This window comes from Bacillus sp. EB106-04-02-XG92, from assembly GCF_058791995.1.
Window position 1 is genome coordinate 57,672 of record NZ_JBYTEA010000010.1, and the last position, 115,343, is coordinate 173,014.

Here is a 115,343-nt window from a genome sequence, read left to right on the forward strand (position 1 = left end):
AAAGTCACAAAAAATGGATTGTTTAAAGTTGAAACAGAGAATCCAACTTTAATAGTTTTATTTCGACCTTTATCGCCAGAATCCTTTGCCCATTCTGGTGGTTCCATTGAACAACCAGCAGTAATGACCATAATAGATGCAACGAGTATAAGTAACCATTTCTTCATGAACTGTCCCTCCATTACGCTTCTTTTCGACGATCAATTAATACAGCTAGTAAGATTACAAGTCCTTTTACAACTTGTTGGAAGAAAGAAGATACACCTAATAAATTTAAACCGTTATTTAGTACACCGATAATAAGTACGCCGATGAATGTACCAACAATCCATCCTCTTCCCCCAGAAAGACTTGTTCCACCTAATACAACTGCTGCGATTGCATCTAATTCGTAAGAAGTACCTGCAGTTGGTTGTGCAGAATCTAGTCGTGATGTTAAGACAATACCTGCAAGCGCTGCCAAAATTCCGGAAAGACCGTAAATCATTACTTTAATTCTCGTAACATTAATACCTGATAGTGCTGCTGCTTCTTCATTTCCACCAATTGCAAATGTACGGCGACCAAATGTCGTTTTCTTCAAAATGAAGTACAGTACTGCGAAAGCGATCATCATTGTAACAGCTGGTACCGGAATACCGAGAAAATAACCGCGGCCAAACATTTGGAACATTAAATGATCACCAAGACCAGTGATCGGACGTCCGTCCATATAAACAAGCGTCAACCCACGAAAAATAGTCATTGTTGCTAACGTCGCAATAAATGGAGCTACTTTTCCCTTCGCAATAATGATACCGTTTACAATCCCCATTACAAGACCAGCCAATAATCCAACTGCCATTGCAAGAAACGGGTCCATGCCACTTGCCATCATTCCAGCAACAAGTGCACTTGCTAATGCTAAAATAGAACCTACCGATAAGTCAATACCCCCTGTTAAAATTACAAAGGTCATTCCGAATGCAATAAGCGCATTAATCGATACTTGACGCAGTATATTAAATAAATTTGGAATTTCAATAAATGCTGGATTTAAAGCTGTAATTACGACGATAATTAATACTAAACCGATTAAAGAACCGAGTTGTTGTAATACATTCCCCTTCTTAGCCATCCTTACTCTCCCCCTGTAGCTAGTGCCATAATAGACTCTTGTGATGCCTCATCTTTCCCTAAAATCCCGCCGACTTTTCCTTCATGAATAACAAGAACTCGATCACTCATTCCTAAAACTTCTGGAAGCTCAGATGATACCATAATAACGGCATCGCCTTGCTCAGTAAGCTTATTCATAATAGAGTAAATTTCTTTTTTCGCTCCAACATCGACACCCCTTGTTGGCTCATCTAAAATGAGTAACTGCGGGTGGATACCTAGCCATTTTGCAATAACAACCTTTTGCTGATTTCCACCAGAAAGAGATTTCACTGCTTGCTCTCCACTAGATGCTTTCACATTAAGTAGCTTCATCATATCCGCTGTAAACTGTTGTTCTAGTTCGTTACTTAAGACACTTCCCTTTGAAAGACTTTCTAAATTCGGTAAAGCTAAATTTTCTCGAATTGAGAAATCTAACACTAATCCTTCAGATTTTCTATCCTCTGTAATGAAAGCTATTCTTTGTCTAATCGCATCTATCGGACTATCAATCTTTACTTCTTGTCCATTTATGAAAATTTGGCCAGAATCTAAAGGTTCGTATCCAAATATCGCTTTCATAATATCTGTACGTCCAGCTCCCATCAAGCCAGCAACACCAAGGATTTCACCTTTCCTCACTTGAAACGATACATTTTCAAACTTCCCTTTTTTCGTTCCATTACGCATTTCAAAAATAACATCGCCAATTTGACTATTTCGTTCTGGGTAACGTTCACCAATGCTGCGCCCCACCATCATACTCACTACTTCATCAAACGATGTTTCCGGAATAGATCTCTTTCCGACGTATTCCCCATCACGTAAAATTGTAATGGCATCACAGATTGAAAAAATTTCTTCCATTCGGTGTGAGATATAAACGAACGAAACGCCTTCTTTACGTAATTGATTAATAACAGTAAACAACGTTTCAATTTCACGATCTGTTAATGCAGCTGTAGGTTCATCCATAATGATGACGCTAGCATTTGTCATTAACGCTTTCGCAATTTCGATAATTTGCTGTTGTCCAACCGATAACTCTCCTGCCAACATAGCGCCTTTTACATGTAACCCTAACTTCGCCAGTTGCTGCTGCGCAATCGCATTCATTTGACGCGTACGCAAAATACCTGTCTTCCCATACATCAACTCTTTACCGAGAAACATATTTTCAGCTACTGTTAAATTCGATAATATGTTCAATTCTTGATGTATAAATGCAATGCCGTACTCTTCTGCTTCTTTCGCATTTTTAAAAGTTCGTTCTTGTCCATCAATCGTGATTGTTCCACCATCTCTTTTATATACACCTGTTAAAATCTTCATGAGCGTTGATTTCCCCGCTCCATTTTCCCCCATCAATGCATGGACTTCCCCTGTTTCAATCATAAATTGTGCACTCTTCAAAACAGGATTGCCATTGAACGCCTTTGAAATATTTTTCATTTCAATACGCATTCTCATCACTTCCCTTTATTAAAAAATCACGCCTGCATGTAAAATTACATTGGCATAAGGAGTAGCCTCTCCTGTACGAATAATCGCCTTCGCTTTCTTTGTATGCTCTTTAAATTGTTCATGCGATACATATTCAAACGCTGGCTCTATTAATTTCATCTCAATCTCTTTATTTACTTCCGCATTAGTGTTAATGATTTCTTCTGCTAACGTTACTTTTTCAATTGCCATATCATCAGCTACCACTTGCAATACGTCTAAAAAACTAGGTTTTCCAAGCTCAACTGCTAAATCAATTCGCTTTACTCCGTCAGGAATTGGTAACCCGCAGTCTGCGATTACAATCGTATCTGTATGCCCCAGTGAAGCAAGGACAGCTGCAATCTCACTGTTTAATACACCGTGCTTTTTCATCCAACAATCACCTGCACTTCACGTACTTTGTCTCTCGTTGGCATACCACCTTGCGCCCCAAGCTTCGTTACAGAAAGACCACCAGCAATATTCGCAAAACGAATTGCTTTTTGAAGAGCTTCTCCTTCAGAAAGTGCAACTGCTAATGCACCATTGAATGTATCACCAGCTCCAGTCGTATCTACTACATCAACAGCAATACTAGGAACATGGACAATCTCCTTGCCATTATGGAAACGAACACCGTTAGAACCTTCTGTCATCAATAGTTTATTTGGATATTTAGCAAGTAACTCTTCAATTGGTGATGTGAAATCATCTAATACGATACGGCACTCATGTTCATTTGGCGTAATATAAGTCGCCTTTTCTAAAATATCTTCTGATAACACTTGTGCTGGCGCTGGATTTAACATAACTGGGATTTTGTGTTCCTCACAAATAGCCAATACATATTTTACTGTTTCAAGTGGAATCTCTAGTTGAAAAACAACCATATCTGCTTTTATAAGAAGATCCTTTGAACGATCTACAATCGACTCATTTACAAGAGCATTCGCCCCTTGCACGACAACAATACTGTTATCCTCTTCTGCTAAAACGATATGAGCAATTCCTGTCGCCGTATCTGTAACCGGTACCACATAGTCGATAAAAACTCGTTCGTTCTCTAAATTTTTCCTCACTACAGTTCCATAATTATCGTTTCCTACCGCTCCAACCATTGCTACATTTGCGCCTAATCTAGCTGCAGCAACCGCTTGGTTCGCTCCTTTCCCTCCTGGAATTGTATGAAAAGCTTCACCAATTACTGTTTCTCCTGCTTTCGGACGTTTTTTTGAAACAGCCACTAAGTCCATTGAAATACTACCTACTACTGCAATATTTGGCATCTGTTTCATCTCCTTACTTCGTTGTATTTCGTTCTATAATTTCAATCGGTAAACGATAGTGTTTCTCTTCTAATACGTTTCCTTCCATCTGCTCTAACAGCAGTTCTGTTGCAACTTTCCCCATTTCATAAATTGGCTGTGCAACGGTTGTAATAGATGGATACATCATCTCTGTTAAAGAAATTCCATCAAATCCGATAATTTGTAAATCATCCGGAATAGAAATTCCCTTTTGAAGTGCAGCCTTTACAATACCTATTGCAATTAAATCATTCCCGGCAACAATTCCATCTATATGTGGGTACTCTTCTAATAATTCCACCGTTACACGCTCACTATTAGCTGGATCAAATGTACTCTCTGCAATCATATAAGAAAGATTATTTTGCGTAATAACGTCTACAAAGCCTTCAAAACGCTCATTAGCTGTGCTTACGTCACGCGGTCCGCGAATATGCGCAATATGTTTACAGCCTTTGTCTATTAATAACTTTGTCGCTTCCTGACTTCCCGCATAGTTATCTGCATACACAGCAGGTATACGCTCATTAAACATACGGTCAATTGCAACGACTGGTACTGACAAATTCATGTAATTAACACTATTTTGTGGATTTGTTGCTACAATAAATCCGTCGACATTATTTTGTCTAAGTACATCAATATATTGCTTTTCTTTTTCTAAATTTTCATCAGAGTTACAAAGTACAACTGTATATCCTTGCTTATGAGCTACATCTTCTACGGCACGTGCAACTTCTGGAAAGAATGGATTCACGATATTTGGAACAACTAAGCCAATTAAACGAGATTTCTTATTATACAGTGAACGTGCTACTGTACTAGGTTTATAATCTAGCATCTCAATCGCTCGTTCTACTTTCTTTAATGTATCTTCATGAACATATCCATTTTTATTTAAAACTCTGGAAACGGTCGCAACAGATACTCCCGCTAATTTCGCAACGTCTTTAATCGTACTCATTCTTTTCCCTCTCCATTTCATGTAACCGTTTACAGAAAATAATATAACTTATTTCTAGAAATACGTCAATCATTTCTCACGAAAAAGCTTTTAAGGTTATACTCAAAAAAGCACCGCCATAAGGCGATGCTTTTTCATTACGAATATGATACAGTCTGTTCTTTTTCCTCTGTAGCTGGCTCTTCAGCATCTTTTTTACGATCTGACAGTTTAATCTTCTGTAAGAAAATCGTAAAGATAGCACCTACTACGATAAATACTAATCCTGTTAAGAATACAGTATGGAGTGAGTCTACTAAAGAGTTTTTCAAAATTGGTACAATGCTGTTAGCAAACGCTTCTGGCATTTGTTTTAATGCCTCTGGACTAAATAGCATCGAATATAAACCTTGTGGATCTGTATGAATCATATCTTTAAATTTCGTTACCATTTGTCCCGCTTCTTTCGGGAACGTATCTAATACAGGTACTAAATTCTTTGTTAATGTTGTACCTGAAGTGTTATTCATAATTGATCCTAAAATTGTAATACCAAATGTTCCACCAATTTGACGGAAGAACTGACTTGATGATGTTACGACACCAAGGTCTTTTTTCGGGAAGCTTTCTTGTAACGCTAATGTTAACGTTGGCATTACAAGACCCATACCTAAACCGATAACCATCATATAAGACGTTGCAGTTAATTTAGTTGTGTGCATATCCATCGTTGTTAATAACCAGAATCCTCCAGCCATTATAAGCATTCCTGTAATAATTTGTGGTTTTACACCAACTTTTAATACAAGTTGCCCACCGATAATACTCATCACAATCATTGTAATCATCATCGGCGTCATAATTGTTCCTGATTCAGCAGCACTTACTCCTACAATTCCTTGCATAAAGAATGGTACGAACATAATCGCACCGAACATTCCAATACTCATAAAGAATCCAATCGCATTTAATAATGTAAATGTACGATTTTTAAAGAAATGCATCGGTAAAATCGGTTCTTCTGCCTTTGTTTCAACGATAATAAAGCTAACGATACCAATTAGAGCTAATGCAAATAAACCGATAATTTGCCAAGAATCCCATGGGTAATCTTTTCCGCCAAACGTTAATGCAAGTAATAAACTTACAACACCGAGAATCATCGTGAAAATTCCAGCGATATCAATTTTAATTGGTCCTGTTTGTTTATGTGATTTTAATCCCATTGCAATAAAGATTGTTGCTAAAATACCAACCGGTAAGTTGATATAGAATACCCATCTCCAGTTCACTGCATCTACAATCCAACCACCAACTTGTGGCCCAATTACAGAAGCAAGACCGTATAACGCACCAAAAATACCTTGCCATTTCGCACGTTCTTTCCCCGTGAACATATCTCCGATAATAATCATAGCCATCGGCATCATAATACCGCCACCAAGACCTTGAATACCACGGAAAATAATTAATTCTGTCATACCATTTGCCATACCACATAACGCTGAGCCAACCATAAAGATAACTAGCCCTGTTATATATACGTTACGACGACCAAGTAAATCTGCTAATTTACCTGCAATTGGTACAACTGTCGTTGATGTTAACATATAAGCTGTTGTTAACCACGTCATTAAGCTTAATCCACCTAGTTCACCGACGATACGCGGCATTGCTGTGCCAACGATTGTTCCATCTAATGCAGCAAATAGCATCGCGATTATTAAACCGATTAACAACAACTTTCTATTTATATTTTCTTGTTGCTCCATGTAATCTCCTCAATTCCTCTTAGTTATTCTCTTTTTTCTCTTGTGTCCCGCAAATAATTGTTTCTAGCTTCTCAAAGAGGCGTAACAAATCTTCTCTTTCTTGTAATTCTAAATGTGAGAAATATTTTGCAATGTGCTCATTACGAGCGGTCATTGCCTCTTCTACTCTAGCTTTCCCCTTTTTTGTTAACTCAATGATGACAACACGGCGGTCATCTTTGTCGTGATAACGCTCTACAAGCTCTTGGTCAATTAAGCGATCAATCATCACTGTAATTGCGCTAGGCTTTACATACATCTTTTTTGCTAATTTTGTCGCCCTTGAAGCTCCATAATGATCTAAAATCTTTAAAATATAAAACTGCGGTGGTGTAAGTCCTGTTGCTTGCATTTGTTCTAATAACTCCGTCTGCATTTTCTTTCCAATCGAAAAGGCAAGAGCTTGAATTTTATCGATATGCGTCATATCATTTGGCATGTTATCCACCTCTTATTTAAACAATAAAATATTTAACGTATTTAAATATTAATCCCACGAACAAAATCCGTCAACAGTTTTTATTTATAAAAACGTTTACAATTTTGTCACAAAGTTGTATAATTTTCGACGAAGTTAATATTGACAGTCACGGAGAATCGGAGTACACGGCTATGAATCATAAAAAAGGAAACTTTTTTATATTTCATGGCCTTTTTATATTCTCTCTGCCTTACAACACTTCGAATTAATTAGGGGAGGATTTTCATTTTATGTTTTTCACACAATTCTTTAAACCTGCGCCCCACGCGGAACGCTTACCAGCTGATCGCGTTGATAGTGAATACCGTAAATTACGTTTACAAGTATTCTTAGGTATCTTCATCGGTTATGCAGGTTATTACTTTGTTCGAAAAAACTTTTCACTAGCAATGCCATACTTAATTGAACAAGGCTTTAGTAAAGGGGAACTTGGGGTTATCCTTTCAGCAGTTTCTATCGCTTACGGATTAAGTAAATTTCTTATGGGTATCGTATCCGACCGTTGTAATCCTCGCTACTTTTTAGCAGCTGGACTATTTTTATCAGGTATCATTAATATTATTTTCGGCTCATTTTCTTTCATTACAACGAGCATTATACTTATGTTTGTACTTCAGTTTTTAAACGGATGGGTACAAGGTATGGGATGGCCTCCTTGTGGCCGTACGATGGTTCACTGGTTCTCTATTAGTGAACGTGGTACAAAAATGTCTATTTGGAACGTCGCTCATAATGTCGGCGGCGCACTTATGCCTTCTCTTGTAACATTAGGCTTATATTTCTTTGCAAATGACTGGCATAGTATTTTTTACTTCCCAGGTATTCTTTCAATTTTAGTTGGTATTTATGTGTTAATTACGATGAAAGATACACCTCAATCTTGCGGATTACCTTCTATTGAAGAACATACTGGAGAATATCCACCAGATGAGAAAGTACAAGATCGCGAACGCGAACTTTCAGCAAAAGAAATTTTATTTAAATATGTACTAAACAATAAATTTTTATGGTACATCGCTATTGCGAACGTTTTCGTATATTTCGTACGTTACGGTGTTGTAGACTGGGCTCCTACTTATTTAGTAGAAGAAAAAAGCTTTACTCATAGTAGCTCACGTACAGCTTACGCTCTATATGAATGGGCTGGTATTCCAGGTACACTTCTTTGTGGCTGGATGAGTGATAAACTATTTAAAGGACGCCGCGCACCTGCCGGTATTTTATTTATGGTTGGTGTATTTATCGCCGTTCTTGTTTATTGGCTAAACCCTCCTGGGAATCCAATGGTTGATAGTATCGCACTTGTCGCGATTGGATTTTTAATTTACGGACCTGTTATGTTAATTGGTCTACATGCCCTTGACTTAGCGCCAAAGAAAGCGGCTGGAACTGCAGCGGGATTAACTGGCTTCTTCGGTTATTTAGGTGGAGCTGCTTTCGCTAGTGCCGCTATGGGCTTTATCGTAGATGCATTCGGATGGGATGGCGGATTCATCTTATTACTTGCATCTTGTGTACTTGCAATGTTCTTCCTTGCTCTTACTTTAAAGACAGGGTCTGCAAAACAAAAGCACGCTTAAATACTAATATTATTCTTATCAAAAAAAGAGAGACTGTTCTTTCCAGAACACCTCTCTTTTTTCTACATATAATACTTTTTTCTTACAAAAGATTTATTCCTCTCACTTATATATGTTAGCGTTTTCAAACCACTTCAACTACTAATACAACTGCATTCAATTTTTGTATAAAAAGATTTTTGAATATTTTCTCAACTTTTTCTTGTCAAACATTGTCAATTTATATTAAAATAACAACAACATACAAAATATTTAGTCTTTTCTGAAAAGATGGAGGGATAGCCATGAAGAATCCACTTCTTCGCATTGAAAACTTACAGACTTCCTTTCGCATACAAGATCAATATCATGCAGCAGTTGATGATGTGTCGTTAACAGTCCATGAAAATGAAATTGTCGCGATAGTTGGTGAATCAGGTTGCGGAAAAAGTGCACTCGCCCTTTCAATTATGCGACTGCATAATGAAGCAAATACAAAATTACAAGGGCAGCTTAACTATAGAGATAAAGATTTGCTGACTATGTCAGCCGCAGAAATGAATAAAGTACGCGGATCCAACATCGGTATGATTTTCCAAGAACCTCTTACAGCACTTGATCCTCTTATGACAGTTGGAAAACAAATCGAAGAAAACTTAGACTACCACACAAGCCTTTCAAAAGTTGAAAAGAAAGAACGCACCCTAGAACTACTTCATCAAGTTGGTATTCCAAAACCAGAACTTACATATAAACAATACCCACACGAATTATCTGGCGGAATGAGACAAAGAATTGTTATCGCAATTGCAATTGCTTGTAACCCAGCACTCATTATTGCGGATGAGCCAACAACGGCTCTTGACGTAACCATCCAAGCACAAATTTTAGACTTACTAAAATCTATTCAAGAACAAACGAAAATGGGCATCATTTTAATTACTCATGATTTAAGTGTTGTCGCAGAAACAGCCGATCGTATCGTCGTTATGTACGCTGGACAAGTCGTAGAAACAGGAAAAGTTGAAGAGATTTTTAACAACCCTCTTCACCCGTATACTCGTTCTCTATTAAACTCCATTCCATCTGCGTACGCTGAAAAAGAAAAATTGCATGTAATTCAAGGGGTGGTTCCTACATTGGCGAAGCTTCCTCGCACAGGTTGCCGTTTCCAAGCTCGAATTCCATGGATTAGACCGGATCAACACGAGGAAAATCCAATTTTACATGAAGTAAAACCAGACCATTGGGTACGTTGTACGTGCTACAAGCATTTCAACTTCCAAGATAAGAAAGGAGATGACGTAACTCATGGCACTGCTTAAAGTAGAAGATTTAAAAGTACATTTTCCAATTAAAGGTGGTTTCTTCGGCCGCACATTAGATTACGTGCGTGCTGTCGATGGTGTAAGTTTTGAATTACAACCTGGTGAAACATACGGAATCGTTGGTGAATCAGGAAGTGGCAAATCAACAACTGGTAAAGCAATTATGCATTTAACGAAAGCAACAGAGGGTAGCATTCATTTTAATAATAGAGATTTAACAAAGTTAAGTCGTTCTGAGCTACGTGAACAACGAAAAGATATTCAAATGATTTTCCAAGATCCATATTCATCATTAAATCCGAAGAAACGTGTTCTCGACATTATTGCTGAACCTCTTCGAAATTTTGAGAAGCTCTCACCTGATGAAGAACGTAGAGCAGTTCAAGAATATCTTGATAAAGTTGGTCTAAATCCAGAGTCAATTTATAAATATCCACATGAATTTTCCGGTGGGCAAAGGCAGCGGATTGGTATTGCACGCGCTCTTACATTAAAACCGAAGCTTATTATCGCTGATGAACCTGTATCAGCACTAGATGTTTCTGTACAAGCTCAAGTATTAAACTTCTTGCAGGATTTACAAGCTGAGCTCGGACTAACGTACTTATTCATTAGTCATGATTTAGGTGTAATTCGTCATATGTGTGATCGTATCGGTGTTATGTATCGCGGACGTATCGTCGAAGAAGCAACTAGTGCAGAAATATACAGTAATCCGCAACATATTTATACGAAGCGCCTAATATCAGCCATTCCTGATATTCGTCCTGAAAACAGAGAGAGACAGCGTAAGCTTCGTCAACAAGTAAGCTCTGAATACGAGAAATCATATGAAAATTATTTCAATGAAAACGGTCGGGCTTATGATTTAAAACCAATTTCGCCAACGCACCGGGTGGCATTACCATAAGGGAGTGATAAAACATGTGGAAGTTTATATTACGGAGATTTTTAGTAATGATCCCGCAATTATTCGTGTTAAGTGTACTTGTCTTTCTATTAGCTAAGGCAATGCCAGGCGATGCCTTAACCGGCAGAGCAATAAATCCAAAAGCGGATCCAAAAGTAATTGAAGAACAACGTGAAAAGCTTGGATTAAATGACCCAGTTACAACACAATATGTTCGCTGGATTAAAAATGCAGTGCAAGGTGACTTTGGTATCTCCTATGCACATAAAATGAAAGTAACCGAGTTAATTGGAGAACGACTTGGAAATACAGTATCTTTAGCACTTGTTATTCTTATTCTTACTTATTTAATTGCCATACCACTGGGAGTTATAAGTGGGCGGTGGAATGATACATGGGCTGATCGACTCATTACCATTTACAACTATCTAGGTTTTGCTACACCACTATTTATATTTGCACTCGTTATGCTCTTCCTATTCGGATTTAAGTTTGCAATATTCCCAACCGGCGGTAGCGTAGATCCTCAAGTTGCAACAGGTACATTCGCTTACTATTTAAGCAAATTGAATCACATGCTACTACCAGCTTTATCCGGGGCATTAATTGCAACAGTTGGTACTGTTCAATATTTACGAAGCGAAATTATTGATACGAAACATAAAGATTTTGTGCGTACAGTAAGAGCAAAAGGTGTTCCAGAATCAAAAATCTATTCTAGACATATTTTACGAAATTCATTCTTACCAATTGCAGCCTTCTTAGGCTATGAAATTACGGGATTAGTTGGAGGTGCCATCTTTTTAGAAAGTATTTTTAGCTATCCAGGAATTGGACAACTATTTATACAATCTATCTCTCAACGTGATTTTAGTGTAATAACTGCACTCGTTATGTTTACTGGATTTGCAACGTTACTTGGAACTCTCCTTTCAGATATTATTCTAAGCATCGTCGATCCACGTATTCGTATTGATTAAAGAAAGGAGATGACGTTATGTTAGCAAACCCTGAAAAACAAACGGAAGTTATTCATTACGAAAAAAGCCCTTCTGGTTTCTCTATTATGTGGCGAGAACTTCGTAAAGATAAATTGGCAATGTTTTCACTTGTTTTCCTAGCAATCTTATTACTAGCAGTCTACGCAACATCTTTTATTATGAAACAAGAAGATATTGTACGAGTTGATTTATTCGCTATTTATGCTCCTCCCTCTGCTGAACATTGGTTAGGAACAGATTACGGAGGACGCGATATTTTCGGTCAACTTATTATTGGTACGCGTAACTCATTTACAATTGGATTAGCAATTACTGTCCTTTCTTGTTTAATTGGTCTTTCAATTGGATTAATTGCCGGATATTTTGGAGGAACTATTGATAATATCATTATGCGCATTATCGACTTTGTTATGGTTTTACCATTTTTAATGCTTGTAATTGTATTTATTACACTTGTTCCTACATTCAATATTTTCACTTTCATTTTAATTATGAGCGTGTTCTTATGGACCGGAAAGGCCAGATTAATTCGCTCAAAAGTATTAACTGAAAAAGAACTAGATTATGTCTCTGCATCTAAAACTTTAGGAACACCAAACTGGAAAATCATTCTTTTCCAAGTACTACCTAACTTAAGTTCAATTATCATTGTTAGCGTTACATTAAATCTTGCTGGAAACATCGGTATTGAATCTGGTTTAACTTTCTTAGGTTTTGGCCTACCAGAGAGTACACCAAGCCTTGGTACACTTGTTAGTTATGCTAGAAATCCAGATGTATTACAAGAGAAATGGTGGATTTGGTTACCTGCATCAATCATGATTTTAACATTGATGCTGTGTATAAATTTTATTGGTCAGGCGCTACGTCGTTCGGCCGACGCAAGACAAAGAAAAGGATAAGGGGTGGAAGAAATGACAAATAAGCCAAAGTTTTTCAAAGTATTAAGTACACTTGCGGTTTCAACATTACTACTTTCAGCATGTGGGGGCAGTGGTGGTAGTGAAAAAACGAGCAGCACAAAAAAAGTAGATACAAATAAATTTAGTGCATCTGTTAAAAATGATAAAAAAGAAATTAAAGATGGTTCATTAACATATGGTCTTGTTTCTAACACACCATTTGAAGGACTTTTAAATTTCGCTGTATATGAAGGGGATCCCGATAACCAAGTCATTACAATTTTCGATGAATCTCTATTATCAAATGACGAAAACTGGGAATACACGAATGATGGCGCTGCTACATATGAAATTTCTAAAGATAAAAAGACAATTACACTAAAAATTAAAGATAATGTAAAGTGGCATGATGGAAACCCTGTTACTGCTGAGGATTTAGAATACTCTTATCTAGTGATTGGTAACAAACAATATGCCGGTTCTCGCTATGACACTCAAATGCAAATGATTGAAGGTATGGAAGATTACCATAATGGAAAAGCCGAAAAAATTTCAGGTATAAAGGTAACTGATCCAAAAACAATTTCGATTACGTTTAAAACACCAAACCCTTCAGTGAAAACTGGGCTTTGGACATACCCTCTTCATAAGAAATACTTAGGAGATGTACCAATCGATAAATTAGCAGAATCTGATAAAATCCGTAAAAATCCAATTGGTTTCGGACCTTTTAAAGTGAAGAAAATTACGCCAGGTGAAGCTGTTGAATTTGAACGTTTTGATGATTATTATGGTGGAAAACCAAAACTGAAAAGCATGGTTTTAAAAGTTGTTAACCCGTCCGTTGTTAACGCGTCCTTAAAAAATGGTGATATTGACATTGCTGAAGTAAGTGCAGATCAGTATCCAAATGTAAGTAAATTAAAAAATGCGCAATTAGTCGGTAAAACTGATTTATACTATAGTTATATCGGTTTTAAATTAGGACATATGGATAAAGAAAAAGAAGAAGTAGTAATGGATAAAGAGAAATTTAAAGATGTTCGTGTACGTCAAGCAATGGCGTATGCTATCGATCGAAAAGAAATTGGTGAAAAATTATATCACGGCCTACGTTATCCGGCTAACTCACCAATCCCACCATCCCTACCAAAATATCATAACAATAAAGCTGGTTCCTATGATAAAGATGTAGAGAAAGCTAAAAAGTTATTAGATGAAGCGGGCTATAAAGATACGAACGGAGATGGATTCCGTGAAGATCCGAATGGTAAAGAGTTTAAAGCTAATTTCTTATCAATGAGTGGTAGCGATGTAAGTGAACCACTTGCAAAATTCTTTATCCAATCTTGGAAAGACATCGGCCTAAAAGTAGAGCTTCTTGATGGTCGCTTACATGAATTTAACTCATTCTACGATATGATTAAAAAAGATGATCCCAAAGTTGATCTTTTCGCAGCAGCTTGGGGAACTGGATCTGACCCAGACCCTTCTGGTATTTGGGCTAAAGATGCAGCATTCAATTACCCACGTTGGGCTACTGACAAAAACACAGAATTATTAAAACAAGGTATTTCTCCAGAAGCTGCTGATGAAAAGTACCGTAAAGATGTCTACGATAAATGGCAAAAATTAATTCATGATGAAGTGCCATTAATTCCACTTCATTATAAATTTGACTTAAAAGGTGTAAATAATCGCGTAAAAGATTATAAATATACACCAGAAGATCAATATAAATGGGGTAAAGTTAGCGTAACAAGCGATAAAGCAGAAACAGAGAAATAATAAAATAGCTCCTAGCATCTACATACATGCTAGGAGCTATTTTTCATTTATAACCCTTCTCTTACTATTAATAACAACCAATTCCTTCCCGACTCTACTATTAAAAGATTTGATGAATCATCTTTATTACAACAGCTAACGTAACAGATGCAGCAAATCCCCCTAAACAAATAAGACCGACACCTTGGCTATATGATAAATTTTGAAATGCTTTCATCTTTTTCATCCTCCCTATCTCTCCTTCGATACTTTTATTTTACCAATGGAATATTTTTCATAACATCGATTTCACTAACAACAAACTTACAAATTTGTAAGTTAACATCTTTTTAGCTTATATATCTAGTATTCCCACAATTAAGGGGCATTTATACAAAAAAAAAGACCCCAGCTATCCTAAGGTCTTAGTTACATTCTATTTCACTTTATAATCATCACCGGGCATTTCACTCGTTTTGCTATTTTATGACTTACACTACCAAGCACCATCTCTTGTAGTGTATTTAACCCTCTACTTCCAGCTATAACAAGATCTATATCCCCTGTATTTACATATTGAACGATTGTATCTCCAGGATCACCATGTAATATCGTAATTGTATAAGGAATGTTCTCTTTCTTTAATAAACCTTCAATCTCTTTTAATTTATCTTTTCGGCTAGCCGATATTGTTTCTAAATCTGTTTGGCCTTGTATAATATCTGATTTTGCTGTTCTATTATCTACTACGTACACAACTTCAACATTTGTTTCTTCACTACATTTCGCAATATATGTTGCATGTTCCGCTGCTCGAAGTGCATGTTCAGAGCCGTCACATGCTAATATAATTTGTTTGTACATATGCTGAATCCCCTTTTCGTTATCCTACTCGTATTATATAATAAAGCCCCCTAAAAAGGAGGCTTCTAACTAGCAATTCTTTTATTATAAGTAGCTAAATTTGAAATAATCTTCGAGCTTCGTTCATTTAATCCCGCTATACTTACTTTCCCGCCACTTTGTTCATACTTCATGATAACTTTATCAATTGCTGCTACCGCTGAATCATCCCATACGTGTGCGTGAGTAAAATTCAACTCAATTTCTTTTACATCTTCCTCAAATGAAAAGTGATTTATAAAGTCTGCTGTAGATGCAAAGAAAAGTTGACCATGAATTTCGTATATTTTCTTATTTTCAATATATAAATGTTTCACGTGAATCTTTGCCATATTGAATGCAAATAAAACAGCACTAATTACTGTTCCGATAATTACACCTAATGCTAAATTATGTGTAATTAAGACAATCACAACTGTTACGATCATAACAAATGCGTTTCCTTTTGGTACTTTATGAATCGTTGTTACAGAGTTCCAATCAAATGTTCCGATTGAAACCATAATCATAACTGCAACTAAAGCTGCCATCGGAATATGCACGACATAGTCACCTAAAACGAATAGTAATACGATTAAAAATCCGCCCGCTACAAATGTTGATAAACGACCGCGTCCACCTGATTTAATATTAATAACAGATTGTCCAATCATTGCACATCCTGCCATTCCTCCGAAGAAACCAGCAACAATGTTTGCAATACCTTGTCCACGTGCTTCTTTATGTTTATTACTTTCCGTATGTGTCATATCATCTAAAACTGAAGCTGTTAATAAAGACTCTAGTAAACCGATAATTGCAAGCATAACTGCATACGGTAAAATAATCCCTAATGTCTCAAGTGTAAAAGGCACGTCAGGCATGCTAAAGAACGGTAATTCTTTCGGCAAGCTTCCCATATCCCCGACTGTTTTTAACTGTAATCCGCTCATAAGTGCAATACTTGTCACAATAATAATAGAAATAAGTGTAGACGGTACAGCCGTCGTAATACGTGGAAATACATATATAATTACAAGTCCTAATGCGACAAGTGCATACATTTGCCAAGTTGCATTTTTAAAATGTGGCAATTGCGCTGTAAAAACTAAAATTCCAAGTGAATTTAAAAAACCACTCATAACAGATTTCGGAACAAACTTCATAAATGAGCTCAGTTTGAAGACGCCAAAAATAATTTGGACAATACCCGTTAATATCGTTGTAGCAAATAAGTATTGCAAACCATGATCCTTAACGAGTGTTACCATTAATAATGCCATTGCACCTGTTGCAGCTGAAATCATTCCAGTCCGTCCGCCAACAAATGAAATGGTAACTGCAATACAAAAGGCAGCGTATAACCCAACGGTCGGATCCACGCCTGCAATAACAGAGAAAGCAATCGCTTCAGGAATTAATGCTAAAGCGACGACAATTCCCGATAGTACATCCCCTCTCACATTGGAGAACCAATCATTTTTTATCGTTTGAAACAAAATACCACTCCTCTACTCTTTTCTCATTTGATTTTCTCCATAAGAAAATCTAAGCCGACTGCACGAAGGCTATTATATAACGAGTAGAGAGATTTTTGCTATGTAAAAGTTTCCTAAAAAAAAGACGCTACTTCGGTAGCGCCTTTGCTCCTTTTATTAATGCCCACCGTGCCCTTGACCACTTTCTGGCACAATCTCTAACCTCTCATCCAGTACACCTTGCGTTTCAAATGAAATATCACTCGTACTTCCTAATAAGAAGCCGTGGTTATACGGTCCAAGTGTTGGATCATCTTTAAACTTCGGCTGAATAGTAGCAAGGAAGTCATAAACTGGTTGCGAAGCTTTACCTTCTTCTAACAATACAACAGGTGCGTGTTTACCCATATGTGAAAATGGTGCTCCTGCGACTGCTAAGTCTGGTGTTTTGCTTGAAACAAATGATAAACCATGACCTGGTTTTGTGAACCCCCATCCAAATTTTGTTTTTTCATCTTTAAACTTCGCAAAGGCAACAGAATTTTCTGTTGGGGTCTCACCACTAATACGCGTTACTTTCCCGTATTTACTTAACTCTTTTTCCACTGCTTTTGAAATGATTTTTTCTGGTCCTAATACATATATATTCACTTTCTCTTTTCTCACCTTTAATGCCTCTATCGTTGCTTCTGGCACCTTATCTTTCTCTGTATATAAAAGCGGTTCTGGCATATGAGAGATCCAATTTACAGCTGGTGTTGTATATAAACGTCCTTCTTCTTCAGACGAACCGATAATAACACTATTTGGGTAGCTTCCTGTTATATCGGCATATTCTTTATCCACATCTTTAGCAAATGTAGCTGGATCCGTTTCTTTTATTTGCTTTACTTTATAATCTTTTAATTGCTCAAGGGTAGATGCACCGACATCCCCCATCACCATAATTTGTGTTCCATCTTTCGTTCCGAGCGGATTTAATCGTTTTATTTCTTTTAACGTCATTTCGGGTACCTTTTCTTTTTCTATAAATAAGATAGGCCCGTTGTTTGGGTGATGGATAAGATCGGCACTCGCGATACCTAATTGCCATTCGTTTACTGGTACTAAAATAATAGCGCCTGGCCGATTTTCTTTATGCGTTGCTGGCCATATCGTTTGCGAAGTTAATACTGCCATTTGCAGCGGATCGTTTGTGTTTAATCTCGTTACATTTTTTAAGCTTGTCGTTAATAAATCATTCGATGCACCTTCGTTCATTTCTTTCGGCGCAGTTACCTCCTGATTCATTTTCATTTCCTTTTGCTCTGTTTTGTTCTCTTCTTTCGATTCATGACTTTTATGATCCGTGTTCGTTTGCCCACATGCAGCAAGACCAACTGCTGTAATTATTGTTATCCCAAAGATTCGGGTCATCTTTTTCACTATACCGCCTCCGTATGAATCGTTTTTGAGCCAATATCATTACCTAAAATGGAATTTCAACTTTACAATAACAAGCAATTCTGAAGAAATTATGCAGATGCATGATAATCTGCACCATTTCTTCATGATTTTGACTTACAATTTAAGTAATAACTACAAATGCGGAGGTACTCTATGATCGATATACTACTCGTAGATGATGAGCCGAGAATGCTTGAATTATTAACACTTTATCTTACTCCAATCGGATATAACTGCGTGTGTGCAGTGTCCGGGGAAGAAGCTATTTCACATATAGAAAATCGAAACTTCAAATTTGTTTTACTCGATATTATGATGCCAAAGATGGATGGGTGGGAAACGTGCAAAAGAATTCGATCATTTAGTAACGTTCCTATCATTATGGTAACTGCTCGTGATCAAACAGTAGATGTCATCCAAGGGTTAAAACTCGGAGCGGATGATTACGTAACGAAACCTTTCCATGAAGAGGAGCTTTTCGCAAGAATTGAAGCTGTTTTAAGGCGAACGAATCAACACGCGCAAATCCAATATCACGGCATTTTATGGGATGAGGCAAAGCATTTCGTCTCTGTCGATAATGAAGAACTTCTTCTCACTCCAATCGAATTCTCTTTACTCGGATTATTTTTACGTCATGTGAACTACGTATTAAGCCGCGATCAGCTCATCGAACGAATTTGGGGATTAAATACAAATACAGAAGATCGAACAGTCGATTCACATATTCGTAATTTGCGTGATAAATTACGAAAAGTAAATTTCCCTATTGATCACCACTTAAAAACAGTTTACGGAGTCGGGTATCGATGGGTTGATACTCTAGAGTAAGGAGCAAAACGATGAAGCGAATTTCTATTCAACTCGGATTTTATTTTTTAATTGTTACACTTTTAATTGAAAGTGTTCTATTTGTCTTGCTTTATTATAGCCTTGTCAACAATAGAGTAAATGAAGAAATGACAGCTTTATTAAAGCGCGGAAATAGTCACAGAGATGTCCTTGAAAAGTATTTTGATAAGCAAACAATCTCCCATGTTGCACTAATGGAATCTGAAGCCGAAACCACTGTCGTTATTACAAATGCAAATAAGGATGTACTAGCTAAATCTAATGAAATTAATACTACTATAAAAAAGCATATTGAAAAGATGCAAACACGGACAGATCATGAAGGCGCAATTATAGAGAATCATTGGAAAACATCTAATTATATATGTACAGTTAGTCCCATTGTAGTAGATGGAAAACATGAAGGCTATGTGTACATGTTTCTTGGGACAGAATCCATTGAAAAGATGGTGAATGGGCTAACAAAACAATTCATTATTGCTGGTGCTATCACATTTCTATTAACAGCCATCACCATCTTTCTCTTATCACGCTTATTAACAAAACCATTGTTACACATGAAACATGCCACTGAAAAAATGAGTAAAGGTGATTTATCAGTTTCGTTAACGACTACTCGAAATGACGAAATTGGTGAACTGGCATCGTCTATTCAAACGCTTGCTAATGATTTACATTATATGAAAACAGAGCGGAGTGAATTTCTAGCAAGTGTTGCTCACGAATTACGAACACCATTAACATACGTAAGAGGTTACGCTGACATTGCTTTAAAAGAAAGCACATCTCCTGAGCAACGTTTGCGATATTTATCTATTATAAAAGATGAGTCTGATTACATTACAAACTTAGTTCAAGATTTATTTTCACTTGCACAAATGGAACAACATAACTTTTCTATTCAAGTAAAGGAAGTACATTTACACACCTTCCTGACTCGCATAGCCGAAAAAGTAAATGCCATATATAAAGAAAAACACATTAAAGTTTCTTTCTCTTGTCCTCCTACACTGGTAGTAAGCTTAGATGAGAAACGATTTGAACAAGTTATAGTGAACGTTTTAAATAACGCTTATAGACATTCGAAAGAGCATTCTCATATAAACATTTCTGTTACAGAAGAACATAAACATATTTCCATTACAATTGAAGATGAAGGCGAAGGTATTCCGCTTGAAGACCTCCCTCACATTTTCGACCGCTTTTATCGAGTTGATAAAGCGAGATCACGAGCTACAGGCGGAACTGGTTTAGGGTTATCTATCGTAAAAGAAATTGTAGAACTACACGGCGGGAATATTACTGTAACGAGCGAAGTCGATCACGGGTCTCGCTTTATCATTTCATTACCATCTATACAAAAACACGACTACTGATGGTAGTCGTGTTTCTTTATCATTTTACTTTATAATATAAATTTACAAATTGCCCAAAACGTTTCGTATCCGTTAAAGTTAAATTAATTTCTGGGTTCTTATCTTGGAATAACGGAACTCCAGAACCTAATATATGCGGTGTAATTGTAACAACATATTCATCAATTAAATTATTCTTAAAGAACTCTCTTAGTAGACTTCCTCCACCGACCATCCATATTTTAGATCCTTCTTGTGCTTTTAACCTTTTTGTAAACTCCACTACATCTTCATTTACAAACTCCACGTTTTCGTTTGAACCTTTTTGTGAGTTAGAAAAAACATAACATTTTTTATCTAAATACGGGAATGGTTCTATATGCTCTACTACATAATCGTACGTTCTTTTTCCCATGATTATTGTATCAATTGTTTCATACATTTCTGTATAACCGTTATCTCCCTCTCCTTCCGTTTCCATTAACCACTCTAAATCATCATTTTCTTTCGCAATATATCCATCTAAGCTCGCCGCAATAAATAAAACAATTTCACGTGACATCTCTTTTCCTCCTTGTGTTTCATCTTGATAACATTATGATGTAAACAATATACTAACAATAAAACATGACACTTTATGTCATGTTAAAAAGAAAAAGGTGATACATTTGTCAAAAGCTAAACGTTTATTAGATATTCTTATATTTGCTTCTGCCAAAAAGACATTTACAGCTCAAGAAATAGCTGACGAATTTAATATCTCCGTTCGTACTGTCCATAGATATATTGTAGATTTAAGTGATATGGGATTACCTATTTATGCTGAACAAGGTCGTAACGGAGGCTATAAAGTATTAACAAATAGAGTCATTCCCCCTATTTTATTTACGGAAGAAGAAGCAGTCTCCATCTTTTTTGCTTTTCAATCTTTAAGTTACTATCGAGACTTACCTTTTAACACAGAAATCAATTCCGTTACACATAAACTGTATAGCTCTCTACAGCATGATGCGAAAGCGAAAGTTGATAAAATACGTTCTTATATCGCTTTTTGGAATCCGAAGAGAACAATTAATACACCTCTTTTAAACGAAGTACTAACTGCGGCTATTGAAAATAAAAATTTACACTTTCAATATGAATCTAAATCGGGGATAAAAACAAAACATGTTCATCCTATCGGTGTATATGCTCATGACGGGCTATGGTACTTACCATCCTATGACTTCAGTAGAAAAAAAGTATTACTGTATCGCGTTGATCGTATTCTTTCTATATTATCAGCAGAAGAAAATAAAAGTACGTTCATGAATTTAGAAGAATGGTTCATCTCTAACTCTAACGTCATAAACATTCCTACCCAGTTACATGTTTTATTAACGACAGAAGGCGTACGCCAATGTAAAAGCGTTCCTTACCTTGAAGAATTCGTAGTAGTAAACGAAGACGGAACAGGATATATACATTCAACAATTGATAAAGGAGAAATTAACTTTATTACCCCTTTATTTTATAGACTTGGAAAAGATGCACGAGTTTTAGAACCGAAAGAATTAATAGATGGTTTACGTATGCGCGCGAAAGAAATTATATATATGTATGAAGACTGATAGCTCTTCCATCTTTTTATAGTTAAAATTTAATAATAGAATAAACAAAAGCCCAATTTCTCTATTTTAACTGAGAAATTAGGCTTTTAATATTAGAATTTTCCTGACTGCTACGCCTTTTCAGTAAACAGTATTTTCTCTATCGCTTCTTTTAACAAATCCTGTGTCTCTTCCAAGTTATGGCTCTCTTTCTCTCCCGGTTGTACCATATAAAACTCAGCAAACGAACGATCTTTATACCTTGGTACGACATGCATATGGTAATGCGATAACTCGTTAAAGACTCCACCATTTTGACAAATTTTAATTCCACCTGGTCTATATAATAGCTTAATCGCTTTTGCAATCAGTTTAGAAGCATCCATAATTGCTTTTGCTACAACATCATCTAATTCGTCTACTTCTACAACATGCTGCTTTGGCACAATTAAAGTATGTCCTGGATAGAAAGGTTCATGATCTAAAAAGCATGTTACATACTCATCTTCATATACTTTATATATTTTTTCCTCTTCGCTTGCTAATTTACACCCTAAACATTCCATCATATTTCCCCCTTTATAAAAAACATAAAAACGTGAGATCTATATTCTCACGTTTCTATGTTTCACTTTATTAGTTCAATTGTTTCCGTAACTTTTATACTATCTTTTACCGATTGAACAATCGTGCAATTTTTAACTGCAAGCTGCAGCGCCTTGTCCAACTGCTCTTCTGTAATGTTTTGTGCTTTAATTTTATAATGCAAATGAACACTTTCAACTGGTTTTGATAAAGCTTCACTTCTACCAATTTCCGTTTCAATTGTAAACGTATCATATGTAATACGTTTCTTTTCTAAAATTGTTCGAAAGACAATTGCACTACACCCTGCGATAGAAGAAACGAGTAATTGTAACGGTGAATATCCGTTTTCTTTTCCAATCGCTAATGGACCATACGATAAATCTGCCTCAATATCATCGTGTTTGATTGTTAGTTTCATTAGTTGTCTCCACCTTCATCGGTTTCTGCCGTTTCTTATTTATATAATAATATATGTAGCAGAAAATGATAAATGGAATACCACAATATAACGCCATTCTTTGTTCTGGAATAAACGCTAAACTAATAACAACAATACTATTTGTAATTAAAGCTAAAATAGGAACAATTGGATATAACGGTGTTCTATACTTTAAGTCCTCTAACTTTCCTCCGCCTTTTATATACTGACTTCTAAAGCGAAGTTGCGATAGAGCGATAATGATCCAACTTGAAACAGCCGATAAACCAGCTATAGATAATAAGTACATGTATACTGTATCTTCTGCAAGGAAACTTGTGAATAAAGAAAGGCCAGCTACTGCAATCGTTACAACTAGTGCTGTAATTGGAATACCACGCTTATTTACTTTCTGGAACGATGTTGGTGCCATTCCTTCATTTGCAAGTGACCATAATATACGAGTTGCCGCATATAATCCTGAATTCGCTACAGATAGTAACGCTGTAATAATAACGAAGTTCATAATATCAGCTGCGTATGGAATACCAATTTTATCAAATACGACTACGAATGGACTTTCAATTACGCCAGCTTCTTTCCAAGAAATTAACCCTACTAAAATCGTCATTGTTAAAATGAAGAATAACATAATGCGCCATACTGTATTACGAATCGCACGTGGAATTGTTTTTTCAGGATCTTTACTTTCTCCTGCTGCAATCCCGATTAACTCTGTTCCTTGGAACGAGAAGTTAACTGTAATCATCGTAAGTAATACGGCAGCTAGTCCATTCGGAAATAATCCACCTTCGCTTACAAAGTTAGAGAAAAGAGGTGCCGCTTCTTTTCCGTCATATGATATAAACCCTAGTAATGCACTACCACCAAGAACAACAAATGCAAGAATGGTAACTACTTTAATACTAGAGAACCAAAATTCTAATTCAGCATAACTTTTCGCCGAAATTGCGTTTGACGCATATAAAATAACGCCGAATACGAGACACCACACCCAAACATCAACATTCGGAAACCATCTTTTCATCATTAAACCGATTGACGTTAACTCTAAACCTACTGTCACTGCCCAGCCAAGCCAATATAGCCAGCCAATCATAAAGCCCGTTCCTGGTCCAATAAACTTCGTCGCATACTTTTGGAAAGAGCCTGAAACTGGCATTGCTACCGTTAACTCTCCAAGACAAAGCATTGTTAAATACATAATAAATCCGCCCACTAAATAGGAAAGGATGGCTCCCCCTGGTCCAGCCTGATTAATGGTGTAACCTGAACCTAAGAAAAAACCAGTCCCAATTACACCACCTAGTGCGATCATAAATAAATGTCTACTCTTCATCGTACGATGTAATTTCTCATTCGTTTGTTGCTGCATCTAAATCCTCCCCCTACAAATACCCCTATATCTTGTTAAAATTTTCTGATAATAAAAATATACACGAAAGCGATTACAATTTCTATATAAAATTAAAACTTTTCTGATAAAATAATATAAAAAATCGAATTATCACGAGATTCAGATTATAATTAAAGGAAAATAAGGTTAAACAAGGAAAAAACCTTTACATATATTGTAAAGGTTAACGGAGTTCTAATCTTCTCGATAAAATTGATAAACTATAATTTACAATAAAGTACATACAAGCTACTACTATAAACGTTGGAATCATATAATTTACATTCTGTCCGCTAATAATTTGAGCATTATGCATAAGCTCTGGCAGTGATATAACAACTGCTAATGCTGTATCTTTCAGCAATGAAATAAACTGACTAACAAGCGGTGGAACCATTCTTCTTAACGCCTGTGGTAAAATGATATGCCAAAGCGCTTGAACATACGTTAATCCTGAAGATCTTGCGGCCTCAATCTGTCCTTTTTCAATCGATAATAGACCACTTCGAACAATTTCAGATATCATTGCTGCTTCAAATATTGTTAAAGCAACAATTACAGCTGTTATAATTTCTAATTTCAATCCTGCTTCTGGAAGTGCAAAATACGTGAAAAATATAATTAAAAGTAGTGGTAAGTTTCGAATTATTTCAACGATAATTCCTAATACTTGTGAGACGACAGGTATTTTCATGTAGCGCAATATCCCTATTACACTGCCAATAATAAAGCTAAGTACAATTGCTATGAGCGCTACCTCTAGCGTTATAAGTAATCCTTTTAATAAAAACAGAATATGATCACCTGTTATTGCTCCCTTAAAATCCATTTACACCGCCTCCTTTGCTAAGCGTTTTTCTAAATAACGCACTAGCATACTGAGCGGAATTGTTAATATTAAATAAAACATCCCGACAAATATATACACATCGAACGTAACAAATGTCTTCGTTGAAATTAAGTCTCCTTGATACATTAAATCAGCTCCAGCGATAATTCCGAGTATGGAAGAGTTTTTTACTAAATTTAAAAATTGATTTCCTAGAGGAGGGATTACAATTTTCATCGCTTGAGGTAAAACGACATGGTACATTGCTTGCGTATACGTCAATCCTGAAGAACGTGCTGCTTCCATCTGACCTTTCGCGACTGATAAAATACCCGCGCGAATAACCTCTGCAATAAACGCTGCAGTATATACCGTAAGCGTAACTGTCCCTGCTACAAAACCATTTAAAGTAATTCCTATTACAGGTAAAGCGAAATAAAATATAAATGCAATTAATACGAGTGGAATATTTCTTACAAATTCTACAAAAGTTGCTCCCAACCAATTTAAAATGCGAATCGGTGCAATACGCATTACCGCTAATATTATGCCTAAAATAAAACTGCCTATTAATGCGATTACACTAGACATCACTGTATATTTAAATCCTTCTAAATACATATCAATGTTATTCGTTAATATAGAAAAATCAGGCACATATTCTCCCCTCTTTCTTTAGAAGAAGAGGATGAGTACTCTCATCCTCTCACTTTTACTATTTATCACTTTACTTCTCTGGTTTTTGCCCAATCCATTTCTCATATAATTTGTCATACTCTCCGTTTGCTTTCATGTCTTTAATTAAGCTATTAATCTCTTTCGTTAAATCATCTGCACCTTTTTGCACTGCAATTCCATACGGTTCATCCGTAAAAATTTTCCCAACAACTTCATAATTCGAATCTTGTTTTGCCATGCCGTAAAGAATTGCATTATCTGTCGTTAAAACGTCACCTTTCCCTGCTTTTAACGCCGTAAATGCCTCACTGTAATTTTCAAATTCTAATACAGTCGCTTCCGGTGACTTTTGACGAATATTATTTGTAGACGTTGAACCTTTTACTGCTAACACTTTCACACCTTTTTTCACATCATCAATACTTTTAATATCGCTCCCTTTTTTCACAAGTAACGATTGTCCTGCTTTAAAATATACATCTGAAAAATCCACTTCTTTTTTACGTTCTTCTGTAATTGTCATTGTTGCGATAATTGCATCAATATCACCGTTTTTCAGTAGTGGAATACGCGTTTTAGACGTTACTTCTTTTAATTCTAGTTTCTTTTCATCTCCAAGGATTTTTTTCGCAAGTGCCTTTGCAACATCAACATCAAATCCTTCTACCTGCCCTGTTGAAGGGTTTTTCAATCCAAATAAGTTCGTATCATTCTTCACCCCAACTACTAATTTCCCGCGCTTCTTAATTTGCTCAACAGCCCCGCCTTGCTTCGTGTTCGTTTCTTTCGCCTCATCTTTTTTACTTCCGCACCCGGCAACGACAAGTACGAATAAACATGAAAATACGATTAACGTAAACAACTTTTTCATTTTAAGCATAAAACTCCTCCTTTAATGGTTTAACACTCGGCTTAAAAATAGACGCGCTCTTTCTTGTTCAGGACTTGCAAAAAATTGCGCCGGTGTTGTATCCTCAATGATTTTGCCATCATCCATAAATAAAATCCGATCGGCTACCTCCCGCGCGAAACCCATCTCATGCGTGACAACAACCATCGTCATCCCTTCTTTAGCTAGCGTTTTCATAACATCAAGTACTTCCCCAATCATCTCTGGATCAAGAGCAGACGTCGGCTCATCGAACAACATAATTTCCGGCTGCATTGCGAGCCCTCTAGCAATTGCTACCCTTTGCTGTTGCCCTCCAGATAATTGATGTGGATATACACTAGCCTTCTCCGGGATTCCTACTTTCTCTAAATAAAACATTGCCGTTTTCTCAGCTTCCTCTTTTGAAACTTTATTTACTTTAATAGGTGCTAGTGTAATATTTTGAAGAACCGTTTTATGTGGATATAAATAAAAATGTTGAAAGACCATTCCGATATTTCGGCGTAATTCATTCATATCTGTTTTGGCATTGTGTACCTCCGTATTTTGTACAATTAACTCTCCATCTGTAATTGTCTCTAGCTGATTTATGCAACGAAGCAACGTGCTTTTTCCTGATCCTGAAGGTCCAACAACTACTACCACTTCACCTTTCTTCACTTGCACATTAATATCTTTTAATACTTGAAAATTGCCATAATATTTATTTACATTACGAAACTCTATCAACATACTCCCCCCTTCCACTAACAAAGCATGTACATTCTTTTTATATTCAAAAATAGGCAAAAAAATAACTGCCTGCTTCATTTTGCTCATAAAAAAAGCAAAGGGATTTTCCCTTTGCTTTTTCATTTCTATTCGATTAAGATACTTCTTCTTTCTTATCTTTCCCGTATTCATGCTCCCAAAAGTCAGCATTTTTAATTCCTAATGGACCTGGATCGAATACTGGATCTTTTCCTTCTTTTTTCTGCTTTTCATAATCCTTTAATGCGACTAATGCAGGTTTTTGTAATAGTAAAATCGCAATGATATTTACCCACGCCATAATTCCTACACCGATATCACCTAAAGCCCAAGCTGTTGCTGCTGTTTTTATACAACCGTAGAAGACAGCTCCTAAAAATACAAACTTTAGTACCATAGACATCCAAGGGCGGTCTTTATCACGATTTAAGTACGCGATATTCGTTTCTGCAATGTAGTAATACGCCATAATTGTTGTAAAGGCAAAGAATAGTAACGAGATTGCAACGAAACCGTTTCCAAATCCAGGGAAAACAGATTCTACAGCTGCCTGTGTATATCCCGGTCCTGGCTGTGCACCATTTAATTTATTTACGATAAAGTTTTTTCCGCTTGCATCAAATACGTTATACATGCCTGTAATAATCATCATAAATGCTGTTGCTGAACAAACAAATAATGTATCAATGTAAACGGAAAATGCTTGCACTAAACCTTGTTTAGCTGGATGTGATACTTCAGCAGCTGCCGCTGCATGTGGTCCAGTTCCTTGCCCTGCTTCATTGGAATAAATACCACGTTTTACTCCCCAAGAAATTGCTAAACCGATAATACCACCAAATGCTGCTTCTAATGCAAATGCACTTCTTATAATTAACATAAATGCTTCTGGCAATTTTTCAATATTCATAGCAACAATAACGCAAGCTACTAAAATATAACCAACTGCCATAAACGGTACGACAACTTGTGCAACGTTAACAATTCGCTTTACTCCACCGAAGATGATAAGAGCTAATACAACAACTAATAAAGCCCCTGATAATGTAGTGTTAATTCCAAAAGCTGTCTCTAAACTTACAGCAATACTATTTGCTTGCACACCTGGTAGTAAAAGACCCGTTGCTATAATTGTCGCTGCAACGAATACTAATGCATACCATTTCACACCTAAACCTTTTTCAATGTAATAAGCAGGTCCACCGCGAAACTGCCCTTGATGTTTCGTCTTATATATTTGCGCGAGTGTTGATTCCACATAAGCTGATCCTGCTCCTAAAAAGGCCACTGCCCACATCCAAAATACAGCTCCTGGTCCACCGAAGGCAACCGCTGTTGCTACCCCAGCTATATTCCCAGTCCCAACACGCCCTGATAATGAAAGTGCTAACGCTTGGAACGAAGAAACACCAGCCTCTGATTTTTCTCCTTGAAATGTCAGCTTCACCATTTCTCCTACATGTCTTACTTGTAAAAACTTCGTTCGAATAGAAAAATATAAACCTACTCCTAAACATAAATAAACAAGTGCTGGACTCCAAACAATATTATTTAACCAATTTACGAAAGCTTCCAACATTCCCCCTCCTTCTTTATAAAGAATATTCAGAATATATATAAAATTATAAGTGCATACCTAATCTAGGACAATATTATTTTAATAAAGTAAACATATTTTTGTATAAAAAAACAAAGTATATATTTATTTTATATACTTTGTTTTGAACAAAATGTATTATATATTCACAATTGCTTCTCTTTTTATAATTCTTTCATATAGCTCTTCTGATAAATTCCGGAAGTTATCTGGCATATCTTTCCCTTTAAACTTCTTTTGAAGCGTGCCATATAAACCTATATCACGTAAACGTAAAAATAGCGGTAACGATTCATACCAACTATTCGCCAGCCTGTGCTCATACTCATATCCTTTTCTTAACACTTGTAACTGTTTACGAGCAAACTCTGTCTTCTCTTCCGCTGTCCACGGTGTAAATAGAACAGAGTAATAGAGAACCATCGCTAAATCGTGTATAAAGTAATTATAAGCCGCATCATCAAAATCAAAGATTGTTAGCTCTTTACCATCATAATGAAAATTACCTGGATGAATATCACCATGCATAAGGCCGAACGTTTCTCTTTCAATTGGAAGGGCCTTTATTTCATCCATTAATACCGCAGCAATTTTTTTCACTTGATCATCTTCTAATTCATTAACAATCCCACTCTCGTCTTCTTCCCACGTATCACGATAGTCTGTTTTAGGATAGTTCATTGTTAGACGATGCAATTGGCCAATCGCTTTGCCCCATGCTTCAAAATAAGCATCTCCCCAATAAGGTGATCCTTCTCCTTTTACTTGCTCACCTTTTGCATATGTAAATAAGGAAGCGAAAAAGAAAGTTTCATCCTCTGCTCCAATTTCTTCTACAAGATTTTGAGACGTTGAATAAAGAGGTCCTGCTACCTTTGCTCCGTTCTCCGCAACATATCGTAAAAAATCTAGTTCGGCCTCTACCTCTTTTTTGGAGCGATGAGAAGAGTGGGTTAAACGTAATACGTAATCTTCACCACGATCGCCCTTCGCCTTAAAAATATAATTTTCAAAATCTCCAAGTGGCTTCTCTTCCACTGTTACACGGAATGTCTTTGCTGCTCTTGCTAAAATTTCTTTTGTAAAAACTCGTTCTACTGTTATTTCCATATGTATCCCTCCTATATATCTTCTTAATTCGACACAAATGTGAGAAGTACTGCTATGAAATTAAATAATGCATGGGCAATCATAGCCGATAAAATAGAATTTGTTCTCTCATATAACCACGCAAATACTACTCCACTTAAAAAGTTCACCGGTAATGTGTTGTATGTTGGAATATGGACAACAGTAAATATTATAGAACTTATAAGCACTCCACCCCATATAACATATCTATCACGAAAAAATGTATAAAAAACACCGCGATATAAAATTTCTTCGTAGATTGGTGATATAACTGCTGCTCCAATTACCGCGATACAGAACGAATATATTGATTTATCATTTTGGACCGTCTCCGTTTTACTATTTTCAAAAGAAATCCCCATCTTCTCCATTATCATTAATACAGCAATACTAACTACGATTAAGGCAATCAATGCTATAACTGTCCATAAAAAATCTTTCCATGAAAGCTTCCGAATTCCAATATCTTTCCAAGAGAGTTCATATCTTTTTATACAAAAAAGATAAACTATAGTAGTAAACATCACCGCCATTATAAATCCCATTAATACTCCAGCATATAATGAGTTCCCTATTATTTTTAAAGCATATTCATAAAAAAGAGATTCAACTGTTACTGGGGCAATAAGAAATATGAAAACTAATAAATATAAAATTTCTTTCCATCCCCACATACATTTCGAAATCATATACACCATCCCTCTACTCCGTATTTCCTCAAGTGTAAAAGATGACGTAACGTAACTTTCAAGGTTATTTTTTTCAAATAATCCAAGCATAAATTTCTCACAAAAAGCAAAAATTAACAGGAGTGACTTTATTCTAATAGAGGTGGAAATTATGACTGAACAGGAAAATTCAAAACAAGATAATAGCAAAAAGCATATGTTTCCATCACTTCCGGAAAATATTAATTACATTGAAAATAAGCTCTGCCACTCAGATGATATAAAAAAATTAGATGTCCCTTTTCAAAACGGAAAAGGAACGATCATATATATTGAATCTTTAGCAGATCCAAATCTAATTCATCAATTAGCTCTTGAGCCATTATTAACGCGGTCGGATTTACCTTTAGATAAAGCGTTTTCTACGTTAAATATGAAAAAAGAAACGAATTTAAATTATGGGATACAACTTTTATTACAAGGTAAATCCTTATATTTTCATGAACACGTCGACAGTTTTTGTATTTTCGAAACAGCTTTATCTTTAAAGAGAGATATAGCAGAGCCTGATAATGAAGGAGTTGTGCGCGGTCCACATACTGGTTTTGTAGAAGATCTAGCAACTAATTTAACCTCTATTCGTAAACTCATTAAGAGTCCAAATTTAGTTGTTAAGTATTTTACAATCGGTGAAGAAATGCACACGAAAGTGGCAATTGCTTATATGCAAAATATAGCGAATGACGATTTAGTTACAGAAGTGAAAAGAAGATTAGGAACGATTAAAACAGATGCACTTATGCCCCCAGGATACATACAAGAATTTATAGAGGATACGTCTTTCTCGCCATTTCCGCAGCAATTAAATACAGAGCGTCCAGATAGAACTGTTGCTAATTTAATGGAAGGGCGTGTTGCTATTTTATCTGACGGAGATCCAACAACACTCATCGTACCGGTTACGTTATTCGCTTTTTATCAATCACCAGATGATTATAATAACCGTTGGATTGTCGGTTCTTTCGTCCGAATGATTCGCTTAGTAAGTTTTTTAATTGCCTTTCTCTTGCCAGCTTTATATATTGCAACTGTCGCTTTTCATCCCGATGTGTTGCCGCTCGAACTTGTGTATACGATTAAAGCTTCATTAGAGAAAGTACCTCTTCCTCCTATTTTTGAAGCTCTCTTAATGGAATTAATCTTTGAATTGTTACGAGAGGCTGGTATTCGCTTGCCGAGCCGCGTTGGACAAACAATCGGTATTGTAGGGGGGTTAGTAATTGGGGATGCAATTGTAAAAGCTGGACTCGTTTCTTACACAATGATTATCGTTGTAGCTTTAACTGCAATCTCATCTTTTCTCGTTCCATCAAACGATATGAGTTCAGCTGTTCGGATTCTTCGTTTTCCATTAATGCTCCTTGCTGCTATATTCGGATATTTAGGAATATCATTCGGTCTCATTATAACTTTTGTTCATTTATGTCAGCTACATTCATTTCATACACCATATCTTTCTCCTGTTGCCCCGATGCGGATAAAAGATATGAAAGATTCTTTCGTAAGACTACCAATTTGGTCATTTTGGGAAAGGCCACATGATCCAAAGCCGAAAAAAATGCAACGCCAACATGTAACGAGAGAGGATGAGGACGGTGACAAACACGCAAAGTAAAATCTCGCTAGTTCAATTTACCTTTTTCGTTATTCAATGCCAAATCGGAGTGGGCATACTTTCTCTACCGAACCGTCTTCACCTAATAGCGAAAGGTGGTGGATGGATTTCTGCTCTTATCGCTGGTCTTGCAATTCAACTTATTATTTTACTGATGTGGCTTTTCTTAAAACGATTTCCTGATGCAAATATGTATGAAAGTGTTTGTATGCTATTTGGTAATAAGTTTGGAAAACTATTAGGTTTTGCTTATGTTTTTTATTTTACCCTTATTGGTATGACGGTTATGTTAAATGCTTGTAATGTCATTAAAGTATGGGTTTTACAAGCGACTCCGTGGTCTGCAATTCTCATATTATGTACAGTAGCTTGTTGTTATGTCGCTTATAACACGTTTAAAGTCATCGTACGATTTTATGTCATGGCCTCTATTCTCATTATTCCAATGGCCCTTTTAATTGCTCTAGGGCTTTCCCGAGCTGATTTCTCTTATATTTTTCCCATTACAGAAGCCGGCTGGTGGAATATAATTCAAGCATCTAAGGAAACAATTACAGCTATGTATGGTTTTGAAATCATTCTTATCGCTTTTCCAAAAGTAAATGGCAGCTCTGTCGCAAAGCTAAAGGCCATTTCTATCGCTAATGGATTTGTAACGCTTTTTTATACTTTTACTGTTTGGATTTGCTTTATCGTATTTAGTCCAAAACAAGTTGAACTTATTCCAGAACCAGTCGCTTACTTATTACGCTCCTTACATATCGGGATTATAGACCGAACTGATTTACTATTCATACCAATTTGGATGATAACTGTTGCTGCCTCTATTGCTAGTTATTATTGTGCTGCTTCTATTGGCATTGGACACATATTCAACCTTTCTAATCATAAAAAAGCTGTTCCAATCGTTGGTATTATTGCTTTTAGTGTAGCCTTATTTATAGATACACCTGAAGAATTAAAAGTAATTTCTACTTTCACTGATAAGTTCACCTATATTTTCATCGTTGGCCTCCCTCTTTTATTTCTACTTTATTCAGTAATAAGAAAGAAGAAAGGAGAACAATATGTTCCAAAAAAGAGTTAAATTACTTTTTATATTATGTACTAGTTCCCTCCTTTCTGGCTGTTGGGATCAAGAACCATTAAGGGAGGCAAGGTTAGCTTATAGCATTGGAGCTGATATTACGGAAGATAATAAACTCCAGCAAACAATCGAGCTCGTAAAAAGTTCAAGCGGAGAACAATCTTCATTCGAGAATGAAATACATTCAGCAACGGGGCATAACATAAGGGATACAAGCGATGCCCTAAAAAAAAATGTGACTGGGAATATTCGCTATTTTAAATATGGTGTTCAATTACTAGGAACCAAAATTCTAAAAAAAGGGATACTCCCCTATTTAGATGTCAGTTTTCGGGACCCAACAAATCCAACTGCTTTAGTAAAGCTTATTGCAGTAGATGGTGAAACGTCCGAGGTACTCGAAAAAAAGAAAGTAGGAAATTTACTAATTGGAGATTTTTTAAAGAAAAAAGTGAAAAGCTTAGAAGATATGAGTGTATTTCCAAAAGAAACTTTAGAAACAGCTGCTACAAAAATGTTGGATCCCGGTAAAGACTTTACCCTCCCTTCCATAAAAATAAAAGGAAAAGAAGTAATTACAAACGGGGTAGCTTTATTTAACAATGATAAATTGACTGGGCATTTACCTTTGAAACAATCGGTTTTATTCGTATTATTAACCGGAAAAATGGGAACAAGTGCCCGTATAACCCAAAAACTTACTAGCGAGGAATCAGAGAAGACATCTGATTATGTAACAATGGAAATTAGCAATCGAAAGTTAAAACGAGACTTAAAAATAAAAACCGATAAAAAAGGAAATGTTTATGCTCATATTAAGCTACAACTAAAGGTAATAGCACTTGAATCTCCAAGAGATAATCTGTATACAATGGACGATAGAGAAAAACTAAATAAAGAACTATCTAAACAACTTACGAAAGAAGCAAAAAAAATAACAACCCAACTACAAAAAGCAAATTGTGATGCTTTCGGTATCGGAAGACATCTTATCGCATATCATCCTGACTTATGGAAGAAAAAAAATTGGAATAAAGATTATGCAAAAGTAAAATTCAAACCAGAAGTAGACGTAAATATTTTGTATAGTGGTGTCTTAAAGTAAAAAGGTTGTATGCCGCGCGGGCATACAACCTTTTATTTCTTATATCGATAGACAATTGATTCATATGGTCTTAAGTTAAGTTTTGTAATGTCCTTGCTGGAATCTTTATAATTCGACAGTAGTACTTCTTGTTTCATTCCATCTAATTGGACATGGGCTGGTACTGAATACATTATTTCTTCTCCATAGAAGTTATTGATAACAAGCAGCACTTCACTCTCTGTAGTACGAGTATATGCCCAAATTTTAGGATGATTTTCATCTAAAATAGCATACTCTCCTTCAGTAATTACACGATACGCTTTTCTAAGTTCGATTAGTTTTTTATAATGATAAAATACAGAATCTTTATCTTCTACTGCTTTTTCTACATTAATCTCTTTATAATTGTCAGCAACCGCAATCCAAGGTGTACTTGCTGTAAAACCGCTGTTCATCTCTTCATTCCATTGCATCGGAGTACGAGAGTTGTCACGAGATTTTTGTTTTAAAATCCTGATAATCTCTTCTTTTGATAATCCTTCTCCTCGCTTTATATCATATATATTTAACGATTCTACATCGCGATATTGTTCGATGGATTCGAATTTAGGATTCGTCATACCGATTTCTTCGCCTTGATAAATGTAAGGTGTACCTTGCAACATATGCATAGCTGTCGCTAACATTTTTGCAGATTCATTTCGGTACGTTCTATCATCACCGAAGCGTGACACAATACGAGGCTGGTCATGATTACACCAAAATAACGCATTCCATCCCCCGCCCTTTTGCATTTCAATTTGCCAATTAGACATAATCTCTTTTAATTTAATGAAATCAAAATCTGCTTTCGTCCACTTATCTCCATTCGGATAATCTACTTTTAAATGATGAAAACTAAACGTCATACTTAATTCATTGCGCTCAGGGTTTGAATATTTAATACAATTATCAATTGTTGTAGATGACATCTCTCCAACTGTAATTACATCTTTCCCTTCAAAAACATTCCGGTTCATCTCTTGTAAATATTCATGAACGCGCGGGCCATCTGTATAATATTTACGACCATCGCTCGTCGCCGTGCTTCCGTCATCGTTTAAAAACTGTTGATCTTTTGAAATTAAATTAATAACATCTAATCGGAATCCAGTTACCCCTTTATCAAGCCAAAAGCGCATCATATCATATACTTCTTCACGAAGTTTTTCATTCTCCCAATTTAAATCAGCTTGTGTCTCATCAAATAGATGTAAAAAATATTGCTCTGTCTTCTCATCATATTTCCAAGCAGACCCGCCAAACTTAGATTGCCAATTATTTTTTTCATCACGCCAAATGTAATAATTACGATATGGACTATTTTTATCTTCCTTCGCTTCTTTAAACCACTTATGCTCCGTCGAACTATGATTTACAACAATATCCAGCATGATTTCAATGTTACGTGCCTTTGCTTCTTCTAAAAGCTCTTCAAACTCTTCCATCGTCCCGTAAGATGGATCAATGCTGTAGTAATCACTTACATCGTATCCATTATCATTTTGTGGTGATTGGTATATCGGTGTTAACCAAATATAATCTACTCCGAGTTCTTTTAAATAATCTAGTTTCTCTGTAACCCCTTTTATATCACCGGTTTCTTTATTGTAATAACTATTAAAGCTCTTCGGATAAATTTGATAAACTACACTTTTATGCCAATCCTTCATGTTCAACTTCCTCCTACTTCTGTTTTACTCTTTTTGCAAATAACCACGTTAACGTAAATGGGATTACAACTGCGATAATCATTCCGACAATAAACATTGGAATCGATTTCGGAATGATAGAAATAAATGCTGGTAATCCCCCAATTCCGATGGCAGGTGCCAATACACCATTTAACGTAATAAATATAGCTGCAATAGCCGATCCTATAATCGCTGCATAGAACGGAAATTTATTTCGTAAGTTTACACCAAACATAGCTGGTTCTGTAATACCGAAATATGCTGAGATTGCTGATGTAGATGCCATGCTTTTATCATTTTGATTTTTAGAAATCCAGAACATCGCAAGTGCCGCACTACCTTGCGCAATGTTAGAAAGGGCAATCATTGGCCAAATGAATGTACCACCGTGCTGTGCAATTAATTGTAAGTCGATAGCAATAAACATATGATGCATACCTGTAATTACGAGTGGTGCATATAATGCTCCAAACAATACTGCACCAACTACTGGTACTGTTTCATATACACCTACTAATCCAGCTGTTAATAAATCTCCAATATGACGTGTAACTGGACCAATAATTCCTAGTGCTAATACACCTGTTACGACAATCGTTGTAATTGGTACAACTAATAGTTGAATTGCATTTGGTACATGTTTCTTCAAGAAAATTTCCACTTTACTTAATACAAAAGCAGCTACTAAAACCGGCAAGATTTGACCTTGATACCCTACCTTTTCAATTTGAAATAATCCTAAAATATCGAAGTACTCAATCTTTTGTCCGTCTAAACCAGTCGCTGCTTTTCCGTAATCCCACGCGTTTAATAAGGCTGGATGCACAAGCATTAATCCCATAACAATCCCTAATATCGGACTACCACCAAAACGCTTCGTTGCTGACCAACCGACAAGTGCTGGTAAGAATACGAAAGCTGTATTCGCCATCATATTAACTAAATCCCAAAGCCCACTTAAGTTTGGATACACATCTAATAAATTTTTACCTTCAAAAAATAAGTCCTTCGCCCCTAATAGGTTGTTAATTCCCATTAGTAAACCAGCTGTTACGATTGCTGGTAATATCGGCATAAATACATCTGAAAATACTTTTACAAACTTTTGAGCTGGATTTAACTTTTGATTTCCAGAATCTTTTACGTCCGCTACTGTCGCTTCCTTCATACCTGCAAGCGTTATCAATTCAGCATATACTCGATCAACATCTCCTGGACCGATTACAATTTGAAATACCCCAGCGTTATGGAACGCTCCCTTCACTAATGAAACAGATTGTAATTTATCGTTATCTATTTTACTTTCATCTTTTAAAGCGATACGGAGTCTCGTTACACAGTGTGCAGCTTGTTCAATATTGTCTTTCCCACCAATATACTGCAACACTTCCTCTGCTGTTTTACGATAGTCTTTCCCCATATTCCCGTCCCTCTTTTCTTTTTTTGATACCGTTTACAATTATATATTAACTCGTATATATAAGTTAGTCAACACTCGTATATACGAGTTTGTCATTTTTTTATAAAAAAAGAGATGAAACGTTATTACGTTCCATCTCCTTATTTTCTCCGCGCCACATCTGAAAAATGAAAAATATCTAAGCGGTGGCGGGATTCTGTATATTCGAACTGACTTCCATCATAAAAATGCGTAAAGTTTTTCACGACAACAACATAGTCTGTTCCATTTAAATCTAAATACTTTCTATCGTCCTCTGTACATGGCTGTACTTCAATTACTCTCTGCGAATAACTAATATGAAGACCTAGTTCTTTCTCAATGTATTTATAAATGGACTGCGCTGCAATTTCACTCGTTAATCCAGGAATATATTCCGATACAAAATGATTAATATCCAAAATTACTTTTTCTCCATCAATATTCCGTACGCGTTTAATATGATCTATTTCTGTTTTCTCTTTCACATTTAATAGCTTTGCAACCTCTTTTGTCGCTTTTACTTTCTCCATTTCCACGACTTCTGTAATACAATGGCGTCCTAAACGTTCATTTTCTTCTTGGAAGCTTACAATGCCACCAAAGTTGAATTCAATGTTTTTTCGCTTTAAAACAAAGACACCTTTTCCATGTATTTTTTGAACATATCCACGCTCTTGTAATAAATCTACAGCTTTTCTTACTGTACCTCGGCTCGCTTCATATTGCTTCATTAATTCAGTTTCTGATGGGATTTTGCATCCCTCTTTTAATTGTTTATTATCAATAGACTTACTGATTTCTGTATAAATTTGTTCATACTTGCTCATCATCTACAATAGCCCCTTGTCACCTTCTAATTCTATATGTATTATACCATGCTACACTCTTCTGCCAATCTCTCACTTATTTTCCAGTATAGGAAAAATACAGGTAAATATTTAATCTTTAAAACGTATTTTTATAAAAATTTTTATATTTTTCTTTTCATTCAAAAAAACATGTAGTATACTAACTTCAAAATCAGAGGAGAAAGGGAGCAAAGAACTATGCTTACTTATACAACAATTGTAGTTACATTTGCACAAAAACATCATCATCATACGTAACCCTTGAAACCTAGCGGAAAAATTACGCGTAGGTACAAGGGTTATTCCCGTTGTACCTACGCTTTGGCGAAGAGCCATGTAGGTATTTTTTATCTACATGGCTCTTTTTTTATTGCCAAAAAGCTAGTAAAAAATGATGTTTAAGCAAAACTTACTACAAAGGAGTTAACAAAAATGGAAACGAAAAAATGGGGATTATGGATTTTAACAGCTTTTGTTATCGGAAACATGGTTGGCGGTGGCGTATTTATGCTCCCAGCAAATTTAGCACAAGTATCAGGTCCAATGGGTTCTACACTTGCATGGAGTATTACAGGTCTTGGCGTATTTATGATTGCACTCGTGTTTGGAAATTTAGCAATTCGAAAACCAGAATTAAAAGCAGGACCACAAAGTTACGCTCAAGCAATGTTCCCTTCAAAAAAAGCGGGTAAAGTTGCAGGATATAGTATGGCATGGGGATATTGGGCTGCGAACTGGGCTGCAACAGCATCTGTTATTATTTCCTTCGCTGGATATTTATCAACATTCTTTCCAGTTTTACAAAGTAAGCAAATTCTCTTTTCAACGAACGGATTTTCACTAGAACTCGGAAAAGGATTAACTTTCCTCGTATGTAGCCTTATGTTATGGGGAATTCAATATATTCTTTCTCAAAATATTGACCGAGCTGGAAATATGAACCTTCTTGCTACCATTGCAAAGATTATCGGATTTACAATGTTTATTGTAATCACATTATTTATTTTCAATGCCTCTAATTTCGGAGACGGTCAAACATTTATGAATGAAGCAGGACAATCCATTTCTTTAGGTGGACAAATCAATTCAGCTGCTATTGCAACACTTTGGGCGTTTATCGGTATTGAATCGGCTGTCATGCTTTCTAATCGTGCAAAATCTCAGCGCGATGTAAAAAAAGCTACCATTTTCGGATTAATTATCGCTCTTCTTATTTACATGTCAATTACTCTACTTACAATGGGCGCTCTCCCGCAAGATGCTTTAAAAGAGTCTCAAAAACCATTAGTAGACGCATTAAATTTAGCCATTGGCAATAAAGGTGCCTATATCATGGCTCTACTTGCACTTGTATCTTTATTTGGATCTACAGTTGGCTGGATCGTTGTTAGTTCTGAAGTACCTTACCAGGCAGCAAAGAATGGACTTTTCCCTAAGTGTTTCGCGAAAACGAATAAAAAAGGTAGCCCTTCAAAATCATTATTTATTACAAATGTGATGACGCAGATTTTCTTGTTCTCAACGATTTCTGGTACCGTGTCAGAAGCTTATAATTTTGCTATCGTTGTAGCAACATTAGCTTATTTAATTCCATACCTTGTTTCTACGCTGTACCAATTCAAACTGGTTATTACAGGAGAAACGTATGATATAATGCCTGGCTCTCGATTAAAGGATGGGATTATTACTACATTAGCATTTGTATACTCTATTTGGGTTATCAAAACGGGAACTGCCGATTTAAAAACGTTCTTCTTAGGAATCGGATTGTTCGTAATAGGTCTTATTCTTTATCCAGTATTAATGAAAAACTCGCAAAAAATGAATTAAAAAAAGAGAAGCTACCAGCTTCTCTTTTTTATTCAAAATCTGTCATTAACTTTTCTTTTAACTCTCCTACAGATAAAGGTTTCGCATAATAAAATCCTTGTACATAATCACAGCCCATAGATTGTAATAAACTTTCTTGCTCTACTGTCTCTACCCCTTCAGCAACTACTGCTAAATTTAAACTATGGGCAATTTCAATAACAGATTTTACAATCGTTCGCTCTGGCTGTGCATGATCATAATGAAATTCACGAATAAAATTACGATCAATTTTTACTATATCCAATGGTAGTTGTTTTAAATAATATAAGGAAGAATAGCCCGTTCCGAAGTCATCTAAAGCAATTAATATACCCATATTTCTTAATTCTTGTAATGTAGCAATAATATAATCAAAATGTCGAACAGCAATGCTTTCCGTTATTTCTAAAATTAAACGATTCGGAGGAAAGCCAGTTCTCCTCAAAATGCTACGTACAGATAAAATAAAACGCTTTTGCATTAATTGTTGTATGGATAAATTCACAGATAACTTTAGTCCGTCTTGATACTCTGGCAATGTCTTAAACAAACGACATGACTTTTCTAATACCCAGTCCCCTAATTTTATAATAAGTCCAGATTCTTCAGCTACTGGAATAAATTCGCCTGGCGAAATAGGCCCTTCTTCTGTCGAACAACGTGCTAAAGCCTCAATACCAGTATATTTCTTCGTTTTCAAATCAATAATAGGCTGCAGCGCCACATCTAACTCTTCATCACGAATTGCCTTTTGCAAAGCGAATTCAATTTTCATTCTACGGTTTATTTTCGCACGTAACTCATCTGTAAAGAAACAAGCCGCATTTCTGCCCTGTTCTTTCGCGCTATACATAGCTAAATCCGAATTCTTCAATAAGGTTTCTACATCTTGTCCGTCTTGCGGATATGCGCAAAGTCCTAGACTAGCTGAAATGTATACCTCATGACCTTCAAGCATAAATGGTGCCTGAAAACATGACAACACAGATGTCGCTAGCTGCCTCATCGCATCTTGTGTATAACTTTTTGTTAACAACACAAATTCGTCGCCACCCAGCCTAGCCAGGACGTCTTTCTCTCCTAGCACATAATGCAACCGTGAAGCAACTTCGCTTAAAAGTAAATCCCCTATCATATGACCTAGCGTATCGTTTACTAATTTAAAACGATCTAAATCAAAGTAAATCATACCAAATTCTTTTTTGCCTGCAATCATCTCGTTTACAGTCGTTATTAACTGCAATCGGTTCGGTAAACTCGTTAAAGCATCATGATACGCAAGTTCCCTATAACGACTTTCACTTAACCGTAGCCTCTGTTCTGCTTCTTTCCTACTACTAATATCATTTCGGATTGCTATAAATTGATATGGCTCTCCTTTTTCATTTAAGAATGGAACAATTGTTGTTTTAACCCAATAATATGTCCCATCTTTTGCTTGATTTCGAATCTCACCTCTCCATACTTTTCCGCTCAAAATTCGCTTCCAAAGAATTTGAAAAAATGATTTTGGGTGATATCCTGAATTTAAAATACGATGATCTTTCCCTATTAACTCTTCTCGTGTATATTTAGAGATTTCACAAAATTTATCATTTACATATGTAATAAGACCATTTCGGTCTGTAATCGCAACAATTGAAGACTCATCTAATGCTAACTTTAAATCTCGCAATGAAGAGTCATATAATGCATGACCTCTTTGTTCTAGCATGCGCATCTCTCCTTGCTTCCTATCTGATTAAAACACAATTTGTTTCTTTTCATAGAAATAGAGATATTTCATTTCCTAATAATCGTCCTTTGCATAAATCACGTTTTGAAATATGTCGATTAAAATAACATAATATTATTTGTAATAAAAAGCAATATAATACCGTTTCAATTATAAATAGTCGTTTCTTATCACTATAATTAGCTTACTTTATTATACCTTATTCATTCTCTTATATTGCTTTATAACTAGCTCTATGCAACACTAGTTTCCCACTATTTCTGCTTATATCTAACCACTGTACTTTACTAGCGAAATAGAAATTCGAGCACATTATACAACTATTCACGAATAATAATATAAAAATTTAAATTAGTATATATGTTTTTGAATTACAATAACAAAATATTAACATATTTTCACCTTTATTTTGGAAATATTTTATAAATAAATACTTTATTAAACTAAAAAAGAGGAAAGCCTCTTTTTTAGTTTAATACGGATATGTTATTTGTTGATAACCCGGATATGGCGTTGGATATGGTACTGGGTATGGCGCTGGATAGGTTACTGGGTACGGTGCTGGATAGTAGCCTCCACCTGCTGCACCCGTTAACGCGCCAGCTGTAAGCCCACCTAACACACCTCCAGCAAAACTTCCAGGGAAAAATCCACCGCCCCATGAGCCGCCACCCCAGCCCCATCCGCCTCCATGATGGTGGTGATGATCATGGTGATTGTGTCCTCCATGGTGGTGATGCCCACCGTTATGATTGTGCCCTCCATGATGATGATTACGATAATACAATCCGTTATTTTCTATATAATTCATGTTTCCCCGCTCCTTTTCCATTTTCTCATCTTAATAGATATTGTATGAATAATACGAACCTTGTTGGTAACCTATATAATAGGAAGAAGCCACGTAATATGGTTATCCCCTTTCCTATATAAGGGGCAAGGATTTTGTCCCTCCTACACTGTTTATTAACCAGCAAATAGCGGGCTAATAACGTAACAATATACTGTATGTAGGACAAATGCGGAAAGCATGAGGAAAATGTCTATATTTTGTAAAAAAAACAAAACACTTTATAATAAGAATGTCGGATTGTACCTTTTTATATAAGAAGTCTATATTTAAGAAAGATTAGAGGAATTTTATAGCAATGAAGAAGCCTATCGTTCAATTATTATTGGTATTTATAATTGTATCTATCGTACTCTTACTTTTAGATACGTCTATCCTCTCACTATATACCTTTTTCGGTGTATTATGGTCTCTTACAATCATAGGAATATCTTTCGTTATTTTTATCGAAAATAGATCTCCTCAAAGTACTTTAGCATGGTTTTTAGTATTAGCACTTCTTCCCGTTGTAGGTGTGCTTTTATACTCTATTTTCGGGCGTAGCCGTTGGAGAAGAAAAAAACATCTCCATCGTTCAGAAGAACAAAGAAAATTATTCCGTGAAATATTAGAAGGAAGACGAGTAGAATTATCACTCACAGTCCCCTTACATGAGCGTTCTACACATTTAACAAAAGTCGTGCAAAAATTTGGAGGCGGACCTGCCGCAGATAGAACAACTACAAAACTTTTAACAAACGGAGATCAAACATTCTCAGAAATTTTGCAAGCTATCGAGCAAGCAAAACACCACATACATATTCAATACTATATTTATAAATCTGATGAGATTGGTACAAAAGTTCGGGATGCGCTAATAAAAAAAGCAAAATCTGGTGTTATTGTACGCTTCCTTTATGATGGATTAGGAAGTAATACATTAAGAAGACGCTTTTTAAAACCTATGAAAGAAGCTGGGATTGAAATTGTTGAATTTGACCCTATTTTTTCAGCTTGGTTACTTGAAACAGTTAATTATCGTAACCACCGTAAAATCGTCATTGTAGATGGAGAAATCGGTTTTACTGGTGGACTCAACGTTGGTGATGAATATCTTGGCCGTTCAAAAAAATTCCCCGTTTGGCGTGATAGTCATTTAAAAATAGAAGGAAAAGCGCTATATAAATTACAAGCAATCTTTCTAGAGGACTGGCTTTATGCATCTAGTGGATTGAATACTTATTCTTGGGATCAATTTATGAATAGACAATACTTCCCAGGTAAAGAAATTTCAAGTGCAGAAGGTACCGTTCAAATTGTAGCGAGCGGCCCGAGCTCAGATGACAAAAGCATTCGCAATACATTATTAGCCGTTATGGGATCTGCAAAAAAATCAATTTGGATTGCTACACCATACTTTATCCCAGATCAAGAAACTTTAACATTATTACGTTTAAGTGCAATATCTGGCATAGATGTACGCATTTTATATCCTGGTAAAAGTGATAGTATTATTAGTGACCAAGCATCTCAGTCCTACTTCACTCCACTTTTAAAAGCCGGTGCCTCCATTTACAGTTATAAAGATGGTTTTATGCATGCAAAAATTGTACTTGTTGATGATCAAATTGCTACAATCGGAACAGCAAATATGGACGTACGCAGCTTTGAATTAAATTATGAACTTATTAGCGTACTTTATGAATCAGAAACGGTTCATGATATTAAACGTGATTTTGAAGATGACTTTAAGCATTCCACGGAAATCAAATGGAACGCTTTCCAAAAAAGAAGTATCAAAAAACGAATATTAGAGTCTTTCATGAGGCTCATCTCTCCTTTACTGTAAGCAATCAATGTAATATTGATTGCTTTTTCTTTTGTATTTCTCCCCTTTCCTTTTCTTTGCATACCATATTAAAACAAGTTATCATAAGATGTATTACTTTATGAAAATAATGTTAGGTGGGAAATACATGTTAGAACAATTTCATATACATGCTGATTTAAAACAACAGCTCTCAAGCATTCACGAAAAGAATAAACAAGAAGCTGGTGAAAATGCACATTTAATCGGTACCAAAATATATAAAGCATCTGATAACAGCATTATCGAAGATGCCATTACAGCACTTCTTCTTGGCAAAAACATTCTATTAAAAGGACCGACTGGTAGTGGTAAAACAGTACTAGCGGAAACTCTTTCTTCTTTATTCCAAAAACCAATGCATAGCATTAACTGTTCCGTTGATCTAGATGTAGAAGGTATTTTAGGATACAACACACTACAAACGAAAGATGGCGCATCTGAAGTTTCATTCGTTAACGGTCCTCTTATGAAAGCAATGAAGAGCGGTCATTTCCTATATATTGATGAAATCAATATGGCAAAACCTGAAACGTTACCACTTCTTCACGGTGCATTAGATTACCGTAAAATGATTACTAACCCATTTACACAAGAAGTTGTATACGGTGATGAAGAATATCGCGTAATCGCAGCAATTAATGAAGGTTACGTTGGTACAAGCGAACTAAACGAAGCGTTAAAAAACCGTTTCGTTATTATTGAAGTTCCTTACATTCAAGGTGATACATTAAAAGAACTATTATTAGCTGAATCAAAATTAAATGATGTTGCAACAATTGAAAAGTTCGTTGCATTTGCAAGCGACCTTATGCCTTTAGCTCGTGATGGACGTGTAAGTGAAGAAGCTGCAAGTATTCGTGGCATTATCGACGCATGTGATTTAGGTGTATATATTCCTGTTATGCGTGCAATTGAACGTAGTATTATCGCAAAATTAAACGATGAAACAGAACAAATGACTGTCCGTGAATTAGCAGAAAGTTATTTCTTTGAGGGATAATTCATGAGACAAATTTTTAGTGACAAAAAAATTGATGCGTCGCTGTTTCTACAAATGGAAAACTTAATGTATGCTCTTCTAAAAGAAGACGATGCCTACCTTGAGTATGGCTATAAAGCATACTACGACGAAATTGAAAAAAAGGTTGTCATTAGTCACTTTTGGGATGATCGAAAAGAAGAGGATACAGTAATCGGATTAAAAAGCGAAGTGTTTTTAAAAGCACTTGGTAATAAACATTACTCGGACATGACTTTAATTCGTTCTTATGCGATTGAATTGCAAGAATCACCCTTGAAAAAGTTTTTAACACAATTATTTGTTCTATTAGAAGATTTACGTGTTGAGGAAATCGTAAAAAACTTACGCCCTGGCACAAAGCATGTTTTTAAACGAAGAAAAGAAATGTATCGCAATTACTTCGGCTCACAAAATGAAATTAATCGTGTTCGTAACTATCACGGCGACCGTCTATTTTGTCTCTGCTACCTTTCATTAACGAGCGATAAATATGAAATGTTTAATAATGAATACTTCGAGCAAATTGAAGCAATTTTGCATGAAACATTCCAAGCTCGTAATACGGAAGATATTATGTATATCGTTGAGAAAATTCGCTATCGTTTAGAAGGCCTTCTTGAAAGTGATATGCTTAATAATTATTTCGGACATGCTCCGCTTTATTTATCTGTTATTGCAGACGAAAAGAACTGTCGCGTCGAAGATTTAGCAAATGATGATACACAACTCATAGATGACGATGAAAATAAAAACAAAATGGATGAAAGTTTCTCTACATGGCATCGTGAAAATAAAAATAACGAAAACGAGAACTTTTTACGCTTTGAATTAGAAAGCGGAACAAAAACAAACATGATGGGCGATACTGCTCGTGAATCAGAAGATGGCGACCAAGCACTTGGTTCTGTACAAGGTACTTCTCAAAAGAGTACACAATCCAACTTTGATGGTGCTGATACAGAAGAAGCAAGAGCTTCACACGCTTCTAGCCAAAACGACAGTGCATACGGTAAGTATAACGTTGGTGCCTCTCATACATTTAAAGAAGCTCGCAAAGCAAATAGCGATGAGAAAAAAGATTACCAAGCCATCAAATCAGTCGTTAATAAAGATGTTAAAGAATTAAAGAAAATTATCGAAAAAACGATTGAAAATAAAACGAATGCAAATAGTGATAAATATTACGGAAGACTTCGTAAGAAATTCCTTCGTATTTATACTGAAAAGCAGCCGCGCATGTTTTATAAAAAAGGACAAGAATCACAAGAACTCGATGTTGCATTCCAACTACTAGTGGACTGCTCTGGTTCTATGTATAACAAAATGGAAGAAACGAAAAAGAGTGTAGTCCTATTCCATGAAGCGTTGAAATCTTTAAAAATCCCGCACGCTATTAGCGGATTTTGGGAAGATGCCTCTAGTGCTAAACCTGAAGATAAGCCGAACGTTATCCATGAAGTTGTAACGTATAAAAACTCAACGTTACCAAACGTTGGGCCTGAAATTATGCAGCTTCGCGAAGAAGAAGATAACCGCGACGGATATATTATTCGTATCGTTTCTGAAAAGCTTGCGAAAAGACCAGAAAAGCATAAATTCTTACTTGTCTTTACAGATGGTGAGCCTTCTGCGCTAGACTATCAACAAGACGGTATTTTAGATACGCACGAAGCTGTCAAACTTGCTCGTAAAAGTGGTATGGAAGTAATCGGAATCTTCATCGAAGAAGGCGAAGCGAAAGAAGCAACTTATCAATTAATGAAGAACATTTATAACCATCACTTCTTAGTTGCAAATCATGCTGAAGATTTACGTCTGAAAATTAAACCGCTATTGAAAAAGTTATTACTGAAGACGATCGAATAGAAAAACAGGAGCGTTGTCGCTCCTGTTTTTCTATTTCAATCACTTTGTTTCTGGTTGAAACTTGTATGGAATGGCTACTTCTAATAATGCCTCAAATCCTCCATCGTAGAATGGGAATCGTTCATTTGCGATCCTTCGATCCACCCACTCTATTGTAGAAATTTCTTCTTCATCTTCTGCAATAAGTTCACCTGTTACTACATTTGCTCGGAATGTAAACAATAGTGCATGATTCCCTGATTCTTCAAAGAATTTTTCATTGATTGCAACAAGTCCACCTGCCACGGCAGTTAAACCTGTCTCTTCTTTTACTTCCCTTACTAGAGCTTCCCCTAACGTTTCACCCTTTTCAACAGCCCCGCCTGGCAATGACCAAACGTTTTGTTCTACATTATGTACCATTAATATTTTATCTGTTTCCTCTTCATATATAAGCGCATATACGACGTCAACTCTTTGCATGTTCCTTTTCTCCTTCAATTAAAAGGGTCGATTCCTAAGAATCGACCCTTCCTATTAATTCGTCACTAACTCAGCTGTGAGCTTTTTTTTTAACTTAGCCAACATGTCCGTTGTCATTTTGTCTAAATCATATTCTGCTTTAAAGCCCCACTCGTTCATTGCTGCTGTTGCATCAATAGAGTTTGGCCAGCTATCAGCGATTGTTTGACGAGCAGGATCTACAGCGTAATCCATTGCAAACGTTGGAATGTGTTTACGAATGGATGCTGCGATTTGCTCTGGCTCAAAGCTCATTGCTGTAATATTGAACGCATTTCTATGCACAAGTTTATTTGGATCGGCTTCCATTAATGAAATGATCGCTTGTAAAGCATCTGGCATATACATCATATCCATGTATGTTCCTTCTGCAATGTATGAGGTGTATGTGCCTTTTTTAATCGCCTCATAATAAATTTCAACTGCATAATCAGTTGTTCCGCCTCCTGGAGGAGCTACGTAAGAAATTAAACCAGGGAAACGTACACCGCGCGTATCAACGCCAAATTTTTGATGATAATAATCACATAATAATTCTCCTGCTACTTTGTTTACCCCATACATCGTAGTAGGACGCTGAATTGTATCTTGTGGTGTATTATCTTTCGGCGTTGATGGACCGAATGCACCGATAGAACTTGGCGTGAAAAACTTACAGTTTAATTCACGAGCTGCTTCTAATGCATTTACAAGTCCACCCATATTTAAATTCCATGCAAATAACGGATTTTTTTCTGCTGTTGCTGAAAGTAAAGCTGCTAAATGAATAATTGTATCTACTTCATTACGCTTTGCGATATCATGTAGTTTTTGTCCATCTGTTACATCTAACGTTTCAAATGGACCAGATGTTACTACTGCACTATCTGTTTCACGAATATCTGTTGCAATAACATTTGATGCACCGTATACATCACGAAGTTTCATTACTAATTCAGAACCAATTTGCCCTAAAGAACCGGTTACTAGAATTTTTTTCATTTTCCCCACTCCTCATTTGCAAGCTATTCAAAAGATGCCCTTACTTAAATGATGCCCATTTCTTTTCCTACTTTTTCATACTTACGAATTGCTTCATCTAACATTTCTTTCGTATGAGCTGCTGTAGGCATATTACGAACACGACCTGTTCCTTTAGCTACAGTTGGGAACACGATAGATTTTGCGTAAACGCCTTCTTCATTTAGACGTTTACTAAATTCTTGTGTTAACACTTCGTCACCTATAATACAAGGTGTGATTGGCGTTTCACTTTCTCCAATGTTAAAGCCAAGTTCTTTTAACCCTTGTTTTAAATAACGACCATTTTCCCATAAACGATCATGTAGCTCTGTGCTTTCCATTAAAATTTCAATGGATCGCATACATGCAGCTGCATCAGCTGGTGTTAATGCTGTAGAGAATAAGAATGGACGTGAACGAACTTTTAACCAGTCAATTAAGTTTTGTTTCCCTGCTACATATCCACCAATTACCCCAATTGCTTTTGATAATGTACCAATTTGGAAATCAACTTTATCAGATAGACCGAAGTGCTTTACAGTTCCTGCACCTTTTCCAAGTACACCTGAACCGTGTGCATCGTCTACATATGTCATTAAATCTAATTCTTCTGCAATCTCAACAATTTCTGGTAGTTTTGCAACATCTCCATCCATTGAGAAGACACCGTCTGTAATTACCATTAATTTATTGTAAAGACCTGATTCTTTCGCCGCGATTGCTTTTTGGCGTAAATCTTCCATATCCGAATGTTTATAAACAATAATTTTTGCCTTTGATAGACGACTACCATCAATAATAGAAGCATGGTTTAATTCGTCTGAAAGAATTGCATCATTTTTATCCATAACGGCTGAAATCGCTGCCATATTACAGTTAAATCCTGATTGGTAAGCAATTGCCGCTTCTGTATGTTTAAACTTTGCAATTGTCTCTTCTAATTTAATATGCAAATCTAAAGTACCGTTAATTGTACGAACAGCTCCTGCCCCAACACCGTACTTATGAATTGCACCAATTGCTGCTTCTTGCAAACGGCTATCTGTTGCTAATCCAAGATAGTTGTTTGAAGATAAGTTAATATATTCTTTTCCGCCAATTGTAATGATCGGTCCATTTGAACTCTCAAGCGGATCAATTACGTTATAGAGCCCCTTTGATTTTAAATCCTCTAAATTTTCTTCTAAAAATTTCGCAAGTGTTTTACTAGACATTGTGAAGCCTCCCATCGTTCATGTAAGCGAATTATTGTCTTAATAGTTCTAATAATCCCTCTACTAGCTTAACACGTTTTCAGAATTTATTATAGAAAAATAGTTTAAAGTAACCGCTTACAATTCTAGATTATATATGATTCATTACAAGAAATCTATCATTTACTTTTCATATTTGGTAGAATAAAAAAAATATTTAAGGGGGCTTCAATCATGGCATTTACTGAATCTGATGTATATAATAACGAAGCATTTTTTAAACAATATATGAAACGAAGATACCGAGAAAATAGCCCCAATGAATCACTTGAAAAACCAGCCTTCTTTCAACTCATTGGTGATGTGAAAGGAAAGAAAATCCTCGATTTAGGCTGCGGTGACGCAAAATTTGGCAAGGAATTATTAGAAAAAGACTGCCACTCTTACACCGGTATTGAAGGCTCCGAACTTATGTATGAAAAAGCTAAAAAACAACTAGAAAATAAAAATGGGATCGTCCATTTTTTAAACCTCAAAGACTACACATACCCTCCTGCTACTTTTGATTTAGTAACATCTAGACTCGCCTTACATTATATTGAACATCTTGATAGCATTTTTCAAAATGTGTTTCAAACCTTAAAAACAAATGGCACCTTTACCTTTAGCGTTCAACATCCCATTATTACTTCTTCGTTTGAGAGCTTACAAACAAGTGGTAAAAGAACGAGTTGGCTCGTCGATGATTACTTTAAACTAGGCAAACGGGTTGAACCATGGATTGACCAAGAAGTTATTAAATATCATCGTACAACGGAAGAGTATTTCACATTATTACTGCAAACCGGATTTACCATTACATCATTAAAAGAAGCTATGCCAAATCCAACCTATTTTCAAAATGAAGAAGAGTATAAACGGCGCTTACGAATCCCTCTCTTCCTCTTATTTTCTTGTACCAAATAAAAAAAACGATGAATCACTCATCGTTTTTTTATCTCATTGCCTGAGCTACTTCTTTAACTACACGTCTTCCTCTTCCATGCGGGATACAAAGTGGCGTCCCAAATAATGGATCCGTACTAATTTGACACTCCATTCGGAATACATCACGTACTAGCTTTTCATCTACTACTTCTTCAGGCTTACCTTGTGCATATATTTGTTTATCTTGAATGGCTACAATATTGTCTGCATAACGACATGCTAAATTTAAATCGTGTAATACCATGACAATTGTTCTTTGTTCTGTTTCATTTAATTCGAATAATAAATCTAGCACTTCAATTTGGTGAGTCATATCTAAATAGGTAGTAGGCTCATCCAATAAAATAATATCTGTATCTTGTGCAAGCGTCATTGCAATCCAAGCCCGTTGACGTTGTCCACCTGAAAGAGCATGCACATCACGCTCAGCAAATTCTGTCATCCCTGTTGCTGCAAGTGCTTTCTGTACCATTTCCTCATCTTTTTCTGACCATTGCTTCAGCCATGTTTGATACGGATAACGTCCTTGCTTTACAAGTTGCAATACTGTAAGCCCTTCTGGCGCTTGCGGTCCTTGCGGTAAAATTGCCATTTGACGAGCGATTTGCTTCGTTTGCATACTTTGAATGGCTTGATTATCTAACAAAATGGCACCAGTTGTTGGTTTTAATAATCTAGCTAGTGAACGCAATAAAGTTGATTTCCCGCAACCGTTAGAGCCGATAAAGATTGTAATTTCACCTTTTGGAATTTCTAAATTCAACTCATCAATAATAATTGTTTCACCATAAGACAACGTCAAGCGTTTCGTCTCCAATGCTTTTTGCATATTCATCTCCCTTTATGAATTCCGACTTTTATAAAGTAAATAAATAAAATAAGGTGCACCAATTGCTGATGTAAATACCCCTGCTGGAATTTCAAGTGGGGTGAAAACTGTACGCCCAATTAAATCTGCAGCAAGTACTAAAATTGCACCAACGATCGCCGCAACCGGGAGTAATGCACCGTATAAAGAACCAACTAGTCTTCGTGAAATATGAGGTGCCATTAAACCGACAAATCCAATTCCTCCAGCAAAGGCAACTGCTCCACCAATTAAAGCTGTACTAAGTAATAACATAAATATGCGTGACTTCGTTAAAGGAACACCAAGCCCTACCGCAATATCATCCCCTAGCTCTTGCGCATTTAAATGTCTAGCAGCTATAAACGATATTACCGTTAAAATGAGAACCCACGGCGCAAGTACCATGACGTTTTGCCATGAAGAACCGTAAACAGTACCCGTAATCCATACATTCGCTTGACTCGCTTGGTAAATTGGCGCTAACAACATAAACAAAGTCGTTGCCGCTTTCGTTAATGCCCAAAAGCCAACACCAATTAAAACAAGACTAATCGGTGATAATCCGTCATTTCTCCATGCAAATAAATATACAAAAAGTGCTACAATCGTTGCCCCAATAAAAGCGGCTAACGGCATATAATGAATGCTTACAGTTAGCGCATTATTTTTATCACTAAATATAGCTAAAAATAATACAACTGCAACACTTGCACCACCTGTAATCCCGATAATATCCGGAGAAGCAAGTGGATTTCGAACGAGCCCTTGTAAAATACATCCTGCTACAGCAAGTGCGATGCCTACAAGGATAGCAATTAAAATACGCGGCATACGAAACTTATTTACAACCATATTGGACATCGCATCGCCATTTCCAGTAATCGCTTGCCATACATCATAAGGAGCAATTTTCATGTCTCCCATACCTGCACTCGCAAAAAACAATCCTATTAAAACAACTAGTAAACTGAATAAGACGAGACAAGCTCGTTTATACATTAAAAACGAGAGCCCGCCTTTTCCTATACGAAACGGAATATACTTCTTCATTTGCTAAGCCCTCTCTTACGTGCAATATAAATAAAGAATGGAGCTCCGATAAATGCTGTCATAACTCCTACCGGTACTTCTTGTGGCATAATGACATATCTTGCTGCTATATCAGCTAAGATTAATAGTATTGCACCTAACAAGCCGCTATACGGTACTCTCCACCTATGATCTACTCCAACAAGAAATCTGGCAAAATGCGGGGTAACAATACCAATAAATCCAATTGGACCTGCGACCGCAACTGAACCACCAGATAGCAGGACAATAATAAGTAGTACGAATGATTTTATTAAAATCGTTCGTTGTCCAAGCCCTTTTGCAACATCTTCCCCCATCATTAATGTATTTACTTTCCCTGCCATCATAATTGATGCGATCCAGCCTACTAATAAATACGGGAATACAGATTGTAAAATTTCTAACTTTCTTCCTTGTACAGATCCGGCAAGCCAAAATAATACCTCTTCCATCGCTTTTTCATTTAATACAAGTAACCCTTGTGTTAATGATGAAAATAACGCACTGATTGCGACCCCTGCTAATGTTAACTTAAGAGGCGTTGTCCCTTCTTTCCCTAAAGAACTAGAAGCAAATACAAGTACAGCTGCAATTGCAGCTCCTAAAAAAGCAATCCACGTGAAAGCTGATAATGATGTCACGGAAAAAAGAACAATTGCTACAACTATGAAAAACGCAGCACCTGAATTTAATCCAATAAAATCTGGAGAAGCAAGTGGATTCTTCGTTAAAGTTTGCATAAGACAACCCGCAATGGCTAAACTAGCACCAACACTAGCTGCAATTAACGCCCTTGGTAGACGCACATTTTGAATAATAATATGTTCATTGGAACCATTAAAATGGAAAAAAGCATCTAACGCTAATTTCCAACTCGTATTTGTATATCCGAAAATAATACTTCCCCAAATACAAATAATGACTGCAATGATTCCAACAAATAATCCAATCCATTTTGCTTGATTTGTTTTTAATAACATGCAGCTTTTCCCCTTCAATGTATAATGATACGTTGTAAGTGTATTTCAACTTAATTCCCATTGTCAACGACAATGAGAATTATTTTCAATATATATATTGACATTCAAAAGATAAAGGCTTAATATCATGCTTGCTATTGAAAAAAATTATCAATATGTAGGGGGTACATAATGAATTTCATGCGAAAGAAATCGTTTACAGTATTTGTATTTTTATTAGCCTTTTCACTACTTTTAAGTGCTTGTGGAAAATCAAATACGAAAGAAGAAACAAAAGAAAATACAAAAAAAGAAATGATTACAGTTGAACATGCAATGGGTAAAACAGAAGTTCCTGCTAATCCAAAACGTGTAGTTATTTTAACAAACGAAGGAACTGAAGCTTTACTTGAGCTAGGTGTGAAACCAGTTGGGGCTGTAAAATCTTGGACTGGTGATCCGTGGTATCCACATATTAAAGATAAAATGAAAGATGTAAAAGTTGTTGGTGATGAAGGACAAGTGAACGTAGAAACTATCGCTTCTTTAAAACCAGACTTAATTATCGGTAACAAAATGCGTCACGAAAAAGTGTACGAGCAACTAAAAGCAATTGCACCCACTGTGTTCTCTGAAACATTACGCGGTGAATGGAAAGATAACTTCAAGTTTTATGCAAAAGCATTAAATAAAGAAAAAGAAGGCCAAAAGGTTTTAGCTGATTACGATAAACGTATGAAAGATTTAAAAGCCAAACTAGGTGATAAAGTAAATCAAGAAATCTCTATGGTTCGCTTCATGCCTGGTGATGTTCGTATTTATCATGGTGATACATTCTCTGGTGTTATTTTAAAAGAACTTGGATTTAAACGTCCTGGCGATCAAAATAAAGATGACTTCGCAGAGCGTAACGTATCTAAAGAACGTATTTCTGCAATGGATGGCGATGTATTGTTCTACTTCACATTCGATAAAGGAAACGAGAAAAAAGGCTCTGAATTAGAAAAAGAATATATCAATGATCCACTATTTAAAAACTTAAATGCAGTGAAAAATAATAAAGCATACAAAGTTGACGATGTGATTTGGAATACCGCTGGCGGTGTAATGGCTGCTAACCTACTATTAGATGATATCGAAAAACGCTTTGTTAAATAGTATTTCCTTAACCAGCTCCCCTTCTGTGGAGCTGGTTATTTTTCAATTCACTTAAATGTCACATTATTTCGTTTTGTATTTTTATTCCCAATATGTTATATTATAAAAGTAAATAGAATATATTTTCTCTATATCAGAATAAATATTTTAATCTAAATTTTCTGATTAATCACTATTTTATTTTCTTTTAGAATTCAATTATTACATTTGAAAACGCTTATCATCTCGTTTTCAGGGCAAAATACAGTAACGGTTGAAGAAAAATAGAACATTTTTAGAAATTTTCTTTCTATTTCCATATAATTCTATTGACTTCTAAATATTTTGTAAATTAAAATGATTACATAAATATCCGTTATACAGGATTAGGGGGAAACAAAAATGGATGCAGCTTTAAAATTAGACAAAGCTGGAGAGCAACAATCACCAAAAAAACATCCACCAGGGTTGTACTTGTTGTTCTTAACAGAAATGTGGGAAAGATTTAGTTATTATGGAATGCGTGGCCTTTTAGTTCTTTATTTAACAACTGCTGCTGTTAGTGGCGGGTTAGGATTTGATAAGGCAGTCGCAGTGCAATTATATGGTACTTTTACAGCGGCAGTATATTTCATGCCAATTATAGGCGGATGGCTAACAGATCATTATATCACAAGACGCCATGCCATTACTCTCGGCGGAATTATTATGGCAATCGGAAACTTTGTACTATTCTCCATGAATACAAAAACAGGACTATTCCTTGGATTAATACTATTAGTTATTGGTAATGGATTCTTCAAACCAAATATTTCTACACTGTTAGGTGAATTGTATGGTGAAAATGATTCACGCCGTGACAGTGCATTTACTATCTTCTATATGGGTATTAACGTAGGTGCATTCTTCGCTCCACTTATTTGTGGATTTTTAGCAGAAGATTTCTTTAAAACAAGCGTTAATGGCGTTATGGTTATGGGATATAAATACGGATTCTTAGCAGCTTGTATCGGTATGATTATTGGACAAATTGTTTTCAACTTATTAGCTCCTCGCTACCTTGGTACAGCAGGAACAACAGTTGTTGGTAAAAAAACAAAAAATCAACCTGCAATCGAAAAGAAACCTTTAACAAAACAAGAAAAAAATCGCACTTGGGCAATTGTAATTTTAACTTGTTTCGTAGTATTCTTCTGGGCAGGCTTTGAACAAGCTGGTAGTTCTTTAACACTTTATACAGATAAATTTGTTGATCGTACAATTTTTGGATGGGAAGTTCCAACATCTTGGTTCCAATCCGTTAATCCAGCGTTCATCGTACTACTTGCACCATTCGTATCTATGCTATGGTTAAAACTTTCTAAATCAAAGCGTGGCGATTTAAAAATACCAACAAAAATGGCATTTGGTATGATTTTACTAGGTATAGGTTACCTTGTTTTAACATTAGCGGTTCTAAAAACTGGAAGTAGCGAAGCTGATATAACTGTTAAAGCAAACTTATTATTCATCGTTATCACTTATATGTTCCATACAATTGGCGAACTATTCTTATCACCAATCGGGCTATCAATGGTAAGTGCAATTGCACCTGTTAAATTAGCATCATTACTAATGGGTGTATGGTTAGCTGGTTCAGGTATGGCTAACTGGTTAGCTGGTAAACTTGCTTCCTTTACACAATCATTAGGCTATCTTGAAGTATTTGCAAGTATTGGTATTATCGTTATCGTCCTAGGAGTTGTACTTCTTCTCTGCTCTAAAAAAGTTGCAAGTATGATGGAATAACAAATAAAAAAGACGCTTCTAATTTTAGAAGCGTCTTTTCTATTACTTCTCCTCTAAAGCTGTCACGTTCACGTGAACGCTTTCTCCAGGATTAGATACATCATACACTTGAGCAACTCCACTCTGCTCATCACAGCTCTCAATCCATACTGGTACGCCCTCATATGTAACGTCAATTCTACTTGAAGAAGATAAGATTTGTTTCACACGTTTTACATCCATTCTACTATTCCTCCTTTTACTTACTACACTCCTTTCTATCTTTTCTTTTCCCTTTAGAATCTATTCCATATAGCAACCTGTAAAGTGATAGCCTTTTCTTCCTTACATGCTAACATTTACTCTCATATCACCTTTCTGACAAATAAAAAAAGACGTATATCCCACACGTCTTTTTCCATAATATTCAAATTTTAAGAAAATAATGTTTTTACAACTTCACTTACTTTATCATTATGAATTTGATAATACACTTCTAGTCCTCGTCTTTCAAAGCGCACTACTTTATTTTGTTTTAATTTCGTTAAATGTTGCGACACAGTTGATTGCGGAATTTCTAACACTTCCTGTAATTGTGTTACATTACAAGTTCCTCGTTGCATTAGTTCCATTACTAGGCGTAAACGTAACGGATGCGCTAGCGCTCTTAACATTTGTACATCTTCTTCTGAAATACGACATTCGAATTGATTTTGGCTCATAAAGTTCCCCTCATTTTCGTTTTTATTTTCTTTTTATTTATTTATATATCTGTTCTTATATTTCCTGTTACGACATAACTTTATCAACTTATAAAGCCGAAAATTTTTTCCATTTTAACCAACAAAGAACTCAGGAAAAATTCCTTGCTGATTTTGAATATTATACTATATGATATAACGAAAAAGCAAAACAGCGGGCTGCAAATACTTTGCTTGCAAACGTTGTTTTATCAGGCTTTTTGTTATATTTTCAACTCATTGCAACGTGCAGTAATGATATCGTAAAATACCATCTATAATTGATAACCTTTCGTAAAGTAGTTGGAGTATATTTAACCTCTTTGTTACACTAAAAGGAATTTTCAGTAAAAAAGATACCGTAACATTAAAAATTAACTTATTGCTTTTTCATTCGTATTTATTAGCTTGAACTGTGACGGAATACTTCCTATTAAGTGCATTCACTGTCCCCTTTCTAACTTGATCAAATGGGACAAGCTATACCAACCTAACAAATATTAAATACTTCTGCATCCTTTCCTATTTGATACAAAGACGGCTTCTAATATAGAGCTGTAAGATCAATAAGCAAAGAAAAGAATATGCAAATAATTTATCTAGCCCGCTCAAATCTATTTGAACGGGCTTTTTGTCTACTTTATGAACAAAGTATTTCTTTTAACACTATTATGGAATAATTATACTTTTTTACGTTGACAATAGTGTTGAAGGAGAATATACTAAGCATGTAAGTTGATTGTGAATAGTTTCACAAATAATGTGAATTTCTTCACATAAAATAGATAGGAGTTGTCATTATTATGAGTACTTGGACACAAATTTATGATCCATTAAACAATATTTGGTTATCTGCACTAATCGCAGCACTTCCAATTTTCTGCTTCATCATTTGTTTAATGGGACTGAAAATGAAAAGTTATATCGCTGGTCTTTACAGTGTGATCGTCGCTATTATTCTTGCTATATTCGTTTATAAAATGCCAGCAACAGTAGCTGTAGCATCTGCCGGATTCGGTGTTTTATCTGGATTTTATCCAATTTGTACTATCGTTATCGCAGCAATTTTCCTTTATAAATTAACTGTTAAAACAGAGCAATTCAATGTCATTCGTGATAGTATTTCAAGCATTACAAATGACCAACGTTTACAAGTATTATTAATCGCTTATTCTTTCGGTGCTTTCTTAGAAGGCGCAGCTGGTCTAGGGGTTCCAGTTGCTATTACAGCCGCATTACTTGTAGGTATGGGCTTTAATCCATTAAAAGCAGCAGGTATTTGTTTAGTAGCAAACATCGCTGGTGGTGCTATGGGTGCTATGGGTATCCCAGTTACAGTACCAGCACAATTAACTCAATTAGACGCATTAACTATCGGTCGTCAAACTGTTCTTATTTTACCATTCATTAGTATTGTTTTACCTTTCTTACTCGTTTCAATGGTCGATGGAATTAAAGGTATTAAAGAAACTTGGCAAGGTATTCTTGTAAGTGGTATTTCTTTCGCAATTACTCAGTTCGTCGTAACTTATTTCTTAGGTGCAGAACTTACTAATATTTTCGCAGCCGTTGTAAGTATGGTCTCTCTTGCATTATTCTTACGTGTTTGGCAGCCAAAATCTTCTACTAAAGAAGAAAAACAAGAAGAAAAAGAAGCTCATACATTCAATCAAATTCTATATGCTTGGTCTCCATTCGTATTCTTAACTGCATTCGTTACAATCTTTAATTTAAAACCAATTAAAGCTTTATTTGCTCCGGATGGCGCACTAGCAAACTTAGTATTTAACATTCAGTTCCCTGGTCTTCATAATGCTGTTATGAAAACTACACCAATTACAAAAGCTGATACACCTTTCGCAGCTGTTTTCAAGTTTGATGTATTCTCATCTACAACTACTGCAATCGTATTAGCAATTATCGTTTCACTTATCGTGTACCGCGTAAAAGGAAAAATGGTTAAAGAATTAATGGTCGAAACAATAAAAGAACTAAAAGCTCCAGTATATACAATCTGTAGCGTTATCGCTTTAGCTTACGTAGAAAACTACTCTGGTATGTCATCTACACTTGGACTTGCATTCTCTTCTACTGGTAATGCATTCCCTGTTCTTTCTCCAATCTTAGGATGGATTGGCGTATTCATTACAGGATCAGTAGTATCAAGTGGTTCATTATTTGCACCGCTTCAAGCAGTAACTGCAGATCAATTAAACATCGTTCCTTCTACTCTTGTTGCATTAAACGTAGTAGGTGGTACAATGGCAAAAATGGTTTCACCACAATCTGTAGCAGTTGCTTGTGCAGCAGTTGGACTAGTTGGTAAAGAATCTGTCCTATTTAAAACAGCAATGAAATATAGTTTAATCTTCTTAGCTATCATTAGCTTACTTCAGTTAAACGCTGTATTTAATATCTTTTAAAAATAAAACCCCGATCCAAGTGGATCGGGGTTTTTCACATTACATCTTCTTATTCTTTAATAAAGAAGCACCAGCAATTTCAGGGTGTGTCATTTCGAATGGATCTAAAATAATATCCAATTCTTCTTCTGTCAGTACACCATGTTCTAAACATAACTCCCTAACAGATTTTCCTGTTTCAATTGCTTCACGTGCAATACGAGATGCTGCTTCATAACCAATATGAGGGTTAACTGCTGTAATAATTCCAACACTTTTCTCAACATATTGTTTCAGCAATTCTTCATTTGCTGTAATTCCTTTAATACAATATTCACGGAATACACGGAATCCGTTATTCATAATACTAATAGATTGAATTAAATTAAATACGAGTACAGGCTCCATTACATTTAACTCTAATTGTCCTGCTTCTGATGCTAAACAAATTGTATGATCATTACCAATTACTTGGAAAGCAACTTGATTGATTACTTCTGCCATAACAGGGTTTACTTTCCCTGGCATAATAGATGAACCTGGTTGACGAGCTGGCAATTGAATTTCCGCCAATCCAACACGTGGACCAGATGCCATAATACGAAGGTCATTCGCAATTTTAGACATATTCATCATACATACTTTTAATGCCGCAGATACTTCTGTGTATGCATCTGTGTTTTGCGTTGCATCAACTAAATGCTCTGCACCAACAAGTGGGAATCCGCTAAATGTTCTCAAGTGTTTAACCACTTGTTCAATATACATAGGGTTTGCATTTAATCCTGTACCAACAGCTGTCGCCCCCATGTTCACTTCATATAAATGTTGGCGAGACTGTTTAATTCTCTTTATATCACGCTCAAGCACGCGGCTATACGCTTCGAATTCTTGTCCAAGACGAATCGGAACAGCATCTTGTAAATGTGTACGCCCCATTTTAATAACGTGATCGAACTCTTTTGCTTTTGCACGGAAAGCTGCATGAAGTTCTTCCATTGTAATAAGAAGTTCTTCTAACATCATAAGAGTTGCAATATGAATTCCCGTTGGAAACGCATCATTCGTTGATTGAGCCATATTCACATGTGTATTTGGGCTAATCTTTGCATACTCGCCTTTTTCATATCCCATACGTTCTAACGCTCGATTAGCGATTACTTCATTTGTATTCATATTAATAGAAGTTCCAGCACCGCCTTGGATTGGATCTACGATAAATTGATCATGGAATTTCCCGTCAACAATTTCTTGTGCTGCCTCTGCAATTTCATGTCCAATGTCTTTCGCTAAGTAACCAGTATCCATATTTGCAAGTGCCGCCGCTTTTTTCACAATTGCCATTGCCGTAATGAGTGACGGATGAATGCGATATCCTGTAATCGGGAAGTTTTCTACAGCACGTAATGTTTGTACACCATAATAAGCTACATTTGGTACTTCCTTTTCACCTAAAAAGTCTTTTTCTATACGTATATCCTTCGTTGCTATCATTTTCATCACCTATACTTTTCATTCTAAATCCTTATCTAAAAAATTCGCCCTCTAAAAATACGAGTATCATGCAGAAGAATTTTTCAGTATCCACCTTCACTATATAGCACCTGTTTTGAAAGCGCAAACATTTATTTTTCTATATATACTTTTTATAAAGTGAAACTTTAATCAGCCCTCACCAATCGGACTTTAATGGGCAGCCCGACCCCCACCTAAATTCTTTGCTTTCGCTGAATGTTGAGGTGGGAGTCTTACTGCCCATTAAAGTGGGATAAATATTTATAGAAAATCATTCTTCTACTTTCTTTACTTCCACTCGTTTAATTTGATGCATATCCTTTTCAAGAACTTTAAAAGAAAAGCCTGATTTTTCAATAATATCTCCTTCAGCAACGATTTGCTTTTGTACCATAATCCAGCCACCAATTGTATCTACATCATCAGCGATTAAGTGTATGCCAAATAAATCATTTATTTCACTAATAAGCACTTTTCCATCTACAATCTTACACCCTTCACTTATATGCTCTATAGGCAGGTGTTCATCTTCATCGTATTCATCTCGGATTTCTCCAACAATTTCTTCTAAAATATCTTCTAGTGTAACGATCCCAGCGGTACCGCCATATTCATCATATAATACAGCTAATGGAATTCGTTTTCTTTGCATTTGTAATAGCAAATCATGAATAGGGATATTTTCTAACACTTCAATAACTGGCCTTGTATATGGCGTAATCGAGCACTCCTCGTCTCGATTACCATCCATATAACGAATAAATAAATCCTTTACATTAACCATCCCAATAATTTCATCTTTATCTTCACCAAATACAGGATATCTCGTATATTTTTCTTGTGCGATTATTTTAATATGTGTTTCAAATGGTTCGTCCTCATATAACCCTACAACTTCCGTACGAGGTACCATAATTTCCTTTGCAACTCTATTATCAAATTCAAAAATATTATTTACATATTTAAATTCCCTTTGATTAATCTCTCCGCTCTCATAACTCTCAGATAAAATTAATCGTAATTCTTCCTCCGAATGAGCAACTTCATGTTCAGAAGCCGGATGTAATCCAAATAATCCTGTCACAAGCCTTGCAGAACCATTTAAAGCCCAAATAAACGGATACATGAATCGGTAAAAGTAAATAATTGGCTTCGATAATAGTAAGCTAACTTGCTCTGCCCTTTGTATAGCAAGCGTCTTCGGAGCAAGTTCACCAATGACAACATGTAAAAATGTAATCACTGCAAAGGCAATAATAAATGAAACTGTACTTGCAATTGCAGGAGAAAATTGTAGTTTTAAAAACAACGGCTCGAGTAAATGTTTTATAGTCGGCTCGCCTAACCACCCGAGCCCTAACGCAGTAATTGTAATACCTAACTGACATGCTGATAAATACTCATCTAAATTTGAAGTTACTTTTTTGGCTGCCAATGCTCCTCGTCGCTTTTCAGTAACGAGTTGATCAATACGACTGCTGCGCACCTTAATAATTGCAAACTCAACAGCTACAAAAAAACCTGTTAATGCAATAAGGATAGCGACCATCAATAATTTTATAATATCCACATATATCCTTTAGCTTTCTTAGCTAAAGTTACACCTCCTTTAAAAAAGAAGTTTCACTTTAGTTTCTTCATTTACGCAAAAGCAACCCTATATAAAATTCACCAATTTCAAACCTCATACAATTCTAACGGTAAACCGTCAGGGTCTTGGAAAAAGACGAATTTTTTTCCGGTTATTTCATCGATACGTATCGCCTCAGTCTCAACACCACATTGATTTAAATGTTTCACAGCCTCTTCTATATTTGTAACAGCAAATGCTAAATGTCTAAGTCCAGCTGCTTCTGGGAAGCTTGGGCGATTAAGCGGACTTGGAAATGAAAATAATTCGATTTGATACTCTCCCCCTACACATAAATCTAACTTATAAGAATCTCGTTCTTTTCTATATACTTCATTTATCGCTTGAAAACCTAATATTTGAGTATAAAAATACTTTGACAGTTCATAATTCGAACAAATAATTGCAACGTGATGCACTCTACTTATATTCATGACTTCTTTATTCCTTTCTTTACCAAAGATGCATATTCTCCCTTGAAATGAAAAACATATATAGCAGAATATCTCTTTTAGGGGGCTTACTATGAAATTTATTACTTTTTTCTTAGGACTTATCGTCGTCTTCTTCCTTGCTTATATCGCTAGTAACAATAAGAAGCATATTAAATTTAAACCTATTTTCATCATGCTTCTTATACAGTTAATTTTAACCTATTTATTATTGAATACAGAAATCGGTCTCATACTTATTCGGGTCATCTCCAGTTTGTTTACAAAGCTACTCGATTATGCTGCTGATGGTATAAACTTCGTATTTGGCGGCCTTGCCAATAAAGGTGAAATGCCCTTTTTCCTTACTGTCTTATTACCAATTGTCTTCATTTCCGTCTTAATTGGTATACTACAACATTTCAAAATACTACCATTTTTCATTCGTTGGATCGGTTACTTCCTCAGCAAAATAAATGGTCTTGGAAAATTAGAATCTTATAATGCTATCGCATCTGCCATTGTCGGCCAATCAGAAGTTTTTATTACGGTCAAAAAACAATTAGCTCAAATTCCAAAACACCGTCTTTATACACTTTGTGCATCTGCCATGTCAACTGTATCTATGTCTATCGTAGGTGCCTATATGACAATGATTGAACCTAAATATGTAGTAACCGCACTCGTTCTCAATTTATTTAGCGGTTTTATTATCGTACTTATCATTAACCCTTACGACGTGAAAGATGACGAAGATATTTTAGAGATTAAAGGCGAAAAGCAAAGCTTTTTTGAAATGCTTGGAGAATACATTTTAGATGGCTTTCGCGTAGCTATCGTTGTCGGCGCTATGCTTATCGGATTCGTCGCATTAATTAGCTGCATTAATGATCTATTCCTCATTATATTCGGCATTACTTTCCAGCAATTAATCGGCTACGTCTTTGCGCCTATTGCATTCCTTATCGGTGTACCAAGTTCTGAAATTGTCGCGGCTGGTAGCATTATGGCAACGAAGCTTGTAACGAATGAATTTGTAGCAATGATGGACCTTAGTAAAATCTCTAATAGCCTTTCTCCCCGTACAGTTGGTATTATTTCTGTTTTCCTCGTTTCTTTTGCCAACTTTTCTTCTATCGGCATTATTTCAGGTGCGGTAAAAGGATTAAACGAAGAGCAAGGAAACGTCGTTGCCAGATTTGGCCTTAAATTACTATACGGAGCTACTCTCGTTAGCATTTTATCTGCAATTATCGTAAGCATTATGTTGTAATTAGGTAAAATTTTATCATTTTCTTATCTCTATCTTTTGTATACAATAACGAATAGATGTCTTAATAAATAATCAAGACATCTATTTTTTATACATGTACAATCGCTTTTATTTAGCGTACAATATTTTTTATGTGTTTGAATATGCTTCTAGATGTATACACTTTGATAGTTTTAAAGGAGAAAAAATGATGAAATCCGACATGAACAAAGATACCCGAGCCAAAAAAGAACGATCAAAGAAAAAACGCCTCCTTTGGTTCCTTCTTATTCCATTACTGATTATAGCACTAGGAACAGGAGGCTACTCCTTCCATATATACAGTAAAGCGAAGTCTGTGTTAAGTAATGCCTATTCAGAACTGAGCCGCGGGGATAAATCCAGCAAACGTGAAAAAGCCGTTAAACCTATGACTGATAACATTTCTGTACTCATTATGGGTGTCGATGAAAGTGAAATCAGGGACAAAAATTACGGAAAAGCAACTCGTACAGATGCGCTATTACTTGCCACGATTAATAAAAACGATAAATCTGTTAAGCTTGTCAGTATTCCACGTGACTCACGTGTCTACATTAAATCACGTGAGAAATACGATAAAATTACACATGCGCACGTATTCGGTGGTGTAGATAGCACAATTGATACGGTAGAGAACTTTTTAGATGTTCCAGTTGATTACTATGTAAAATTCAACTTTAAATCATTTATCAAAATTGTTGATTCCCTTGGTGGTATTACTGTCGACGTTCCAGTAGAGTTTACAGAACAAAATAGTAAAGACGAAGCAGATGCTATTCACCTGAAAAAAGGACGTCAACATTTAAATGGAGAAGAGGCATTAGCACTAGCTAGAACTCGTCATATCGATAGTGATTATATGCGCGGACAACGACAACAGCTTGTTTTAGAAGCTATTGCTGAAAAAGCACTATCTCTTAATTCCATTAATAAAATCGGTGGCCTATTAGACGCAGTTGATAAAGACTTAAAAACAAATTTAACTTTTGATGATATGATGACAATTGCGAAAAATTCAATGGGTTCAAACTTAAAAATGGACAAATTGCAAGTAGAAGGTACTGATAAATATATAGGTGGTATTTATTATTACGTTCCAAACGAAAAAAGCGTCAATAATATTTCGACAACACTACAAGAACATCTCGGTGTTACGAATAAAAATGAACATAAAAAATTATAATAAAAAGGCTGCTAGATCTTTCTAGACAGCCTTTTTATTATATTTTTCAACATATTTCTCGTACATATTGTGACAAAAAGAGACAATTATTACAACAGTGTAACATTTTTTATAAAAACATTACACACATAGTGGAAATAATAGTATACTAGTACGTACATAATGTTATTTTCATCATTTTTATACAAAAAATGTAATACATATATTTATACGAAAATTTCTGGGGGGAAATAAATGAAGCTAAGTAAAATACTGATCGGTTCTGCAATTGCTGGAGGCATATTACTTTGTGTAGGCGGTGTTGGTGGATATCAATATGTATCCAAACTAAATAATCAGTTAGATACTACTGCACTACCAAATACTACATTTGAAGGTATTTCTCTCGACGGAAAAAATAAACAAGATATTCAAGCCATTATTAATCAAAAGGTAACTGAATTAGATCAAAAATCACTTACCTATATATCACAAAATGATAAACAAACGTACACATGGAAAGATTTAGGGATAAATTATAAAGAAAAAGACCTTATAGACAAAATCTTTAAAGAACAAGAAGGAAACGCAATGAATCGTTACAAAATGCGGAAGCAAGCGGAAAACGGTGAATTAAAACGTGACTACAAATTAACACCTAAATTAAATACAACTGCTTATGAAAGCTTTATGAAGGATAAATATAATGAAACATTAAAAAATCCTGTTAATGCTGAATTAAGTATTGAAGGCACTACAGTAAATATTAGTCAAAGTCAAAATGGAGAAAAAATCGATAAAGCAAAGTTAACTGATTTAACGAGGCAGGCCATTACTTCTGGCACACCTGACGTTACATTACCAGTTACACTATTAAAACCTGAACGTTCTACAGAGGATATACAGAAAATGGGGATTAAAGAAGTAATTGCTGAATACTCTACTCCAATGGCTGGTCGTAATGGGAATCAATCCTTTAACGTAAATAAGTCAGCTAATACTTTAAGTGGAGTTATTGTCGCACCTGATGAAACATTTAGTTTTAATGGCCGCGTTGGCGTAACGGATGCTGCACATGGTTATAAATCCGCAGCAGTATTTTCACAGGGTAAAGTGATACAAAGTGCAGGCGGAGGTGTTTGCCAAGTTAGTAGTACTTTATATAGCGCTGCTTTAAGAGCGGATTTAGGAATTGTTTCTCGAAGCAATCATTCTATGCCTGTAAATTACTTACCGCTTGGGCAAGATGCAGCAGTGGCAGATTATGGTCCAGATTTAAAATTTAAAAACAATACAGGCAATCATATTTATATTCAAGCATTTTCAAATGGAGGCAGTATTACTACACGCATTTTCGGTACAAATACTGGTAAAAATGTTGAAGTTTCTTCTCAAGTAATTAGTAGAACTAACGATAAAATAACAGCAGTTACATATAAAAAGGTAACACAAAACGGTGAAGTAATATCTAATGGACAAATTTCAAAAAGCGTATATAAAAGCGCTCCAAAACAATAAGACACTAGCGAACGGATAAATTTCAAAAACAAAAAAGGCGTGATTTACTCACGCCTTTTTCTTTTGCAATAATAATAAAAAGGTTGCAAGATGATCTTTCGTTTCTTCTAACGACCACATACGATTCCCCTGCTTCGCAGCTAATACGCACGCCTCTTCCCAAGCATCCTTTTTCTTCATATATAATAATTCATCGCGTAATTTCAAAACAATTTCTTCGTCTTCTTGCTCTATAAACTCTTCCATCACGCCTACTATTTCATCCTCATGGACACTTAACGTACAGTACGATTTAAGAAAGTATTGTAATGTCGTATACATATGTACTCCCCCTTCTTATTTGTCAGATGGATAAGAAGTAATGATCTTATATCCTAAATCTCCTGACTTATCTCTCGCTAAAACCGTAACAGTTTTTACTAACTTGTCTTTTACATTCATATTTTTCTTTATTACCGTTTTTCCAACCGGGAATGAATGCGTTGTATTTAATACGAGACGTGCCTCTTTAGAATTTTTTAACCAATCTTGAATTTCCTTATCATGCTGCTTCAAACTATCTTTTACAGCTTTCGTTGCTGTTTCCTTATCATAGTATGTACTTGCCGCTGATACTTTATCTGTCTTCAAGCGATTCTTCAAATCCTCTTCTGATTTGCCTACATGTCTTTCAATCGTATGACCATTTTTAGGCGGCCCTTCCATTTCATCTAAAATATTATCACTAATTTTTTCTACTGATGTCGATTGATTCCCTGTTTGTTTCTCTGTTTTTTGTTCTTTTCCTGCACATCCACTTAAGATCAGCATTAGTGCCAATAAACTACTCAAGAAAAGACTACTTATTCGTTTCATCATACCACCTCTTTCATGATTATTATCGTAACTCCACTAAAAGTCAATTTCACACCGAAAAAACATACACATTTTTCAAATTCCTTACCAATTTTCATGAAACCACTATTTTTGACATCCCCATAAATATACCCCTATATTTTTCGAATTATTTCCCAAGCTAAAACACCCCTAAAACACAAATAAAAACCTTTAATAACTAGGTTTTATTTGTGTTTTTCAAGAAATGAAAATATACCCCTATTTCAATATACCTAATACCCTTATAAGGTATAAATATGTTATTTTATCAACATTTTCTACATTATGTAAATTTACACTTGCCTACATAATGAAAATATGGTGTAATGCAAAAAAAGATAAAGGATTTTAAACGATGGCTGAAACAATTCAAAACTTCTTAACAGACTATTACTCAATTGCAATTCCACTTAGTATCTTAATTAACATCATCATCAGTCTTTTAGGTGTTATCCCTAGTATTTTTTTGACCGCTATTAACATACAGCTCTTTGGCGTAGTAAACGGCACAATCATTTCGATCATAGGTGAAGCCTTAGGTGCTATTATCTCGTTTTATATTTACCGTATAGGCCTTCAAAAGCTCACTCACGATAAATTAAATAAGTATCCTAAGGTAGAACGTCTTCTGTACGTAGAAGGTAGAGAGGCCTTTCTACTCGTCCTCTCTTTTCGTTTCATTCCATTCATTCCGTCCAGTATCGTGACTTTATTTGCGGCTCTAGGCAAAATGTCATTACTATCCTTCAGTATTGCCAGTACAATAGGTAAAATACCGTCCTTATTAATTGAAGTATATTCTGCATACCATGTTATAAACGGTACAAACGAAGCAAAGTGGATTGTAACAAGCGCAGGTTGTATCGGATTGTATTATTTGTGGAAAAAATGGAGAAAAAAATAAAGAAGGAGCCTATGCTCCTTCTTTATTTTTGAAGTATTTTATTAATAACTTCCCTTAAATCCTTAGTTTACACCAACAGCACTATATGATTGCTTAACTGCTGCTACTTCTGCAGAGCTAGCACCATATAAGTCAGCTGCAGCTTGTACTAATCCAGCACGAGCTTGACTAAAAGTAGTAGATTGCGTGAAATATTGCGTATTTGCACGGTAATAAATCGCTCCTACTTTATCTTTACCAATACCGTTCACAGTAACACCGTAATGCGTACCACCATTCGCTAGTAAGTAAGCCGCTTTGTTAATAATACCGCTATTTGTATGAACGCCACCGTTATCACTAGTGCCTGTGTAACGCTTAGAATAATGATCTGGATCACCATATTTTGTTGGATCACTCATAGAGCGAAGTGCATCTCCAGCTTTACCAGGCGTGTAAATATCTTCACCAATTTCCCAATCAGGGTTACGGTTATCATAATACTCTACTAATGTACCAAATACATCTGAAATAGCTTCATTTAATGCTCCTGATTCATTTTGATAAATTAAATCTGAGCTATACTCTGTAACAGCATGCGTTAATTCATGGCCAATTACATCAATTCCACCAGACAATGAAGTGAATGTTACACCATCACCATCTCCGTATACCATTTGTGAGCCGTTCCAGAACGCATTATTATACTTACTTCCGTAATGAACTGTTGATTTTAATGGTGCTCCTGCATCATTAATAGAGTTTCTATTAAAAGTAGCTTTATAATAATCATATGTTTTACCTGCATAGTAATGAGCATCTACTGCCGCTGCATCATACGCTGTATTGAAAACATTATCCGCATCTACCCATAACGTTCCCGGTAATGTAGTTCGGTTTTTCGCATCATATGTGAAAATCGTTGCTCCACGCGTATTATCTTGTAAATAGTAAGATGATGCAGATAACGTTGTATTAAGCGATTTCGTATCTCCTAATACACCTTTACCAGTACCCACTGCATTTGTTCCTGTTACAGGCTTTACAGCTGGTTTCGCTTCCTGTTTAGGTGCCTCTTGCTTAACTGGTGATTTATCTTCATTTGCTACATGATCCAATTTATTATATTTATTTAATACTTTACCACTGTCTGCTTCAATGAAATAGTAGTAGTTTCCTGGGCTCGGCTCTAAGAAGTTTAAATTTACAACGTATGCATATGTTGTTTCTTCACCATTTTGATATACATATAAGTCCGCTTTTGGTTCTACCTCATATTTAGGTGTAACACCTAAATCTTTTTGCGCAATTTCAATTGCTTTTGCGCCTTCGATCTTATTTTTATTTTTCAACTTTTCTTTTTTGTCTAAATCAGGTGCAACTGTTCCAGATAATACTTTTAAAGAACCATCTTTACTTACGTGAGCTACTTGCGTAGAACCCCATACAGGTACTCCTTCATATACTTGTTGCAAACGTAATACTGTTGAATCAGTTACAGCATCTTTCTTCGCTTGTTTCACTTTGAAAGAATCTTGTGCACTCTTTTCCCCTAACTTATAATCACCTTTTGCCGCGTTTAAGTAATCAAACACAACAGTTTCTGCTTTCTTACCAGTTGCTCCAGTTAAATCACCAGAAATAAACTCTGGTGACTGCACCGTCTCATTGTACTTCTTCGTAGAGAGCACATTTTTAGAATCTGCAAATGCAGAGCCTGTCCCTCCAAACGTTGTAACTGCCATTCCTGTCGCTAACACTAACGCTAAACTTTTCTTTTTCATGAACCTTCCCCCTAATAAATTATTTTTTGAAAAAGAGTAGTTTCATATTAGCATTATGTTTCCACTATTAATATACTAAAAATTCAAATAATTATTTTCTCAAGTTTTGTAGAATTTTGAGGAACAAATATTGAAAAACCCCTTTCCGGTTGGAAAGGGGGGAGATTATAAATTAACTTGTTCAACAGTTTTAGCTTGTTGACCAACAATATCAGGTTTACTGCTATATTGATGTATTCCTCCAGCAACTGTAAGAGTCACTATAAACGCCAATACTCCAAATACCATCTTTTTCATTTTTATTCCTCCTTATTATCATTCATTAAATCAATAACTAACCTATAATATCGATTACTTTCTTCAAATCTGGATAAACCGGAAAAATGTTCTGCTAGTTCAATGTATACTTTCTTTAATTCTATTTTATTTCCTGCAGATTTATACAACGGGATAGCCTCATTTTCCAAAAACACTTTATAATCTTTTGCTTCTTCAAAATATTTATATCTAAGCATTAAAAGCAAATATAATTTTGCATTAAATCTCTCTTCCTGTTTTGCTGCATCAATCCCCTTATCAATTAATGTCCTTGCCTCTTCCAACTCTTCTAATTTAATGCATACTAATGCCATTTCGTATATTGTATCTAAATAGTTTAAATCTATTTGTTTTTGAAGTTGTAGACTATCTAAATAATATTTTTTCGCTTGCTGATATTTGCCTTTTTTATAATAGATACTTCCCATATTGCTTAAAGTAATAGCTAATAGTACATCCTTATCAGCAAAAGATGTGGCCTCTCTCAATATGCTCTCATACATCTTTAAAGCTTCTTCATACTGACCTTTTTCTGTATAACTTACCGCAATAAGGATTTGGCAATTAATTATGTTTCTAAACTTATATTCACTACGAAATCCTTCTAATGCCATATTTACAAAATGAATTGCAAGATGATGAATATCTAAATGAGTATATGCAAGCGCTATATTATAATACATGCCTGTTTCATGATACCCTTGTTCCTTGGCCATTACTTCTGTTTTTAATAAGTAATCTAGCCCATCCTTCCATCTATACTGTAAACAGCACAATAACCCTCTACTATACATATATAATAACTTCTGAAATGGAGAATATTTTTTATATACCTTCTTCAACTTATCTAATTCTTCTTCGAGTGCAGAAATATCCCTTTTCATAATTAAATAACGTGTATAAAGTAACTTATAATAATTTATAATTTCAAAATCCAAAACATGCTTCATTTCACCTTGTAATTCTTCATATATGCGCTCTACTAGTTGCTTGTCTAAATGAACGAGTGCGTTTAACCATTCATCCAGCTTCCCCTTCACATCTTCTTCTACATCTCTCAAATCCGTCACGGCAATTTCTAATCTTGCGCAGAGCAATTGTAGAATCTCTTCTGATGCTTCGATCTTTCCATTTTCGATTTTACTTAAGTATGAGACAGAACAAATGCCCTGACATAATTCTTCTTGTGTCATTTTTTGCTGTAGCCGTTTATAAAAGACTTGTTTGCCTATTTTTTCTAATGTTTGTTGCATTGTCCTCCTCCATTCTCATTACCCCCATTACTCTAATAATACATAAAATCTTGAGAAATATAAATTGATAAATGTTAATTTTCTAAAAAATATGCAATATTTCATTTTTTTCCCTCTTGACTATACTTTCATATCCATTCTTTGCTACGAGCGATGAAAAATTGGTATACTATAACCAAATTATGGAGGTGTTTTCGCGATGACTTATTATAAAGACGATAGCTATGCCTTACATACAGATTTATATCAAATTAATATGGCTTATACATATTGGAAAGATGGTATTCACAATCGCCGCTCGGTGTTTGATTTATACTTTCGAAAGCTTCCATTCGAGAACGGTTATGCTGTTTTTGCTGGTCTTGAAAAGATTGTAGAGTACATAGAAAACTTCAGCTTTACCGAAAGCGATATCTCTTATTTAGCAGAATTACAATTTGAAGAAGAATTCCTTCATTATTTAAAAAATATGAAATTCACTGGGACAGTTCGAAGTATGCAAGAAGGTGAAGTTGTATTTAATAACGAGCCTTTATTACGTGTGGATGCACCGCTCGGTGAAGCACAAATTATTGAAACTGCCCTGTTAAACATTGTGAATTACCAAACATTAATTGCAACAAAAGCAGCTCGTATGAAGCACGCTGCAAATAACGATGAACTTTTAGAATTCGGCACAAGACGTGCCCACGAGTTTGATGCTGCTCTTTGGGGCACACGCGCTGCCTTTATTGGTGGTTTCTCATCTACGAGTAACGTACGGGCCGGAAAGCGATTCGGAATACCCGTAGCCGGCACACACGCTCACTCTTTCGTTCAAGCATATCGCGATGAATATGTCGCATTTAAAAAGTACGCTGAAACTCATAAAAGATGCGTCTTTCTCGTTGATACATACGACACTTTAAAATCAGGTGTTCCAAATGCGATTCGCGTCGCGAAAGAGTTTGGAGATCGTATCGATTTTTATGGCATTCGCCTTGATAGTGGTGATATGGCTTATTTATCAAAAAAAGCAAGAATGCTACTAGATGAAGCTGGGTTTACAAATACAAAAATTATCGCTTCTAGCGATTTAGATGAATACACAATTATGCACTTGAAATCTCAAGGAGCAAAAATTGATGTATGGGGCGTTGGAACAAAATTGATTACGTCCTTTGAACAACCTGCGTTAGGGGCTGTATATAAACTAGTTGCGATTGAAGATACTGATGGAAAGTTAAATGATACAATTAAAATTTCATCTAACCCTGAAAAAATTACGACTCCAGGACTGAAACGAATTTATCGCATTATCAATCGAGTTAATGATCATGCAGAAGGCGATTATATTGCATTAGATTCTGAAGAACCAGGAAAAGAAGAACGATTAAAAATGTTTCACCCTGTTCACACGTATATAAGTAAATTTGTAACAAACTTTGAAGCCCGCGAACTGCATAAAGACATTTTCGTTAACGGCGAAAGAACATATGAACTACCAGACATATTAGATATTCAAAAATACAATGAACAGAGTCTCGCGCTATTTTGGGAAGAGTATATGCGAACTTTAAATCCCGAAGAGTATCCTGTCGATTTAAGTCAAGAATGCTGGGATCATAAAATGAATTACATTCAAACTGTTCGAGAACAAGTTGAAAAAAATATACAAAAATAAAACAGAGAGGCTCCTCCTTCTCTGTTTTTTTTCATACTATATATATCTTTATGAAAAATATATTAACATAATAAGACAAATATTTTTTATTTGTAAATTTTAATATTAAGTTATTTATAAATAAAATAATATTTGCTATTATTTTAGTGAGTCAATTTCAACAAAATAACCTAAAAAAGAGGACGCTGATTGCGTCCTCTTTTTTATAAATCTTTCACTCGTAGTACACGCATTGCATTTAACACTGCAAGTAGTGTCACACCCACATCTGAGAAGACCGCTTCCCACATTGTTGCAATACCGAAAGCACCAAGTAATAAAACTAACCCTTTTACACCTAATGCAAAGATGATATTTTGCCATACAATGCGTCGTGTACGTTTTGCAATGTGTACAGCTGTTGCAATTTTTGAAGGCTCATCAGTCATAATAACGATATCTGCTGCTTCAATGGCTGCATCTGATCCTAAACCACCCATTGCAATACCAACATCTGCCCTTGCTAATACCGGTGTGTCATTAATACCATCACCAACGAAAGCAACTTTTTCTTTTCCGTGCTTCGCCGCATCAATTTTTTCAATCTCTTCTACTTTTTGTTGCGGTAATAGTTCTGCATGAACTTCATCTAAACCTAATTCTTTACCTACAGCTTCACCAACTGGTTTTGCGTCACCAGTTAACATGACTGTCTTCTTAATACCTAATTCTTTTAACTTTTGAATTGCTTGTTTTGAATCTTCTTTTACCTCATCAGAGATAACAATATAACCTGCATATTTTCCATCTACAGCAACGTGAACTAATGTACCTACTGTTTCTGGTTGCTTAAATGTAATGTTTTCTTTTCTCATTAATTTAGCATTACCTGCAAAGATTTCTTTTCCTTGCACTTTAACGACTGTACCATGACCAGAAATTTCGTTATAATCATCGATTATTTTTTCATCAATTGATTTTCCATATGCATTTCGAATTGATTGTGCAATTGGATGGTTAGAATACACTTCAGCAAATGCTGCATACTCTAGTAATTCTTCATTTGTAATGCCTTCGCTTGGTTCCATTTTTGTAACTTTGAAGACACCTTTTGTTAATGTTCCTGTTTTATCAAAAACAATATATTTCACATCATTTAAAGCTTCTAAATAGTTACTTCCTTTTACTAATACACCACTTTTAGATGCACCACCGATACCTCCAAAGAATCCAAGAGGAATAGATACAACTAACGCACATGGACAAGAGATTACTAAGAACACTAACGCTCTATAAATCCAATCTGCAAATGTAGCTCCTTCTAAAATAAGTGGTGGAATGAACGCCATAATCGCTGCGGTAATAACTACAACTGGAGTATAGTAACGCGCGAACTTCGTAATAAAGTTTTCTGTTGGTGCTTTTTTACTACTTGCATTTTGAACTAAATCTAAAATTTTCGATACAGTTGATTCACCAAATTCTTTTGTAACTTCAATCGTTAATACGCCATTTTGATTCACAAAACCACTTAGTACATCATTTCCAACTTCCACTTCACGTGGTACAGATTCACCAGTCAATGCTGAAGTATCTACCATTGATGTCCCTTCAACTACTTTTCCGTCTAACGGTACTTTCTCACCTGGCTTTACGATAATATAATCACCGATCTGTACATCTTCTGGTGATACTTGTTTCGTTTCATTTCCAACCTTTACATTCGCGTAATCAGGACGAATATCCATTAATGAAGTAATTGATTTTCGAGAACGGTTTACCGCAATACTTTGGAATAGTTCCCCTACTTGGTAGAATAACATTACTGCAACGGCTTCTGGATATTGCTGAATCGCAAAAGCTCCTAGTGTTGCAATTGCCATTAAGAAGTTCTCATCGAACACTTGGCCACGAGTTATATTTCTTACCGCTCTCCAAACGATATCTCCACCTATTAATAAATACGCAAGAACGAATAACGGAATCGTTATCATTTGTGGTAAGCCAGCTAGTGCAGCAATTGCTGTCAAAATTCCACCGACCACTAATCGTCCTATCATCTTTTTCACATTTGCTTCACCGTGGTCGTGACTATGCCCGTGGTCATGACCACCCTTTTCTTCACGAACAACTTTCACATCTGGTTCTAACTTTTGAACGACATTTGTTATATTTGCTACAGTCGCTTCTAATTCTCTTTTATTCGCTACTTCAACTCTTAATTTCTTTGATACGAAATCAACAGTTGCTTCTGAAACGGTCGGCATTTCTTTCACTTTATTTTCAATCTTCATCGCACAGTTTGCACAATCTAAACCTTCTAATATAAACACTTCTTTTGCTACTTTTGTGCTTTTTTCTTCTTGTACTTTAATGTGCGGTTCTAATTTTGTAACGAGTTGTTTTGCTTCTGTAACAACTTCGCTTTCTTTATTTTGTGCTGTCTCTAAAATCATTGTTTTTGTCGCGAAATTTACAGAGCAAGAATTTACTCCTTCTATATTTCCAACACCTTTTTCAATTTTCATTGCACAGTTCGCACAATCTAAACCTTCTAACATCAGTTTCTTTTTCACTAATGCTTCAGCCATCGTTCTCCCTCCTCGCGTTTTTTATTCTTCCTCGTTTACGTGTTCAAACGCTTGCTCGAAGATATGAATTACGTGCTGGTCAGCTAACGAATAATAAACGACTTTTCCTTCTTTACGATTTTTTACAAGTTTCGCTTGCTTTAATACACGAAGCTGATGTGAAATTGATGATTGTGTCATTCCTAATAAATACGCCAAATCACAAACACACATTTCAGCTTCAAATAACGCATGTAATATTCTCGTACGTGTACGATCGCCTAATACTTTAAATAATTCTGCTACTTTACTTAAACTTTCATCAGTTGGAATTGTTTGTTTTACTTGATCAACAACTTCTTCATGAATTATCGTTTGAGAACATGTCTCTTGTGGTGTTTCTACTTTATTTTCAGCCATTATAGCTCACCTCATCATTTGAACATATGAACAATCATTCATATATCTTACACTCTTATTATATGAGCGTCCATTCATATGTGTCAATAAAATCTCATACATTTTTTCGAACATTTTGTTCACATTTTAATACGGCTTACACATATTTTCCGCATCCATTACATTCTCATACAAAAAAGGATGTACATTTTCCCCAAAAGAAAAAAGCCTTGCGCGCTCCCTAGACGCACAAGGCTTACTATACTTATATCCCTTTTAATTAAGCTTTTAATTAGCTTGTTCTAAATTATCCTGCGAACTTCCATCGTCTTTTAAATGACTATGTTTTTTCGAATAAACAAAGTATACAACTACTCCAATTGCTAACCAAATACCGAAGTAGATCCATGTTGTTAATGGTAAGTTAAACATTAAGAATAGACAACATGCGATTGAAATAATAGGTAGCGTTGGTACAAGTGGTACCACAAAGCCACGTTTTAAGTTCGGATGTGTTTTACGAAGAATAATAACTGACACACCTACCATCGCAAATGTTAATAATGCTCCAATATTCGCTAAATTCGACAATTCTTTTAAATCGATAAATCCAGCAATTAAAGCACTACCAATACCTGTTAACCAAGTTGAGAATACTGGCGCTTCTGTTTTCTTATTAATTTTCGCAAATGATTTTGGTAATAAACCATCACGGCTCATCGCGAAGAATACACGTGTTGTTGCATAAATGTAAGCAAAGATTACAGCCATAATACCAATTACAGCTCCAACTGCGATTACACCTGCTACTTTATCTTGTCCTACAACCTCAAGCACATATGCCATAGCTTCTGGTACATCTAACTCTTTATAAGAAACCATACCTGTCATAACGAGACAAACTACAACATAAATGATTGTACAAATAACTAACGAAGCAATAATACCAATCGGTAAATCACGTTGTGGATTTTTTACTTCTTCAGCAGAAGTTGCTAATGCATCAAATCCTAAGAAAGCAAAGAATACTGCTGCTCCTCCGGCAAAGATTCCGCTCATACCGTATGGTGCAAATGGTGTCCAGTTTTCTGGTTGTACGTAAAACGCACCAACTGCAATAAATAAAATAACAATACCAATTTTAATTAATACCATTATGTTATTCACACGCTTACTTTCTTTCGTACCTCTTGATAGTAACCAAGTTAAAACTAAAGTAATGACTACTGCTGGTAAATTCACAATCCCACCTTGTGATGGAATCTTTAACAGCTCTGTTGGGATTTCTAATCCAAATCCACTCACTAAGTTATTGAAATAACCTGTCCATCCACCAGCTACTGCGGCAGTTGTTACGACATATACGGATAATAATGTCCATCCCATTAGGTGGGCAATAAACTCACCAATTGTCGCATATGAATATGTGTATACACTACCTGAAACTGGAAGTGTAGACGCAACTTCTGCATAACATAATGCTGCAAATCCACAAACAATCGCTGCAATCATGAATGAAAAAATAACTGCTGGACCAGCATCTCTTGCTGCTACTAATCCTGTTAATACTAGAACTCCTGTACCAATTATCGCACCAATCCCTAGCATTGTTAGGTCGAATGCCCCTAGCGTTTTCGTTAAAGTTTTACTTTTACTTTCCCCTAACAGTTGCGTAACGGATTTCTTTTTAAATAGGTTGGCCACGATGTATGCCCCCTTTTGCCAAGAAGAGCTAAGAGATATTCACTCTTAGCTCTTATCATGTTGGTTTATATATTGTTCGATTTTGTTTTGTATAATGCTTCTATTAGCAAGATACTGTTTCTGCTTCTAATAATTCTTTAGCACCTTTGTACTCTACACCGTGAGCTTCTGCAACTGCTTCAAATGTTACATAGCCATCTAATGTGTTAATACCTTTTAGTAATGCAGAGTTGCCTAGGCAAGCTTCTTTGTAGCCTTTGTTAGCAATTTGTACTGCATATGGTACTGTTACGTTTGTTAATGCAAGAGTTGATGTACGTGGAACCGCACCTGGCATGTTTGCAACTGCATAATGAACAACGCCGTGTTTTTCATAAGTTGGGTTATCATGAGTTGTAATACGGTCAGTTGTTTCGAAAATACCACCTTGGTCAATCGCGATATCTACAACAACAGAACCTGGTTCCATTGATTTAATCATTTCTTCTGTTACAAGTTTTGGCGCTTTTGCACCTGGGATTAATACTGCACCGATTACAAGATCAGACTCTTTTACAGCTTCTGCAATATTGTAAGGATTAGACATTAAAGTTTTTACTTGGTTTCCGAAAATGTCATCTAATTGACGAAGACGTTCTGCACTTAAGTCGATGATTGTTACATCCGCACCTAGTCCAACTGCAATTTTAGCAGCATTTGTACCAGCTTGTCCACCACCGATGATTGTTACTTTACCACGTTTAACCCCTGGAACACCTGCAAGTAAGATACCTTTACCGCCTTTGTTTTTCTCAAGGAATTGTGCACCAATTTGTGCAGCCATACGACCAGCTACTTCACTCATAGGTGCAAGTAATGGTAGAGAACGGTTTTCTAATTGTACTGTTTCATATGCAATAGAAACAACTTTCTTTTCGATTAATGCTTTTGTTAATTCTGGTTCTGGAGCTAAGTGTAAGTATGTGAATAAGATCAAACCTTCACTGAAGTGTTTGTATTCGCTTTCAATTGGTTCCTTAACTTTCATAACCATTTCCATGTTCCAAGCTTCTTCAGCTGTATCAACAATTTTTGCTCCCGCTTCAACATACTGAGCATCTGTGAAACCAGATCCTAAACCTGCACCCTTTTGAATGAATACTTCGTGATTGTTACGAATTAAATGTACAACACCTGCTGGTGTCATTGCCACACGGTTTTCGTTGTTTTTAATTTCTGCTGGTACCCCAATACGCATAATGAAATGCCCCCTTATAATTAACAGAAAAAAGAAAGTCTTTTTTCTTTTTGTAATAATTAATAACTTATGTCCTTATTCTAGCATAACTTAAAAATTATGAAAACGCTAACATACCATATTTTTAAAGTTTATATATTTAGAATAGTGTAAATATATGGAACATTGATTCTATTGGCCTCTTTATTCCATCTCATTATCTATCACTCTATTTTTATTATACTCCTTCAAAATAAGTAGTAATCATTTATTATTTGACAATAATGTAACGATGTAAGAAACCTCAATGCTTCCGTATACATATTCAGTTATTAATTTACACAATATTTTAGAGATATATTCTTTTTATAAAAAAACAGCTGCAGGCATTTAGCCAGCAGCTGGGTAACTGATAAATAACTTAGAAAATAAATCATCTGTTGTTTCAGTAATTTTATCAAACAAATCACTTTCTTCCGCTTCTTGCTCTTTTAACATCTTAATTGTTTCACGTGCATCTTCAGGGTAATCAGTAATGATACCATCTACGTTTAATTTATAATATCCCTTTAAACTTTCCATATCATTTACTGTCCATACGTAAATTGGCTTATTTAACTTCCTTGCTTCTTTTACTAACTTCTTATTTAACATATATTCTTCCGCTACGTAAAAATCAGCTTTCACATTCTTTAAGTTGGCTCTACTTGCATACAGTATATATCCGACTTTTATATCTGAATTTGCACGCTTAAACTCTTTAATAAGCGGGTAATGTAATGTTTGAATGACACATTGTTTCTCAAATTCATTATCTTTAATCGCTTTTAATACTTTGTTTACGAAGTCTTTTTCGCCACCATGTAGCTTCACTTCAATATTAAGCTTGATTTTCCCCTTTGCCAGCTTAATGATTTCATCAAGTGTACTTATTTGTCCTGAAAACCCATCTTGACTAAGGGTAAGCTGTCTTAACTCGTCCATCGTTAAATCTGACACATGAACATTGGCATTAGCAAGACGTTTTAGCTTCAAATCATGTATAACTGCTAGTTCACCGTCTTTCGTTTGCAGTACATCAATTTCAGCATAATCTGCTTTCGCATCAATAGCCCCCTGCACAGCTTCTTTCGTATTCTCTACACCTTTTGAAATATAACCACGATGAGCCATAATAATTGGCTCTTTATATGTGTTTGTAATAAAGGTCACAATGAAGGCAACTACCATTCCCGCAGTAATTATTCCTACAATATATACACCAATAAATTTCCAACGATGTTTTTGGAAGAAACATTTATCTGCTTTTGTTTTCGAATAATCTAATCCTTCTTCTAATAAAACATCTTCAACCGGAACCTTTTGTAAATACAATCTTGTTAACGCCATAATGTAAAACGGCGTCATAATAAAGCTAAATAGATACAATGTACTTGTTAAGAAGACTGAAATAGTTGACTCTGCTAGTAGTGCAAATGTCCCTTCGGGGTTTGTAAATTCATATACTCCCCACAGACAAAGCAAATAAATTCCTACACATAAAAGAAAGACGATTCCTACAGATATGAAAAAACCTACTAAAAAGAACAATACTTTAAAGAAGCTTTCTTTTACTAAGTTTGCGCTTTTGCGTGCTGCCGTGCGGAACGGCTTTTGCTCTAAAACGATAATAGGTAAAACAAAAATCCAACGAAGATTTAAATAGGCAACTACAGCAAAGAAAGTATAATACCCAACTTGCCCCATTGTTGTCTTAAATAGTTCACCTGTAATAAAATTAGGAATTTGAATCTCAGGAATCAATGCAGATTTATATCCCATACTTAATAGTGGTAATAGTACAACTGCATACAAAACAAAGCCAGGTAAGCAATATGTAAACAGGGAAGGTAAATACGTTACTGTTTTATACAGAATTGGACGTAATCTCACCTTTTGCCTTTTATGAGCGAAGTACGAAATGATAATGAGTACTGCAAACTCTGTAAAGATAAGGAACAATGCCAATATAGATAAAATTACAATCGCCAAAATCCCGTATGGTGTTTTTAAAAATGCTAATAACTCATCATTTGTTGCATTTGCATACCCACCAAAGTACAACAACTTATTGAAAATAATACCGAAAAGTGGGATAAACACAATCGCTGCTAACAATTTATAAGCAAGTTGGAATGTTAGCACATTCCAAAAGGCAAATCTAACAGTTTGAAAGGAATGTCTCATTACTCCTGGTATAGATAGTCTTTTACGGTGTTGCATATATTCCTCCACATTCTAAAACGATTTTTGAGATGGATTCCACATTTCCATTTCTAACCCATCCCTTTAATAATAATATATTCCGCTTAACATGAACACTCTTATACATACAATGAAAAAAGTGATGGCTACTTCCCATCACTTTTTCATTTCACTCTATTTTTTCTCTAATCCTTGTCCAAATGCTTTCAAGAAACTAAAACCAAATGTAATGGCTCTATTAATATCTGGATCTTTTAACACTTTAAAGAAATCCATTACTTTTGTTTTTTTACCACTCTTTAATTCATCTGTTGCAAATTGCAATCCAGTGACTAAACTCGATGTGATTTGCTTTGTTACTTCTGGGTCAACTGAGGATAGCGCTTCTCCCGCTCCCATCATGTTGTTGAGTGCATTTTTAACTGGTTCACGATTTAATTGCTCCACAGCGATTTTTGAAACATCCTCTTTCGCAGCGAGTAAACTAATCGCCGCATCTAATATACCAGCCTTCTGCAATTGTGCTAAAAGCTGCATCGTTTCTTCTACTGCTTCGCGATTATTAGATAGCTCATTTAGAAGTTCATCTGCTACTTGCTGTTTCTGTTCTTCCTCTGTTACAACTTTCTTTTTTATTAACGTAATTTCTTTCGCCACTATCTCCGCCCCCTAGTCCACAAGTGATACGTATTGTTTTCTTTGCCATTTTTGCTCAATTTCAACACCATTTTGCGGATTACGCTTTTTATCTCGCGGGTTTGAAGATGGTAACGGACGGTTTCCTTTTTCACGTAATACACGCATTTTCACCATCGTTTGTTTATACGCCGGTGTACACGTATACAAGTCTGTTGCCGTCCCAGTTAAAATATTAATCGCTTCTTCATTTATCGTTGCATGCATTGGTAAATATAGCTCTTTCCCCGTTACACGGTCAGTAATAAGCGCTTGTACTTTAATTTTTCCAAATGGTGATGCTAATTCTACAAGTCCACCATCTTTCACATTGCGCTCTAAGGCAAGTTCAGGTGAAATTTCAACGAATACTTCAGATACTTTAGATAAAATACCAGCTGATTTATTCGTCATATTCCCTTCATGGAAATGTTCTAGCATGCGTCCATTATTTAAAAGTAAATCATACTCATCTGGCGCTACAACCGGTGGTACCCATTCATCTAATGATAAACGAGCAAGTTTATCTGGGAAGTTAAATCCGTCTACATATAATAGCGGTGTATCACTACCATCATGACTACCCCAACATAAACTATTCCAACCTTCTAGACGGTCGTAAGTTGCTTGAGAATATAACGGTGCAAGTGACGCGATTTCATCCATAATTTCACTTGGACTTTCATAATTCCAATCCCCGCCTAGTGCACGAGCAACTTTTTGTAAAATCCACCAGTCTGGTTTGGAATCACCTAGTGGTTTCAATACTTCATATAATCTTTGAATGCGGCGCTCTGTATTCGTAAACGTTCCTTCTTTTTCTAAGCTTGGTGCCGCTGGTAAAATAACATCAGCAAAACGAGCTGTTTTTGATAGGAACATATCTTGAACAACGAGGAAGTCTAAATTCGCTAAAATATGTTGCACATGGTTCGCATTGGAATCGACTAAAGCCATTTCTTCACCCATGACATACATACCACGTAGTTTTCCTTCTTCCGCCGCAAGTAACATTGCAATATTATTTAACCCTGGTGCTTTCGGAATAGTTGTGCCGTACGCTTTTTCAAACTTCGCACGAAGCGTATCATCTGATACCGCTTGATAACCAGGAAGCCAGTTTGGTAATGTTGCCATATCACAAGCACCTTGTACGTTATTATGCCCTCGTAATGGATATGCACCTGCACCAGGACGACGATAGTTACCCGTAACAAGCAGTAAATTTGAAATTGCTGCCGATGTTGTACTTCCTCCTGTATTTTGCGTTACACCCATTCCCCAAAGTATACAAGTACCATCTGCTTCATATACCATACGAGCCATTTCTTTCAGATTTCCTTTTGAAATCCCCGTAATTTCTTCTGTATAATCAAGCGTATACTTTTCTAACATTTTGCTATATTCATCAAAGTTCTTCACATTTTCAGCTAAAAACTTTTTATCGTGCCAATCTTGATCAATAATATATTTCGTAATACCAGCAAGCCATACGTAATCCGTACCTTGGCGCGGGTGAATAAATAAATCCGCACGCTCTGCCATTTCATGTTTACGTAGGTCTGCTACAATTAGTTTTTGCTCATGCAATTTATGAGCACGTTTTACACGCGTCGCAAGTACAGGGTGTCCTTCTGTTGGATTCGCACCAACGATAATGACAAGGCCTGCTTCAGCTATATCTTTCACTGTTCCAGCATCCCCGCCCATACCGACAGTTTTAAATAAACCGTCTGTCGCTGGAGATTGGCAATAACGGGAGCAGTTGTCCACATTATTCGTTCCATATATTTGACGAGCTAGTTTTTGCATAAGGTAATTTTCTTCATTTGTTACTTTCGAAGAAGAAATAAATCCAAATGCATCGCTGCCGTATTCAGATTTAATATGCTGCATGTTAGAAGCAACAACTTCTAATGCTTCTTCCCATGAAGCTTCAACAAACATATCTCCTTGGCGAATTAATGGCTTCGTAATGCGATCTTCACTATTTACAAAGTCCCATCCAAATTTTCCTTTTACACATGTGGAAATACCATTAACAGGTGCATCTGAAACAGGTTGAACTTTTAGTATATGGCGATCTTTCGTCCATACTTCAAAGGAACAACCGACACCACAAAATGTACAAACGGTTTTTGTTTTATTCACTTTCGTCTTACGCATCGCAGCCTCTACTTCTGAAACCGCTAAAATACTACTATATCCAGGCTCTACATCCTTTACAAAATCAATCATCGGATCTAACACATCTGGTTTTAACCCTGTCATGAACCCAGCTTCACCTAACATTGATTTTTCCATTAACGCATTACACGGACATACTGTTACACACTGCCCGCAACTTACACAAGATGAGTCATTTATACTTACACCATGATCCCATATAACACGTGGACGATCTAAGTTCCAATCTATCGATATAGTTTCATTAACCTGTAAGTTTTGACATACTTCTACACACTGCCCACAAGCAATACACTGATTTGGATCATACCGATAAAAAGGATGTGACATATCCACTTCACAAGCACTTACTTTCGGCTCATACGGATATTTCTGTTCTTCAATTCCCATCATATGTACCGTGTTATGGACTTTACAGTTACCATTATTGTTATCACAAACAGTACAATACAATAAATGATTCTCTAATATTCGATCCATTGCCTCAGTTTGTGCCTCTTTTGCACGCTGAGACTGTCTTTCAATTTGCATACCGTTCTCGAGTTTCGTTGAACAAGCACGCATTAACTTTCCATTCACTTCTACAATACACGTATCACAAGTTTGAATTGGATCTACTTCTGGTACGTGACAAATTTGAGGATGTTCCAAATTACTCTCGTTAAATAATTGTAGTATCGTCTTTTCACCCGCTGCGGCAAATTCTTTACCATCCACGGTTACACGGACTGTCTGTTCTGCCATAGTTTCCCCTCTCCTTACAACCAACTGTACAAAATTCGATTATGAATCCGTTTTCAAAATCGCATTACTGTACATATTTTTGAAACGCTCTGCGCAAATACTTTTCTTATGAAGTCGATTCTAGGTGTTATAAGGTATAACTACGAAAGCTTGAAAATATCACTATTCTACTGTTCTATTATATCGTACATATACAATAATAACCAAAATAATCTGTGATCTTCTTGCTAATAGGTGTTTTTATTTCCCTATTGTTTTATGATAAATATGGGAGAGAAATACATATAAAAGGGGAATTTAATATGGAGCCTACGCAAGAGACTTATACAATTGTACGCTATCAATCTGGTACATTTTCAAAACAACTTGATGAGATTGTTACAGAATCTCCTATTACTATTAAATTAAATGGTGAAGAGTATGTAACAGTCGTATGTACACCAAATTACATCGAAGATATGGTAATTGGTTTTTTAATTTCTGAAGGAATTATTTCTTCCTATAAAGATGTTGGAGAACTATGGGTTCAAAAAGATAACGGAATTGTCCATGTAACCTCATCAAAAATAAATCCACTCTATCAAAATTTATATAATAAACGATACATTACTTCTTGCTGCGGAAAAGGTAGACAAGGTTTTATTTTCGTTAACGACGCAGCAAAGGCAAAAGATTTACATGATATACACGTGAAAATTACTCCTGAAGAATGCTTTCACTTAATGAATACTTTACAACAATCTTCCACTACATTTCGCCAAACCGGCGGTGTTCACAATACCGCACTATGTGATCGGAACAATATCCTCCTATCAAGAATGGATATTGGAAGACATAACGCATTAGATAAAATATATGGCCACTGTTTGCGCAACGATATATCCGTTAAAGGAAAAATCATTGCATTTAGCGGGCGTATTTCATCCGAAATTTTACTTAAAGTTTCAAAAATCGGATGTGAAATTGTTCTATCTAAATCCGCTCCAACAAAACTCGCATTGCAACTCGCTCACGATTTAGGCATTACAGTTGTAGGATTTATTAGAAATGGATCTTGTAATATTTACACACATCCACATCGAATTGACGGTTATCAATCGAATAACTAAAATAACTCCTCGGTTGAGGAGTTATTTTAGTTATGAAAATGTAATATATTAAACACTTGAATAGTTAATAAAGTTAATATATAATTTCATTACATATTAAAAACAAAACATTGTAGCATATATCTTTTCATTCTTTTACAAATTAAAAGAGACTGCTAACAAAACGCATACACAATTTTATAAAAGTAATAAATTTATTTTATCCCGCTTTAATGGGCAGTAAGACCCCCACCTCAAAATTCAGCGAAAGCACAGAATTTTGAGGTGGGATCAACTGCCCATTAAAGTCCGATTGGTTCAACTAATAATCAGTGGGGATGAAGAAAACCCCACTGATTAAAGTTTCACTTTATTTGAAATCGACCAAGGAGGTTACACCTATGGAAATTCGCTTATTAACGACAGAGGACGCAGAAATATACTTAAAAGTTTGTATGGAAGGTTTAACGAAGAACCCGGAAGCTTTTAGCTCTTCTTATGAAGATGTTCTTAAACATGAGGATCCTGTAGCTGCTATGGCAAAACGATTAAGCAATCCGGATAAGTATACTCTAGGTGTCTTCAAAGATAACGATTTAATCGGCATTGCTACTTTAGAAACAAAACCATTTATTAAACAAGAACATAAAGCAAAAATCGGTTCCGTTTTCGTTTCCCCAAAAGCGCGTGGCCTTGGAGCAGGACGAGCTCTCATTAAAGCAATTATTGAAAATGCCGATAAATTACATGTAGAACAACTTATGCTCGATGTTGTAGTTGGTAACGCTGGTGCCAAAAAATTATATGAATCATTAGGTTTCCAAACTTACGGCGTACAAGAGCGTTCATTAAAACATAACGGTCAATATTGGGACGAGGAACATATGGTTCTGTTCTTAAATGATTAATACTTCGATATAGTTTTAAGCATCTTCTTATTAAGGAAGGTGCTTTTTTCATTACAACAATGTAATCTTCATGTCACCTTTATCGATCGTACCAAACCTTTCCATTCATTATACTAAAAGTATAAAGTGACACTTTAATTAGTGATGAAATGAACGTATAGCATTCAATTGATAGGTAGAGGAGAATGTGACATGAGACAAAACAAACGAGCTATGCTTTTAATATGTACTACAGCAATTATAACTTCTGGGTTAGCAATTTTACCTTGGTTTATTATATAGAACGATTCCCCTAATAACGAAAAAAGCTTATCGCTTCTCAAGAAGCAATAAGCTTTTTTTATATTATAAAATCCCCAAAATTTTATTTACACAACTTATAATAATAACCATAGATACGGCAATGCACATGACAACCGTATTACGATCTTGCTTTTCTTTTTTTGAAATTTCTTCTTTTGGATTCATGTGTATGATCTCCTTTTAAAAAAAGTGTGAGATAGGAAATTTTTCTTATCCGATGCGAGGTGAATACGAAAACCCTCTCTATCTCACATACACAATAGAATGGAATTGTCATTTTATAAATAAAATGACATGACGTTATGTCGCAACATAGGGTATTTTGTGTCGCTACGTTTTCTATTATAAAAAATAGTTGTGCAAAACTAGTGCATTTTTTATGTCAATTACTCTGAGCGAAAAATAACTCTTCCACTCAATCACATAAAAAGAGTTTTTTATTATTTTCATGTAAACTATACAAGTAGAATGAACAGTTTGGGGTGCACAAGATTATGGTAAAAATTTTATTAGTAGACGATGAAGAACGCATGTTACGATTATTAGATCTGTTCTTAAGTCCTCGTGGCTATTTTTGTATGAAAGCTACCTCTGGCCTTGAAGCACTAAAGTTAATAGAACAAAAAGACTTCGATATTATTTTGTTAGATGTTATGATGCCGAATATGGATGGCTGGGATACTTGCTATCAAATCCGTCAAATTTCCAACGTTCCAATTATTATGCTAACAGCTCGTAACCAAAATTACGATATGGTGAAAGGCCTCACTATGGGCGCGGACGACTATATTACAAAACCATTTGATGAGCATGTATTAGTTGCAAGAATTGAGGCTATATTACGCCGTACAAAGAAAGATGGCTTCGTTAGCTTCAATGGTATTGAGTGGGATAAAACGAAACATACTGTCACAGTATATGACGAAAAAATTTCACTAACTCCTATCGAGTTTTCGTTACTTGGACTATTTTTACAAAATACAAATCGTGCTTATAGCCGAGATGATTTAATCGAAAAAATTTGGGGTTATGAAACAGACATTGAATATAGAACAATCGATTCACATATTCGCAATATCCGTGATAAATTACGCAAAAAAGGATTTCCAGTTGAAAATTACTTAGAAACTGTCTATAAAGTCGGATATAAATGGAAAAGTGAATAATTACTTCGGTCAGTGGAAAATATCTTACCACTGACCGTTTATTATGAATAAGGTATGGTGAGAACATGAGCAAACTTTCCCTTAAAATCGGGACATACTTTTTATTATTAGCTTTATGCATCGAAACAATTGCTTTCGTTTCTTTTTACAAAAGCATTTCAACAATGCGGATTGAAGAAGAAACACTTGCTCTTTTAGAAAAAGGTAATCGCTATAGTAAAAAAATTAAAATTCGCGAGAGACGGGATGAATATTATAAAGAAATGCAACACGCTGAACACAATAAAAATCCTAAACGCCCCGTGTACCCTGAGTTCGAGATTGCAAATGCGGCTGCACACTTAGTTGAATCGGAATCAATTTCTAACTCCGATATAGCTATCATTATTACTGACCATAACGGCAAAATTATTTCCACCTCAGAACCCGTAACAAAAGAAATGCAAAAACAACTTACTTGTAAAACAGAATCTGTCCCAGAAAGCGGATTAATCGTCGAAAGAAACTGGAAAAAATCAAAATTCATCACAACAGTAAGCCCACTTAACACAACAAAGTTTCAAGGAAAGTTATATATGTTATTAAAAACATCTTTCTTAGAAAATATGTTACTTAAACTCATGAACCAATTCCTTATCATTAGTGTTTTAACAATTATTTTAACAACTATTTCTGTCTTTGTTTTTTCTCGTGTTATTACAGAACCTCTTATAAAAATGAAGAGGGCCACAGAAAAAATGTCAAAATTAAATACGCCAATTCACTTAGGTATTAAACGGAATGATGAACTTGGGAGCTTAGCAAAAACGATTGAAGATTTATCAAGTGAACTAACTTATATGAAAAAAGAACGCAATGAATTTCTCGCTAGTGTCGCCCATGAACTATTAACTCCATTGACCTATATGAAAGGTTATGCGAAGGTAGCAAAGAGAGACTCTTTAACGAAAGAAGAGCGAGAAGAATACTTGCAAATCATTGAGGATGAAACAGATAGTGTCACTGATCTCGTCCAAGATTTATTTATGCTTGTACAGTTAGAACAACACCAGTTTGTTATCAAAAAACAAAAAGTAATCCTTAAACCATTTTTAGAACGAATGATTGAAAAAACAAAAACAACATTAACAAATAAACAAATGCAACTCCATGTATATTGCAAAGATGATTTAGAAGTTTGCATAGACGAAAGACGTATGGAGCAAGTTATGTTAAATTTATTACACAATGCTTATCAACATTCGCCAGAAAACACATCTATTACGATACGTGTACGCACGGAAACAGATTCTTTTACAATAAGTGTAGACGATGAAGGAGAAGGTATTCCTGAAGAAGATATCTCACATATTTTCGATCGTTTTTATCGCGTTGATAAATCCAGAACGAGAGCTACTGGAGGAAAAGGTATCGGACTAGCTGTCGCAAAAGAAATTGTAGAATTGCATAACGGTTCCATTCTAGTAAAAAGCAAATTAGGAGTAGGAACAAGCTTTATAATTGAACTACCTTTTGAATAAGATACGTGTGAAAACACCAGTAGTAGTAAACACTACTGGTGTTATTTTGTTCATAAAATCAGCTCATATAAGCTAAGCTTTTGAAATTATTCTTATTTCAATATAAAATAAAGGTACATTTGTCAAAGATTTGGAGGGTGATATAATTGGATATCCATGTATTAACAAAAGATGAAGCGGAAATTTACTTAGAACTTCGTGTAGAGGGATTAAAGCAAAACCCTGAAGCTTTCAGCTCTTCTTATGAAGATATTATTAATAAAGAGTGTGCAATTGAATATAAAGCACAAAAATTAGCACAAGATGAAAACTATACGCTAGGTGCATTTAAAGATGGAAAATTAATCGGGGTTGCAACACTGGAAACGAAACCATATGTAAAACAAGAACATAAAGCTAAAATCGGTTCTGTATATGTGTCTCCAAAAGCACGCGGACTTGGAGCAGGAAAAGCACTTATTAAAGAATGTCTTGAACTTGCTAAATCTTTAGAGGTAGAACAAGTTATGCTTGATGTTGTTGTCGGCAACGATGGAGCAAAAAAACTTTATGAATCATTAGGATTTAAAACATTCGGTGTACAAGAACGTTCATTAAAATATAACGGACAATATTGGGACGAAGAGCATATGGTCTTATTCTTAGATGAAAATAAATAATAAAAAACATCCTCATGCTTGGAGGATGTTTTTTTACTTTCTTGTACACCATGCCTTATGTAATAATTGAATCGCTTTCGCAATTTCTTCTTCTGATAAAATCGCAAACCCAAGTAAAACTACATTTTCAGGCGCAGTACCGTCTTTATAGTACGTAGAAACAGGATATACTTTAATACTATATTTTGCCGCTTCTTGAATGAGTTCCTCTTCTCGCATTCCATTATGCACTTTTAATAAAATGTGCAATCCCGAATCTTCTCCTATCACTTCAACACGATTAGAGAAATGCTTTTCTATTTCAAAGACGAGTCGATCCCTCTTTTTCCGGTAAACGACACGCATTTTATGAATATGTTTTTCCCAATAACCTTCATTTAAAAACTTTCTAATCACTTCTTGGTCCATTCTTGAAACACTTTGTGTATAAAACAAATATTCCTTTTGATATTTTTCAATTAAATGCTTCGGTAATACGATATAGCTCATCCGTAATGAGGGCAACAAAGCTTTTGAGAGCGTCCCCATATAAATAACTTTCCCATCTGTATCTAAACCTTGTAGTGCCGGAATTGGCTTTCCTGAATAACGAAATTCACTATCGTAATCATCTTCAATAATATATCTGTCTTCCTCTTTCTTCGCCCATTGTAAAAGCTGCGTCCTTCTCGTAATAGGCATAATCATTCCATATGGAAACTGATGAGAAGGAGTTACAAATACAACATTTGCATCGCTATTTTCTAAATCTGCCATACAAATTCCGTCTCTATCCAAAGACAACATTTGAACCTTCTTTTCTCCTTGTTCAAAAACGACCATTTTCCTATGATAACCTGGGTTTTCAACTGCATAATTACTTCCCTTCAACAATTGAAAAAGTAACTTCACTAATATTTGTGTTCCCGCTCCTAATACAATTTGACTAGCTGAGCAACGCACACCTCTAGATTCATACAAATAGCTCGCAATTTCCTCCCTCAGGATCAATTCTCCTTGAGGGTGTCCAAGAAAAAGCAACTCATTATTATGTGGCTGCCATACATCATTTATAAGCTTGCGGTACGTATTGAACGGAAACGTATTCGTATCAACTCCTGTTTGAGTGAAATCAAATGTATAGTTCTCCTCCCTAAACGGAACCTCTTCTACTTTCGCTTCACTTCCTTCTACATAAACCATTTGTTCAATTTCACATACAAAATAACCTTTTCTCGACGCCGATTCAATATAACCTTCTGCGAGTAATTGCTCATAAGCTGCTTCTACTGTATTCTTACTCACTTGTAAATAGCTCGCCAGCTTTCTTTTTGCAGGTAATTTTGTAAAAGCCGGAATCGTTCCATCTTTAATTTCTTTTTTTATATACTCATACAATTGTACGTACAATGCCTTTTTACTATTCATATTTAAATTAGGCGTTAATTCTAACATCATATCTGACCCCTTAATAAAACCGAAATCTGATACTTTTTACAGTACCAGAAGTTATATATAATTCCTTTTATCATGTCACACATAAAAAATCAAATACCGGAGAGGAGAAACATGATCATGAACAATAGTAGACGGATTGGACTCATTATGATTATTACAGGAGCTACCTTATGGGGATTATCTGGCCCGATGATTCAGTGGCTATTTCAACATACTAACGTATCATCAGTTGATTTTTTAACAATTCGCTTATTGCTTGCGGGAATATTTATTTTATCTTTCTTACTTATAAAGAAACAAAGCATATTTCAAATTTGGAAACACCCTAAACATTCTATACAACTTATTATTTTCTCTATTCTCGGCATGCTCGGTGCGCAATACGCCTTTATTGAAACAGTTCATATTAGTAACGCGGTTACAGCGACATTATTTCAATTTCTTGGCCCCGTTCTTATTACCATTTATGTCGCATTTGGACAAAAAAAATTCCCGGCTTCTATGCAACTGCTCGCAATTATAACAGCACTAACGGGGACATACTTTATTATTACAAATGGTTCAATTGAAAATATTGTTTTATCAAAAGAAGCCATTATTTTTGGTCTATTAACAGCAATTGGATTTGCATTTTATACCCTTCATCCAGCCTCTCTTATTAAAGAATGCGGAACAACTGTAGTAATTGGCTGGGGGATGTTAATCGGTGGCATCGCCCTGCTTATTTGTAATCGCTCGTTTGGATGGAATCAGCTTGCACAAACTTTTACACTAAAAACATTTTCTATGCTTATTCTTATCATCATAAGTGGCACTCTTTCTTTCCTCCTTTATATCGGTAGTCTGAAATATTTAACAGCAACAGAAACAAGCATTTTATCTAGTATTGAACCACTTGTAGCTGCCATCGTTTCAATCGCTTGGCTGAATGAATCCTTTGGAGCCTATCAATTATTAGGCGGCTTATGTATCGTTCTTTCTGTTATTTTCTTAACGATGCCACAAAAAGAGAATGAACCTACCTTTTCAACTGAACAAATATAGAAAATGTCAAAAGAGGTCGTACAAAACTTACGACCTCTTTTGACGTTTTAAAGGAATTGTCCCGCTTTCTGGCAAATACAATTACACTAACAATAAAAATTAGGAGTGTGACACCATGAAAAAAATCGGAACTATGCTACTTTTCTCCTTTCTCATCGCTGGATGCACACAAGCGCAACCTGATTTAGAAAAACCTAAAAAAGAAACTATCGCAACGTCATCCACTCAAGTTAATGCACCTTCCTTCTTTCACCTTAGCGTTTTAAAAGATGTAAATTGGGAAGAAACACCCTCCTTCATACAAGAAAAAATACCTTTAAGAGGTATCGAAGACAAAATCGCAATGGCTGATAGCCCTATTATCGCAAATGAAAATAACGAAATGATGTGGTACTTTTTAGATCCTGAAATGCCAACTGGAAAACTATCTATTATTGCACTAAAGCAAGGATCAGTAACTCCAACACCAGTACTCTTTCAACAAGAAACTTCCAAACCAACTTGGACTACTTCAAATACAATCGATTCCACTACAAACGAACTCCCTCTCACTATGTCACTACCTTCATCTGGATTATGGGTATTAAATATATATGTAAATGAAAAATATTATGATCAGTTTGTAATTACTGCTGAATAAAGTGACAAAACTAAAACACTTTCTTACAACAATGTAATTTCTAAGTCATATACTTCGATAGTTTAAGTATCTCTCTTCTCTTATACTTAAAGTAAGAAATGACACAAGGAGAGATGAGAGATGAAAAAAATGACAAAAGTGATCGTAGCAGTAACTGAGGTTTTAGTAAATGGTAAACAAGTTGCAATGGAATTAAATAAATAGTGAAGAAACAAAAATAAATAATTTTACACTCCTTCATTATTTTGATTTCTTATCTCAAAAAAGCAGTGCCTTTTAGGCACTGCTTCTAGCTATTAATAACTTGGCATTTCTGTAATTTGTGCCACACCTGACTCAATGGCTGCTTTCGCTACAGCTTCCGCAACACTTGGAACAACTCTTTTATCTAACGGATTCGGGATTACATAATTCGCATTACGTTCTTCTTCCGTAATGATGTTAGCGATCCCATATGCTGCCGCTAATTTCATCTCTTCTGTAATATCTGTCGCGCGCACATCTAACGCACCGCGGAATATTCCGGGAAACGCCAATACATTATTTACTTGATTCGCATAATCCGAGCGCCCAGTTCCTACTACAGCTGCCCCAGCCTCTAATGCATCCTCAGGGAAGATTTCCGGAATTGGATTCGCCATTGCAAACACAATTGCTTTCTCATTCATCGTCTGTACAAGTTCTTTCGTTAATACGTTAGGAGCAGATACGCCAATAAAAATATCAGCTTGGTGAATTGCTTCTTTCAACGTTCCACGCACATGTTCTCGATTTGTCTTTTTCGAAACTTCAATTTGCGCTTCGTTCATCCATGTTTCACCTTCACAAACAATACCTTCTAAGCTAACTAACGTAATGTGCTTTGCACCAGCCTTTAATAATAGTTTCCCAATTGCAATTCCTGCCGAACCCGCACCGTTAATAACGATTTTTACATTATCCATTTGTTTGCTAACAACCTTTAATGCATTAATAACAGCTGCTAAAACGACAATAGCTGTTCCATGTTGATCATCATGAAATACAGGAATATTCGTTTCTTCTTTTAATCGCTTTTCAATTTCAAAACAACGTGGTGCTGCAATATCTTCTAAATTAATTCCTGCAAACGTAGGCTCTAAATTTTTTACAAGGGTAACGATTTCATCCACATCAGTTGTACCTAAACATAACGGGAAAGCATCTACATTCGCAAATTTCTTAAATAAAATACTCTTTCCTTCCATAACAGGCATAGCTGCTTTCGGTCCAATATTCCCTAAACCAAGTACCGCAGTTCCATCTGAGACAACTGCCACCATATTACCGCGTGCTGTATAGTCATACACTGTTTCTTCATCCGCCGCAATTGCTTTGCAAGACTCTGCTACACCTGGTGTATATGTCAGGCTTAAATCATCCGCTGAATTTACTTCTACTTTACTTGTAATTTCAATTTTCCCTACTAATTCTTTATGCAGTAACAATGATCTTTCATTAATTTGATTTTCTAACATACTTATAATCTCCCCTTAATTTGACAAGCTAGCTATATGAATATAGCTAGCTTGTTTGATTATGAAAACATTTTTAATAAAATTGTCGCTGTTACAACCATTGCTGCCCCGCCTAAACGTGTTGAAATTTGCGCAAACGGCATTAATTCCATACGATTTGAAGCTGATAAAATAGCAACATCTCCAGTTCCACCTAAACCACTATGACATCCCGTTACAATTGCTGATTCAACTGGATACATTTTCATCACTTTCCCTACAAGAAAACCTGATGCTACCATTGTAAGAACAACTGATGCGCACACAACAACATATCCTACTGAAAGAACTGCTGCTACGTCTTTTAGCGGAATATATAGCAATCCTAGTCCAACCATTAACGGCCAAGTTAAATTCTTCGAAATGAATTTATATAAATGGAATGCACCTTGCTCCATTTTTGCTGGCATTAATTTAAAGTATTTCACAAGTGCTGCCGAGAAGATCATAATGATTGCCCCAGGAATGCCGATGAACTTAGAAGCAAATCCTCCGAAAATGAAGAACGTACACGCAATTAATAAACCTGCTCCCATTAATGAGAAGTCAATTGGCTTTTCTGTATTTTGTTCTTTTAATAACTCGGCTTGATTGTCGGTTTTCACTAATACACCGTTACCACTAAGCTCTGGTTTCTTCTCACCTAAACGCTTCATATACCCTGCACTCACGATTGCGAACATATTTCCAATAATAGCCGCTGGAATAAGCTGTGATACAAACGTTGCTGATGATTCGTTTAAAATATCACTATAAGCTAGCGATAATGGTAAAATCCCTTCCCCGATACCACCACTCACAATTGGTACGATGATGAAGAAGAATGTTTGCTTCATTTCAAATCCAAATAGTGAACCGACCAATAATCCTACTGCTACAGAAGCTAACGTCCCTACTACTAAAGGAATAAACATACGAACGAAACCTTGTACTAACACTTTACGGTTCATTCCTAAAATACTTCCGACTACTAAACAAGAAATATATAAATATAAGAAGTTCGATTTTTTCATTAACATAGTCGCAGCTTCCATTGAAGCTGGATTCATCCAGTTAAAAAATACAAGTAATGATGGAATAAATAACGAAAGTATTGCCGGACCGCCGATATTTTTTAAAATTGGAATTCTCATCCCAATGTCTCCTAAGAAAATACCCATGATCATAATAACTGCAAATCCACCAATCATATCTGCTGGCAATTTATTATATACAGATGCCCCATAAATAATAGCAGCCAATACTACATATAACGGTAAAGGTATAACACCGATTTTTACATTCATAATTTTAGAAGCGAAAGATTCTCTTTGTACTTCATTTCCTTCAGAAAATGATACCGCTTCCATATTCTTTTGAATTCCCATATGGCACCCCCTTGTTTTCTTAATAACAATATTAAAACGCTTTCAATAGTAAAAATAGTTTTTGTAAGTTTTGTAATTGATTTTGTAATTAAAAAAAGTATAAGCGACTTATAATAAGTCGCTTATATGTAAAACTCTATTTTATTTTGGTCAATACACCTTAATTTACTCACCGGTCTCCCTACATGTTGATACACCATTTCGTTTTCTAATACTCCAATTTCAGTCAAAAACATTACATACTTTCGAATAGAAACCCTTGAAACACCAACTAATTGTGCCATTTCATCTGTTGTAAACGCTCGTCCATTCAGCGACTCAATCTTCTGCCAAATTAATTGCATCGTTTGCTTCGTTAATCCTTTCGGAAGCTCTTTAGTAACAGTAGACTCTCTTTTTTCTTTTTGCAAAATTAACGAATCTAATTCCGATTGACTAATTTTTTGTTGTTCTTTCATGAAAGTAAGTTTTTCTCGATATATAGTTAACGCCTTTTTAAATCTTTCAAATGTAAATGGTTTAATTAAATAATCTACTACGCCATATTGTAATGCTTTTTTAATACTCCCCATATCATGTACAGCTGAAATCATCATAATATCGATTTCTTTTTCTTGGTTCCGAATATACATTAAAAGCTCAAATCCAGTCTCTTCAGGCATAAAAATATCAAGTAATACTAAATCTACTCGTGATCCCTCTAATACTTCTATCGCCGATTTTACGGAGTTAACTGCTTGAATAAGTTCGAATCCTCCTACTTGCTCTAAATAATGCGTATTTAACATTGCTACCATCGGGTCATCTTCTACAATTAAAACTTTAATCATATTTACCTCTCATCCCTACCTTTAGGTATTTCAATTGTTATCGTTGTTCCCTTTCCTACTAATGAATGCATATGAATTTCCCCATTTATTCGCTGTATACTTTCTTTTACAAGATACAAACCATAACCACGGTTATCTCCCTTTGTGGAATAACCTTTCATAAATAATGCCCCTATTTCTTCTTCTGGTATACCTTTCCCCGTATCTTGTACTGTAATGATTAATGTATCACCATATTGTATCTCAAGTTCAACTTGCTTCTTTTCACAATTCGTCACTGCCTCTAATGCATTATCAATTAAATTTCCGACAATCGTAATTAGTTCATGAATAATACTTTCATCATCTATTTCCGGCATGTAAGAGTCTTCACTTATGATTAATTTTATATTTTTCTCTCTAGCATAGCTAAGTTTCCCAAGTAAAAAACCAGCAAATACTGGACTTTTTATTCTTTCCATAACCCCACCAATTTCATATTGATGCTCTGATACCATACCGCTTATATACTTCTGTAATTCTTCATACTGCTTCATGTGTGTAAGCCCTAATACAACATGCATTTTATTCATAAATTCATGTGATTGTGCCCGTAATGCTTCCGCATATAGTCTAATACCAGTTAATTCTTCTGCTAATTTTCTAATCTCTGTTTTATCACGAAATGTTGCAATCGCACCAACTATTTCTCCTTTTACATATAAAGGAACACGATTCGTCACAATCGTAATTCCATAAATATTTTGTTCTTCGTTTAATTGTACCTCTCCCGTTTGTAATACTTCTTTTATACGTGAATTAGGCATATACAACTCAACATCTTTACCAATAAAATCTTCTTCAAGACCACTTTTCTTAAACAATCGTTTTGCCTCATTATTTATTAAAGTCACATTGGCCTCTTTATCTACAGCAATAATACCTTCCTTTACAGATTGTAGCATCGTATTTCTTTCTTCAAGAATTTTCGCTATCCTGTGAGGTTCAAGCCCAAATAAACTTTTCTTTATATGTCTAGCTAGTAATATTGCTCCTATCATTCCGACTAGTACTCCAACTCCAACTCCAATATAAATAATATGTCTACTTTCCTTAACTCTCTCTTTTACATTATCTGCTGAAATACCAACGGCTACCGCTCCAAGTTGTTCACCTGTTTCAGAAAATACAGGTACAAACACTCGCATTGAAATACCTAAAGTTCCTTCTGCCAGCGATACATGTTCCATTCCTTTCAATGCAGGCCCTTCATCTCCCCCAATAAAATGATGACCTATTTTTTGAGGATTTGGATGTGATTTTCTTATTCCATTCATGTCCATAACTACAATAAATTGAACACCTGTGTTTTTTAATACTCTATTTGTATACGTTTGGATTGCAGAAGTATCTGCTTTCCCAGTCAAACCCTCGATCACAATCGAATCATTCGCCACAATGTGTGCAATTGTTTTTGCTTTCTCTGCTTGGCTATCCTCCGTCGTCCGTTCTACATTATGACTAATTAATATATCTGTCACAAGTAAAGAAAAAATTACAACTGTACAAACTAACAATGTAATCGTTTTCCATAAATTCCATAGTCTTTTTCTTTTTTTCATCCCGTTAATGACTCCCCTAATTACTGAATAGAAAAATAAGTAAGGTGATATTATTTTCACCTTACTTATTTGCTGTTATTATACTTTAAATTTACTAGTCATCGCTTGTAGTTCTTCGGCCATCTCAGCTAAATTTTGCGAAGCTGAACTAATTTCTTCCATTGAATTCATTTGTTCTTCTGTTGAAGCAGCAACACTTTGCATACTAGCTGTATTTTCTTCTGCAGCCGCTGCAATTTCATCAATAGCATTTGTCACTTCATTTGCATCTCCAGCAATTCTCTTCGTTGTTTCTACCATTTGATTCACTTGAGAAACAATATGTGTAGTAGAACTTAAAATTTCTGTAAAGCTTACTTTCGTTTTTGTTACAACATCAAGACCTTGTTGAACTTCTCCATTCACATTATCCATCGCCTTAACTGTATGTTCAATATCAGCCTTAATTTCTGCAATTAAATTTGCAATCTCTCCAGATGATTCTCCTGATTGCTCCGCTAATTTTCTAACCTCATCTGCTACAATAGCAAACCCTCGGCCCTGTTCACCTGCTCTTGCTGCTTCAATAGCTGCATTTAAAGCTAATAAGTTCGTTTGAGTAGCGATATTTTGAATTGCTTCAGAAATAGCTCCTACCTGCTTTGATTTCTCATCAAGAAGTTTAATAATAGCATCTGACTCAGATACCGATTTAGAAATAGACTGCATTTGTTTTGCTGTTTGTTCAACCAATTCTTCCCCTTCTTCAGCTCTTTCTTTCGCATGTAATGAGGAAATAGAAATTGATTCCGCGCTTCCATTTACATCTTGAATTGCAGTATTTACTTGTTGTAATGTAGCTGCACCTTCTTCAACACCTTGACTTTGTGATTCAGCCCCACCTGATACTTGTTCCATTGCAATTGTAATTTGATCTGTCGCATCATTTGCTTGCTGTACGCTCGCTGTTAACTCTTCAGCCGATGCAGCGACATGTTCTGCTGAAAAACTAATTTGAGTAATCACATCTTGTAAAGAGGCAGACATTTCATTAAAGGAATTCCCTAATTTCCCTATGTCATCCTTGGAATGGATTGTAATTTTCTCTGTTAAATCTCCCTTACTAATTTTATGTGCCGAGTCAGCTATTTTTCTTAATGGTCTTGTAATAGACTTTGTAATGAAATAAATTAATACACTACCAAATACAATAGCGATAGCAATAACAATAAAAGTCTTATAAAATACTGGATTCGCAGCTTGGGTAATTTCTTCATCAAACATAACTCCAACTACTTTCCAGCCCGTTTTCTCATTTGTTGCAAAGATTAAATTCTTTTTATCATCTTGTTCTGTATAAGAGACATTTCCTTGTTTTTCTTCATAAATCGGTTTAATCCAAGGATCAGTAACTTTTGCACCTGGTTTTCTAGATGGATGACTAACAATTTGCTTATTTTGATCTAAAATAACTGCATAACCTTTTTCACCAATGTTAATCATTTTGGAAATTTTCAAGATGTTATCTAAATTTAAGTTAATTCCTATAACACCTTTACCATCTTTTACTTCTTTTGCAATTGTCACTACCATATTTTTTGTAGATGCTGATTGATATGGTGCAGTAACAATTACTTTCCCTTTATTTTCATGTGCTTCTTTATACCAAGATCTATCTGTTGGATTATACCCATCATCCATTTGGATAAATGGTTCTCTTATAAACTTTCCTGTCTGCGTTCCAATATAAATACCTTCTACTTCTGGATGAAGTTTTATATATTGCGCTAACTTCGTCCTTACTATTTCTTCTTGTCCGTTTGGATATGTATCCTCTGTTAAGATGTCTGCAAAGTATGCTGCATCAACAAATTTCTCTTCTATATTTTGAGAAATAACAGTATTTAAAATCGAAATGTTTTCCTTTGCTTTACCTGTGATTTGTTGTTCAAAATTTGTTTTGGCAGTTTGATATGAAACACCACCGATAATAAGTCCTGGTATAGTTAAAATAAGAAAAAATGAAATGATTAATTTTTTCTTGATACTCATGCATTTAACCCAGTTAAATATTTTTTGCATAATAAGCCTCCTTTATGTAATGTGAATACTTGTGTAATTTTATACAAGTAACATATATAAAACAATATATAATGATAACATGTATTTTTTTTGTCAATTATGCATTTTTACATATTCACTACTTCTAAAGATTTAATCATAAAAAATAAGAGAACTTCAGCTTATATAATAAGCTGAAGTTCTCTTATTTTTTAACAGAAATCTTACAATTCCTTACATCTATTTCCTTACTAATTCATTTAGAGCTTTTCACATAACTAATCGCCTGACTCCCCATTTGTATCCAGGCCTTTTCAAAGTTTTCTCTCGGTACTTTTACATCTAAACTATCACTTAGAGGATCTCGAATGTATACAAATTCCTTATCATATCCAACAAGTACTACACAATGTTCATTATACGTAATAGAAACATCTCCACTATTTGTTTCCCATGTAGTAAATTCATCTTCATCTAATGGCGCAAATGTTGCATTTGTAATCATAACTACCGGTTGTCCTGCCTTTACACTCTTATAAAGTTCTTCTATACTCTTCCCTGTTAAATCCACAGCTTTATTAGGTAAATACTTTTTCGCTAATTGAAAAAGTGGTCCATGATATACACCATATCCAGATTCAGAAAAGGTATAAATATTCCCTACAAATCCTTCATTCGGATTTCCACGTACACCATCTTTCATAAAATCAACTTTCTTTATTTCATTTGCTAATTTCATCTTATCCACTGTAATGCCTGCGTATTGTAACATCATCGCTAAGCTCGTCACTTCACAGCCTCTATCTAGCTCTGGTAATTGCTGAATGAAAGGTACATTTGATAAGATGACCTTTTCACCATTATTACTAAACTCCGTTTCTTTTCCACTTTGTATATTGAAGAAGGTTAACTTCTCCACATACTTTGTAATTCCATTTGCATATACATTCCATGCTGCTATAGCTAGTAATACCATACATATATACCACTTCCATCTCCTTATCATTCTCACGCCCTTTTTAGTTCGTTAAATAAGAATAAAACATGTCAGCATCCGTGCGAATCACCGGTACAAAATTTAGTTCTTTTCCTTTTTCAGGCTGATCTTTTTTTATTTTTTCGGCTAATTCTTGAACGTTCATATTCGTTTTATCCATATTAAGCTCATCTGCCATTTGTAATACTTTTTGCTCATTAATTTCTTTTAATACTTGATATATATCTTTACCATACAAATCAATATGATATTTTTTTGCTTCTTCCTGTACTTTTTGTTCATATACTTCTTGTGCTAACGTTTCTATCTCTTTTCCTTTTTGGGAAATACCTAACTTCCCTGCTTCCTCTCTTACTTTCGTTCCATAGATTTCTTCCTCAATGTCCTCTATTTCTTTTCCATTTGTTGAGATACCTAATTTATCCGCTTCATCGTTAATTTTAATCGTATTAATTTGATTAATTAAATTTACAATCGTTGTATTCTCTATAGATATGCCTAGCTTTAACGCCTCTTGCTTTATTTTTGTTTCATAGATTTCTTCTGAAAGAGTTCCAACGTCTTTTCCTTCAATCGAAATTCCTAACTGTTCTGCTTCCCTTCCTACTTCCGTCTCATGGATTTCTTTTTCTAGCGTGATTTGTTCTTTCCCTTCCGTTTCAATCCCTAGATTCTCCGCCTTTTCTTCTGTATGCACCGCATGTATCTTCCCATTGTTTAATTGTTCTTTGCTTCGCTGTGTGTAATCTGTCTTTCCTTTTGATGTTTCAGAAGGAGAGGCACCGCCTAATATACTTAAACTCATTACTCCAATAGTGAATACCGTCATCATTTTCTTTTTCAAAATTAATTCCTCCCTCTTACACGTTCTTTTCCATCATTCCCTATACATAATCGAAATAACGTTATGACCGATATAATCTGCTCAAATACCTTTTTATAATCGCTTCTTCATAGGGCGAACTTTCTGTATATCATACATGTTATAAATAGTTTCTTAACTTTCCCTTAAAAAAAGACGACCTTGTAAAAACAAGATCGTCTTCTCACTTATATTCTTTGGTTTTTAGGAAGAATCACTTCAAAACAAGTGCCACCTTCCCATTTGCTCTCTACTAATATTTTTCCATAATGCTTTTCTACAATCCAGTTCGCGATTGAAAGACCTAATCCTGCTCCTTCTGACGCACTTCTCGCTTTATCTCCTTGATAAAAACGATTAAATAGTTTTGGTATATCCTCATCTTTCACTCCTATTCCATCATCTTTCACTCGTATACGAATCGAACTGTTCGTTTGCGTACAATCGATTTCAATATGACCACCTTTATTCGTATACTTCATCGCATTATCTAACAATATGACCATCATTTGATGAATTCTCTCTCTATCACCCATAAATGATATATCATTCTCTACTTTCAATATCATCTCTTTTTCTTGATAGGAAGCAATCTCCCTATATGGATCTACTATTTCTTCTAACAATGTATCCATTTTAAATGTTTTCTTATCCATCTCAATTTGATTAGAATCCGAACGTGCTAACAATAATAAATTAGCCACAAGCTTAGATAATCGTCTACACTCCTTTGAAATCGTAGAAATATCCATCGCTTTTTCTTCTATTATCGCAGATGGTGATTGAAATAATATATCTGTTTTGGATTGAATAACCGCAAGTGGTGTCCTTAATTCATGTGATGCATCCGAAACGAATTGCTGCTGTTTTTCCCATGAATTTTGAATGGGTACGAGTGCCCTGCCAGCTAAGAAAAAGCCAATTCCTATTGCACATAAACTTCCTACGCTACAACCTATCACAAGAATTAAAAATAAAGTATTTAACATTTCTTTTTCAGCTGTTATATCCCTTACAATTTGAACTATTTTTGTATCTTGTTGAAATGCAAACGTTCTAAAATATTGCCCTTGCACTTCTATATCTTGCAAAGTTCCTAATTTCTTTGGCGAAAACTTTTCCAAATTGTCTTCAAAGATAAAACGACGTTTGCCATTTTCAATACCTATCTCCACTGTATTTCCAAGCCAAGTTAACTCCATTATCCTTGGATCCCCAATTGGAGGATATCCCCTAATTTTTTTAGGTAGTTTTTTATCATCTGAATTCTTTCTATGCTGAACGGCTTTTTCTATCGATTCATTTACTCCACTATAAATACGCTTATATGTGTACGAATAAATGATACTACCTAATACGCCTATCAAAATGATAAATACTAATGAATTCAATATAGTCAATCGAATACGCGTCTTCTGAAACATACTTCCCTTTTTCATTGTTCTTTTAATATATATCCAATACCTCGAACGGTTTGAATATCTTTCTGATAACCGAATGGCTCTAATTTTTTACGTAAATGATGTACATACACTTCTACAATTGCCACTGTCGTATCTGAATCAAATCCCCAAACACGATCAAAAATTTGTTCACGCATTAAAATCTTTCCGCTATTTTGAACAAGGTACTCTAGAAGCTCATATTGTTTTAATGTCAGCTTCATACTTTGTCCATCTACTTGAACGTCTTTATCTTTTCCGAACAGTTCAATCCCTTTATAACGAATAGTCTGCTTCGTTGTTAAACTACCGCTTCGTCGTAATAAAGCACGAATTCTCGCTTTTAACTCTGGAGCCTGAAACGGCTTAACGATATAATCATCGCCACCAAAATCCAGGCCTTTCACGCGATCTTCTAAAGAATCTCTCGCTGTCAAAAATAGGACTGGCGTTTCAATCTTTTCATCACGTATTTTTTGAATTACTTCAAAACCGTCCATTTCTGGCATCATCACATCAAGCAAAATAGCGTCATATATATTTTGTAATGCTAGAAATAATCCATCTTCTCCATTCAATGCTGTATCTACTTCAAATTCATCGCGTAATATTTGGACAATAGACTCTAATAACGAAGCATTATCTTCTACTACGAGTAAGCGCATATTCTCACCTTCCGCCATATTGTTCAATTCTATTTATAATTACATTTTAACGTTTTTATCGATATAACATTTGAAAGACTTATTATGCAAGCTCTTCCTTAAATTTAGCTTAATAAAAAATTGAAAGAAATAAGATTCCTCTTATCTCTTTCAATTTTTTACTACGTATACCTTTTTGCTCGGCAATTCTAAACAATTTAGCTGGCCGCCATATACAGCACCGCCATCAATTCCTATAATACGATTGCTCCCAAAATATACGCCACAATTCTCACTACCATGAAGCGTTTTTGTTTCCGTATGACCAAATACAACAACCTTTTCACCACTATACCCACTATGAAACTCATTACGAATCCACATTAACGTATATGGTTCACATTCCGAAACCTGCTTCATTGGCTCAACACCCGCATGTACAAATATATACTCTTCTGTTTCAATGTAATGATCTAATTCTTGAATGAACTTTACATGCTCCTCTAAAACATGCGATTGTAACATTGGTTTTTGGAAGGCTTCCTCATTGACCACAATATCTTCTTCTACAAAGCCATAGCTGTATAAAGTCTTATCTCCACCATTCCTTTTTACCCAATGATTCCATGAACGCTCCTCATCTGTCGTTAACGCCTTAATCATCATATCTTCATGATTGCCCTTTAGAACGAGGGCTCCCTCTTCTTTTAACCCTTTTACCTTTTCAATTACTGCACGCGCATTTGGACCACGATCCACATAATCTCCCAGTAAAATTAATTGATCCTGTTTTGCATCATATTGAGCTTCTTCCAGTAACTGTTCAAACTTTTCTATTTCTCCATGAATATCACTAATAACAAGAACCCTTTTCATATTATCCCCCTGCTTTCTAAGTCACTCTCTTTCTAATTATATTTCAAAACAACAGAATCCTTTGAACTCATATTCAAAATCATATTTATTACAAATAAAATGATTATCCTTACAACAATGTAAGTCTCTTGTCATCCAATTCGATAGTTGCAATTGCTATATTTCCTTATACTAAAAGTAAGAAATGAAACAAAAAACAAGGAGAGATGAGACATGAAAAAAGTGATGGAAGTTGTAGTAGCAGTGGCAGAGGTTTTCGTAAATGGGAAACAAGTTGCAATGGAGTTAAACAAATAATGAAAAGGACAAGATTCATTCTAGACCCTTTACTCATATAAAAGAGATAAGATTTCTTCATTTTTTTGATCCCTTATCTCCTAAAAGAAAGCCGTATCCTTTTGGATATGGCTTTCTTATTTCCATGTTCATTTACACACTTTATTATTCCTAGTTGGTTATAAACAAGTAAAATCTCTGCTTAAATTGTTTTCTCCTCCTTATTTACTGTGTATCTATCCCTCACTTCAAACAATTTTTTCAAAACAAAAATCCCATTCAAATACACATTACTGAATTCATCATACGAAATGACTTCTTCATTCTGTCTATCTAAATGGGATTATTTCATACTTGTTATTCCACCGGTTGTGGTTGTGGCTGTACGACTTCATTTGCTCCAGCTACCCTCAACATATTTGCAATATCTTTAAAACCTCTTTTTTCAGCATATTGCAATGGCGTAATATTTTCCTTATTGGCCATATTTACATCTGCCCCGTGGTCAATAAGCATCTGAATTACTTTCTTATGATTTTCACTACCATTTCCTAATACGATTGCTTCTACTAAAGCTGTTCCACCACGAGCATTTCTATAATTCACATCAATATCTGTATGCTCTAACAATTCTTTTACGACCTCTACATGGCCACGTTCAGATGCAGAAATGAGTGCTGTTCCACCTGATTTAGTAATTTCTTTCGTATTAACCCCTGCATTAATTAGTAGCTTTACAATGTCTGTATATCCTTCTCTACTTGCATAAAGAAAGGGATTACTTTGTTTCTCATCTTTACTTTCAATATTAGCACCTGCACCAATTAACGCTTTAACTGTCTCTACGTGATTTTGATACGTTGCTGCAAGGATAGGCGTTTCTCCGTTGTCACCTTCTACATTTATATTGGCTCCATCTTGAATCAGCTTCATAGCTGTTTCTGTGTCTCCAAGAGTCGCAGAAAGTAGCAACTGTTTGTCCATTAAATTTATACTTTTTTCTTCTTTAGATTCTTCCTGTTCTTTATGCTTTTCTCTTTTCTTCTCGTTTTTCACATGAACCGGTTTCGATTCTGGCTCCTCTTGCTTATCGCAAGCCACTACCGTCATTAAAAGTCCTAATAACATACATAATAAAATTTTTTGTTTTCTCACAACTACAGCTCCTATGAAAGATAATGTTTTCTTAACCATTCCTCCATCACATACAATAACTCTTCCTGATTACATTTATCCATAAGCCCTTTATATTCCTTCTTTAATCGGATTATCTAAACTTATACCTATGTTTCTCAACCTATATTAGCGAAGCAATTAGTTTAGCACGATTTTACCGCATTTGTATACATTTCTAAAAAGTACATACATGATTGCTTTAGGTTACTATATTCCATTGTAACCGTTCTTCTAAAAATTTTACACCTTTTCTATATTTGCACTTGAGTAATACTAAAAAAGACAACTATATAGTTGTCTCTTTCTAGTATTAATGATGACCACCGTGATTTCCCTTGTTCGGATTCCCCGTCATCTCTTTATTCATTTCCCATTTATGCTCTGCTAGCTCTTTATACGAAAGAACTTTCCCCTTATAGTTAGATACAAAGCTCTTTGCATCTTTTTTGTTTTTAAATGAAATAACATTATAAGCCATTGGTGTTGTAATTGTTTTATCATATACATAAGTGGCGTCTTCTAACGTAACCCAATCCTTCGAATCATAATCTCGAACAAATTTTTCTTTCGTCTTTTCACCTGGATTAATCTCCATCCATTTATACATACAACCGATATCATCAAACTTTAACGCTTTTCCATTTTCTAAAATAACTTCTGTTGCAAATTGATTATCCATTACCCCAATTTGGCAAATATCACACTTATCATGTTTCTCATCAATTGCCACAGCCTCTGCTCGTTTCTTACCACATCCTACTATTGTAAAGACAAGGAATAAGCATATAGCAAGCATCGCATACTTTGTTCTCATTTTATTTCCTCCCTAACCATATCTTCTACAAGGAGCATATCAAAAACTTGTGTGCGATTTGTGAAAAAACAATGTGGCTTTTGTAATATAGGGAACAAAAAAGATGTGTAGTCATTTCTACACACCTCCCATCATTCACAACCTGTAATTAATAAATCATCTTCTAACTTAACTAATAATGTATCTGTATTAATTTGCTGCCCAGCAACTACATTTACTAATCTTATATTTCCACTGATACCGACCGCAACTTTTTCAAATTCACCGTTATTTTTTCGGATCATCATTAACTTTTCCCACTCATATACGTAAGAAGATTCATTAACAAAAATTTCTTCTACCGTTCCTTCATAAGAGCTATAAATCTCTTCCATTCTCGTTTTCATATATAATCTACTCCCTATGTCACACTTCAATATTTTCATCTTATTCTACCATTCTTATGGAGAGCAGCTTACTTTTTAAAAATTCAAATTAACTCCCGTGAACAAAATGACCAAAATAAAAATTATGCTTCTAATGATGTTATTTTTCAAATTATTTACCATTTGGATGGATGCTTTTATGATAAACAAAAAAGGTTTTTTCTGAATTTTCATTACATTTTGAAAGCGCAATCATTTTTTGAGGGGGAGATTACATGTTAGCACTACTTGGATTTGCAATGGTATTTGTCTTTATGTTTTTAATTATGACGAAACGTATGTCCGCACTAGTCGCGTTAATATTAATTCCAATTACTTTCGCATTAATTGGCGGTTTTTATGCAAATATGGGACCTATGATGTTAGAAGGGATTCAAAAACTAGCACCTACTGGTATTATGCTTATGTTTGCTATTTTGTATTTTGGAATTATGATTGATAGTGGTTTATTTGATCCTGTAATTAGTAGGATTTTGAAATTTGTAAAAGGAGATCCTTTAAAGATTGTTGTTGGTACAGCGATTCTTACTATTATCGTTTCATTAGATGGGGATGGAACAACAACATATATGATTACTGTTTCTGCAATGTATCCACTATATAAACGCCTTGGAATGAATCCACTTATATTAGCTGGGGTTGTTATGTTAGGGGCAGGAGTAACAAATCTTACACCGTGGGGCGGACCGACGGCTCGGGTTATGAGTGCTCTTGGACTAGACGCATCAGAACTCTTTACACCACTTATACCAGGAATGATCGCTGGTGCAATTTGGGTCGTTTTCGTTGCTTACTATCTTGGCAAAAAAGAAAGAAAACGTTTAGGCATTATGGATGTACAATATTTAAAACAAATGCAAACGATGGATGAGCAAGCTGCTACAGTAGAAGCTGCCGTTCATAAACGCCCTAAGCTTCTATGGATTAACTTTTTATTAACTGTTACCTTACTTATCTGCCTTATACTAGAAGTTATGCCGTTACCTGTTTTATTTACAATTGCTTTCGCGATTGCTGTTATGCTTAACTATCCGAACTTAGAACAACAGAAAGAACGTATTGCTTCTCACGCAGGAAATGTATTAGCGGTTGTTTCTCTCGTATTTGCCGCTGGAATTTTCACTGGTATTTTATCAGGAACGAAAATGGTAGATGCAATGGCTCAAAGTGTAGTCACTCTTATACCAGATGCTCTTGGACCACAACTACCAATTATTACAGCACTTCTTAGTATGCCGTTCACATTTTTCATGTCCAATGATGCATTTTACTTCGGCGTATTACCTATTTTAACGAAGGCTGCCGCTGCTTACGGAATTAGTGCAGCTGAAATGGGACGCGCTTCTTTACTTGGTCAACCTGTTCATTTATTAAGTCCTCTTGTCGCATCCACTTATTTATTAGTCGGAATGGCCAAAGTTGATTTTGGTGAACATCAACGCTTCACTTTATTGTGGGCAGTTGGAACGACAATGGTGATGTTGATTACTGGAATTGTAATTGGGATTATTCCAATATAATAAAAAAAACAGTAGAGGACACATATCCTCTACTGTTTCTTTATTATGAAGAAACAAGAAAATACCTTCTTTCTGGTCTCCCTACACTCCCATATGTAAGCTCCGCATGTACTTTCTTTCCTGATATTAAATATTCTAAATAACGCCTCGCTGTTGACCTGCTTACTCCTACCATTGCACTTAACATTTCTGCTGTAATTCCTTCTTCATTCACTGTTAACATATGCTTTTTTATTTTTGCTAAAGTTAAAGGGTCTATCCCTTTCGGAGCATACTCTATTTCATTTCCCTTTACGCCTCTTTGAGACCATAAATGTTCTATTTGTTCTGTAGATAATTGATTACTTTTCTTCAGCTGCACAATCTTTTTTTGATAACTTTCCAAACTCGCCTTAAATCGATCAAACATAAGCGGCTTTACGATATAATCTGTTACTCCGCCTCGTAAAGCGTGCCTTACTACATCTGTTTCTGATGCAGCTGTAATCATAATAATATCTGTATCGTGTAAATTATGCCTAATATATGTGACAAGTTCCGTTCCTTGCATATCAGGTAAGTACACGTCTAATAAAACGAGTTGTGGCTTCACAAACTCTAGCCATTCTTTCGCTTGTTCTCCAGTCGTTGCTGTTCCAATTACTTTAAATCCCTCAACCTTTTCAGTAAAACGACGATGAATGTCCGCAATTCGAATATCATCCTCTACAATCAATACTTCAATCTCCTCACCCATTACAATTCGCCTCTCTCTTTTGGTAATGCAATAATAAATAATGCACCACCTAAATCCCCTTTTTCTATTGCGATACTTCCATTTAAATCTTCCACTAACTCTTTCACTTTTGCTAATCCATAGCCTCGCTTCCCGCCTTCTTTCGTCGAGAAGCCTTTATAGAATATGCTAGTAATGACTTCATCATGAATCCCTTGTCCTGAATCTTCCACTTCAATTACTATTTCTTCTCCGATATCAGTTACAAACATTCTTACCTTCTTATCATTCTCTTCATTTCTTTCAATTGCTTCAAATGCATTCGTAATTAAATTTCCTAAAATAGAAACGACGTAATTACTCTCAATGTGTGGGCTTAATTGGTCTAAGCTACTTTCGCGATCTAGCATAAAATCAATCTTTAACTCTCGCGCTCTATTATAGAATCCAATTAAAATTCCACCTAACCATGGATTTTGAATTCGCTTCATAATAAATTGAACAAAATCTTGATATACCGCTGTTTCTTTATGAATAAGCTCTAAAGCATCTTCATATGATTCTAACTGAATAAGACCTGAAAGCGTATACAATAAATTGTTATATTCATGTGTTTGCGCTCGCAACGCCTCTGTATATTGCTTCGTCTGAGATAACTCTGCTGTTAACTGATCCATTTCAGATTTCAAACGTAAGCTCGATACAACGCCGGTTACTTTATTTTTCACTTTAATAGGTAGACGGTTCGCAATCACAGCCTGCCCTTTTATATTTAATTGACGATCAAACTGTTCTTCACCAGTTTGAAGTACATCTAATATCGTTGAATTAGGAATTACATTTAAAATAAATTCTCCAATAATATTTCGTTTTTCATCTAGCGAAAGAATATCATAAGCTGCTTGATTGACTAAATTAATCATGCCATTTTGATCAATAACAATAATCCCTTCACGTACAGATTGAATCACTGTACTATGCTCTTCATATAAAGATGAAATTTCCTCTGGCTCCATCCCAAACATCATTCTTTTTATACTTCCCGCTAAATATATAGAACCAATTATCCCGATTAAAAGACCTATTATTGTAATCCAAAATACACGCTTTCCATACACTTCTACCGCTCCATGAATATCATCCATCGAAAATCCAACAGACACCACGCCAATAATTTCATTCTCCTGATTACGGATTGGAACTTTCCCGCGTAATGAAGGTCCTAATGATCCAGTTGCTTTCGAAACATAAGATTTCCCTTCCAACAGAACTCCTTTATTATCTCCACCAACCATTGCTTCTCCTATTTTATCTCGCTCTGGATGTGCATATCGAATCCCCTCTTTATTTCCAACTACAATAAAGTCAGCATCTGTATCAATTCGAATTTTTTCTGCAATTGGCTGAATGATAGAAGCTGGATTTTCTTTTTGAAAAGCTTCCGTTATTTCAGGTATAGCCGCAACTGTTTTCGCAACATGCAACGCCCGTTTCCCAATTTGCTCTTCTACCGTTTCAGACAATATGTAATAAAATAAATAGCTTGTTAACAGAAGTACAACTAAAATAAGTGTACTAATTGTTAAAGTAATTCTCGGTTGTAGTTTTAATTTTTTCAATTTCAAAACCATTCCCCTAACATGATTAAAGATATAATTTAAAGAATATACAGTCTTTTTTGATTATACTTAAATCATAACATGGTTACTCTATATTTCTTTCTTTTTCTCTTCAAAAAAAAAGAAACGAAGTACAATTACTACCTCGTTTCTTAACATTGTTATTATACTTTAAACTTTCCAATCATCTCTTGTAATTCTTCTGCCATTTGCGATAAATGAACTGCTGCCGCATTGATTTCATCTACCGATGCTAATTGTTCTTCTGAAGAACCAGCAATATTTTGAACGCTTGCTGCATTTTCTTCAATCGTAGCTGCAATTTCATTAATAGATGCACTAACTTGTTTTGCATCTACTGTCATTTGTTTCGCTACTTCTACCATACTATCAATTTGTACAACTGTATCATCTGTAGATTTCAATATTTCAGCAAAGCTTTGCTTCGTTTCATTTGCAACTACAAGTCCCGATTGTACTTCTGTTCCAACTTGCTTCATAGAACTTACCGTTTCTTTTATGTCAAATTGTATCTCTTTAACTAGTTTTCCAATTTCCGTAGAAGACTGTCCTGATTGTTCTGCTAACTTTCGTACTTCATCTGCTACAATGGCAAATCCTCTTCCTTGTTCTCCAGCTCTCGCAGCCTCAATTGCAGCATTTAATGCTAATAAATTTGTCTGCTCTGCAATATGTTGAATCACCTCAAGGATTGCTCCAATTTGTTTCGACTTATCATCTAATAAAACAATCACTTTATCTGATTGTGAAACAGACTCATGGATTAATTGCATTTGATTCACAGTTTGTTCAACTAACTTCCCACCATCTTCAGCCTTTTTCTTCGTATACATAGATGCTGTGGATACTAATGAAGAACTATCTGCAACACGCTGAATTCCTTCTGTAACTTCTTCTAATAATGTTGCGCCTTCTTC

At 35.4% G+C, this 115,343-nt stretch carries 102 protein-coding genes and 1 pseudogene (2 of these 103 cut by a window edge); 33 read left to right on the plus strand and 70 right to left on the minus strand.

Going from position 1 to position 115,343, the window contains the following annotated elements:
- The 8 genes from rbsB to AC3WVA_RS21595 all read right to left on the minus strand — a co-directional run.
- Positions 1–167 carry the 5' portion of a ribose ABC transporter substrate-binding protein RbsB gene (gene rbsB / locus AC3WVA_RS21560; protein WP_098521284.1) on the minus strand. Its footprint begins 760 nt before the window's first position, so the window shows 167 of its 927 coding nt (coding positions 1–167); its start codon is at positions 165–167; its stop codon lies beyond the left edge, outside the window.
- Positions 168–181: 14 nt separating this feature from the next.
- Positions 182–1,117: an ABC transporter permease subunit gene (locus tag AC3WVA_RS21565; RefSeq protein ID WP_001074638.1), complete on the minus strand. Its 936-nt coding sequence runs from the start codon at positions 1,115–1,117 to the stop codon at positions 182–184.
- Positions 1,118–1,119: 2 nt separating this feature from the next.
- The gene (gene rbsA, locus AC3WVA_RS21570; RefSeq protein ID WP_071759404.1) at positions 1,120–2,604 is read right to left on the minus strand and encodes a ribose ABC transporter ATP-binding protein RbsA; all 1,485 of its coding nucleotides are present in this window, start codon (positions 2,602–2,604) and stop codon (positions 1,120–1,122) included.
- Positions 2,605–2,622: 18 nt separating this feature from the next.
- Complete coding sequence (rbsD, locus tag AC3WVA_RS21575; protein ID WP_098345948.1) at positions 2,623–3,018, minus strand: D-ribose pyranase; 396 nt, start codon at positions 3,016–3,018, stop codon at positions 2,623–2,625.
- Positions 3,015–3,911 carry a ribokinase gene (gene rbsK / locus AC3WVA_RS21580; RefSeq protein ID WP_492322179.1) on the minus strand — a complete coding sequence of 299 codons (897 nt, stop codon included), beginning with the start codon at positions 3,909–3,911 and terminating at the stop codon, positions 3,015–3,017. The genes rbsD and rbsK overlap by 4 nt, the downstream gene beginning before the upstream one ends.
- A 13-nt stretch (positions 3,912–3,924) precedes the next feature.
- Positions 3,925–4,896 carry a ribose operon transcriptional repressor RbsR gene (rbsR, locus tag AC3WVA_RS21585; RefSeq protein ID WP_098345946.1) on the minus strand — a complete coding sequence of 324 codons (972 nt, stop codon included), beginning with the start codon at positions 4,894–4,896 and terminating at the stop codon, positions 3,925–3,927.
- Between the two features lie 137 nt (positions 4,897–5,033).
- Positions 5,034–6,647, minus strand: a complete 1,614-nt coding sequence (locus tag AC3WVA_RS21590; protein WP_048525035.1) for an MDR family MFS transporter — start codon at positions 6,645–6,647, stop codon at positions 5,034–5,036.
- Positions 6,648–6,666: 19 nt separating this feature from the next.
- Complete coding sequence (locus AC3WVA_RS21595) at positions 6,667–7,125, minus strand: MarR family winged helix-turn-helix transcriptional regulator (protein WP_001132358.1); 459 nt, start codon at positions 7,123–7,125, stop codon at positions 6,667–6,669.
- 272 nt (positions 7,126–7,397) lie between these two features.
- On the opposite strand from AC3WVA_RS21595, the gene glpT reads away from it, so the two are divergent.
- From glpT to opp4A, 6 genes are all read left to right on the plus strand, one after another.
- Complete coding sequence (glpT, locus tag AC3WVA_RS21600) at positions 7,398–8,747, plus strand: glycerol-3-phosphate transporter (RefSeq protein ID WP_048525037.1); 1,350 nt, start codon at positions 7,398–7,400, stop codon at positions 8,745–8,747.
- A 284-nt stretch (positions 8,748–9,031) separates the two neighbouring features.
- A complete protein-coding gene (locus AC3WVA_RS21605; protein WP_000795376.1) occupies positions 9,032–10,051 on the plus strand; it encodes an ABC transporter ATP-binding protein in 1,020 nt (339 codons plus the stop codon).
- Complete coding sequence (locus tag AC3WVA_RS21610; RefSeq protein WP_001196373.1) at positions 10,038–10,964, plus strand: ABC transporter ATP-binding protein; 927 nt, start codon at positions 10,038–10,040, stop codon at positions 10,962–10,964. The genes AC3WVA_RS21605 and AC3WVA_RS21610 overlap by 14 nt, the downstream gene beginning before the upstream one ends.
- Before the next feature lie 14 nt (positions 10,965–10,978).
- On the plus strand, positions 10,979–11,944 hold the full coding sequence (gene opp4B / locus AC3WVA_RS21615) for an oligopeptide ABC transporter permease (protein WP_098345945.1): 966 nt from the start codon (positions 10,979–10,981) through the stop codon (positions 11,942–11,944).
- A gap of 17 nt (positions 11,945–11,961) precedes the next feature.
- Positions 11,962–12,867 (plus strand): ABC transporter permease, encoded by a 906-nt coding sequence (locus tag AC3WVA_RS21620; protein WP_000880737.1) that lies wholly within the window; start codon positions 11,962–11,964, stop codon positions 12,865–12,867.
- Between the two features lie 12 nt (positions 12,868–12,879).
- Positions 12,880–14,655, plus strand: a complete 1,776-nt coding sequence (gene opp4A / locus AC3WVA_RS21625) for an oligopeptide ABC transporter substrate-binding protein (protein ID WP_098345944.1) — start codon at positions 12,880–12,882, stop codon at positions 14,653–14,655.
- A gap of 100 nt (positions 14,656–14,755) precedes the next feature.
- Here opp4A and AC3WVA_RS21630 read toward each other — a convergent pair whose 3' ends face one another.
- The 4 genes from AC3WVA_RS21630 to AC3WVA_RS21645 all read right to left on the minus strand — a co-directional run bounded on the left by AC3WVA_RS21630 (position 14,756) and on the right by AC3WVA_RS21645 (position 18,419).
- Complete coding sequence (locus tag AC3WVA_RS21630) at positions 14,756–14,881, minus strand: DUF4027 family protein (protein WP_000738295.1); 126 nt, start codon at positions 14,879–14,881, stop codon at positions 14,756–14,758.
- Between the two features lie 194 nt (positions 14,882–15,075).
- Positions 15,076–15,498, minus strand: a complete 423-nt coding sequence (locus AC3WVA_RS21635) for a universal stress protein (RefSeq protein WP_000277995.1) — start codon at positions 15,496–15,498, stop codon at positions 15,076–15,078.
- A gap of 65 nt (positions 15,499–15,563) precedes the next feature.
- Complete coding sequence (locus tag AC3WVA_RS21640) at positions 15,564–17,015, minus strand: SulP family inorganic anion transporter (protein WP_098345943.1); 1,452 nt, start codon at positions 17,013–17,015, stop codon at positions 15,564–15,566.
- A 156-nt stretch (positions 17,016–17,171) separates the two neighbouring features.
- Entirely contained in the window at positions 17,172–18,419 is a 1,248-nt protein-coding gene (locus tag AC3WVA_RS21645; protein ID WP_098345942.1) for a cell wall-binding repeat-containing protein, read from the minus strand.
- A gap of 174 nt (positions 18,420–18,593) precedes the next feature.
- Here AC3WVA_RS21645 and AC3WVA_RS21650 point away from each other — a divergent pair, with 174 nt between their 5' ends.
- Both AC3WVA_RS21650 and AC3WVA_RS21655 read left to right on the plus strand, forming a co-directional pair.
- Positions 18,594–19,271: a response regulator transcription factor gene (locus AC3WVA_RS21650; protein WP_098345941.1), complete on the plus strand. Its 678-nt coding sequence runs from the start codon at positions 18,594–18,596 to the stop codon at positions 19,269–19,271.
- A gap of 11 nt (positions 19,272–19,282) precedes the next feature.
- On the plus strand, positions 19,283–20,668 hold the full coding sequence (locus AC3WVA_RS21655; RefSeq protein ID WP_098345940.1) for a sensor histidine kinase: 1,386 nt from the start codon (positions 19,283–19,285) through the stop codon (positions 20,666–20,668).
- A gap of 19 nt (positions 20,669–20,687) precedes the next feature.
- On the opposite strand, the gene AC3WVA_RS21660 is transcribed toward AC3WVA_RS21655, so the two are convergent.
- Complete coding sequence (locus AC3WVA_RS21660) at positions 20,688–21,209, minus strand: dihydrofolate reductase family protein (RefSeq protein WP_048525045.1); 522 nt, start codon at positions 21,207–21,209, stop codon at positions 20,688–20,690.
- A gap of 106 nt (positions 21,210–21,315) precedes the next feature.
- On the opposite strand from AC3WVA_RS21660, the gene AC3WVA_RS21665 reads away from it, so the two are divergent.
- On the plus strand, positions 21,316–22,257 hold the full coding sequence (locus AC3WVA_RS21665) for a helix-turn-helix transcriptional regulator (RefSeq protein WP_098345939.1): 942 nt from the start codon (positions 21,316–21,318) through the stop codon (positions 22,255–22,257).
- Positions 22,258–22,367: 110 nt separating this feature from the next.
- Here AC3WVA_RS21665 and AC3WVA_RS21670 read toward each other — a convergent pair whose 3' ends face one another.
- From AC3WVA_RS21670 to AC3WVA_RS21715, 10 genes are all read right to left on the minus strand, one after another.
- A complete protein-coding gene (locus tag AC3WVA_RS21670) occupies positions 22,368–22,802 on the minus strand; it encodes an HIT family protein (protein WP_098881179.1) in 435 nt (144 codons plus the stop codon).
- Positions 22,803–22,864: 62 nt separating this feature from the next.
- Complete coding sequence (locus AC3WVA_RS21675) at positions 22,865–23,242, minus strand: OsmC family protein (RefSeq protein WP_000778827.1); 378 nt, start codon at positions 23,240–23,242, stop codon at positions 22,865–22,867.
- Positions 23,217–24,638 (minus strand): amino acid permease, encoded by a 1,422-nt coding sequence (locus AC3WVA_RS21680; RefSeq protein WP_071759390.1) that lies wholly within the window; start codon positions 24,636–24,638, stop codon positions 23,217–23,219. The genes AC3WVA_RS21675 and AC3WVA_RS21680 overlap by 26 nt, the downstream gene beginning before the upstream one ends.
- Positions 24,639–24,843: 205 nt before the next feature.
- Positions 24,844–25,488 (minus strand): amino acid ABC transporter permease, encoded by a 645-nt coding sequence (locus AC3WVA_RS21685; protein ID WP_048525052.1) that lies wholly within the window; start codon positions 25,486–25,488, stop codon positions 24,844–24,846.
- Positions 25,489–26,145: an amino acid ABC transporter permease gene (locus AC3WVA_RS21690; RefSeq protein ID WP_001112661.1), complete on the minus strand. Its 657-nt coding sequence runs from the start codon at positions 26,143–26,145 to the stop codon at positions 25,489–25,491.
- A gap of 70 nt (positions 26,146–26,215) precedes the next feature.
- Entirely contained in the window at positions 26,216–27,046 is an 831-nt protein-coding gene (gene glnH / locus AC3WVA_RS21695; protein WP_000916480.1) for a glutamine ABC transporter substrate-binding protein GlnH, read from the minus strand.
- Between the two features lie 12 nt (positions 27,047–27,058).
- On the minus strand, positions 27,059–27,787 hold the full coding sequence (locus AC3WVA_RS21700; RefSeq protein ID WP_164970758.1) for an amino acid ABC transporter ATP-binding protein: 729 nt from the start codon (positions 27,785–27,787) through the stop codon (positions 27,059–27,061).
- A gap of 136 nt (positions 27,788–27,923) precedes the next feature.
- Positions 27,924–29,384 (minus strand): alanine/glycine:cation symporter family protein, encoded by a 1,461-nt coding sequence (locus AC3WVA_RS21705; RefSeq protein WP_098345935.1) that lies wholly within the window; start codon positions 29,382–29,384, stop codon positions 27,924–27,926.
- A 159-nt stretch (positions 29,385–29,543) separates the two neighbouring features.
- Positions 29,544–30,515: a phosphotransferase enzyme family protein gene (locus AC3WVA_RS21710; RefSeq protein WP_098345934.1), complete on the minus strand. Its 972-nt coding sequence runs from the start codon at positions 30,513–30,515 to the stop codon at positions 29,544–29,546.
- Between the two features lie 23 nt (positions 30,516–30,538).
- Positions 30,539–31,225 carry a CPBP family intramembrane glutamic endopeptidase gene (locus tag AC3WVA_RS21715; RefSeq protein WP_492322180.1) on the minus strand — a complete coding sequence of 229 codons (687 nt, stop codon included), beginning with the start codon at positions 31,223–31,225 and terminating at the stop codon, positions 30,539–30,541.
- Positions 31,226–31,376: 151 nt separating this feature from the next.
- On the opposite strand from AC3WVA_RS21715, the gene gerKA reads away from it, so the two are divergent.
- The 3 genes from gerKA to gerKC are packed head-to-tail and all read left to right on the plus strand — an operon-like array spanning position 31,377 to position 35,071.
- Positions 31,377–32,879, plus strand: coding sequence for a spore germination protein GerKA (gene gerKA / locus AC3WVA_RS21720; protein ID WP_349302949.1), 1,503 nt, complete (start codon positions 31,377–31,379; stop codon positions 32,877–32,879).
- Entirely contained in the window at positions 32,860–33,966 is a 1,107-nt protein-coding gene (locus AC3WVA_RS21725) for a GerAB/ArcD/ProY family transporter (RefSeq protein WP_098345932.1), read from the plus strand. The genes gerKA and AC3WVA_RS21725 overlap by 20 nt, the downstream gene beginning before the upstream one ends.
- Entirely contained in the window at positions 33,947–35,071 is a 1,125-nt protein-coding gene (gene gerKC, locus AC3WVA_RS21730) for a spore germination protein GerKC (RefSeq protein ID WP_098345931.1), read from the plus strand. Before AC3WVA_RS21725 ends, gerKC begins: the two co-directional genes overlap by 20 nt.
- A gap of 32 nt (positions 35,072–35,103) precedes the next feature.
- Here the strand turns inward: gerKC and treC are convergent, their stop codons facing one another.
- The 3 genes from treC to treR form a co-directional block, all read right to left on the minus strand.
- Positions 35,104–36,765, minus strand: coding sequence for an alpha,alpha-phosphotrehalase (gene treC, locus AC3WVA_RS21735; RefSeq protein ID WP_349302950.1), 1,662 nt, complete (start codon positions 36,763–36,765; stop codon positions 35,104–35,106).
- Positions 36,766–36,778: 13 nt separating this feature from the next.
- Positions 36,779–38,206 carry a PTS system trehalose-specific EIIBC component gene (gene treP / locus AC3WVA_RS21740; protein ID WP_492322181.1) on the minus strand — a complete coding sequence of 476 codons (1,428 nt, stop codon included), beginning with the start codon at positions 38,204–38,206 and terminating at the stop codon, positions 36,779–36,781.
- A gap of 140 nt (positions 38,207–38,346) precedes the next feature.
- The gene (gene treR, locus AC3WVA_RS21745; RefSeq protein ID WP_001976171.1) at positions 38,347–39,057 is read right to left on the minus strand and encodes a trehalose operon repressor; all 711 of its coding nucleotides are present in this window, start codon (positions 39,055–39,057) and stop codon (positions 38,347–38,349) included.
- Positions 39,058–39,507: 450 nt separating this feature from the next.
- Here treR and AC3WVA_RS21750 point away from each other — a divergent pair, with 450 nt between their 5' ends.
- Complete coding sequence (locus tag AC3WVA_RS21750; protein ID WP_166689096.1) at positions 39,508–40,905, plus strand: amino acid permease; 1,398 nt, start codon at positions 39,508–39,510, stop codon at positions 40,903–40,905.
- Positions 40,906–40,933: 28 nt separating this feature from the next.
- Here AC3WVA_RS21750 and AC3WVA_RS21755 read toward each other — a convergent pair whose 3' ends face one another.
- Together AC3WVA_RS21755 and AC3WVA_RS21760 are read right to left on the minus strand one after the other, a co-directional pair.
- On the minus strand, positions 40,934–42,640 hold the full coding sequence (locus AC3WVA_RS21755; protein WP_349302951.1) for a putative bifunctional diguanylate cyclase/phosphodiesterase: 1,707 nt from the start codon (positions 42,638–42,640) through the stop codon (positions 40,934–40,936).
- Between the two features lie 493 nt (positions 42,641–43,133).
- Positions 43,134–43,472: a cobalt transporter gene (locus AC3WVA_RS21760; protein WP_098521268.1), complete on the minus strand. Its 339-nt coding sequence runs from the start codon at positions 43,470–43,472 to the stop codon at positions 43,134–43,136.
- A 337-nt stretch (positions 43,473–43,809) separates the two neighbouring features.
- Between AC3WVA_RS21760 and AC3WVA_RS21765 the strand changes: the two genes are divergently transcribed.
- From AC3WVA_RS21765 to AC3WVA_RS21775, 3 genes are all read left to right on the plus strand, one after another.
- Positions 43,810–45,339, plus strand: a complete 1,530-nt coding sequence (locus AC3WVA_RS21765; protein WP_048525066.1) for a cardiolipin synthase — start codon at positions 43,810–43,812, stop codon at positions 45,337–45,339.
- A gap of 127 nt (positions 45,340–45,466) precedes the next feature.
- Positions 45,467–46,360: an ATP-binding protein gene (locus tag AC3WVA_RS21770; protein WP_098345924.1), complete on the plus strand. Its 894-nt coding sequence runs from the start codon at positions 45,467–45,469 to the stop codon at positions 46,358–46,360.
- 3 nt (positions 46,361–46,363) lie between these two features.
- Complete coding sequence (locus AC3WVA_RS21775) at positions 46,364–48,247, plus strand: vWA domain-containing protein (protein ID WP_098345923.1); 1,884 nt, start codon at positions 46,364–46,366, stop codon at positions 48,245–48,247.
- 39 nt (positions 48,248–48,286) lie between these two features.
- Here AC3WVA_RS21775 and AC3WVA_RS21780 read toward each other — a convergent pair whose 3' ends face one another.
- Genes AC3WVA_RS21780 through AC3WVA_RS21790 form a run of 3 tightly spaced genes read right to left on the minus strand, consistent with a single transcriptional unit; the run spans position 48,287 to position 50,964 of the window.
- A complete protein-coding gene (locus AC3WVA_RS21780) occupies positions 48,287–48,709 on the minus strand; it encodes an NUDIX hydrolase (protein ID WP_098345922.1) in 423 nt (140 codons plus the stop codon).
- Positions 48,710–48,763: 54 nt separating this feature from the next.
- Entirely contained in the window at positions 48,764–49,729 is a 966-nt protein-coding gene (locus tag AC3WVA_RS21785; RefSeq protein ID WP_429604209.1) for an L-threonine 3-dehydrogenase, read from the minus strand.
- A gap of 44 nt (positions 49,730–49,773) precedes the next feature.
- Positions 49,774–50,964 carry a glycine C-acetyltransferase gene (locus AC3WVA_RS21790; protein ID WP_000095906.1) on the minus strand — a complete coding sequence of 397 codons (1,191 nt, stop codon included), beginning with the start codon at positions 50,962–50,964 and terminating at the stop codon, positions 49,774–49,776.
- Between the two features lie 213 nt (positions 50,965–51,177).
- Between AC3WVA_RS21790 and AC3WVA_RS21795 the strand changes: the two genes are divergently transcribed.
- Positions 51,178–51,909 (plus strand): class I SAM-dependent DNA methyltransferase, encoded by a 732-nt coding sequence (locus AC3WVA_RS21795; protein ID WP_166704597.1) that lies wholly within the window; start codon positions 51,178–51,180, stop codon positions 51,907–51,909.
- A 28-nt stretch (positions 51,910–51,937) separates the two neighbouring features.
- Here AC3WVA_RS21795 and AC3WVA_RS21800 read toward each other — a convergent pair whose 3' ends face one another.
- From AC3WVA_RS21800 to AC3WVA_RS21810, 3 genes are read right to left on the minus strand one after another with little or no spacing between them, the layout of a single operon-like run.
- Positions 51,938–52,759 carry an ABC transporter ATP-binding protein gene (locus tag AC3WVA_RS21800; protein WP_417902742.1) on the minus strand — a complete coding sequence of 274 codons (822 nt, stop codon included), beginning with the start codon at positions 52,757–52,759 and terminating at the stop codon, positions 51,938–51,940.
- A 12-nt stretch (positions 52,760–52,771) separates the two neighbouring features.
- Positions 52,772–53,830, minus strand: coding sequence for a FecCD family ABC transporter permease (locus AC3WVA_RS21805; RefSeq protein WP_000760066.1), 1,059 nt, complete (start codon positions 53,828–53,830; stop codon positions 52,772–52,774).
- Entirely contained in the window at positions 53,827–54,831 is a 1,005-nt protein-coding gene (locus AC3WVA_RS21810; RefSeq protein WP_098345919.1) for a FecCD family ABC transporter permease, read from the minus strand. The genes AC3WVA_RS21805 and AC3WVA_RS21810 overlap by 4 nt, the downstream gene beginning before the upstream one ends.
- A 171-nt stretch (positions 54,832–55,002) precedes the next feature.
- On the opposite strand from AC3WVA_RS21810, the gene AC3WVA_RS21815 reads away from it, so the two are divergent.
- The gene (locus AC3WVA_RS21815; protein ID WP_098345918.1) at positions 55,003–55,968 is read left to right on the plus strand and encodes an ABC transporter substrate-binding protein; all 966 of its coding nucleotides are present in this window, start codon (positions 55,003–55,005) and stop codon (positions 55,966–55,968) included.
- A gap of 381 nt (positions 55,969–56,349) precedes the next feature.
- A complete protein-coding gene (locus tag AC3WVA_RS21820; RefSeq protein WP_071758895.1) occupies positions 56,350–57,735 on the plus strand; it encodes a peptide MFS transporter in 1,386 nt (461 codons plus the stop codon).
- A gap of 42 nt (positions 57,736–57,777) precedes the next feature.
- Here AC3WVA_RS21820 and AC3WVA_RS21825 read toward each other — a convergent pair whose 3' ends face one another.
- On the minus strand, positions 57,778–57,957 hold the full coding sequence (locus tag AC3WVA_RS21825) for an acid-soluble spore protein H (protein ID WP_000382683.1): 180 nt from the start codon (positions 57,955–57,957) through the stop codon (positions 57,778–57,780).
- A 191-nt stretch (positions 57,958–58,148) separates the two neighbouring features.
- Positions 58,149–58,436 carry an ArsR/SmtB family transcription factor gene (locus tag AC3WVA_RS21830; protein ID WP_000081429.1) on the minus strand — a complete coding sequence of 96 codons (288 nt, stop codon included), beginning with the start codon at positions 58,434–58,436 and terminating at the stop codon, positions 58,149–58,151.
- Positions 58,437–59,257: 821 nt separating this feature from the next.
- On the opposite strand from AC3WVA_RS21830, the gene AC3WVA_RS21835 reads away from it, so the two are divergent.
- Positions 59,258–60,877 carry an L-lactate permease gene (locus AC3WVA_RS21835; RefSeq protein ID WP_000109123.1) on the plus strand — a complete coding sequence of 540 codons (1,620 nt, stop codon included), beginning with the start codon at positions 59,258–59,260 and terminating at the stop codon, positions 60,875–60,877.
- Positions 60,878–60,916: 39 nt separating this feature from the next.
- On the opposite strand, the gene aspA is transcribed toward AC3WVA_RS21835, so the two are convergent.
- From aspA to gloA2, 3 genes are all read right to left on the minus strand, one after another.
- Positions 60,917–62,350 (minus strand): aspartate ammonia-lyase, encoded by a 1,434-nt coding sequence (aspA, locus tag AC3WVA_RS21840; protein WP_048525075.1) that lies wholly within the window; start codon positions 62,348–62,350, stop codon positions 60,917–60,919.
- Positions 62,351–62,642: 292 nt separating this feature from the next.
- Positions 62,643–63,941, minus strand: coding sequence for a hemolysin family protein (locus tag AC3WVA_RS21845; RefSeq protein ID WP_098345917.1), 1,299 nt, complete (start codon positions 63,939–63,941; stop codon positions 62,643–62,645).
- Between the two features lie 107 nt (positions 63,942–64,048).
- On the minus strand, positions 64,049–64,435 hold the full coding sequence (gloA2, locus tag AC3WVA_RS21850) for an SMU1112c/YaeR family gloxylase I-like metalloprotein (RefSeq protein ID WP_492322182.1): 387 nt from the start codon (positions 64,433–64,435) through the stop codon (positions 64,049–64,051).
- 91 nt (positions 64,436–64,526) lie between these two features.
- Between gloA2 and AC3WVA_RS21855 the strand changes: the two genes are divergently transcribed.
- The 3 genes from AC3WVA_RS21855 to AC3WVA_RS21865 all read left to right on the plus strand — a co-directional run bounded on the left by AC3WVA_RS21855 (position 64,527) and on the right by AC3WVA_RS21865 (position 68,406).
- Positions 64,527–65,705 (plus strand): NupC/NupG family nucleoside CNT transporter, encoded by a 1,179-nt coding sequence (locus AC3WVA_RS21855; protein WP_098345916.1) that lies wholly within the window; start codon positions 64,527–64,529, stop codon positions 65,703–65,705.
- 187 nt (positions 65,706–65,892) lie between these two features.
- Positions 65,893–66,909 carry an LCP family protein gene (locus AC3WVA_RS21860; RefSeq protein WP_303660242.1) on the plus strand — a complete coding sequence of 339 codons (1,017 nt, stop codon included), beginning with the start codon at positions 65,893–65,895 and terminating at the stop codon, positions 66,907–66,909.
- 234 nt (positions 66,910–67,143) lie between these two features.
- Positions 67,144–68,406, plus strand: coding sequence for a VanW family protein (locus AC3WVA_RS21865; protein ID WP_098521265.1), 1,263 nt, complete (start codon positions 67,144–67,146; stop codon positions 68,404–68,406).
- Positions 68,407–68,454: 48 nt separating this feature from the next.
- Here AC3WVA_RS21865 and AC3WVA_RS21870 read toward each other — a convergent pair whose 3' ends face one another.
- On the minus strand, positions 68,455–68,727 hold the full coding sequence (locus AC3WVA_RS21870) for a hypothetical protein (protein WP_048525081.1): 273 nt from the start codon (positions 68,725–68,727) through the stop codon (positions 68,455–68,457).
- A 15-nt stretch (positions 68,728–68,742) separates the two neighbouring features.
- Positions 68,743–69,261, minus strand: coding sequence for an RNase A-like domain-containing lipoprotein (locus AC3WVA_RS21875; RefSeq protein WP_000822712.1), 519 nt, complete (start codon positions 69,259–69,261; stop codon positions 68,743–68,745).
- A 376-nt stretch (positions 69,262–69,637) separates the two neighbouring features.
- Between AC3WVA_RS21875 and AC3WVA_RS21880 the strand changes: the two genes are divergently transcribed.
- Positions 69,638–70,186: a TVP38/TMEM64 family protein gene (locus tag AC3WVA_RS21880; protein ID WP_098345913.1), complete on the plus strand. Its 549-nt coding sequence runs from the start codon at positions 69,638–69,640 to the stop codon at positions 70,184–70,186.
- A 62-nt stretch (positions 70,187–70,248) separates the two neighbouring features.
- Here the strand turns inward: AC3WVA_RS21880 and AC3WVA_RS21885 are convergent, their stop codons facing one another.
- The 3 genes from AC3WVA_RS21885 to AC3WVA_RS21895 form a co-directional block, all read right to left on the minus strand.
- Positions 70,249–71,949 carry a M4 family metallopeptidase gene (locus tag AC3WVA_RS21885; RefSeq protein ID WP_098521263.1) on the minus strand — a complete coding sequence of 567 codons (1,701 nt, stop codon included), beginning with the start codon at positions 71,947–71,949 and terminating at the stop codon, positions 70,249–70,251.
- A gap of 165 nt (positions 71,950–72,114) precedes the next feature.
- On the minus strand, positions 72,115–72,246 hold the full coding sequence (gene nprX / locus AC3WVA_RS21890; protein ID WP_016112135.1) for a quorum-signaling peptide NprX: 132 nt from the start codon (positions 72,244–72,246) through the stop codon (positions 72,115–72,117).
- Positions 72,247–72,248: 2 nt separating this feature from the next.
- Positions 72,249–73,520: a helix-turn-helix transcriptional regulator gene (locus AC3WVA_RS21895; RefSeq protein ID WP_098521262.1), complete on the minus strand. Its 1,272-nt coding sequence runs from the start codon at positions 73,518–73,520 to the stop codon at positions 72,249–72,251.
- 199 nt (positions 73,521–73,719) lie between these two features.
- Here AC3WVA_RS21895 and AC3WVA_RS21900 point away from each other — a divergent pair, with 199 nt between their 5' ends.
- Positions 73,720–75,183, plus strand: coding sequence for a nicotinate phosphoribosyltransferase (locus AC3WVA_RS21900; RefSeq protein ID WP_098521261.1), 1,464 nt, complete (start codon positions 73,720–73,722; stop codon positions 75,181–75,183).
- 203 nt (positions 75,184–75,386) lie between these two features.
- On the opposite strand, the gene AC3WVA_RS21905 is transcribed toward AC3WVA_RS21900, so the two are convergent.
- The 7 genes from AC3WVA_RS21905 to fdhF form a co-directional block, all read right to left on the minus strand.
- A complete protein-coding gene (locus AC3WVA_RS21905; protein ID WP_098345910.1) occupies positions 75,387–77,753 on the minus strand; it encodes a heavy metal translocating P-type ATPase in 2,367 nt (788 codons plus the stop codon).
- Between the two features lie 21 nt (positions 77,754–77,774).
- A complete protein-coding gene (locus AC3WVA_RS21910) occupies positions 77,775–78,152 on the minus strand; it encodes an ArsR/SmtB family transcription factor (RefSeq protein ID WP_002195075.1) in 378 nt (125 codons plus the stop codon).
- A 267-nt stretch (positions 78,153–78,419) separates the two neighbouring features.
- Positions 78,420–79,835 carry an amino acid permease gene (locus AC3WVA_RS21915; protein ID WP_098227617.1) on the minus strand — a complete coding sequence of 472 codons (1,416 nt, stop codon included), beginning with the start codon at positions 79,833–79,835 and terminating at the stop codon, positions 78,420–78,422.
- A 103-nt stretch (positions 79,836–79,938) separates the two neighbouring features.
- The gene (gene ald / locus AC3WVA_RS21920) at positions 79,939–81,072 is read right to left on the minus strand and encodes an alanine dehydrogenase (protein WP_001219742.1); all 1,134 of its coding nucleotides are present in this window, start codon (positions 81,070–81,072) and stop codon (positions 79,939–79,941) included.
- Between the two features lie 369 nt (positions 81,073–81,441).
- Positions 81,442–83,313: a glycerophosphoryl diester phosphodiesterase membrane domain-containing protein gene (locus AC3WVA_RS21925; protein WP_048528680.1), complete on the minus strand. Its 1,872-nt coding sequence runs from the start codon at positions 83,311–83,313 to the stop codon at positions 81,442–81,444.
- A 156-nt stretch (positions 83,314–83,469) separates the two neighbouring features.
- The gene (locus AC3WVA_RS21930; RefSeq protein WP_001040528.1) at positions 83,470–83,952 is read right to left on the minus strand and encodes a helical membrane plugin domain-containing protein; all 483 of its coding nucleotides are present in this window, start codon (positions 83,950–83,952) and stop codon (positions 83,470–83,472) included.
- Between the two features lie 12 nt (positions 83,953–83,964).
- A complete protein-coding gene (gene fdhF / locus AC3WVA_RS21935; RefSeq protein WP_098345909.1) occupies positions 83,965–86,901 on the minus strand; it encodes a formate dehydrogenase subunit alpha in 2,937 nt (978 codons plus the stop codon).
- Between the two features lie 302 nt (positions 86,902–87,203).
- On the opposite strand from fdhF, the gene fdhD reads away from it, so the two are divergent.
- Together fdhD and AC3WVA_RS21945 are read left to right on the plus strand one after the other, a co-directional pair.
- The gene (fdhD, locus tag AC3WVA_RS21940; protein ID WP_098521260.1) at positions 87,204–88,010 is read left to right on the plus strand and encodes a formate dehydrogenase accessory sulfurtransferase FdhD; all 807 of its coding nucleotides are present in this window, start codon (positions 87,204–87,206) and stop codon (positions 88,008–88,010) included.
- 380 nt (positions 88,011–88,390) lie between these two features.
- Entirely contained in the window at positions 88,391–88,897 is a 507-nt protein-coding gene (locus tag AC3WVA_RS21945; RefSeq protein WP_000405874.1) for a GNAT family N-acetyltransferase, read from the plus strand.
- Between the two features lie 345 nt (positions 88,898–89,242).
- Here the strand turns inward: AC3WVA_RS21945 and AC3WVA_RS21950 are convergent, their stop codons facing one another.
- Positions 89,243–89,365, minus strand: coding sequence for a hypothetical protein (locus tag AC3WVA_RS21950; protein WP_001068388.1), 123 nt, complete (start codon positions 89,363–89,365; stop codon positions 89,243–89,245).
- A gap of 329 nt (positions 89,366–89,694) precedes the next feature.
- Between AC3WVA_RS21950 and AC3WVA_RS21955 the strand changes: the two genes are divergently transcribed.
- The 3 genes from AC3WVA_RS21955 (at position 89,695) to AC3WVA_RS21965 (ending at position 92,545) form a co-directional block, all read left to right on the plus strand.
- The gene (locus tag AC3WVA_RS21955; protein WP_000238949.1) at positions 89,695–90,366 is read left to right on the plus strand and encodes a response regulator transcription factor; all 672 of its coding nucleotides are present in this window, start codon (positions 89,695–89,697) and stop codon (positions 90,364–90,366) included.
- A 65-nt stretch (positions 90,367–90,431) separates the two neighbouring features.
- Positions 90,432–91,886 carry a HAMP domain-containing sensor histidine kinase gene (locus tag AC3WVA_RS21960; RefSeq protein ID WP_098345907.1) on the plus strand — a complete coding sequence of 485 codons (1,455 nt, stop codon included), beginning with the start codon at positions 90,432–90,434 and terminating at the stop codon, positions 91,884–91,886.
- Between the two features lie 146 nt (positions 91,887–92,032).
- Positions 92,033–92,545 (plus strand): GNAT family N-acetyltransferase, encoded by a 513-nt coding sequence (locus AC3WVA_RS21965; RefSeq protein WP_000351212.1) that lies wholly within the window; start codon positions 92,033–92,035, stop codon positions 92,543–92,545.
- A 33-nt stretch (positions 92,546–92,578) separates the two neighbouring features.
- Here the strand turns inward: AC3WVA_RS21965 and pdxR are convergent, their stop codons facing one another.
- Positions 92,579–93,979: a MocR-like pyridoxine biosynthesis transcription factor PdxR gene (gene pdxR / locus AC3WVA_RS21970; protein WP_048528713.1), complete on the minus strand. Its 1,401-nt coding sequence runs from the start codon at positions 93,977–93,979 to the stop codon at positions 92,579–92,581.
- Positions 93,980–94,099: 120 nt separating this feature from the next.
- Between pdxR and AC3WVA_RS21975 the strand changes: the two genes are divergently transcribed.
- Both AC3WVA_RS21975 and AC3WVA_RS21980 read left to right on the plus strand, forming a co-directional pair.
- Complete coding sequence (locus AC3WVA_RS21975; protein ID WP_098521258.1) at positions 94,100–95,026, plus strand: DMT family transporter; 927 nt, start codon at positions 94,100–94,102, stop codon at positions 95,024–95,026.
- 115 nt (positions 95,027–95,141) lie between these two features.
- Positions 95,142–95,666 (plus strand): DUF4871 domain-containing protein, encoded by a 525-nt coding sequence (locus tag AC3WVA_RS21980; protein WP_098345905.1) that lies wholly within the window; start codon positions 95,142–95,144, stop codon positions 95,664–95,666.
- A 296-nt stretch (positions 95,667–95,962) separates the two neighbouring features.
- Here AC3WVA_RS21980 and AC3WVA_RS21985 read toward each other — a convergent pair whose 3' ends face one another.
- The 14 genes and pseudogenes from AC3WVA_RS21985 to AC3WVA_RS22050 form a co-directional block, all read right to left on the minus strand.
- The gene (locus AC3WVA_RS21985) at positions 95,963–97,162 is read right to left on the minus strand and encodes an NAD(P)-dependent malic enzyme (protein WP_098345904.1); all 1,200 of its coding nucleotides are present in this window, start codon (positions 97,160–97,162) and stop codon (positions 95,963–95,965) included.
- A gap of 59 nt (positions 97,163–97,221) precedes the next feature.
- Positions 97,222–98,568, minus strand: coding sequence for a 2-hydroxycarboxylate transporter family protein (locus AC3WVA_RS21990; protein WP_048528688.1), 1,347 nt, complete (start codon positions 98,566–98,568; stop codon positions 97,222–97,224).
- 122 nt (positions 98,569–98,690) lie between these two features.
- Positions 98,691–99,398, minus strand: a complete 708-nt coding sequence (locus AC3WVA_RS21995) for a response regulator (protein ID WP_048528689.1) — start codon at positions 99,396–99,398, stop codon at positions 98,691–98,693.
- 2 nt (positions 99,399–99,400) lie between these two features.
- Positions 99,401–100,999: a sensor histidine kinase gene (locus AC3WVA_RS22000; protein WP_098345903.1), complete on the minus strand. Its 1,599-nt coding sequence runs from the start codon at positions 100,997–100,999 to the stop codon at positions 99,401–99,403.
- A 78-nt stretch (positions 101,000–101,077) separates the two neighbouring features.
- Positions 101,078–102,025 carry a methyl-accepting chemotaxis protein gene (locus AC3WVA_RS22005; RefSeq protein ID WP_445286015.1) on the minus strand — a complete coding sequence of 316 codons (948 nt, stop codon included), beginning with the start codon at positions 102,023–102,025 and terminating at the stop codon, positions 101,078–101,080.
- Positions 102,017–103,060 (minus strand): annotated as a pseudogene (locus tag AC3WVA_RS22010) (HAMP domain-containing protein); the annotation flags it as partial. The pseudogene AC3WVA_RS22010 and the gene AC3WVA_RS22005, both read right to left, overlap by 9 nt.
- A 235-nt stretch (positions 103,061–103,295) precedes the next feature.
- Positions 103,296–104,045 carry a C39 family peptidase gene (locus AC3WVA_RS22015; protein WP_141539661.1) on the minus strand — a complete coding sequence of 250 codons (750 nt, stop codon included), beginning with the start codon at positions 104,043–104,045 and terminating at the stop codon, positions 103,296–103,298.
- Between the two features lie 13 nt (positions 104,046–104,058).
- The gene (locus AC3WVA_RS22020; protein ID WP_071758877.1) at positions 104,059–104,880 is read right to left on the minus strand and encodes a transporter; all 822 of its coding nucleotides are present in this window, start codon (positions 104,878–104,880) and stop codon (positions 104,059–104,061) included.
- Between the two features lie 206 nt (positions 104,881–105,086).
- Positions 105,087–106,337, minus strand: coding sequence for a sensor histidine kinase (locus AC3WVA_RS22025; protein ID WP_098521257.1), 1,251 nt, complete (start codon positions 106,335–106,337; stop codon positions 105,087–105,089).
- Positions 106,334–107,005, minus strand: coding sequence for a response regulator transcription factor (locus tag AC3WVA_RS22030; RefSeq protein WP_001238626.1), 672 nt, complete (start codon positions 107,003–107,005; stop codon positions 106,334–106,336). The genes AC3WVA_RS22025 and AC3WVA_RS22030 overlap by 4 nt, the downstream gene beginning before the upstream one ends.
- 150 nt (positions 107,006–107,155) lie before the next feature.
- Positions 107,156–107,860, minus strand: a complete 705-nt coding sequence (locus tag AC3WVA_RS22035) for a metallophosphoesterase family protein (RefSeq protein WP_048528695.1) — start codon at positions 107,858–107,860, stop codon at positions 107,156–107,158.
- 633 nt (positions 107,861–108,493) lie between these two features.
- Positions 108,494–109,330, minus strand: coding sequence for an ankyrin repeat domain-containing protein (locus AC3WVA_RS22040; protein ID WP_141539660.1), 837 nt, complete (start codon positions 109,328–109,330; stop codon positions 108,494–108,496).
- Between the two features lie 292 nt (positions 109,331–109,622).
- Entirely contained in the window at positions 109,623–110,126 is a 504-nt protein-coding gene (locus AC3WVA_RS22045; RefSeq protein WP_098521256.1) for a nitrous oxide reductase accessory protein NosL, read from the minus strand.
- A gap of 131 nt (positions 110,127–110,257) precedes the next feature.
- Entirely contained in the window at positions 110,258–110,512 is a 255-nt protein-coding gene (locus tag AC3WVA_RS22050) for a hypothetical protein (protein ID WP_098521255.1), read from the minus strand.
- 254 nt (positions 110,513–110,766) lie between these two features.
- On the opposite strand from AC3WVA_RS22050, the gene AC3WVA_RS22055 reads away from it, so the two are divergent.
- On the plus strand, positions 110,767–112,071 hold the full coding sequence (locus tag AC3WVA_RS22055; RefSeq protein ID WP_098090716.1) for a CitMHS family transporter: 1,305 nt from the start codon (positions 110,767–110,769) through the stop codon (positions 112,069–112,071).
- A 43-nt stretch (positions 112,072–112,114) separates the two neighbouring features.
- Here the strand turns inward: AC3WVA_RS22055 and AC3WVA_RS22060 are convergent, their stop codons facing one another.
- The 3 genes from AC3WVA_RS22060 to AC3WVA_RS22070 all read right to left on the minus strand — a co-directional run.
- Positions 112,115–112,807, minus strand: coding sequence for a response regulator (locus AC3WVA_RS22060; protein WP_048528698.1), 693 nt, complete (start codon positions 112,805–112,807; stop codon positions 112,115–112,117).
- Entirely contained in the window at positions 112,807–114,417 is a 1,611-nt protein-coding gene (locus AC3WVA_RS22065; protein WP_098521254.1) for an ATP-binding protein, read from the minus strand. Before AC3WVA_RS22065 ends, AC3WVA_RS22060 begins: the two co-directional genes overlap by 1 nt.
- A gap of 152 nt (positions 114,418–114,569) precedes the next feature.
- Positions 114,570–115,343: the 3' portion of a methyl-accepting chemotaxis protein gene (locus tag AC3WVA_RS22070; RefSeq protein ID WP_372452237.1), read on the minus strand. 174 nt of this gene lie beyond the right edge of the window; 774 of the gene's 948 nt are visible here — the last part of the coding sequence; its start codon lies off the right edge, out of view — the gene reads right to left on this strand; its stop codon occupies positions 114,570–114,572.

Excerpts from the sequence above, each read along its gene's own strand:
- AC3WVA_RS22005 (WP_445286015.1), bottom strand. The coding sequence starts at position 102,025 with ATGTCTGCCTCTTTACAAGATGTGATTACTCAAATTAGTTTTTCAGCA.
- AC3WVA_RS21905 (WP_098345910.1), bottom strand. The coding sequence starts at position 77,753 with ATGGCTGAAGCATTAGTGAAAAAGAAACTGATGTTAGAAGGTTTAGAT.
- AC3WVA_RS21715 (WP_492322180.1), bottom strand. The coding sequence starts at position 31,225 with ATGATTTCGAAATGTATGTGGGGATGGAAAGAAATTTTATATTTATTA.
- AC3WVA_RS21950 (WP_001068388.1), bottom strand. The coding sequence starts at position 89,365 with ATGAATCCAAAAGAAGAAATTTCAAAAAAAGAAAAGCAAGATCGTAAT.
- AC3WVA_RS22040 (WP_141539660.1), bottom strand. The coding sequence starts at position 109,330 with ATGGTTAAGAAAACATTATCTTTCATAGGAGCTGTAGTTGTGAGAAAA.
- AC3WVA_RS21770 (WP_098345924.1), top strand. The coding sequence starts at position 45,467 with ATGTTAGAACAATTTCATATACATGCTGATTTAAAACAACAGCTCTCA.
- AC3WVA_RS21815 (WP_098345918.1), top strand. The coding sequence starts at position 55,003 with ATGAATTTCATGCGAAAGAAATCGTTTACAGTATTTGTATTTTTATTA.
- AC3WVA_RS21655 (WP_098345940.1), top strand. The coding sequence starts at position 19,283 with ATGAAGCGAATTTCTATTCAACTCGGATTTTATTTTTTAATTGTTACA.
- AC3WVA_RS21960 (WP_098345907.1), top strand. The coding sequence starts at position 90,432 with ATGAGCAAACTTTCCCTTAAAATCGGGACATACTTTTTATTATTAGCT.
- AC3WVA_RS21825 (WP_000382683.1), bottom strand. The coding sequence starts at position 57,957 with ATGGATGTAAAACGTGTGAAACAAATCTTATCTTCTTCAAGTAGAATT.
- opp4A (WP_098345944.1), top strand. The coding sequence starts at position 12,880 with ATGACAAATAAGCCAAAGTTTTTCAAAGTATTAAGTACACTTGCGGTT.
- glnH (WP_000916480.1), bottom strand. The coding sequence starts at position 27,046 with ATGCTTAAAATGAAAAAGTTGTTTACGTTAATCGTATTTTCATGTTTA.
- AC3WVA_RS21630 (WP_000738295.1), bottom strand. The coding sequence starts at position 14,881 with ATGAAAAAGATGAAAGCATTTCAAAATTTATCATATAGCCAAGGTGTC.
- fdhF (WP_098345909.1), bottom strand. The coding sequence starts at position 86,901 with ATGGCAGAACAGACAGTCCGTGTAACCGTGGATGGTAAAGAATTTGCC.
- treC (WP_349302950.1), bottom strand. The coding sequence starts at position 36,765 with ATGAAGGATTGGCATAAAAGTGTAGTTTATCAAATTTATCCGAAGAGC.
- AC3WVA_RS21810 (WP_098345919.1), bottom strand. The coding sequence starts at position 54,831 with ATGTTATTAAAAACAAATCAAGCAAAATGGATTGGATTATTTGTTGGA.
- AC3WVA_RS22055 (WP_098090716.1), top strand. The coding sequence starts at position 110,767 with ATGTTAGCACTACTTGGATTTGCAATGGTATTTGTCTTTATGTTTTTA.
- AC3WVA_RS22025 (WP_098521257.1), bottom strand. The coding sequence starts at position 106,337 with ATGAAAAAGGGAAGTATGTTTCAGAAGACGCGTATTCGATTGACTATA.
- AC3WVA_RS22045 (WP_098521256.1), bottom strand. The coding sequence starts at position 110,126 with ATGAGAACAAAGTATGCGATGCTTGCTATATGCTTATTCCTTGTCTTT.
- AC3WVA_RS21870 (WP_048525081.1), bottom strand. The coding sequence starts at position 68,727 with ATGTATACGACATTACAATACTTTCTTAAATCGTACTGTACGTTAAGT.
- AC3WVA_RS21980 (WP_098345905.1), top strand. The coding sequence starts at position 95,142 with ATGAAAAAAATCGGAACTATGCTACTTTTCTCCTTTCTCATCGCTGGA.
- AC3WVA_RS21650 (WP_098345941.1), top strand. The coding sequence starts at position 18,594 with ATGATCGATATACTACTCGTAGATGATGAGCCGAGAATGCTTGAATTA.
- AC3WVA_RS21990 (WP_048528688.1), bottom strand. The coding sequence starts at position 98,568 with ATGGGAATTCAAAAGAATATGGAAGCGGTATCATTTTCTGAAGGAAAT.
- AC3WVA_RS21595 (WP_001132358.1), bottom strand. The coding sequence starts at position 7,125 with ATGCCAAATGATATGACGCATATCGATAAAATTCAAGCTCTTGCCTTT.
- ald (WP_001219742.1), bottom strand. The coding sequence starts at position 81,072 with ATGCGTATTGGGGTACCAGCAGAAATTAAAAACAACGAAAACCGTGTG.
- AC3WVA_RS21860 (WP_303660242.1), top strand. The coding sequence starts at position 65,893 with ATGATGAAATCCGACATGAACAAAGATACCCGAGCCAAAAAAGAACGA.
- glpT (WP_048525037.1), top strand. The coding sequence starts at position 7,398 with ATGTTTTTCACACAATTCTTTAAACCTGCGCCCCACGCGGAACGCTTA.
- AC3WVA_RS21955 (WP_000238949.1), top strand. The coding sequence starts at position 89,695 with ATGGTAAAAATTTTATTAGTAGACGATGAAGAACGCATGTTACGATTA.
- AC3WVA_RS21885 (WP_098521263.1), bottom strand. The coding sequence starts at position 71,949 with ATGAAAAAGAAAAGTTTAGCGTTAGTGTTAGCGACAGGAATGGCAGTT.
- AC3WVA_RS21675 (WP_000778827.1), bottom strand. The coding sequence starts at position 23,242 with ATGAAACTAACAATCAAACACGATGATATTGAGGCAGATTTATCGTAT.
- rbsA (WP_071759404.1), bottom strand. The coding sequence starts at position 2,604 with ATGCGTATTGAAATGAAAAATATTTCAAAGGCGTTCAATGGCAATCCT.
- nprX (WP_016112135.1), bottom strand. The coding sequence starts at position 72,246 with ATGAAAAAGATGGTATTTGGAGTATTGGCGTTTATAGTGACTCTTACA.
- pdxR (WP_048528713.1), bottom strand. The coding sequence starts at position 93,979 with ATGTTAGAATTAACGCCTAATTTAAATATGAATAGTAAAAAGGCATTG.
- AC3WVA_RS21820 (WP_071758895.1), top strand. The coding sequence starts at position 56,350 with ATGGATGCAGCTTTAAAATTAGACAAAGCTGGAGAGCAACAATCACCA.
- AC3WVA_RS21780 (WP_098345922.1), bottom strand. The coding sequence starts at position 48,709 with ATGCAAAGAGTTGACGTCGTATATGCGCTTATATATGAAGAGGAAACA.
- AC3WVA_RS22035 (WP_048528695.1), bottom strand. The coding sequence starts at position 107,860 with ATGAAAAGGGTTCTTGTTATTAGTGATATTCATGGAGAAATAGAAAAG.
- AC3WVA_RS21805 (WP_000760066.1), bottom strand. The coding sequence starts at position 53,830 with ATGAAGAAGTATATTCCGTTTCGTATAGGAAAAGGCGGGCTCTCGTTT.
- AC3WVA_RS21790 (WP_000095906.1), bottom strand. The coding sequence starts at position 50,964 with ATGTCTAGTAAAACACTTGCGAAATTTTTAGAAGAAAATTTAGAGGAT.
- AC3WVA_RS21775 (WP_098345923.1), top strand. The coding sequence starts at position 46,364 with ATGAGACAAATTTTTAGTGACAAAAAAATTGATGCGTCGCTGTTTCTA.
- AC3WVA_RS21865 (WP_098521265.1), top strand. The coding sequence starts at position 67,144 with ATGAAGCTAAGTAAAATACTGATCGGTTCTGCAATTGCTGGAGGCATA.
- AC3WVA_RS22015 (WP_141539661.1), bottom strand. The coding sequence starts at position 104,045 with ATGATAAGGAGATGGAAGTGGTATATATGTATGGTATTACTAGCTATA.
- AC3WVA_RS21945 (WP_000405874.1), top strand. The coding sequence starts at position 88,391 with ATGGAAATTCGCTTATTAACGACAGAGGACGCAGAAATATACTTAAAA.
- AC3WVA_RS21795 (WP_166704597.1), top strand. The coding sequence starts at position 51,178 with ATGGCATTTACTGAATCTGATGTATATAATAACGAAGCATTTTTTAAA.
- AC3WVA_RS21750 (WP_166689096.1), top strand. The coding sequence starts at position 39,508 with ATGGAAACGAAAAAATGGGGATTATGGATTTTAACAGCTTTTGTTATC.
- AC3WVA_RS21605 (WP_000795376.1), top strand. The coding sequence starts at position 9,032 with ATGAAGAATCCACTTCTTCGCATTGAAAACTTACAGACTTCCTTTCGC.
- AC3WVA_RS21985 (WP_098345904.1), bottom strand. The coding sequence starts at position 97,162 with ATGTTAGAAAATCAAATTAATGAAAGATCATTGTTACTGCATAAAGAA.
- AC3WVA_RS22000 (WP_098345903.1), bottom strand. The coding sequence starts at position 100,999 with ATGAAAAAAAGAAAAAGACTATGGAATTTATGGAAAACGATTACATTG.
- gloA2 (WP_492322182.1), bottom strand. The coding sequence starts at position 64,435 with ATGAATATAAGTAGAGTGCATCACGTTGCAATTATTTGTTCGAATTAT.
- AC3WVA_RS21610 (WP_001196373.1), top strand. The coding sequence starts at position 10,038 with ATGGCACTGCTTAAAGTAGAAGATTTAAAAGTACATTTTCCAATTAAA.
- AC3WVA_RS21835 (WP_000109123.1), top strand. The coding sequence starts at position 59,258 with ATGAGTACTTGGACACAAATTTATGATCCATTAAACAATATTTGGTTA.
- gerKC (WP_098345931.1), top strand. The coding sequence starts at position 33,947 with ATGTTCCAAAAAAGAGTTAAATTACTTTTTATATTATGTACTAGTTCC.
- AC3WVA_RS21620 (WP_000880737.1), top strand. The coding sequence starts at position 11,962 with ATGTTAGCAAACCCTGAAAAACAAACGGAAGTTATTCATTACGAAAAA.
- gerKA (WP_349302949.1), top strand. The coding sequence starts at position 31,377 with ATGACTGAACAGGAAAATTCAAAACAAGATAATAGCAAAAAGCATATG.
- AC3WVA_RS21635 (WP_000277995.1), bottom strand. The coding sequence starts at position 15,498 with ATGTACAAACAAATTATATTAGCATGTGACGGCTCTGAACATGCACTT.
- fdhD (WP_098521260.1), top strand. The coding sequence starts at position 87,204 with ATGGAGCCTACGCAAGAGACTTATACAATTGTACGCTATCAATCTGGT.
- AC3WVA_RS21685 (WP_048525052.1), bottom strand. The coding sequence starts at position 25,488 with ATGGATTTTAAGGGAGCAATAACAGGTGATCATATTCTGTTTTTATTA.
- AC3WVA_RS22050 (WP_098521255.1), bottom strand. The coding sequence starts at position 110,512 with ATGAAAACGAGAATGGAAGAGATTTATAGCTCTTATGAAGGAACGGTA.
- AC3WVA_RS21900 (WP_098521261.1), top strand. The coding sequence starts at position 73,720 with ATGACTTATTATAAAGACGATAGCTATGCCTTACATACAGATTTATAT.
- aspA (WP_048525075.1), bottom strand. The coding sequence starts at position 62,350 with ATGATAGCAACGAAGGATATACGTATAGAAAAAGACTTTTTAGGTGAA.
- AC3WVA_RS21855 (WP_098345916.1), top strand. The coding sequence starts at position 64,527 with ATGAAATTTATTACTTTTTTCTTAGGACTTATCGTCGTCTTCTTCCTT.
- rbsR (WP_098345946.1), bottom strand. The coding sequence starts at position 4,896 with ATGAGTACGATTAAAGACGTTGCGAAATTAGCGGGAGTATCTGTTGCG.
- AC3WVA_RS21800 (WP_417902742.1), bottom strand. The coding sequence starts at position 52,759 with ATGCAAAAAGCATTGGAGACGAAACGCTTGACGTTGTCTTATGGTGAA.
- AC3WVA_RS21910 (WP_002195075.1), bottom strand. The coding sequence starts at position 78,152 with ATGGCTGAAAATAAAGTAGAAACACCACAAGAGACATGTTCTCAAACG.
- AC3WVA_RS22060 (WP_048528698.1), bottom strand. The coding sequence starts at position 112,807 with ATGGGTGAGGAGATTGAAGTATTGATTGTAGAGGATGATATTCGAATT.
- AC3WVA_RS21680 (WP_071759390.1), bottom strand. The coding sequence starts at position 24,638 with ATGCAGCAACAAACGAATGAGAAATTACATCGTACGATGAAGAGTAGA.
- treP (WP_492322181.1), bottom strand. The coding sequence starts at position 38,206 with ATGGGGAAAGACTATCGTAAAACAGCAGAGGAAGTGTTGCAGTATATT.
- AC3WVA_RS21755 (WP_349302951.1), bottom strand. The coding sequence starts at position 42,640 with ATGCTAGAACAAAGAGGTCATGCATTATATGACTCTTCATTGCGAGAT.
- AC3WVA_RS21925 (WP_048528680.1), bottom strand. The coding sequence starts at position 83,313 with ATGCAACACCGTAAAAGACTATCTATACCAGGAGTAATGAGACATTCC.
- AC3WVA_RS21670 (WP_098881179.1), bottom strand. The coding sequence starts at position 22,802 with ATGGAATGTTTAGGGTGTAAATTAGCAAGCGAAGAGGAAAAAATATAT.
- treR (WP_001976171.1), bottom strand. The coding sequence starts at position 39,057 with ATGATGAGCAAGTATGAACAAATTTATACAGAAATCAGTAAGTCTATT.
- AC3WVA_RS22030 (WP_001238626.1), bottom strand. The coding sequence starts at position 107,005 with ATGCGCTTACTCGTAGTAGAAGATAATGCTTCGTTATTAGAGTCTATT.
- rbsK (WP_492322179.1), bottom strand. The coding sequence starts at position 3,911 with ATGCCAAATATTGCAGTAGTAGGTAGTATTTCAATGGACTTAGTGGCT.
- rbsD (WP_098345948.1), bottom strand. The coding sequence starts at position 3,018 with ATGAAAAAGCACGGTGTATTAAACAGTGAGATTGCAGCTGTCCTTGCT.
- AC3WVA_RS21660 (WP_048525045.1), bottom strand. The coding sequence starts at position 21,209 with ATGTCACGTGAAATTGTTTTATTTATTGCGGCGAGCTTAGATGGATAT.
- AC3WVA_RS21895 (WP_098521262.1), bottom strand. The coding sequence starts at position 73,520 with ATGCAACAAACATTAGAAAAAATAGGCAAACAAGTCTTTTATAAACGG.
- AC3WVA_RS21830 (WP_000081429.1), bottom strand. The coding sequence starts at position 58,436 with ATGAGCCAAAATCAATTCGAATGTCGTATTTCAGAAGAAGATGTACAA.
- AC3WVA_RS21995 (WP_048528689.1), bottom strand. The coding sequence starts at position 99,398 with ATGATTAAAGTTTTAATTGTAGAAGATGACCCGATGGTAGCAATGTTA.
- AC3WVA_RS21565 (WP_001074638.1), bottom strand. The coding sequence starts at position 1,117 with ATGGCTAAGAAGGGGAATGTATTACAACAACTCGGTTCTTTAATCGGT.
- AC3WVA_RS21590 (WP_048525035.1), bottom strand. The coding sequence starts at position 6,647 with ATGGAGCAACAAGAAAATATAAATAGAAAGTTGTTGTTAATCGGTTTA.
- AC3WVA_RS21765 (WP_048525066.1), top strand. The coding sequence starts at position 43,810 with ATGAAGAAGCCTATCGTTCAATTATTATTGGTATTTATAATTGTATCT.
- AC3WVA_RS21975 (WP_098521258.1), top strand. The coding sequence starts at position 94,100 with ATGAACAATAGTAGACGGATTGGACTCATTATGATTATTACAGGAGCT.
- AC3WVA_RS21710 (WP_098345934.1), bottom strand. The coding sequence starts at position 30,515 with ATGGAAATAACAGTAGAACGAGTTTTTACAAAAGAAATTTTAGCAAGA.
- AC3WVA_RS21785 (WP_429604209.1), bottom strand. The coding sequence starts at position 49,729 with ATGAAAAAAATTCTAGTAACCGGTTCTTTAGGGCAAATTGGTTCTGAA.
- AC3WVA_RS21880 (WP_098345913.1), top strand. The coding sequence starts at position 69,638 with ATGGCTGAAACAATTCAAAACTTCTTAACAGACTATTACTCAATTGCA.
- AC3WVA_RS21760 (WP_098521268.1), bottom strand. The coding sequence starts at position 43,472 with ATGAATTATATAGAAAATAACGGATTGTATTATCGTAATCATCATCAT.
- AC3WVA_RS21875 (WP_000822712.1), bottom strand. The coding sequence starts at position 69,261 with ATGAAACGAATAAGTAGTCTTTTCTTGAGTAGTTTATTGGCACTAATG.
- AC3WVA_RS22065 (WP_098521254.1), bottom strand. The coding sequence starts at position 114,417 with ATGGTTTTGAAATTGAAAAAATTAAAACTACAACCGAGAATTACTTTA.
- opp4B (WP_098345945.1), top strand. The coding sequence starts at position 10,979 with ATGTGGAAGTTTATATTACGGAGATTTTTAGTAATGATCCCGCAATTA.